At 47.8% G+C, this 115,343-nt stretch carries 113 protein-coding genes, 2 tRNA genes and 1 pseudogene; 72 read left to right on the forward strand and 44 right to left on the reverse strand.

Annotated elements, in window-relative coordinates; all coding sequences use genetic code 11:
- Positions 1-357 precede the first annotated feature (357 nt).
- From H6F51_00560 to H6F51_00585, 6 genes are all read left to right on the forward strand, one after another.
- Entirely contained in the window at positions 358-624 is a 267-nt protein-coding gene (locus H6F51_00560) for a hypothetical protein (GenBank protein MBD1821014.1), read from the forward strand.
- 2 nt (positions 625-626) lie between these two features.
- A complete protein-coding gene (locus H6F51_00565; GenBank protein MBD1821015.1) occupies positions 627-1,325 on the forward strand; it encodes an energy-coupling factor ABC transporter ATP-binding protein in 699 nt (232 codons plus the stop codon).
- Between the two features lie 58 nt (positions 1,326-1,383).
- Positions 1,384-1,608, forward strand: coding sequence for an AbrB/MazE/SpoVT family DNA-binding domain-containing protein (locus tag H6F51_00570; protein MBD1821016.1), 225 nt, complete (start codon positions 1,384-1,386; stop codon positions 1,606-1,608).
- Entirely contained in the window at positions 1,605-1,994 is a 390-nt protein-coding gene (locus H6F51_00575; GenBank protein ID MBD1821017.1) for a type II toxin-antitoxin system death-on-curing family toxin, read from the forward strand. The genes H6F51_00570 and H6F51_00575 overlap by 4 nt, the downstream gene beginning before the upstream one ends.
- A 132-nt stretch (positions 1,995-2,126) precedes the next feature.
- On the forward strand, positions 2,127-2,684 hold the full coding sequence (locus H6F51_00580; GenBank protein MBD1821018.1) for an NYN domain-containing protein: 558 nt from the start codon (positions 2,127-2,129) through the stop codon (positions 2,682-2,684).
- Between the two features lie 59 nt (positions 2,685-2,743).
- Positions 2,744-3,844, forward strand: coding sequence for a TRAP transporter substrate-binding protein (locus H6F51_00585; GenBank protein ID MBD1821019.1), 1,101 nt, complete (start codon positions 2,744-2,746; stop codon positions 3,842-3,844).
- 208 nt (positions 3,845-4,052) lie between these two features.
- Here H6F51_00585 and H6F51_00590 read toward each other — a convergent pair whose 3' ends face one another.
- The 6 genes from H6F51_00590 to H6F51_00615 form a co-directional block, all read right to left on the reverse strand.
- Positions 4,053-4,544, reverse strand: coding sequence for a DUF4188 domain-containing protein (locus H6F51_00590; protein ID MBD1821020.1), 492 nt, complete (start codon positions 4,542-4,544; stop codon positions 4,053-4,055).
- 183 nt (positions 4,545-4,727) lie between these two features.
- The gene (locus H6F51_00595) at positions 4,728-5,102 is read right to left on the reverse strand and encodes a group 1 truncated hemoglobin (GenBank protein MBD1821021.1); all 375 of its coding nucleotides are present in this window, start codon (positions 5,100-5,102) and stop codon (positions 4,728-4,730) included.
- Between the two features lie 234 nt (positions 5,103-5,336).
- Positions 5,337-5,657: a hypothetical protein gene (locus tag H6F51_00600; protein MBD1821022.1), complete on the reverse strand. Its 321-nt coding sequence runs from the start codon at positions 5,655-5,657 to the stop codon at positions 5,337-5,339.
- 77 nt (positions 5,658-5,734) lie between these two features.
- Positions 5,735-6,448, reverse strand: a complete 714-nt coding sequence (locus H6F51_00605; protein ID MBD1821023.1) for a hypothetical protein — start codon at positions 6,446-6,448, stop codon at positions 5,735-5,737.
- Between the two features lie 259 nt (positions 6,449-6,707).
- Complete coding sequence (locus H6F51_00610) at positions 6,708-8,564, reverse strand: HAMP domain-containing protein (protein MBD1821024.1); 1,857 nt, start codon at positions 8,562-8,564, stop codon at positions 6,708-6,710.
- A 137-nt stretch (positions 8,565-8,701) separates the two neighbouring features.
- Complete coding sequence (locus H6F51_00615; GenBank protein MBD1821025.1) at positions 8,702-9,247, reverse strand: dihydrofolate reductase; 546 nt, start codon at positions 9,245-9,247, stop codon at positions 8,702-8,704.
- 635 nt (positions 9,248-9,882) lie between these two features.
- On the opposite strand from H6F51_00615, the gene H6F51_00620 reads away from it, so the two are divergent.
- Complete coding sequence (locus H6F51_00620) at positions 9,883-10,248, forward strand: hypothetical protein (protein MBD1821026.1); 366 nt, start codon at positions 9,883-9,885, stop codon at positions 10,246-10,248.
- A 247-nt stretch (positions 10,249-10,495) separates the two neighbouring features.
- Here H6F51_00620 and H6F51_00625 read toward each other — a convergent pair whose 3' ends face one another.
- Positions 10,496-12,010: a M48 family metalloprotease gene (locus H6F51_00625; protein MBD1821027.1), complete on the reverse strand. Its 1,515-nt coding sequence runs from the start codon at positions 12,008-12,010 to the stop codon at positions 10,496-10,498.
- A 199-nt stretch (positions 12,011-12,209) separates the two neighbouring features.
- Complete coding sequence (gene hisA / locus H6F51_00630; protein MBD1821028.1) at positions 12,210-12,983, reverse strand: 1-(5-phosphoribosyl)-5-[(5-phosphoribosylamino)methylideneamino]imidazole-4-carboxamide isomerase; 774 nt, start codon at positions 12,981-12,983, stop codon at positions 12,210-12,212.
- Between the two features lie 121 nt (positions 12,984-13,104).
- Here hisA and H6F51_00635 point away from each other — a divergent pair, with 121 nt between their 5' ends.
- Both H6F51_00635 and H6F51_00640 read left to right on the forward strand, forming a co-directional pair.
- A complete protein-coding gene (locus tag H6F51_00635; GenBank protein ID MBD1821029.1) occupies positions 13,105-13,818 on the forward strand; it encodes a rhomboid family intramembrane serine protease in 714 nt (237 codons plus the stop codon).
- A 150-nt stretch (positions 13,819-13,968) separates the two neighbouring features.
- Positions 13,969-14,496: a hypothetical protein gene (locus H6F51_00640; protein MBD1821030.1), complete on the forward strand. Its 528-nt coding sequence runs from the start codon at positions 13,969-13,971 to the stop codon at positions 14,494-14,496.
- 90 nt (positions 14,497-14,586) lie between these two features.
- Here the strand turns inward: H6F51_00640 and H6F51_00645 are convergent, their stop codons facing one another.
- Positions 14,587-14,766: a YqaE/Pmp3 family membrane protein gene (locus tag H6F51_00645; protein MBD1821031.1), complete on the reverse strand. Its 180-nt coding sequence runs from the start codon at positions 14,764-14,766 to the stop codon at positions 14,587-14,589.
- Between the two features lie 107 nt (positions 14,767-14,873).
- On the opposite strand from H6F51_00645, the gene H6F51_00650 reads away from it, so the two are divergent.
- The gene (locus H6F51_00650; protein ID MBD1821032.1) at positions 14,874-15,680 is read left to right on the forward strand and encodes a sulfurtransferase; all 807 of its coding nucleotides are present in this window, start codon (positions 14,874-14,876) and stop codon (positions 15,678-15,680) included.
- Here H6F51_00650 and H6F51_00655 read toward each other — a convergent pair.
- Positions 15,677-16,894: a hypothetical protein gene (locus H6F51_00655; GenBank protein MBD1821033.1), complete on the reverse strand. Its 1,218-nt coding sequence runs from the start codon at positions 16,892-16,894 to the stop codon at positions 15,677-15,679. The two genes, H6F51_00650 and H6F51_00655, sit on opposite strands and share 4 nt — an antisense overlap.
- A gap of 577 nt (positions 16,895-17,471) precedes the next feature.
- On the opposite strand from H6F51_00655, the gene H6F51_00660 reads away from it, so the two are divergent.
- Positions 17,472-19,484: a FecR domain-containing protein gene (locus tag H6F51_00660; protein ID MBD1821034.1), complete on the forward strand. Its 2,013-nt coding sequence runs from the start codon at positions 17,472-17,474 to the stop codon at positions 19,482-19,484.
- A gap of 66 nt (positions 19,485-19,550) precedes the next feature.
- On the opposite strand, the gene H6F51_00665 is transcribed toward H6F51_00660, so the two are convergent.
- The 4 genes from H6F51_00665 to rpmI are packed head-to-tail and all read right to left on the reverse strand — an operon-like array spanning position 19,551 to position 21,509.
- On the reverse strand, positions 19,551-20,081 hold the full coding sequence (locus tag H6F51_00665; GenBank protein MBD1821035.1) for a tetratricopeptide repeat protein: 531 nt from the start codon (positions 20,079-20,081) through the stop codon (positions 19,551-19,553).
- A gap of 47 nt (positions 20,082-20,128) precedes the next feature.
- Positions 20,129-20,905 carry a transporter substrate-binding domain-containing protein gene (locus H6F51_00670; GenBank protein MBD1821036.1) on the reverse strand — a complete coding sequence of 259 codons (777 nt, stop codon included), beginning with the start codon at positions 20,903-20,905 and terminating at the stop codon, positions 20,129-20,131.
- A gap of 3 nt (positions 20,906-20,908) precedes the next feature.
- Positions 20,909-21,259, reverse strand: a complete 351-nt coding sequence (rplT, locus tag H6F51_00675) for a 50S ribosomal protein L20 (protein MBD1821037.1) — start codon at positions 21,257-21,259, stop codon at positions 20,909-20,911.
- Positions 21,260-21,311: 52 nt separating this feature from the next.
- A complete protein-coding gene (rpmI, locus tag H6F51_00680; GenBank protein ID MBD1821038.1) occupies positions 21,312-21,509 on the reverse strand; it encodes a 50S ribosomal protein L35 in 198 nt (65 codons plus the stop codon).
- A 249-nt stretch (positions 21,510-21,758) separates the two neighbouring features.
- Here rpmI and H6F51_00685 point away from each other — a divergent pair.
- The 5 genes and pseudogenes from H6F51_00685 (at position 21,759) to infB (ending at position 27,652) form a co-directional block, all read left to right on the forward strand.
- Positions 21,759-21,896: pseudogene (locus tag H6F51_00685) on the forward strand (carbohydrate porin).
- 158 nt (positions 21,897-22,054) lie between these two features.
- On the forward strand, positions 22,055-22,513 hold the full coding sequence (gene rimP / locus H6F51_00690) for a ribosome maturation factor RimP (protein MBD1821039.1): 459 nt from the start codon (positions 22,055-22,057) through the stop codon (positions 22,511-22,513).
- Between the two features lie 41 nt (positions 22,514-22,554).
- Positions 22,555-23,838, forward strand: a complete 1,284-nt coding sequence (gene nusA / locus H6F51_00695) for a transcription termination factor NusA (GenBank protein MBD1821040.1) — start codon at positions 22,555-22,557, stop codon at positions 23,836-23,838.
- Between the two features lie 68 nt (positions 23,839-23,906).
- Positions 23,907-24,182 carry a YlxR family protein gene (locus H6F51_00700; GenBank protein ID MBD1821041.1) on the forward strand — a complete coding sequence of 92 codons (276 nt, stop codon included), beginning with the start codon at positions 23,907-23,909 and terminating at the stop codon, positions 24,180-24,182.
- A gap of 422 nt (positions 24,183-24,604) precedes the next feature.
- Positions 24,605-27,652, forward strand: a complete 3,048-nt coding sequence (gene infB / locus H6F51_00705; GenBank protein ID MBD1821042.1) for a translation initiation factor IF-2 — start codon at positions 24,605-24,607, stop codon at positions 27,650-27,652.
- A 59-nt stretch (positions 27,653-27,711) separates the two neighbouring features.
- Here the strand turns inward: infB and H6F51_00710 are convergent, their stop codons facing one another.
- Positions 27,712-28,818 carry an acyl-CoA/acyl-ACP dehydrogenase gene (locus tag H6F51_00710; protein ID MBD1821043.1) on the reverse strand — a complete coding sequence of 369 codons (1,107 nt, stop codon included), beginning with the start codon at positions 28,816-28,818 and terminating at the stop codon, positions 27,712-27,714.
- A 47-nt stretch (positions 28,819-28,865) separates the two neighbouring features.
- Between H6F51_00710 and H6F51_00715 the strand changes: the two genes are divergently transcribed.
- The 3 genes from H6F51_00715 to purU all read left to right on the forward strand — a co-directional run bounded on the left by H6F51_00715 (position 28,866) and on the right by purU (position 30,993).
- A complete protein-coding gene (locus tag H6F51_00715; GenBank protein MBD1821044.1) occupies positions 28,866-29,474 on the forward strand; it encodes a rhomboid family intramembrane serine protease in 609 nt (202 codons plus the stop codon).
- A gap of 77 nt (positions 29,475-29,551) precedes the next feature.
- Positions 29,552-30,142 (forward strand): DUF4340 domain-containing protein, encoded by a 591-nt coding sequence (locus H6F51_00720; protein ID MBD1821045.1) that lies wholly within the window; start codon positions 29,552-29,554, stop codon positions 30,140-30,142.
- On the forward strand, positions 30,139-30,993 hold the full coding sequence (purU, locus tag H6F51_00725; protein MBD1821046.1) for a formyltetrahydrofolate deformylase: 855 nt from the start codon (positions 30,139-30,141) through the stop codon (positions 30,991-30,993). The genes H6F51_00720 and purU overlap by 4 nt, the downstream gene beginning before the upstream one ends.
- Here purU and H6F51_00730 read toward each other — a convergent pair.
- Positions 30,958-32,373, reverse strand: coding sequence for a CHASE3 domain-containing protein (locus tag H6F51_00730; protein MBD1821047.1), 1,416 nt, complete (start codon positions 32,371-32,373; stop codon positions 30,958-30,960). The two genes, purU and H6F51_00730, sit on opposite strands and share 36 nt — an antisense overlap.
- Positions 32,374-32,479: 106 nt before the next feature.
- Here H6F51_00730 and H6F51_00735 point away from each other — a divergent pair, with 106 nt between their 5' ends.
- Positions 32,480-33,163: a response regulator transcription factor gene (locus H6F51_00735; GenBank protein MBD1821048.1), complete on the forward strand. Its 684-nt coding sequence runs from the start codon at positions 32,480-32,482 to the stop codon at positions 33,161-33,163.
- 443 nt (positions 33,164-33,606) lie between these two features.
- Here the strand turns inward: H6F51_00735 and H6F51_00740 are convergent, their stop codons facing one another.
- Both H6F51_00740 and H6F51_00745 read right to left on the reverse strand, forming a co-directional pair.
- Positions 33,607-33,843, reverse strand: a complete 237-nt coding sequence (locus H6F51_00740) for a hypothetical protein (protein MBD1821049.1) — start codon at positions 33,841-33,843, stop codon at positions 33,607-33,609.
- A gap of 43 nt (positions 33,844-33,886) precedes the next feature.
- The gene (locus H6F51_00745) at positions 33,887-35,047 is read right to left on the reverse strand and encodes a DMT family transporter (GenBank protein ID MBD1821050.1); all 1,161 of its coding nucleotides are present in this window, start codon (positions 35,045-35,047) and stop codon (positions 33,887-33,889) included.
- A gap of 195 nt (positions 35,048-35,242) precedes the next feature.
- Here H6F51_00745 and H6F51_00750 point away from each other — a divergent pair, with 195 nt between their 5' ends.
- The 4 genes from H6F51_00750 (at position 35,243) to H6F51_00765 (ending at position 40,337) form a co-directional block, all read left to right on the forward strand.
- Positions 35,243-37,720 (forward strand): phosphoketolase family protein, encoded by a 2,478-nt coding sequence (locus H6F51_00750; protein ID MBD1821051.1) that lies wholly within the window; start codon positions 35,243-35,245, stop codon positions 37,718-37,720.
- A 298-nt stretch (positions 37,721-38,018) separates the two neighbouring features.
- The gene (locus H6F51_00755; protein MBD1821052.1) at positions 38,019-39,575 is read left to right on the forward strand and encodes a PAS domain-containing protein; all 1,557 of its coding nucleotides are present in this window, start codon (positions 38,019-38,021) and stop codon (positions 39,573-39,575) included.
- 84 nt (positions 39,576-39,659) lie between these two features.
- On the forward strand, positions 39,660-39,914 hold the full coding sequence (locus H6F51_00760) for a hypothetical protein (protein ID MBD1821053.1): 255 nt from the start codon (positions 39,660-39,662) through the stop codon (positions 39,912-39,914).
- 231 nt (positions 39,915-40,145) lie between these two features.
- Positions 40,146-40,337: a hypothetical protein gene (locus tag H6F51_00765; protein ID MBD1821054.1), complete on the forward strand. Its 192-nt coding sequence runs from the start codon at positions 40,146-40,148 to the stop codon at positions 40,335-40,337.
- A 4-nt stretch (positions 40,338-40,341) separates the two neighbouring features.
- On the opposite strand, the gene H6F51_00770 is transcribed toward H6F51_00765, so the two are convergent.
- Positions 40,342-40,929, reverse strand: coding sequence for a Crp/Fnr family transcriptional regulator (locus H6F51_00770; GenBank protein ID MBD1821055.1), 588 nt, complete (start codon positions 40,927-40,929; stop codon positions 40,342-40,344).
- Positions 40,930-41,302: 373 nt separating this feature from the next.
- On the opposite strand from H6F51_00770, the gene H6F51_00775 reads away from it, so the two are divergent.
- The 7 genes from H6F51_00775 to H6F51_00805 all read left to right on the forward strand — a co-directional run bounded on the left by H6F51_00775 (position 41,303) and on the right by H6F51_00805 (position 46,940).
- Positions 41,303-42,331, forward strand: a complete 1,029-nt coding sequence (locus H6F51_00775; protein ID MBD1821056.1) for an alcohol dehydrogenase catalytic domain-containing protein — start codon at positions 41,303-41,305, stop codon at positions 42,329-42,331.
- 71 nt (positions 42,332-42,402) lie between these two features.
- A complete protein-coding gene (locus tag H6F51_00780) occupies positions 42,403-42,942 on the forward strand; it encodes a hypothetical protein (protein MBD1821057.1) in 540 nt (179 codons plus the stop codon).
- Positions 42,939-44,144, forward strand: coding sequence for an FtsW/RodA/SpoVE family cell cycle protein (locus H6F51_00785; GenBank protein MBD1821058.1), 1,206 nt, complete (start codon positions 42,939-42,941; stop codon positions 44,142-44,144). Before H6F51_00780 ends, H6F51_00785 begins: the two co-directional genes overlap by 4 nt.
- A 53-nt stretch (positions 44,145-44,197) precedes the next feature.
- The gene (locus tag H6F51_00790) at positions 44,198-44,929 is read left to right on the forward strand and encodes a sulfite exporter TauE/SafE family protein (protein ID MBD1821059.1); all 732 of its coding nucleotides are present in this window, start codon (positions 44,198-44,200) and stop codon (positions 44,927-44,929) included.
- 3 nt (positions 44,930-44,932) lie between these two features.
- A complete protein-coding gene (locus H6F51_00795; protein ID MBD1821060.1) occupies positions 44,933-46,306 on the forward strand; it encodes a cytochrome c biogenesis protein in 1,374 nt (457 codons plus the stop codon).
- 13 nt (positions 46,307-46,319) lie between these two features.
- On the forward strand, positions 46,320-46,556 hold the full coding sequence (locus tag H6F51_00800; protein ID MBD1821061.1) for a hypothetical protein: 237 nt from the start codon (positions 46,320-46,322) through the stop codon (positions 46,554-46,556).
- Entirely contained in the window at positions 46,557-46,940 is a 384-nt protein-coding gene (locus H6F51_00805) for a DUF2809 domain-containing protein (GenBank protein MBD1821062.1), read from the forward strand.
- Here the strand turns inward: H6F51_00805 and queF are convergent.
- A complete protein-coding gene (queF, locus tag H6F51_00810; protein ID MBD1821063.1) occupies positions 46,918-47,316 on the reverse strand; it encodes an NADPH-dependent 7-cyano-7-deazaguanine reductase QueF in 399 nt (132 codons plus the stop codon). The genes H6F51_00805 and queF overlap by 23 nt on opposite strands.
- A gap of 219 nt (positions 47,317-47,535) precedes the next feature.
- Between queF and H6F51_00815 the strand changes: the two genes are divergently transcribed.
- Together H6F51_00815 and H6F51_00820 are read left to right on the forward strand one after the other, a co-directional pair.
- A complete protein-coding gene (locus H6F51_00815) occupies positions 47,536-48,111 on the forward strand; it encodes a hypothetical protein (GenBank protein MBD1821064.1) in 576 nt (191 codons plus the stop codon).
- 212 nt (positions 48,112-48,323) lie between these two features.
- The gene (locus H6F51_00820; GenBank protein MBD1821065.1) at positions 48,324-48,662 is read left to right on the forward strand and encodes a P-II family nitrogen regulator; all 339 of its coding nucleotides are present in this window, start codon (positions 48,324-48,326) and stop codon (positions 48,660-48,662) included.
- Positions 48,663-48,723: 61 nt separating this feature from the next.
- Here H6F51_00820 and H6F51_00825 read toward each other — a convergent pair whose 3' ends face one another.
- The 3 genes from H6F51_00825 to H6F51_00835 all read right to left on the reverse strand — a co-directional run bounded on the left by H6F51_00825 (position 48,724) and on the right by H6F51_00835 (position 50,386).
- The gene (locus tag H6F51_00825) at positions 48,724-49,179 is read right to left on the reverse strand and encodes a PPC domain-containing protein (GenBank protein MBD1821066.1); all 456 of its coding nucleotides are present in this window, start codon (positions 49,177-49,179) and stop codon (positions 48,724-48,726) included.
- 19 nt (positions 49,180-49,198) lie between these two features.
- The gene (locus H6F51_00830) at positions 49,199-49,939 is read right to left on the reverse strand and encodes a thioredoxin domain-containing protein (protein ID MBD1821067.1); all 741 of its coding nucleotides are present in this window, start codon (positions 49,937-49,939) and stop codon (positions 49,199-49,201) included.
- A gap of 213 nt (positions 49,940-50,152) precedes the next feature.
- The gene (locus tag H6F51_00835; protein MBD1821068.1) at positions 50,153-50,386 is read right to left on the reverse strand and encodes a hypothetical protein; all 234 of its coding nucleotides are present in this window, start codon (positions 50,384-50,386) and stop codon (positions 50,153-50,155) included.
- 139 nt (positions 50,387-50,525) lie between these two features.
- Between H6F51_00835 and H6F51_00840 the strand changes: the two genes are divergently transcribed.
- Both H6F51_00840 and H6F51_00845 read left to right on the forward strand, forming a co-directional pair.
- On the forward strand, positions 50,526-52,889 hold the full coding sequence (locus H6F51_00840) for a VacB/RNase II family 3'-5' exoribonuclease (GenBank protein MBD1821069.1): 2,364 nt from the start codon (positions 50,526-50,528) through the stop codon (positions 52,887-52,889).
- 48 nt (positions 52,890-52,937) lie between these two features.
- On the forward strand, positions 52,938-53,552 hold the full coding sequence (locus H6F51_00845) for a UbiX family flavin prenyltransferase (protein MBD1821070.1): 615 nt from the start codon (positions 52,938-52,940) through the stop codon (positions 53,550-53,552).
- On the opposite strand, the gene H6F51_00850 is transcribed toward H6F51_00845, so the two are convergent.
- The 3 genes from H6F51_00850 to H6F51_00860 are packed head-to-tail and all read right to left on the reverse strand — an operon-like array spanning position 53,549 to position 55,095.
- Entirely contained in the window at positions 53,549-54,292 is a 744-nt protein-coding gene (locus H6F51_00850; GenBank protein MBD1821071.1) for an endonuclease/exonuclease/phosphatase family protein, read from the reverse strand. The genes H6F51_00845 and H6F51_00850 overlap by 4 nt on opposite strands.
- 27 nt (positions 54,293-54,319) lie before the next feature.
- Complete coding sequence (locus H6F51_00855) at positions 54,320-54,835, reverse strand: GNAT family N-acetyltransferase (protein MBD1821072.1); 516 nt, start codon at positions 54,833-54,835, stop codon at positions 54,320-54,322.
- Positions 54,826-55,095, reverse strand: coding sequence for a DUF1778 domain-containing protein (locus H6F51_00860; GenBank protein ID MBD1821073.1), 270 nt, complete (start codon positions 55,093-55,095; stop codon positions 54,826-54,828). Before H6F51_00860 ends, H6F51_00855 begins: the two co-directional genes overlap by 10 nt.
- 224 nt (positions 55,096-55,319) lie before the next feature.
- Here H6F51_00860 and secY point away from each other — a divergent pair, with 224 nt between their 5' ends.
- The 4 genes from secY (at position 55,320) to H6F51_00880 (ending at position 60,239) form a co-directional block, all read left to right on the forward strand.
- Positions 55,320-56,624 (forward strand): preprotein translocase subunit SecY, encoded by a 1,305-nt coding sequence (secY, locus tag H6F51_00865; protein ID MBD1821074.1) that lies wholly within the window; start codon positions 55,320-55,322, stop codon positions 56,622-56,624.
- A complete protein-coding gene (locus H6F51_00870; protein ID MBD1821075.1) occupies positions 56,624-57,175 on the forward strand; it encodes an adenylate kinase in 552 nt (183 codons plus the stop codon). Before secY ends, H6F51_00870 begins: the two co-directional genes overlap by 1 nt.
- A gap of 130 nt (positions 57,176-57,305) precedes the next feature.
- Positions 57,306-58,643, forward strand: coding sequence for an LLM class flavin-dependent oxidoreductase (locus H6F51_00875; GenBank protein ID MBD1821076.1), 1,338 nt, complete (start codon positions 57,306-57,308; stop codon positions 58,641-58,643).
- A gap of 75 nt (positions 58,644-58,718) precedes the next feature.
- A complete protein-coding gene (locus H6F51_00880) occupies positions 58,719-60,239 on the forward strand; it encodes an FAD-dependent oxidoreductase (GenBank protein ID MBD1821077.1) in 1,521 nt (506 codons plus the stop codon).
- 44 nt (positions 60,240-60,283) lie between these two features.
- On the opposite strand, the gene H6F51_00885 is transcribed toward H6F51_00880, so the two are convergent.
- From H6F51_00885 to H6F51_00895, 3 genes are read right to left on the reverse strand one after another with little or no spacing between them, the layout of a single operon-like run.
- Positions 60,284-60,715, reverse strand: a complete 432-nt coding sequence (locus tag H6F51_00885; GenBank protein MBD1821078.1) for a KTSC domain-containing protein — start codon at positions 60,713-60,715, stop codon at positions 60,284-60,286.
- Positions 60,716-60,727: 12 nt separating this feature from the next.
- Positions 60,728-61,816 (reverse strand): hypothetical protein, encoded by a 1,089-nt coding sequence (locus tag H6F51_00890; protein ID MBD1821079.1) that lies wholly within the window; start codon positions 61,814-61,816, stop codon positions 60,728-60,730.
- A gap of 42 nt (positions 61,817-61,858) precedes the next feature.
- Positions 61,859-62,857 (reverse strand): hypothetical protein, encoded by a 999-nt coding sequence (locus tag H6F51_00895; GenBank protein MBD1821080.1) that lies wholly within the window; start codon positions 62,855-62,857, stop codon positions 61,859-61,861.
- Between the two features lie 191 nt (positions 62,858-63,048).
- On the opposite strand from H6F51_00895, the gene H6F51_00900 reads away from it, so the two are divergent.
- The 4 genes from H6F51_00900 (at position 63,049) to H6F51_00915 (ending at position 66,086) form a co-directional block, all read left to right on the forward strand.
- Positions 63,049-63,420, forward strand: a complete 372-nt coding sequence (locus tag H6F51_00900) for a helix-turn-helix domain-containing protein (GenBank protein ID MBD1821081.1) — start codon at positions 63,049-63,051, stop codon at positions 63,418-63,420.
- A 102-nt stretch (positions 63,421-63,522) separates the two neighbouring features.
- A complete protein-coding gene (locus H6F51_00905) occupies positions 63,523-64,380 on the forward strand; it encodes an ImmA/IrrE family metallo-endopeptidase (protein MBD1821082.1) in 858 nt (285 codons plus the stop codon).
- Between the two features lie 8 nt (positions 64,381-64,388).
- Positions 64,389-65,321 carry a ribokinase gene (gene rbsK / locus H6F51_00910; GenBank protein ID MBD1821083.1) on the forward strand — a complete coding sequence of 311 codons (933 nt, stop codon included), beginning with the start codon at positions 64,389-64,391 and terminating at the stop codon, positions 65,319-65,321.
- A 381-nt stretch (positions 65,322-65,702) separates the two neighbouring features.
- Entirely contained in the window at positions 65,703-66,086 is a 384-nt protein-coding gene (locus H6F51_00915) for a response regulator (protein ID MBD1821084.1), read from the forward strand.
- Between the two features lie 101 nt (positions 66,087-66,187).
- On the opposite strand, the gene H6F51_00920 is transcribed toward H6F51_00915, so the two are convergent.
- Positions 66,188-66,421 carry a hypothetical protein gene (locus H6F51_00920; protein MBD1821085.1) on the reverse strand — a complete coding sequence of 78 codons (234 nt, stop codon included), beginning with the start codon at positions 66,419-66,421 and terminating at the stop codon, positions 66,188-66,190.
- A gap of 261 nt (positions 66,422-66,682) precedes the next feature.
- Between H6F51_00920 and H6F51_00925 the strand changes: the two genes are divergently transcribed.
- A complete protein-coding gene (locus H6F51_00925) occupies positions 66,683-68,308 on the forward strand; it encodes a SpoIID/LytB domain-containing protein (protein MBD1821086.1) in 1,626 nt (541 codons plus the stop codon).
- Between the two features lie 42 nt (positions 68,309-68,350).
- Here the strand turns inward: H6F51_00925 and H6F51_00930 are convergent, their stop codons facing one another.
- The 3 genes from H6F51_00930 to H6F51_00940 all read right to left on the reverse strand — a co-directional run bounded on the left by H6F51_00930 (position 68,351) and on the right by H6F51_00940 (position 71,857).
- Positions 68,351-69,175: a protein-glutamate O-methyltransferase CheR gene (locus tag H6F51_00930; GenBank protein ID MBD1821087.1), complete on the reverse strand. Its 825-nt coding sequence runs from the start codon at positions 69,173-69,175 to the stop codon at positions 68,351-68,353.
- A complete protein-coding gene (locus H6F51_00935) occupies positions 69,175-70,275 on the reverse strand; it encodes a chemotaxis response regulator protein-glutamate methylesterase (GenBank protein ID MBD1821088.1) in 1,101 nt (366 codons plus the stop codon). Before H6F51_00935 ends, H6F51_00930 begins: the two co-directional genes overlap by 1 nt.
- A 238-nt stretch (positions 70,276-70,513) precedes the next feature.
- A complete protein-coding gene (locus H6F51_00940) occupies positions 70,514-71,857 on the reverse strand; it encodes an N-acetylmuramoyl-L-alanine amidase (protein MBD1821089.1) in 1,344 nt (447 codons plus the stop codon).
- Positions 71,858-72,012: 155 nt separating this feature from the next.
- Between H6F51_00940 and H6F51_00945 the strand changes: the two genes are divergently transcribed.
- The 8 genes from H6F51_00945 (at position 72,013) to H6F51_00980 (ending at position 77,143) form a co-directional block, all read left to right on the forward strand.
- A complete protein-coding gene (locus H6F51_00945; GenBank protein ID MBD1821090.1) occupies positions 72,013-72,948 on the forward strand; it encodes a transglutaminase family protein in 936 nt (311 codons plus the stop codon).
- An 87-nt stretch (positions 72,949-73,035) separates the two neighbouring features.
- Positions 73,036-74,631: a cryptochrome/photolyase family protein gene (locus H6F51_00950; protein MBD1821091.1), complete on the forward strand. Its 1,596-nt coding sequence runs from the start codon at positions 73,036-73,038 to the stop codon at positions 74,629-74,631.
- Positions 74,594-74,923, forward strand: a complete 330-nt coding sequence (locus H6F51_00955) for a hypothetical protein (protein MBD1821092.1) — start codon at positions 74,594-74,596, stop codon at positions 74,921-74,923. The genes H6F51_00950 and H6F51_00955 overlap by 38 nt, the downstream gene beginning before the upstream one ends.
- Before the next feature lie 121 nt (positions 74,924-75,044).
- Positions 75,045-75,407, forward strand: a complete 363-nt coding sequence (locus H6F51_00960; GenBank protein ID MBD1821093.1) for a helix-turn-helix transcriptional regulator — start codon at positions 75,045-75,047, stop codon at positions 75,405-75,407.
- An 80-nt stretch (positions 75,408-75,487) separates the two neighbouring features.
- On the forward strand, positions 75,488-75,811 hold the full coding sequence (locus H6F51_00965; protein ID MBD1821094.1) for a biliverdin-producing heme oxygenase: 324 nt from the start codon (positions 75,488-75,490) through the stop codon (positions 75,809-75,811).
- Positions 75,780-76,073: a biliverdin-producing heme oxygenase gene (locus H6F51_00970; protein ID MBD1821095.1), complete on the forward strand. Its 294-nt coding sequence runs from the start codon at positions 75,780-75,782 to the stop codon at positions 76,071-76,073. Before H6F51_00965 ends, H6F51_00970 begins: the two co-directional genes overlap by 32 nt.
- Before the next feature lie 217 nt (positions 76,074-76,290).
- Positions 76,291-76,941, forward strand: a complete 651-nt coding sequence (locus H6F51_00975) for an Hsp20/alpha crystallin family protein (GenBank protein MBD1821096.1) — start codon at positions 76,291-76,293, stop codon at positions 76,939-76,941.
- A gap of 31 nt (positions 76,942-76,972) precedes the next feature.
- Positions 76,973-77,143 carry a hypothetical protein gene (locus H6F51_00980; protein ID MBD1821097.1) on the forward strand — a complete coding sequence of 57 codons (171 nt, stop codon included), beginning with the start codon at positions 76,973-76,975 and terminating at the stop codon, positions 77,141-77,143.
- 373 nt (positions 77,144-77,516) lie between these two features.
- Here H6F51_00980 and H6F51_00985 read toward each other — a convergent pair whose 3' ends face one another.
- Both H6F51_00985 and H6F51_00990 read right to left on the reverse strand, forming a co-directional pair.
- Positions 77,517-77,810, reverse strand: coding sequence for a hypothetical protein (locus H6F51_00985; protein MBD1821098.1), 294 nt, complete (start codon positions 77,808-77,810; stop codon positions 77,517-77,519).
- Positions 77,811-77,876: 66 nt separating this feature from the next.
- Positions 77,877-78,203, reverse strand: a complete 327-nt coding sequence (locus H6F51_00990; protein MBD1821099.1) for an RNA-binding protein — start codon at positions 78,201-78,203, stop codon at positions 77,877-77,879.
- 263 nt (positions 78,204-78,466) lie between these two features.
- On the opposite strand from H6F51_00990, the gene H6F51_00995 reads away from it, so the two are divergent.
- Positions 78,467-80,383: a S9 family peptidase gene (locus H6F51_00995; GenBank protein ID MBD1821100.1), complete on the forward strand. Its 1,917-nt coding sequence runs from the start codon at positions 78,467-78,469 to the stop codon at positions 80,381-80,383.
- Between the two features lie 6 nt (positions 80,384-80,389).
- Positions 80,390-81,277 carry a hypothetical protein gene (locus H6F51_01000; GenBank protein ID MBD1821101.1) on the forward strand — a complete coding sequence of 296 codons (888 nt, stop codon included), beginning with the start codon at positions 80,390-80,392 and terminating at the stop codon, positions 81,275-81,277.
- Here H6F51_01000 and H6F51_01005 read toward each other — a convergent pair.
- On the reverse strand, positions 81,265-82,236 hold the full coding sequence (locus tag H6F51_01005; GenBank protein MBD1821102.1) for a glycosyltransferase family 2 protein: 972 nt from the start codon (positions 82,234-82,236) through the stop codon (positions 81,265-81,267). The genes H6F51_01000 and H6F51_01005 overlap by 13 nt on opposite strands.
- A 103-nt stretch (positions 82,237-82,339) precedes the next feature.
- On the opposite strand from H6F51_01005, the gene H6F51_01010 reads away from it, so the two are divergent.
- Positions 82,340-82,421: transfer RNA gene (locus H6F51_01010), tRNA-Leu, on the forward strand.
- A gap of 25 nt (positions 82,422-82,446) precedes the next feature.
- On the opposite strand, the gene H6F51_01015 is transcribed toward H6F51_01010, so the two are convergent.
- The gene (locus H6F51_01015; GenBank protein ID MBD1821103.1) at positions 82,447-83,028 is read right to left on the reverse strand and encodes a Uma2 family endonuclease; all 582 of its coding nucleotides are present in this window, start codon (positions 83,026-83,028) and stop codon (positions 82,447-82,449) included.
- A 31-nt stretch (positions 83,029-83,059) separates the two neighbouring features.
- Entirely contained in the window at positions 83,060-85,978 is a 2,919-nt protein-coding gene (polA, locus tag H6F51_01020; GenBank protein MBD1821104.1) for a DNA polymerase I, read from the reverse strand.
- A 195-nt stretch (positions 85,979-86,173) separates the two neighbouring features.
- Between polA and H6F51_01025 the strand changes: the two genes are divergently transcribed.
- From H6F51_01025 to H6F51_01060, 8 genes are all read left to right on the forward strand, one after another.
- Positions 86,174-87,877, forward strand: coding sequence for a PAS domain-containing protein (locus tag H6F51_01025; GenBank protein ID MBD1821105.1), 1,704 nt, complete (start codon positions 86,174-86,176; stop codon positions 87,875-87,877).
- 168 nt (positions 87,878-88,045) lie between these two features.
- A complete protein-coding gene (locus H6F51_01030) occupies positions 88,046-88,519 on the forward strand; it encodes a CRR6 family NdhI maturation factor (protein ID MBD1821106.1) in 474 nt (157 codons plus the stop codon).
- Positions 88,520-88,552: 33 nt separating this feature from the next.
- Positions 88,553-89,893 carry an oligosaccharide flippase family protein gene (locus H6F51_01035; protein ID MBD1821107.1) on the forward strand — a complete coding sequence of 447 codons (1,341 nt, stop codon included), beginning with the start codon at positions 88,553-88,555 and terminating at the stop codon, positions 89,891-89,893.
- A gap of 112 nt (positions 89,894-90,005) precedes the next feature.
- On the forward strand, positions 90,006-91,280 hold the full coding sequence (locus H6F51_01040) for a GTP cyclohydrolase II (protein ID MBD1821108.1): 1,275 nt from the start codon (positions 90,006-90,008) through the stop codon (positions 91,278-91,280).
- A complete protein-coding gene (locus H6F51_01045) occupies positions 91,273-92,481 on the forward strand; it encodes a URC4/urg3 family protein (GenBank protein MBD1821109.1) in 1,209 nt (402 codons plus the stop codon). The genes H6F51_01040 and H6F51_01045 overlap by 8 nt, the downstream gene beginning before the upstream one ends.
- A 2-nt stretch (positions 92,482-92,483) precedes the next feature.
- On the forward strand, positions 92,484-93,119 hold the full coding sequence (gene upp / locus H6F51_01050) for a uracil phosphoribosyltransferase (protein ID MBD1821110.1): 636 nt from the start codon (positions 92,484-92,486) through the stop codon (positions 93,117-93,119).
- A 22-nt stretch (positions 93,120-93,141) separates the two neighbouring features.
- Positions 93,142-93,212 (forward strand) — tRNA-Cys (locus tag H6F51_01055).
- 134 nt (positions 93,213-93,346) lie between these two features.
- The gene (locus H6F51_01060) at positions 93,347-94,489 is read left to right on the forward strand and encodes an integrase (protein MBD1821111.1); all 1,143 of its coding nucleotides are present in this window, start codon (positions 93,347-93,349) and stop codon (positions 94,487-94,489) included.
- On the opposite strand, the gene H6F51_01065 is transcribed toward H6F51_01060, so the two are convergent.
- From H6F51_01065 to H6F51_01075, 3 genes are all read right to left on the reverse strand, one after another.
- A complete protein-coding gene (locus H6F51_01065) occupies positions 94,452-94,697 on the reverse strand; it encodes a hypothetical protein (GenBank protein MBD1821112.1) in 246 nt (81 codons plus the stop codon). The genes H6F51_01060 and H6F51_01065 overlap by 38 nt on opposite strands.
- Positions 94,694-95,692, reverse strand: a complete 999-nt coding sequence (locus tag H6F51_01070; protein ID MBD1821113.1) for a hypothetical protein — start codon at positions 95,690-95,692, stop codon at positions 94,694-94,696. Before H6F51_01070 ends, H6F51_01065 begins: the two co-directional genes overlap by 4 nt.
- A 253-nt stretch (positions 95,693-95,945) precedes the next feature.
- Positions 95,946-96,149 carry a hypothetical protein gene (locus tag H6F51_01075; GenBank protein MBD1821114.1) on the reverse strand — a complete coding sequence of 68 codons (204 nt, stop codon included), beginning with the start codon at positions 96,147-96,149 and terminating at the stop codon, positions 95,946-95,948.
- A 322-nt stretch (positions 96,150-96,471) separates the two neighbouring features.
- Here H6F51_01075 and H6F51_01080 point away from each other — a divergent pair, with 322 nt between their 5' ends.
- The 5 genes from H6F51_01080 (at position 96,472) to H6F51_01100 (ending at position 104,527) form a co-directional block, all read left to right on the forward strand.
- Entirely contained in the window at positions 96,472-99,825 is a 3,354-nt protein-coding gene (locus H6F51_01080) for a helix-turn-helix domain-containing protein (protein ID MBD1821115.1), read from the forward strand.
- A 700-nt stretch (positions 99,826-100,525) separates the two neighbouring features.
- Complete coding sequence (locus H6F51_01085; GenBank protein MBD1821116.1) at positions 100,526-100,708, forward strand: hypothetical protein; 183 nt, start codon at positions 100,526-100,528, stop codon at positions 100,706-100,708.
- Positions 100,709-101,080: 372 nt separating this feature from the next.
- Positions 101,081-101,905, forward strand: a complete 825-nt coding sequence (locus tag H6F51_01090; protein ID MBD1821117.1) for a hypothetical protein — start codon at positions 101,081-101,083, stop codon at positions 101,903-101,905.
- Positions 101,883-103,370, forward strand: coding sequence for a site-specific integrase (locus H6F51_01095; protein MBD1821118.1), 1,488 nt, complete (start codon positions 101,883-101,885; stop codon positions 103,368-103,370). The genes H6F51_01090 and H6F51_01095 overlap by 23 nt, the downstream gene beginning before the upstream one ends.
- 563 nt (positions 103,371-103,933) lie before the next feature.
- Positions 103,934-104,527 (forward strand): recombinase family protein, encoded by a 594-nt coding sequence (locus H6F51_01100; GenBank protein MBD1821119.1) that lies wholly within the window; start codon positions 103,934-103,936, stop codon positions 104,525-104,527.
- Between the two features lie 11 nt (positions 104,528-104,538).
- Here the strand turns inward: H6F51_01100 and H6F51_01105 are convergent, their stop codons facing one another.
- A complete protein-coding gene (locus H6F51_01105; protein ID MBD1821120.1) occupies positions 104,539-104,826 on the reverse strand; it encodes a hypothetical protein in 288 nt (95 codons plus the stop codon).
- Positions 104,827-105,275: 449 nt separating this feature from the next.
- Here H6F51_01105 and H6F51_01110 point away from each other — a divergent pair, with 449 nt between their 5' ends.
- Positions 105,276-105,719: a response regulator gene (locus H6F51_01110; protein MBD1821121.1), complete on the forward strand. Its 444-nt coding sequence runs from the start codon at positions 105,276-105,278 to the stop codon at positions 105,717-105,719.
- 23 nt (positions 105,720-105,742) lie between these two features.
- On the opposite strand, the gene H6F51_01115 is transcribed toward H6F51_01110, so the two are convergent.
- Both H6F51_01115 and H6F51_01120 read right to left on the reverse strand, forming a co-directional pair.
- Entirely contained in the window at positions 105,743-106,159 is a 417-nt protein-coding gene (locus tag H6F51_01115) for a pentapeptide repeat-containing protein (GenBank protein ID MBD1821122.1), read from the reverse strand.
- Between the two features lie 114 nt (positions 106,160-106,273).
- Positions 106,274-108,811 (reverse strand): PAS domain-containing protein, encoded by a 2,538-nt coding sequence (locus H6F51_01120; GenBank protein MBD1821123.1) that lies wholly within the window; start codon positions 108,809-108,811, stop codon positions 106,274-106,276.
- A 596-nt stretch (positions 108,812-109,407) separates the two neighbouring features.
- Between H6F51_01120 and H6F51_01125 the strand changes: the two genes are divergently transcribed.
- The 3 genes from H6F51_01125 to H6F51_01135 all read left to right on the forward strand — a co-directional run bounded on the left by H6F51_01125 (position 109,408) and on the right by H6F51_01135 (position 115,144).
- On the forward strand, positions 109,408-109,839 hold the full coding sequence (locus H6F51_01125) for a response regulator (protein ID MBD1821124.1): 432 nt from the start codon (positions 109,408-109,410) through the stop codon (positions 109,837-109,839).
- Between the two features lie 142 nt (positions 109,840-109,981).
- The gene (locus tag H6F51_01130; GenBank protein MBD1821125.1) at positions 109,982-113,611 is read left to right on the forward strand and encodes a PAS domain S-box protein; all 3,630 of its coding nucleotides are present in this window, start codon (positions 109,982-109,984) and stop codon (positions 113,609-113,611) included.
- A 27-nt stretch (positions 113,612-113,638) separates the two neighbouring features.
- Positions 113,639-115,144, forward strand: coding sequence for a response regulator (locus H6F51_01135; GenBank protein MBD1821126.1), 1,506 nt, complete (start codon positions 113,639-113,641; stop codon positions 115,142-115,144).
- Positions 115,145-115,343: the final 199 nt, after the last annotated feature.

A 115,343-nucleotide genomic window follows, 5' to 3' on the forward strand; every position in this document is an offset into this window, starting at 1 on the left:
TGCCAGACCAGCCGACGAAGACGAATCTGTCGCGTTTGAGCCAGTCGTCGAGGGCATCAAAGATGCCGCGTTGCGCTGGCGCGCGACCTACTGCGATGGTCATTTGAAAAATCTCCAGATAAGTGCGGAATCTAAAGGCAAACTCTGTGACTCAAAAATGAATTATGAACAAAGTTTACTTTTCGTTACCTATGCCTCTGATTATATGGAGAGTTCTTGGAAAATTTCCAGTGTTTTTGTAACTAATCTTAAAATTCAGAGATTTTGCCTTTAGCTCATCACCGGCAGAATCGGGAAGCAAGCCGTTTCTGCGGATATTTGCGATACTGAGAACTGGCAGTTTGTACGATCGACACTATGTTTATTTTGGAATTAACGCTGAAAGGAAATCCTCTAAGCCTTTCAATCCAGCGCAAATCGGCTGAAGAAGCAGAAGCGACCTATCAAGAAATTCTGGGGGCGATGAAGTCGGGGAATAATCCTTTACTGGAATTGACCTGCGATCGACAACCCGACAAAAAGATTGCGGTGTTTGCTGATAATCTGGCAGCCGTGCAGGTTTATGAGAAATCGAGCGCAAATGCGTCTGGCAGACCCGCAGGTTTCTCGTTTGTGGCGGAATAGATATGACTTTAGACGCGCCCATTTCTCAAGATGCTGCAATTCGAGCGATCGACCTCAGTTTTGGCTGGTCGGATGACAAAGCGATTTTGCAGTCTTGTGCGCTGGAAGTGCCCAAAGGTGAGTTTTGGATGCTGTTGGGCGCGAATGGGAGCGGAAAGTCTACGCTGCTAAGACTTTTAGCAGGGTTGTTGCAGCCGACTGGGGGAGAAGTTCAAATCTCGCCTCCAGTCGGTTTTGTGTTTCAAAATCCAGACCATCAGTTAGTGATGCCCACAGTGGGAGCAGATGTGGCGTTTGGATTGGTGCAGGAAAAATTGTCAACGGCGGAAATTCGACAACGAGTGGAAGAGTCGCTAACGGCTGTGAGTTTAGCGGCGTTTCAGCGTCGTCCGATTTATGCGCTGAGTGGGGGACAGAAACAGCGAGTTGCGATCGCGGGTGCGATCGCTCGTCATTGCGATGTCCTTTTATTAGATGAGCCGACGGCTTTGCTTGATCCGGATAGCCAGTTGGAGCTAGTGGCTCAGGTTCAGACGTTGGTGAAAAAGCGGGGCATTACGGCGCTTTGGGTGACGCATCGGCTGGAAGAATTGGAATATTGTGACGGAGCGTTTTTGTTAGAAGCGGGGAAGGTGGTCGATCGAGGCGATCCCGATCGCTTAAAACGAAGATTAATGCAGACCGAAGACGTTGAAGATTAGAAAACTTCTGCAATGTTCCCGTTATCATCAAGCCATCCTGTCACTATAAATCACGAATATGGACAATCTAAAAATTGAAAAAGTAGGTGACTCGCTGGGAGTAGCATTACCAGAGGAAATAGTGCAGAAACTTCAGGTGAAGGAGGGCGATACTGTTGACATTTCAGAAACACCTGATGGAGTTGAAATTACTAATCGTGCTCCCAACTTAGAAAAAGCAATGCAGGCTTATCAAAAGATAAACGAGAAATATAAAAATGCCTTGCGTGAGCTATCGAAATGAGTCAAGAACCGATTTGGATGTCAGAATCGTTTGTCAGAAGAATTCAGCTTGATCAACTCGATCGATACGGAGGTCGGCCTGGTATGCGTGACGAGAGTTTGCTATCTGCAAGTTTGGCAAGACCTCGGAATCTATTTATCTATGGTGAATCTCCTACAATCTTTGACTTGGCGGCATACGCTTATGGACTTGCTAAGAATCATCCCTTCGTCGATGGCAATAAAAGAGTTGCTTTTGTCGTGATGGCGGTCTTTCTTGAGCTAAATGGTTATTCTTTGGACGTGCCAGAAGCGGAAGTTGTACAAGTCATGCTGAGGCTGGCATCCGGGGAAGAAACTCAAGAATCGATCGCACAATGGCTCGAAAGTAGGTCTGTCCAAAATTAAGTTCTTTCGCGCGATCGCAAATCCACTTCAATAAACAACAGCAATCGATACCAAATCAAATTTAAGAAATGCAATATTATGGAAGGGTGAAGCAGATTAACTTTTGCAAAATTGTCCTTTCCGCGTTGAGTGATGCCACGTTCCGCACCACAAGCACTTCTATTGGTGGACGGCTATAACATAGTCGGAGCTTGGCATGAGCTAAAAGTAATTCGCGATCGAGACGGTTTAGAAGAATCGCGCCGAAAATTAGTCGAAACGCTGATTGGATTTAGCGCATATCAGAATTTTGAAACTCATGTTGTATTTGACGCGCAATATCGGGATTCACCGACGAATCGTGAGGAAGTGACTCGTCATTTATATATCTGCTACACCGATTTTGGACAAACTGCTGATACTTATATTGAGAAAACTTGTGCTGATTTTCGGCATGACATTCGCAAGTTTAAACAGCGATTGATCGTGGCGACGAGCGATCGTGCCCAGCAATTAACCGTTGTTGGATACGGAGCGGAGTGGATGTCAGCGGAAAAATTAGCGAATGAAGTTGAATTTGCGGCGCGGCGAGTTCAGAGCAAATCAAAACCAAAGAAAAAATCGGCGGGACGACTGTTGATGCACTCGCTTGATCCCGATGCCCAAAAGCGATTAGAAGATTTGAGATTTGGCAAAGACAAGTCGCGCTGAATTTCTGTCCCCGTCGCCCTGTAAGATTTTCGATACGAAACTATTGTCGGGCAAACGATATGAAACGCAGAGCCTTGGTTGGAGCCGCGATCGCAGCAGGCAGCACTCTCACCGCTTGTACCATTCGCAAACGTGGAGTCGCAACGGCGGGAACGGCTTTACCAACGGTACGCTGGCGTATGGCAACTAGTTGGCCCAAATCGCTGGAGACAATTTTTGGCGGAGCGGAAACGGTTTGTCGGCGTATTGCTGAGATGACCGATGGACGATTTGTAATTCAGCCGTTTGCAGCAGGGGAAATTGTGCCGGGGCTGCAAGTGTTAGATGCGGTGCAAAATGGCACGGTTGAGTGTGGACATACTGCAAGCTATTACTACACTGGGAAAAATCCGGCGTTTGCGTTTGGAACGGCGGTTCCGTTTGGGCTGAATGCTCAGCAGCAAAATGCGTGGCTGTATCACGGTGGCGGTTTGGCAGCAATGCAAAAGCTGTACTCGGATTTTGGAATCATCAACTTTCCATCGGGAAACACTGGCGCACAAATGGGCGGATGGTTTAAGCGTAAGGTGAGTACGATCGCGGATCTTAAAGGCTTGAAAATGCGAATTCCGGGGCTGGGTGGAGAAGTAATGTCGCGGCTGGGGGTGAATGTGCAGGTGCTTCCGGGTGGTGAGATTTATTTGGCGCTGGATCGAGGCGCGATCGATGCGGCAGAATGGGTCGGTCCTTACGATGATGAGAAACTGGGCTTACATAAAGCAGCAAAATTCTATTACTACCCTGGCTGGTGGGAACCGGGTCCAACTTTAGAAACGCAGGTGAATTTAACTGCATGGCGGAAGTTGCCGAAAGAGTATCAGGAGGTGCTTAAAACGGCGGCTTATGAGGCAAATATGAATATGCTGGCGCAGTATGATGCGCTGAATCGAGAAGCGATCGCTCGTCTCATTGCAAGTGGGACGCAATTGACGGCTTACAGTAAAGAGATTTTGCAGGCGGCGCAGAAAGCTTCGTTTGACCTGTACGAAGCGAATGCAGCAAGAAATAATACGTTTAAGCAGGTGTATGGACAGTGGAAGCAGTTTCGCGATCAGGTTTATCAGTGGAATAAGATTAACGAGTTGAGCTTTTCGGATTTCTCGCTGGGATCAGGCAGTTGAATTAAGTTCGATCGCTGAGATCTCGATCGCTCTCGCAACCGCAAATATTCTCTCTAGATTGCCCCGCTGAAAAAGTTCGGCAGAGCAGTGCGAGTGCGCTCAGGCAAACGTCCTAACAGGCACAACAATATTGCTGCTGAATTGAGCAGTCAGGCAGCATAAAATACTAGCTTCGATACATTTCCAAAATTCGCAGCTTGCAATTATTTCATTCCAACGTAGTAGCCGGATTTGAACTTTCTACCAATCGACTCCGCGCTGAATCTCTACGACCGGATATGGGTACAAGTTTACCTACTTCGCCTAAACCAAAAGGTGGCATACCGCTATATATTGCTTCGTACTCCCCGGCTCGAACTTTATAGGTTTCGTGCCAAATTCCTACATCACCTCGGCTATTGCTAAGGCGCTTATTGAAATTTACCCATGCTGGCCAATGCTCCTTATCCCTACTTCGTGCATATGCCTCTAAAGCTTCAAATGAACGCCAATATTGCACTATCACAGGTATTCCCGCGATATGGCCGAGAAAACCACTGTTTGGATCGGCTTGCAATTCTTTGATCATTCGAGGCATTGCCAGAAAAACTGGTAGCCACTTATGAACTTTCCAGATCTTGTTAATACGCATACCAATTAGGAAGATGACAAACTCACCTTCAACTTCGGCTGTCATTCTTTCTGGAATTACCTTTGCCATAATTGCCTCCCTATGAGAATTACACCAAAATGTGAGGATTGGATTAAGTCCATAACGATTCGCTTGAGCGGCTAGAAATAACCTTGAACTCAGCATCAGCAATTTTTGGCAGTCTGCTCTAAGCGAATTGTTAGAAGCGAATTGTTAGATGTCGTTTAAGAGATGTTGTTTAAGCACCTTGACTTAGCGATTTAGAACATCATCGCGATGAGATTTAGAGCCTACAATTTGCACGACTTCATCAATTAGAACTTGAGGAACCTCCAACTCAACTAGAGTTGCGACTAAATTTTCCGCGATCGCATTGAAGTGGCTGTCGGTCAAACCCATTTCAGCCACTAATTGTTTATGTGCGTCCCTCATAGGACGACCGTTCCAGTGTTGAGCACCACCAAAAGCGTAGGTCATAAATTCTTTTTGGTGGTGCTTCTGTTGCTGCATATCTGTATGAGCGAAAAAGTGCTGAACCCGCTCATCCGCCAAGACTTTTTCATAAAACTTTTCTACAGCTAGATCAACAGCCGTTGCACCACCAAGCTTTTCGTACAGTGTACTCATGGAAGATTCCTCCAACCGGGTTTTGAATCTAGATCTAACACGAGGTAGACGAGAGTGCGCAAAGTTTTTAATTGTCTGATACCAGATTGATTTGTGGATGCGACAGATTCTCGCCCCCTAAATCCCCCAGAATGGGGGACTTTGAGTATGATCTGTCGCATTCTATACTTAATTCGGTATGAGAATTTTAAAGCGAATACTCGAAATTCATTTGTCTTAATAGTTGACTGATGCTCAGTCAATGTCGGCAAAGTGACGTGTACGGAGATATGAACCTGATTCAGCGCGAATCATTCCGACAATTCCACCATCAACTTCTGCAACTAGACAAAGATTGCCTGGGCACACTTGGTCTCTATTGATTGCAGCTTGTTCATCTTCAACAGTCGTAATCAGCTCTGTGGGTTTCGCTAATGGATAGAATTCCTCTTCGACAATTGAGCGAAACAGGCTCAATGTAGCAGTTGCATCTTCTAGCGCAGCACTCCGAATGGTAACTTCTGTCTCATCCGCTAAAAACTGTGTCGAGGCTTGTAAGATCGCCTGCAGCACCACAAACGGCTTCGGTCAATCCGCTGCAACAGAGTTGTGATGCCGCATACCTACTCTTATATAGAAACTTTGCACATCTACTAATATCTGAGCGAAAATCGTTGTACTTCATCAGCAACTTCTTTGCGTAAATTCATCAGTTTAAGCCCATCTAGCTCTTGCCACACTATATTGACAGGCATTAGCACACCTTTATTTACGCTAATAATGGGGTACTCACAGCCTGGATAGTCCTTTCTGATAACCCAGTGACCTTCTACTCTACGCCGTATAACCTCTCCCACATATGCGACTAGATTGTCATATAGTTCGGCTTGAACTTTTTCAAGTTCATAATCCTCAGCTTTGCTAGATAAAAGGTCTAAACTTTTGTATGAGAAGTCTAGCTGATTAGGCGAAATATCCAAACATCTTACTAGCTCGTCAATTAATTCACAAATTTTGTTAACGAGTTGTACTCGGTGTTTTGAATAATACATCCAATGACTTACAGAGCTATCGCGACCATTGGCATAGTCTTCTCTAACCTTCTGTGTCCATCGAATCATTCGCAAAAAATGTTCTTTGGAATAAACATTACCTCTGCCAGGAATTACAATTCCTTTGGGGTCAAAAACAAATAGAAATCTATCATTCGATAGCTCATAGACTTGAGGCTGATTCTTATGTCCAGTTCCATAAGTTTCCTCAAAGAAATCTGTAAATTCTTCATGCAGTCTCCCCTCAGATTCTATTAGTTCTTGAACCTGCTTTTTTGTGAGTCGTTTTGAATTGAGAGATTTTCTCTTTCCCATCTTCAGAGCAAAACAGATTTAAGTAATAGCTTCAGTCAAGAACAGAGAGGTAAAACATCATACAAGAAGCAATCGCTTCATTGCCACGCTCGTAGCATATCCTTACCGACGACCTACTATTAACTTAACCTTAAATATCGGTGTGTAAGCTTTCGCTTGCATTCCCACCGGAGCTAAGCGGCATAACGGACTCGTTCACCCGCCGCTAAAGCCTCTCAGACTCAACAAGACTCAATACAGGCGGTGTGCAATGAGCTTGTTAGACATCATCATAGATTTTCTGCTGGACAGGGATTTGAATGATAAACTCTGTTCCTTCGCCAGGTGTAGAAAAGCAATCTAACTTACCTCCATGTTTCTCAGTGACAATCTGATAGCTAATCGGCATCCCCATACCCGTGCCCTTACCGATCGTTTTCGTGGTAAAAAATGGATCAAAAATTCGCTTGCGAACCGATTCAGGCATCCCTGTTCCGTTATCGGATATGGCAATTTTTACCCACTTTGAATCAATTCTGGAAGTCCGAATCGTAATTTGGCTGGGCTTTTCCTTAATTTCCAGATAAGTTCGTTTAACGTTAGCTTCTTCCAGCGCATCAATGGCATTTGCCAAGATATTCATAAATGCCTGATTGATTTGACCCGGATAGCACTCCACAAGCGGCAAACTGTCATAGTCACGAATGACTTGAATCGCTGGGCAATCCGATCGATCTTTTAAGCGATGCTGCAAAATCAACAAGGTACTGTCAATCCCTTCATGAAGATCAACCGCTTTAAAGTCGGCTTCATCAATGCGTGAGAAGTTGCGGAGCGACAAGACAATCTTGCGAATGCGATCGGTACCCAACTTCATAGAATTCAGGATTTTGGGTAGATCGGTTTGGACAAACTCTATGTCCAGCTCGTCTGATGCGGCTTGAATTTCGGATGCTGGGTCGGGATAGTGCTTTTGATAGAGCTGCACAAAAGCTAATAAATTGTGGGCGTATTCCTGCACAGGGGTCAAGTTGCCGTAGATGAAGTTGACTGGATTGTTGATTTCGTGGGCTATCCCTGCCACCATTTGTCCCAAAGCAGACATCTTTTCGCTTTGCACCATCTGCACTTGAGTGTGTTGCAGTTCTTTTAGAAGTTGTTGCAACTGCGTATTTTTATCGTTGAGTTCTTGGGTTCTTGCCTCAACTTGAGATTCCAGCGTTTGGCTATAGGCTTCTAGCTGTTCGTTAGCTGTTTGCTGCTGCTGTAAAAGTTGTTGAACAGTGCGAATTAATTGGTTAAAGGCATCGGCAAGGGTACCAATTTCATCATTTTGCTCGACAGTCGCTTGTAGCTCAAAGTTAGACTCTTCAGTGGATTGTCGGGCAATGCTGGTAAGAGCTTGAATCGGTTGAGCGATCGCTCGGCTGGTAAACATTGCCAAAAGAATGGCGATCGCAGCAGATAATCCAACACCCGCAACCACTACTTTCTGGGCAATTTCACCTGCTTGCTGTTGTAACAGAGCTGCTTCTTCAAATTCTTCGTAGGCTTGGTCAAGTAAGCCTACCAAACTATCTGAGATGCCATCGAATTCAAGCGCCAAATCGCTGTTGGTAAATGCCAACATTATCCTTTGCGCTTGCTCAACATCATCGGGGAATGCAAGATTCAGCTGACGAATTCGTTCAACTTGAAGCGCTAATTCCTGGGAGTAGCGCTGGGTCACACCGTCATAGGTTTGCAAGAAAGCTGGAATTGTGGCTTGATGCTTATCCGTTTGTGGAGCCTTTGCAACAAATGTCTTAAGTTCAGCCCAAATGTCCCGAATTTCAGCTTCGTGCTTCAGCAAATGAGTATACTCATCCTGAAACTTGTCTGGGTATTTTGCTAAAGGGATGAGTTGCTGTTGGTGGGTTCGGGCTTGAAGCACACGAGATTGTAGACGCTGTAGAAGCTCCACTTCGTTTCGGGAGTGTTCTTCTTGCTTTGCAGCCTGGAATTGATAATTATGCCCAATTCCAAAACCAGCAATTGTGCCAGACACAGCAATGCCTAGAGCTAAGGTGTATCCCAGAGCGATCTTTTGTCCAACTCTGAGGCTGGACAACCTCTGGCTCAGGCTTTGCAACATCATAGAGCTTTCCCAAGCTATACAAAGAATCTTTATAAATTTAAGATTCCCACCTTTCTTACCGGTCTAACGACTTGAATCGGGGGCGGCACATAGTCCCAAGTTCAGTACCAGCGACTTGCAATCGTCCGCTTGATTTGTTATGGGGCATTCCCAATTACCTCATATTTACTTTGCACCAAGCCGTTTTCAAACTGTCGCGTTTCGAGATGATGCAATTTGACATCGTGAGGAAGCGAACTAAAAAGTGGAATCCCTGTACCTATAAGAATTGGCACTTTAGTAATGATTAATTGCTGGATCAAGCCTTCACGAAGAAACCCTTGGATCGTCTTTCCCCCATCAATGTATAAATGCTTGAATCCACGCTCTGATAAACGGTGAACTACTTCTTGTGGAGGCGCGCAGAGGGCCTCGACTGTTCTTGCAATGTCACTAGGGATGTCTACTTTCCGACTACTTAGAACAAATACAGCCTTTGCACCATAAGGCCATGAATCAAAGGACAATGCTAACTCGTAAGTATTCCGACCCATGACAAGCGCATCTACTGAATCTATGAATTCCTGATACCCGTAGTCTTCTTCGCCCTCTACATCTTCCCCACTGGGCAACCAATCAATATCACCGTTCTTCCGTGCGATGAAGCCATCAATACTTGTTGCGATGTATACAGTAGTTTTCATGCCTTCCTCAACAATGCGATCGCCGTATAACTATTTATTACACGGAAATTTTCGGCACATTATCCCAGGTTGGCTGACCATATAGAGTTTTCTCTGTACAGCCCACCGTTTTGTGGTGACATGCAGAATTCTTTCCGTATAGTATGCTCCTACAGACGAACACACAGAAAATTTCAGCCATATTCCATACATACTCGAAACACTTTCTCATTTGTATCCTTCGTCAAGGTAAAAGAATTCTAAAAACGATCGCCACCCCATTTTCTAAATTGCCGTTACTACAACGCTGCTCGATCGTCGTCTCCAAACGTGACTTCATTAGTTGGCAATTTCCCCATTCAAGATTTCAACTTTCTCATTTCGATTCGCCATATCCAAAATCAAGTTGAGCAATTACATGATTTAGTTTTGGAATTGCTCGATCGAGTTAAGAAATTACTGAATCAAATTGATAAGTTTCGCTTTTGAGTTCTAAAACTTCTCAACTCGATTAAGCATCAAAACGCTTAATGGGAAGTTTATATTTCTGCTTTGTAGATTAAGACTTGATAGAGACACAAGCACGATCAAACAATTTCTCTTCCTCCAAGGAATGTTGAATCTATTCAACTTAACTTTGTGGAGGGTCATCTACAATGCCGCTTGCAAAACAATATTCAGCGCACCTAGAAAAAGCGCAAAGGCGTTTGTCTGCAATCAAAAGCATCAACTCCAATTTGGATTTGGGCAAAGGTCTATCCATCCAAGCGTATTCAAGCTTGATTGAGAGAACGCGCAATCGGATTGATGCTTACAATGCAACCTTATCGCTGCTGAGTGCCGATCGCGTTGCCGTGGAAGAAGCCGAAAAAGAACTGAAAGAACTCAACGAGAGAATGCTGCTGGCGATCGCATTGGAATTTGGCAAAGATAGCCCTGAATATGAAATTGCAGGCGGAATTCGTAAGAGTAAGCGCAAACGTCCCGCTCGGAAAAAGGAGGAGCAGGCGGAACTCAACTAAATTAGTGCAAACCCTGGCAGTTTTGCCTACCCTATACCCACATCTCTTTCCCGCTTCGTTGTCATCAGCTTCAGCCCCCTAAATCCCCCAAATTGGGGGACTTTGAACCCAGAGTTTTGGATCGAAGTCCCCCATTCATGGGGGATTTAGGGGGCGAAAGATCTCAGCAATCACAGACCAATCAACTTGTGTGTATAGGGTAGGGCAGGTTTATTGGGGTTTGTTGTTTAGTTAATCTTGTGTGGCTTTATTGAGTACGATCGCGCTTCTTATCCTGTTTGTAGGCTTTCAACAATTGATTCACTTTGCTTTGAATCGCTTTGTGCTGCTCAACACCCTCGTAGGCGTAGCGATTGTATCCCGTTGTGGTAATCAATTCTGCAAGATAGTTCACGCGATCTTGCGGTAACGGGTGCGAAGCTAACCAAGTTGGGGGATTACCTCGCCGCTCTTCTTCCTGTTGTTTTCGCAGCGTCACCATCAGATTGTGCAAGCCATCCGCAGCATAGTTCGTTGATGCCAATAACCGAGTGCCTAAAACATCCGCTTGGCGCTCCATTTCACGGCTGTAGCTCAAAACGGTAATATCTGTGAGCAATCCGCCGACATAAGGAATGAACTGCGTTAAGTTTGCCGTGAGCGTGCCTTCGGTGATCAACTGGAAACTATGAGACAGCACCGCATGAGCAATCTCATGTCCAAGCAGTCCCGCAAGTTCGGCTTCGGAATTCGCTTTCTCGATCGCTCCCGCATTCACAAACACTTTCCCACCCGGAAGCGCAAACGCATTTAACTTATCATCCAGAACCACCTGAAATTCATACTTGAAATCATCGCGCCCAGTCGCCGCCGCCAGTTTTTGTCCTAATGCAGTGACATAATCATTCACCTCTTTGTCTTTCACGAGAGCAAGCTGTCGTTTCGCTTGACCTGAAATACGATCGCCCACGCTCGATTCTCCCCGCAGGAGCAAAGCTGTACTTTGTACCGCATTCAAAGGGCCAAATAAACTGCCAGTTAGCGCATAACTCAATGCACCCGTGAGAATTCCGCCGATTAGATTTCCTCGCAATCGGGCGCGGAGTTCTGCTTGATAGCGTTTCTGATAATCATCGGCAAGCTTAGTAAATTCGGTCTTTTGCGGATGATCAGGATTCAGGATCGTGAACTGTCGAGCCGCGATCGAGGCCTCAATCCATTTCTCATTGTTCGCATATGCTGCAACTTTCGCTTTAATCAGATCGGGCTGATTTGGAAATTGAGTCGCCGCTTTTTCTAAAACAGTAAGCGCTTGCTCCTTTTTGCCGTACTTTTCGAGGGCTTCTGCATAGCGCAACTGTCCTGGAATAAATTGCGGGTAATTCTTCACCAACAATTCCAAAGGCACGAAAATGCGAGTCTCTAAATTTTGCGCGAGTCCCGCTTCTGCTTCACGCCAATAAACTTTGCCAGCGGGGGAAAGCTGTTCGGGATCAGTAATAACTTCCTGGTTTTTGGCTTCTGTGACTTCTGTAAAAGCAGGCTTCACTTCCCGATAGAGTCTCTCTGCTTGGGCGTTGTCGCCTGCTTTATACAATCGATCAGCTTCAATTAACTTTTTCTCGCGCTCCGAAAGCTCAATCGAGTTCGCTCCGGGTGGAGCCGTTGCCGTAGCAGAGAGAGCAAAGACGATCGGGCGAGCCAGAAACAAAATCGCACAACAAAGGATGACGAACCTTGGAAAAGCAGAGCGAAACAGTTTTCGCAAACCTTGCTTCTTCATCAGAAACTCCAAGCTATTTAGAGCGACACCCTTAAAATCTCATGAAATCAGCGCTCTAAAGCAACATCAATTTGATGTCTTACAGAGTTTTTGACCCATTGTTTAGCAATCTTTTTCGGAAGTTTTTTCGTCAACTTATGAACCACCTTCTTGGCAATTTTCTTCGCCAATTTCTTCTTGTGTTTTCCCATTGCTGCTCCTATGCAAATGCAGACGAACCAAAATCAGGCGGAATATCTTGCCAGCGTCCTTGACCCACCGCACGAACTGCTTCTGTTAGCGAAACATCTCCGGTGTACAACGCTTTACCGACGATCGCACCCGTGACTCCTTGTGGCTCTAATGCTAACAAACTCAGCAAATCCGTCAACGAACTAACTCCACCCGACGCAATCACCGGAATAGCAGAGATCGAGGCTAAATCCCGTAGCGATGCCAAATTTGGCCCCTGCATCGTTCCATCCCGCTGAATATCAGTGTAAATAATCGCGGCGGCTCCCAATTGCGCCATGCGTTCTGCTAAATCAGTCGCTAGCACTTCCGAAGTCTCAAGCCATCCTTTCGTTGCAACTTTGCCATTGCGAGCATCGATCCCCACAATAATTTGCTCTGGAAATTCGCCGCACAACTGCGCTACCAGTTCTGGCTTCTCAACGGCAACCGTTCCTAAAATCGCCCATCTCACACCCGTTGAAAGCAAAGCAGCAACCGCATCTCGATCGCGCAATCCCCCACCGACTTCAACCGGAATATCGACCGCTTCGACAATCGATCGAATCGCCGCTAAATTCACCGGATGTCCGACTTTTGCCCCGTCTAAATCCACTAAATGCAATCGCGTTGCGCCCTGATCCGCCCACTGGCGCGCCACTGCAACCGGATCATCATTAAAGACTTGCGACTGATTGTAGTCCCCCTGATACAGCCGAACGCATTTCCCATCGAGTAAATCGATCGCGGGAATCACTTCCATTTCCTAGTCTCCCCAAAGACAGAGCATCCCAAATCCTACGCATAGATCTGTCTTCAGATCAACAGACAGCCTCAAATAAAGACGTTATCTTCTGACTAAAATTATAAGTTGGGGATAAACTGTGTTTCCGGTCAGCGACGACAATCCAACCCGCATCACTCCTTATGTCACTTTAGGAATTATTGCGGCAAACATCCTGGTGTTTCTCTATCAGTTAAGTCTCACGCCAGTTCAACTAGAAAACTTCTTCTACACTTGGGCCGTCGTGCCGCGTGAGTTAACGGCAAGTCTACTCGGCGAAACACTCCGATATCAACCGTTTCCAGAGTGGATCACCCTAGTTACGTCTCAGTTTCTTCATGGAGGATTTGCTCACATTGCCGGAAATATGCTGTTTCTGTGGATCTTTGGCAACAACGTTGAAGAGCGCTTAGGTCACATTCGCTTTTTGATCTTCTACATCGGTTGTGGTGTGTTGGCAGTATTGGCGCAATGGTTTTTCTCATCAGACTCTAATATTCCATCGCTCGGAGCCAGTGGCGCGATCGCAGGCGTAATGGGAGCCTATATTCTTCGCTTTCCCGGCGTGCCGATTACAACGATTATTCCGCCATTTATTTTCTTTCCGTTTCGCATTCCAGCTTGGGCATATCTCGGTATTTGGTTTATTCAGCAAGCATTTTATGGCGTTGCCAGCTTGAGCGTTCCCACTAACATTGGCATGGAGCGCGGTGGTGTGGCGTATTGGGCGCACGCAGGCGGATTTGTATTTGGTGCAATTTTAGGGCCGCTGTTGGGCTTATTTTCGCGACCCGAAAAGCGATACTCACCCTAAGACTTCTGAGTTAAAAATCTAAACTGAGGGTTGCATCTGGTCGCATCGCAAGCGGATAATCGTTAAAGCGACTACTTTATCATGCGCTTATCCGTCTGATAAGCAACCATCAGCATAACGATTCAGCAGCAACCCCAGGAGTATTGTTCAATGGGCGGTGTCATTAAGTTAATTAAAAATCTCTTTAGCGGTATTCTCTCCTTTATTGGAGGTATCTTTGGTTCAAAGAAATCGGGTTACTTTATGGAACTCGATGAGGCGGAAGCAGCAAAACCAGCAGCAACCCCGAAACTTGAAGATGCAAAATCTGCTGTTGCGACGGTAGAAGCGACCGCAAAATCGACCGCGAATGCTGTTGCTGAAGGTGTAAAAGAAACCACAGCAGCAACTGCCGCACCTAAGTCGGTGAAAGCAAATCCTGCCAAGGTTGAACCTGCTAAGGTTAAACCCGCCAAGGTTGAACCTGCCGAGGCTGAACCTGTCGCGATCGCTGAGACGAATGGTTCAACCAATGGGGCAAAGCCAGTTCCAGCAAACCCGCTGAATTTGCCACAACCGACTGTAAGCTTTGCAACAGAGCATCTAGTACCCAAGCCGACGAATTCTCGTCGTCGTCCGGGCGCAAATATGGGTTCGTTTCTTGAAATGGCAAAAACCGTCAAGACTCCAAATAACTAAATTTCACCGGACTGCATTAAAAAAGACGTTCGATCACACCATGCGATCGAACGTCTTTTTTTCTACACAATCTATTTTCTACACAACCTATTAGTATGCGCCACGACGCTCATCAGTTTTTTGGAGGTACCAAACCGCATGGATCACGCCCGGAACCCAACCAATCAAAGTCAGCAAAATATTAATGAATAAAGCAGAGCTAACGCCAGAAGTCATAAAAACTGCAACAGGCGGGAGTACGATTGCAAACACTAAACGCAAAAAGTTCATAGGAATTCTCTAATTTCATTTTTAACTGTTCCTCTTTATTCTCTTGAACTCCAGCACGATCGCCGTCCTTCAAAGGTAGGATCTGAAAACCCTCAGAAGTTAAACTCATGTCTGACGTGACAATTGCGGCAAACTGGTTATTCCAGCATCTAGACGATCCTGACATTGCGATCGCGGATTGCCGATTTGCGCTGATGCAACCCGAACTCGGACGGCAACAGTACGAATCGGGGCATATTCCAGGTGCCTACTACTTTGATCTCAATCAGGATTTGTCCAGTCCAGTTCAAAGACATGGAGGACGGCATCCGCTTCCTGATGTTGATCAATTTTCCGCCAAGCTCTCAGCGATGGGGATCACGCCTTCGACCTTAGTGATTGCCTACGATGATTCGCGATTTGGGTTTGCAGCGCGGTTTTGGTGGTTGTTGCGCTACCTGGGACACGATCGCGTTGTCGTTTTGGATGGCGGATTCTCGAATTGGAAAAACTCAGGCTATCCGAGTACCACGATCGAACCTGCCGTCAAACCTGGTCAATTCACGCCTCAAATTCGGACAGATTGGATCGTCGATATCGAAGCAGTAAAAGCCAAGAAAGACTCACCTAATGTGGCGCTAATCGACTCACGCGAACCCGAACGATATCGCGGAGAGCGAGAGCCGATCGATCCGATTGCAGGTCACATTCCCGGCGCAGTGAATTATCCGTGGCAATTCGCCACTGACGATCGCGGCTTCTTAAAAACTTCCGACGATCGCTGGTCAGCCTTTGAATCAAAAGACGAAATTTTGGTGTATTGCGGTTCGGGTGTCACCGCTTGCGTCAATTTATTGGCGCTTACAGCAGCGGGATGCGATCGCGCCAAACTTTATCCTGGAAGTTGGAGTGATTGGTGCTCGTATCAGGTCTAGAACAGCGGCAAACTAAAGACAATTCCAGCACCAAACAGAAAGCCATTGAAATCAATCCGTCGATCAGAGGAGTGCCCAAAGCTAAACCCACTAAACAAATTAACTTGAGTCCGTGGAGTCAGATTGTAGGTGACGCGCCCCAGGAGTTGATGATATAAATCGTCCCGCGCTTGCTGAGTAAAATGCGACCAAGTGAACTGATAATCGATCGCCATCTGGAGCTTTTGTGAAACACTGTAGCCCAGCGTTGTAATCAAAGAATTTAGAATGCGGCTGCGATCGTCGGGATTGGCAAAGCTCCAACGAAACTGATAATACGTATTCAGTGAAAGCCGGGCTGATAACGTATCTTGACGGCTCAATTCAACCCGAAGAGAATTGTCTCCAAAAAACTCCCGTCCGCTAAAAAATTGTTGTAGTCCTCGTGCAGATGTAAAGAGCTTCTGATTGCTCCAACCGATCTCACCAGACAACCGTGGCGTAATCCGATGAAAGATTCCCGCCCGCAACCGCAATTCATCATAATTTAATGACTCTATGCTTCCATTGATACTGCGGTACTGTCCAAGTCTGCCATAGCGAATCAAATTGGCATCAAAAGAGGTAATGAGGAAGGTTTTAGAACCGATCGGAGGCGCATAAAAAAAGGTCAGTCCAGTCCGCAGCAAGCCATCATTGATCGGCTCCACGTCTGAAAACACATTTGACGAGTTGAAATAATCTGTACGTAAGAGCAGATAAGCAGAAGGTAGACGAGGACGGTTTGGCAGGGCGATCGGTATCTCTGGTATTGTGCGCTCTTGAATTCGTAGCGTTCCCAATTCTGGATCACTGGCTCCAACAGGCGGGTCAGCGGCGATCGGTTGAACTTTTAAGTCTCCCAATTCTGGATCTGGAACCGGAGTGATTCGTAAATCTCCAAGCTCAGCGTCGGGGCTGCTTGGTTCAGCTTGTGCGACTTCTTCAACCTGTGCCGGAGGTTGTGAAGTTGCACCAATGCGAATCCTGCTTGTCGTGTAGGTGCAATTCGCGGAGAGCGATCGCCAGCAGCGATTTGCTACGATCCCCGGCGACTCTGGCAGCGCCTTTTGGCTAGTGTGATTTAGTACAACTTCTGATCGGAAAGCGGTTTGAACTGGAGCTGTCGCGCTTTGCTCAGAGGGTGCTAAATCTTTTGCTTGATGAGAAACACTTGAGACAGCCGATCGTTCCATTGGCAACTTTTCCAAGGGCGGCGGAGTCAGCGATCTCGATGCAGTTAACTCAGAATTCGCTGCTGACTGTCCTGAAACCAGAGATTTATTTGGTATAAAACTACACAGCCCCTTGCTTGCAGAGCTTAGAATTAGCCAAAAGCAGATCTGACCGATCAAGTAGGAATGAGAGTTGCACGATCGCTGATTCCTGCAGGAATTCTCTAGAGCCGCACTTGGGATCGTCAAAATTCTAAAATGTCTCAATATCAATCGTTTCACAGTTGCCCCGTCCACCAATCTGCATCCCTACTCAGGCTGATTTCAACTTGCTATTCTAGAAATTCGGTCAATTCTCTTACACTGTTGCCCATACGATAGATGCTAGTATCTTTACTGAATTTTTTATGAAGTCTCTTTAAAGCTTGAGCAGAAACTTTCTAAAGTTTCCCGCCAATGTGTAAAGTATCTGTGAAGAGGTAAATCTGTATTTTCACTTAATCATCTCATACGAGTAGAACTGGGTTGAACTTGTTCTAGGCTGACCCGCCTCTGATCGCGCTGATGCGCTTTCTGTCCTCTTGTTCTTGGAGCGTCTATGTCTCGCAAATTGTTCCTCGCAATCACGTCACTCTTACTCGGAATGGGTGCTGCATCCTGCGGTACTGCCTATGCCCTAACTCCGCTTACCTCTGCTGAAATCCGGGAAATTGTGAGGCGAGTTCAATTTGTTCCCAAGGGGCAGCCTGCTCGCGCTGCTGTGCTGTCAGAAATGATGCGTCCAGAGGATGCGCTTCATACGATGAGGTCTTCGCGGGTCGGGTTGCGCTTCAACGACGGTTCTTGGGCACGAGTCGGAGAAATGGCAATCTTCCGCTTTGTGCCTGGAACCCGGAACTTTCGCTTGACAAACGGCACCGTGTTATTGCTGATCAAGCCAGGACAGGGACGAACCACGATCGACACTCCCAACGCTTCAGCCGGAGTCCGTGGCTCAGCCCTATTTGTCCGATACGATGAGCAGACAGAAACGACGGTAGTGGGTGCCTTGACCAACAACCCTGCTGGCCCAATGGAAATCCTGGACAATACGACCGGACGCAAACTACCGCTAGAAGCGGGACAAATGGCGATCGTCGATCCGCTCGGCATTCGCCTGTTCAATTTTGATATGCACCGTTTCTACGAAACGAGTGATATTGTGCGCGGCTTAGATTTGCAGCGTCGAGACGCTCAGCCTAGCCCAGACCCAGGCATTGCAGCCGTACAAGCTGAGACTGCTCAAGCCCTAAAGGAACAACAGCCACTAAGTGGGCCAGTGATTGAGAACCCCAGAATGGTGCAGCTATCCCCTCCAGTAGCAACGCCTGTCACGACTCCGGCTCAGCCTTCTACTCCGGCTCAAAATTCTGATGAGCGCCAACCTTCTCAGCCTTCTACGCCAGCGGCAACTCCTGCTAATCCGCCCAGTGATGTTACAAGCTCCAGCGCCACCCCAGCAACGCCAGCAACACCAGCCTCAACCCCTGGTTCATCCAAACCCACCACTGCACCTCAGACGAACTCTGGTAGTACCTCGCAAGGCTCACCTGCTGGACAACCAACGGGGGGAACTTCAACGGGCAATCCAACCACGACAGGTACGCAGCCCCGTGGAAGACAAGTCATTGAGCAGTCGATCCCAGATCGCGGAATAAAGGCTCCTGAAACCTCCACTGTTCCAAATGCCCCTAGCGGAACTACCCCTTCGACCAATTCCAACCCGCCCTCTGGATCGACTTCTGCTCCTAATAGTTCCAATGGCTTAGGCACTTCTAATCCGTCCAATCCATCTGGTACGACTCCTACAACCCCTCCTTCCCCAACCACGAACTCTGGTTCCTCAACTTCAACAAACGGTACAGCTCCCCCAATTCTCCCAGGCGGTAGCACTGCTGGCGGTTCAAATCCGTCTCCCAGCACTCCAGTTACTCCTGCCGCAACTCCCAGCAATTCAGCTAATCCTCCTGCTGGAACGATCGTGAGTCCGCCTCCCAACACCCCAGTCACTCCTGCCGCAACTCCCAGCAACTCAGCTAATCCTCCTGCTGGAACGATCGTGAGTCCGGCTCCTAGCACTCCAGTCACTCCTTCCCCAAGCTCGGTCGCTACTCCCAATCCGAACCCAAATCCAACAACCAATACACCGATCAATCCTGCATCCACACCCACTCCAGCCGTCATTAATCCGACTTCTCCACCTAGTCCTCCCGCGCCCCCAGTCTCAACCCCCCCCCCTGCCCCAATAGTAGTCCCCCCCGCAACTCCCCCGATCGAAAACCCCACACCTCCAGAACCCCTAAAAAATTCTGGACAGCCTAATCTCTCTCCGCAGCCTTTAGAGATTACGCCATCGCAAGGGGCAGTTGGAACGCCTCAACCCAATCCAGTAGACAATTCAACACCACCTCTGGTCAGCGATCCGCCCACCTCCCCTCCAGTCCTGCCAATTCAGCCGCCTGTAACTCCTACAACGCCGCCCGTACAACCAGATCCCCCAACTCAGCCTCCAACGCCTGAATCATCAGCGCCTCCCACACCTGCTCCAGAGCCAGTCCAAAATTCTAGATAGTGGAACCGAAAACAAGAAGAGGGCGATCGTAAGTAACGATCGCCCTCTTCTTGTTTTTCGATAACTTTATGCTGACGGGACAAGCCGCTTTCTCAAAGCATCGGCACGTCGTTTTGCAGTTTGGTTAGTCGGCTCAAGCTCTAACGCTTGCTCATATATTTCCAGCGCTGGAGCTGCCAGTTGTTTGCGCTCATAGGCATGACCGAGGTTATTCAGCGCCGTGACATACTCTGGCAAGAGCTTTAGCGCTTCTTTATACTGCCGAATCGCTAGGTCGTACTGTTCTTGAGCAAAGTAGGCAAATCCCATTGCGTTATACACAGCAGCAAGGTCTTGACCTTCGAGCGTTTCAAGCTTAATCGCTTTCTGATATTGAGCGATCGCCTGAGTAAATAACCGCTTGTCGAGCAGAATGCTGCCAAGTTCGTAATACTCTTCGGCTGTGCCTTTCTCTTTGCTCAGCTTGTTTTGCAGGCGAGTAAAGGCACTCTCAACGCGACGAGTTTTGAGGACTTGCCGAGCGACAAAAAAGACGGCGCTACTAAGCAAAACCAGCAAAAGGGAAATGTAAAGAATTGGGGAGGCTATGCTGTCCATAGGAGTTTTGTCGATCGCAAATTTTAAGGCTTCTGTTTCAGGGTATCTCAAGGGAGACCCCAATAGGTAGCACGCTGCTGTAACCAACCTTCGGATTTCCATTGGCGCAGGAGTTGATCCACACGGCGGCGCAGCTCGTCGGATTCGAGTCCTTTGGGAAATACGATCGCTAACGGCTCGGTTGAAGCCCGGAACGGTAGGATGCGGTATTCAGGAAATTCCTGCACCCACCCTGCTAAAACGCTGACATCTGCCGCAAAGCCGATCGCTTGTCCTGATTCAATCAACTGTTTCCCGGCACTGTAGGACTCAGCACCGATGAGCTTGACTTGGGGAAACTGATAGCGCAAAGCTGCGATCGTGCTGGCATTGTTCAGAACCGCGATCGTTTGACTAGTCAAATCCCGTTGAGCTTGAATTGCCGCGCTTTTTGTAATGATCCCGGTTCCATCGAGATAGTACGGTTCACTGAAGGCAACAATTCGAGCGCGAGAAGCGTTGACGGTGACACGGGCGATCGCAAAATCAACGGTTTCGCCGGTGACAGCCGACAGCCGATCGCGATTGCTCACAGCCTTAAACTCGATCGCGGTCGGTCGTCCAAGTAATGCTTGTGCTAGACGCTGCGCGATCTCAATTTCAAAGCCTTGAAGCCTGCCTTGAGCATCACGAAATCCCAGCGGACAGACATTATCTTTTACCGCCACGATCAGACGATTGCGCTGAACGATCGTTTGTAAATCTGCCGCAAACAAAGATGGGGACACAAACCACTGCGCCCCCACCCATGACCAACTTAGAACTGCGACGAATCGCTTTCGCATACTTTAGGCTTGAACTGCCTTTTCGACGACTTTTGCAAATCCGGCTGGATCAAGAACCGCCAGTTGCGCCAGCATCTTGCGATTGATGAGAATGTCTGCTTTCTTCAGCTTACCAATGAGTTGGCTGTAGCTGATGCCTTGCTGACGTGCTGCCGCGTTGATCCGCGTGATCCACAAGCGACGAAAATCGCGTTTCTTCTTGCGACGATCGCGATACGCATTGCGGAGCGCTTTCATCACTTGCTGATTTGCGGTGCGGAACAACCGAGAGTGAGAGCCACGAAAGCCCTTTGCGAGTTTCAAAATCTTTTTGCGGCGTTTTCGAGCTACATTGCCGCGCTTCACCCGTGCCATGTTTCAACTATTCCTTAACTAATTTTTTGTGAGATCGTGCCTGAGTCCACCCTTACAGATAAGGCATCATCAACCGAACGTTTGCTTCATCCCGCTCGTTAACTAAATCTCCGCCTGCAATCCGGCGGCGGCGGCTCATACTCTTGTGAAACAAAAGGTGATTTCCATGAGTGCGACGGCGCTGGATCTTTCCGCCGCCTGTGGCTTTGAAACGCTTTTGTGCAGATTTACGGGTTTTCAGCTTCGGCATGGGTTTGCTCTAATTCGACACAGCTTTCAATCTTACTACAAATTTCAGATTTAGAGCAAACTGATTGCAGCTCAATCAGTTGTATTAATTTGGCTCATTAGAAAATGCGTCAAATGCGTCTACATAACCTGAATGCTACGGAAGTCCCAGTCAATTCCGAAGTCACGCCTGTTCTGTTAAGGCAATGCAAGGGATTAGTGTCGCAGGTTCTTTGAGTTTAATCACGACCGGCGCAACAGCATCCTTCTGCTTGAAGGCTTCTTCAACTTCCGGGTTAACGATAATCTCAGCATTACGCCGGGTGTATTCGCGATCTTCAATCCTGAAGGGATCAGCGCAAATGGAGCTGTAGTCGTGCCTGTAATTCGCTCGACCTTCACGTTCTAAGGCTAAGGTGGCTTGTGGAAAAAACGAGCCACCCTAGATTTTTTCGCTAAAATGGACAAGGAAGAACAGCAATTTTCTGTTTAACCGAACTCCATGAAATCAGTCGTTTCATGAGAAGTGGGCAGTTGTCCACTTTTTTTATTTGGAGAAGTGGTTCGATGGCGCATCCTTTGATTCCTCAAATTTTGGAAGTGGCGGCTCCGGTGGCGGAGTCGATCGATCTTGAAGTGGTTCATGCTGTGTTTCAAACGAATCAAAGTCCGCCCGTGCTGCGGATCGACGTGAGAAACAAGCAGGACGATACGGGACTGGATGACTGTGAACGCATGAGTCGGGCGCTGGAGCCACTTTTGGACGAATTGATCCCGGATCAGTATGTCCTCGAAGTGTCGAGTCCCGGTATCCCGAAAACCTTGACGAGCGATCGAGAATTTGTCTCGTTCCGGGGGTTTCCAGCGCTGGTCACAACGTCTGAACCGTTTCAAGGCCACATTTACTGGGAAGGCAATCTGATTCGACGTGACGAAACGAACGTCTATATCAGCAAAAAAGGACGCACGATCGCACTGCCAAGAGCGATCGTGTCAAGCGTTCAACTAACCGAAAGCGAAGAATAATTCGTTTTGCTCGACAACTCAATATTTACGGAGAATTTTCTATGTCAATGGTCGCTTTGCCCGGACTCAAAGACATGATCGACGGCATCAGCCGTGAACGCAACTTACCGAAGCTCTCGGTTCAAGCAGCGCTCAAAGAAGCCCTGATAAAAGGCTATGAGCGTTTCCGCCGCACTCAGCGCATCGATGGCGATGGATTTGACGAAGAATATTTCGATAACTTCGAGGTCGAACTCGATGTCGAAGAAGAAGGTTTCCGTGTACTGGCAACCAAAACGATCGTCGAAGAAGTCACAAACCCGGATCATCAAATCTCTCTTACTGAGGTTCAAGAAGTCGCCGCTGAAGCGCAAACGGGTGATACAGTTGTTCTGGATGTCACGCCGGATCAAGGTGATTTCGGTCGCATGGCAGCGATTCAAACCAAACAAGTCTTAGCGCAAAAGCTCCGAGACCAACAGCGCAAACTCATTCAAGAAGAATTCCAGGATTTAGAAGGCACAATTTTACAAGCGCGAGTGCTGCGGTTTGAGCGTCAATCGGTCATCATGGCAGTCGTCAGCGGATTTGGTCAGCCAGAAGTTGAAGCCGAATTACTAAAGCGAGACCAGCTACCCAACGATAACTACCGCGCTAATGCTACCTTCCGGGTGTATCTAAAGAAAGTCAGCGAAGGCTCTCATCGCGGCCCGCAATTGCTAGTTTCTAGAGCGGATGCAGGCTTAGTCGTCTACCTGTTTGAGAACGAAGTGCCTGAGATCCAAGATGATGTTGTGCGGATTGTGGCAGTTGCCCGTGAAGCAAATCCGCCCTCGCGCCATGTTGGTCCTCGCACTAAAATCGCCGTAGACACTTTGGAACGCGATGTTGATCCTGTAGGTGCTTGCATTGGAGCGCGTGGCTCTCGCATCCAAGCGGTAGTCAACGAACTGCGAGGAGAAAAAATTGACGTGATTCGCTGGTCACCTGATCCCGCTACTTACATTGCCAACGCACTGAGTCCAGCCCGCGTCGATGAGGTTCGCCTCGTTGATCCCGAAGGTCGTCAGGCGCATGTTTTAGTGGGAGAAGATCAACTCAGCTTAGCGATCGGCAAAGAAGGTCAAAACGTCCGCCTCGCTGCTCGTCTCACTGGCTGGAAGATCGACATCAAAGATAGCCGCAAATACGATGCGGCGGCTGAAACCGAGAAAATTGCAGCCGTGATCGAAGCTCGTCGTCAATCCCAACCCCCGGTTGACGAATACGAGGACGAGGAATTCTACGACGAAGAAGAGGAAACTGCACCAGCCTTGGAGACGGAACTCGAAGAACAGCAGGCTTAATGCGAGGCGGGAGTAGGCTTCTGCCAGCAAGAAAAGTTAACATAATCTTGCTCCCTAGCTTCTGCTTCATGCCACTGAATTATCGTCGCTGTCTTAGTTGCCGTAAAGTCGCACCGAAAGAAGAGTTTCTTCGAGTGGTGCGACTTTACCCGTCTCACGAAATCGCGATCAATACTGGGATGGGACGATCGGCTTATCTCTGTCCCAGTCCAAGCTGCATTCAGGCGGCACAAAAAAAAGGTCGCCTCAGTCGCGCCCTCAAAGCCACAGTTCCCACCGAACTTTATCAGCACTTGCAGCAAAAGCAAGTAGAAGTTCACGCGACGCAACCTGAGCTATATTAGATCCAGTGGCTAACTTCGCTAATCAAAATCTTTCTAGAATCGATTAGCCTGCCTAATCCGTCCTATCGTAGGAGATTTGCTGTCCCTTGCTCTGAGATGTTATCTGTATCCTCTCTTCAGTTTTATTGCTTCAGAGCAACTCAGACATGACATTTAGGGAGGGTGGCTCATCACCAGCAACTCAGAACGATTAACACGACGCGATGGCTTCGCTTTATGAAGGATTCGTGGCATTATTTTTTCGAGTAATCTGCCGATTGGCCTATCGGGGACTTCGTTTCTAAGCTACCATTCAACCAAGGGGGTAACATCTTCTTCAAGATTACCAGTGCAGGTGAACTGCAATAACCCAATAAACCTGTCGTTTTAGTCAAAACAGAAGGTCACTATGTAACACCAACGATCGTACGAGGGAAGAGTGGATGAACAACGGCAAAGTCAGAATTTACGAACTATCCAAAGAATTGAATCTAGACAATCGAGACATTCTCGCAATCTGCGAACAATTAAATATCGCGGTCAAGAGCCACAGTAGTACTATCACAGAAACCGAAACGGAACAAATCCGTGCCGCTGCTGAGAAATATGCTGCCAGCCAGCCCTCTCCGGCCAAGACTGCCTCTAACCGCCCATCAAACTCCCAATCTGTTGAATCAAGAAAGAAAACGCCCTTGAATATTCAGAAGAAACAGCAAATCTTAGAAATTCGTCGCCCCATTACGCGATCGACCGCCGCTTCGGAATCATCGGAACTCCGTACCCCTCCACAGCCGCCCCAATCTTCCCCAGCGGCACCGCCCGCTGTTAGATCTGCCGAGCCACCACGTCCGACGCGTCCTATGCCAGAGCGTCCGGTTGCTTCGGAACCAAAAGCTGATGAGCTGGCTCCGGCCCCGCAATCAATCGCGCCAAAATCAGTCGAACCGTCTGCGCCTCCGCAAGTGATCAAAGCGCCTGCACCTGCTCAAGCCCCAGAACCTCCGGCTCAAGCTCCTGTGCGTCCAGCTTCGCCCGCTCCAGCTCGTCCCGTTTCAACGACTAGTAAACCTGTGTTGAAGCGCGACAAGCCCACCCCTAGCGAGGGAACAGATAGCCGTTCGGAAAATCGCCCGCCTTCACGCGATTCTAGAGGCGAAAAAGCGCAGCGTCCCGCAATTAATAAGCGACCCGGTGCACCCACTAAACCGGGAGAAGCAAAACCTCAGCAAATCGTTGAGCTTCGCCGACCCAAGCCTGTGTCTACGGAGGAGGGTGCAGCCCAAGACGCTCCGGTGCTGCGATCGCGCCCCGTCAAGCCAGTCGCTCCTGAGCCAGCGGCGGCAGGTGCGCCAGACCTAACGCTGAACAAACCGACCCCACCAAAACGTCGCGTTAAAGTTTGGGAGGATGAGGAAGAAGAAGTCCAAGAAATTCCTGAAAAAGCAGCCAAGCTCGCCAAAGGTAAGCGGCGGGGGCAGCCCAAAATTCAGGATGACGACGAAGATGACTTCGACTTGCTTAATGAAGACGAGGATGGAACCGTTAGTTCTGCTCAAGTCAGCTTGTCGCTGGCTCGACCTGCGAAGCCTAAAGGTCTACCAGGGCAACAGCAAGTTAGACCTGCTGCCACTGCTGCTCCGACCCAGCGGAAACGGAATAACTTCCGCGATCGCCGCGATCGTCGCAATGAAACCGAAAAAGCCGAGCGTCCAGAGATTATCTCGCTTACAGGCGGGTTGACGGTTCAAGAACTGGCAAACTTGCTGGTTGTTTCTCCGACTGAGATCATCACCAAGCTCTTCATGAAGGGCATCGCTGCCACCATTACACAAATGCTGGATGCGGAAACCGCGACGATGGTTGCGGAAGAGTACGGCATCTTGGTTGAAGTGGGCGAAAAAGAAGCTGCCGCGAAGAAAGTGACCGAGATGATCGATGCTGATGACTTGGATCACCTCCATCGTCGTCCGCCTGTGGTCACAATCATGGGTCACGTTGACCACGGGAAAACAACGCTGCTTGACTCGATTCGGAAAACGAAGGTCGCAGCCGGAGAAGCAGGTGGCATTACCCAGCATATCGGGGCGTACCACGTTGATGTGCCACACAACGGCGAAATTCAGCAAGTTGTGTTCCTCGATACGCCAGGCCACGAAGCGTTTACCGCGATGCGAGCACGTGGGACGCGAGTCACCGATGTTGCCATTCTTGTTGTTGCGGCAGATGACGGTGTGCAGCCTCAGACCGTCGAAGCGATTAGCCATGCGAAAGCGGCAGAAGTGCCAATCATCGTGGCAATTAACAAGGTAGATAAAGAAGGGGCACAGCCCGATCGCGTCAAACAAGAGCTAACCGAATACGCACTCGTCCCCGAAGAATGGGGTGGTGACACGATTATGGTTCCAGTAAGCGCTTTAACAGGTGATAACCTCGATACGCTGCTGGAGATGATTCTGCTGGTTTCGGAAGTGGAAGACCTTTCTGCGAACCCCGATCGACCTGCAAGAGGAACCGTGATCGAAGCGCATTTGGATAAGGCGAAAGGCCCTGTTGCCACCTTGCTGATCCAAAACGGAACGCTCAAAATTGGTGATGTCCTGGTTGCAGGCTCGGCATTGGGTAAAGTTCGAGCAATGGTGGACGATCGCGGTCATCGTGTTCAGATTGCAAGTCCCTCGTTTGCAGTGGAAGTCCTCGGTTTGAGCGATGTTCCAGCAGCGGGCGATGAGTTCCAGGTGTTTACAGACGAAAAAGAAGCACGTGCAACGGCTTCTGATCGTGCGGATGAACAACGGACTTCTCGACTGTTGGCGGCAATGTCTTCGCGCCGAGTCAGCTTGAATACCCTGTCAGCGAAGGCGCAAGAGGGCGAACTCAAGGAACTCAATCTGGTGCTGAAAGCCGATGTGCAAGGTTCGATCGAAGCAATTTTAGGTGCATTAAGCCAATTGCCTCAGAACGAAGTGCAGGTACGGGTTCTATTCTCGGCTCCAGGTGAGATTTCTGAAACAGACGTTGACCTAGCCGCTGCCAGTGATGCCGTGATTATCGGATTCAACACCACGTTGGCTCCGGGAGCGCGTCAAGCTGCCGATCGAGCAGGCGTAGATGTGCGCGACTACAACATCATTTACAAATTGCTGGATGATGTTCAGGGCGCAATGGAAGGTCTGCTGGAACCGGAACTGGTGGAAGAAGCATTGGGTCAGGCGGAAGTTCGAGCCGTGTTCCCGGTGGGTCGTGGGGCTGTGGCAGGTTGTTATGTGCAGTCTGGTAAGCTCGTGCGGAACTGCAAAATTCGGATTCATCGCGGCGGTAAGTTGATCTACTCTGGCAACTTGGATTCGCTGAAGCGGATGAAGGAAGATGCGCGAGAAGTGAATTCGGGTTACGAGTGTGGTATCGGTCTTGATGACTTTAAGGATTGGGCTGAAGGCGATATTCTTGAAGCTTACAAGATGGTCACGAAGCGCCGAACGCTTGCTCGATAACTATCTGTAGTTTGATTGACTCCCGAATCTACGATTCGGGAGTTTTTTGTTAATTGACTCTACCGATGGCGGCGTGAGGTTGCAGAGATGCGATCGAGCGTCCCTTCCAATACCGCGGTTGTCTGACCTGCCACCGAGAATACGAGCGCTTCTCGATACACTCGCTGCGCGGGATGCTGCTTAGAATTTGCCGCACCGCTTGACACGACTACTGCTGCATGAGCACATCGCATCGCTAGATCGATCGCCCAAACTCGCAATTTCAATCGCTCCTCAAAACTCTGCTCCTGAGCTGAATAAATAAAATCACGACAGAGTTTTAATTCTTCTAGAAGCGTTTCATAGGCAGGCGCGATCGACAAATAAGGCTTCGTTTCTTGAGCGTGGCTGACAATATCGAGACCAGCCTGAGCGCAACCGAGCGCAAAGAAGCTGTGATTGAGAACATTGATGCGATCGTTCTTAAAAATTGATCCTGCATCAGCCACAAACGCCACTTCTGAAGCCTCTAAATTCCATTCAGTCACTTCTGCGGTGACGGTATTCGTAGCACTCATGGCGGCAAGCTGCATCGGCTTACTAAAGCGAATTGAACCACCGGAATTTTGCGCCGCATCGGTAAAGGGAATCATGCCGTAGACCGCTTGACCGTTGGGAAGCAGTGCTGCAACTAGAACGGTTTCAAAAAAGCCGAATCCAGTAATCCAGGGAATGTGACCGTGGAGTTGATAGCCGCTGTTGGTTTCGTTGGCGCTTGCGCCTGCCAAAGGTACCGCCTTTAAAGGTGGATTGTCATGTCGTCGCAGATGCGAAAATCCAATTCCCACTAATGCTTCACCCGTCGCCAGGTAAGGTAGATAAGCCTGTTTCAGGTCTTCATTGTTGCTTTTGGATAAAATCGCGCCCGCACTCTGATGCTGAGTTTGCAGAAATGCTAATGCTCCTGAAAATCGCGCAACTTGCTCTTGAAACGAGTGGAACAAGTGATTCTCCAATTCTGCACCGTTGTAGATTTTAGGAACTCGGAGCGCGAGAAGATGCCGATCTCCTAATCCTCGTAGCGCCGATCGTAGAAGCTCCACATCTTCATCAAGCTGATTAGCAATGGGGGCGATCGTATTCCACAAATAGATATCTGCGGTTTCCAGAAGAGTTGGCGTTTCCATGTAGAAAATGTGAGAGATTAAGTTTCTGAATTCCGAATTTTTTATTTATGAACGATCTTAGCCAAACTGCGCTGATGAATGGGTTGAGTCAAGCCAAAATTCTAGGATATCTGCTGCTGTTGGCTTGGGTTGTGTCGATCGTCAATCTTCTAATTTTACGTAGGTCGCTAAATCGGTTTGGGGTACGTCCGCGTGAATGGATGGGATTGTGGGGTGTAGCGTTTGCACCATTTTTGCATGGAGGCTGGGGGCATCTGTACAGCAATTCGTTCGCATTTCTTACCTATGGCGGACTAATTGTGCTGCAAAATCCTGAAAACTTTGGTGCAATCACGGCAACCGTTGCATTAACGAGCGGACTAGGGACATGGTTGTTGGGGCGCGATCGTACCGTTCATATTGGTGCAAGCGGCGTGACGTTTGGGTATTTGGGATTTTTGATGTCTTTGGCATTTTTCGATCGTAATGCTCTCAATGTTCTGCTACTAGTTTTTACTGCATTTTTTCACGGTAAATTTCTTTGGGGTTTGTTACCGATTCATCGACGGATCTCCTGGGAAGAACATTTATTTGGATTTCTAGGCGGAATCTTTGCGGCTCGATATTTACCACAACTTCGAGAGGCTTTTACTCATGTCTTGAGTTCTCTGAAATAGCTTGGGCTGTTTTCCTCCTAATTGAGCCATCGGACAGCGAAATCTTCTAAAATAGCTGCGGTGATTTGATATCGCTTATGAAATTTCAGCGCACTTCGTTAGCTCTTGTACTTGCGGCTTTGGCGCTTGGTGGTTTTGTTTACTACACCGAGTCAAAAAAACCGGCTCAAATTGATGAAGCAAAGGCAGACGAGAAACCGCTTTTCAATTTTAAAGAACAAGAGATTCAAGCCTTCACCGTGAAAACTCCAAAACAAACATTGGAATTTGAAAAAGCACCGATCTGGACATTGAGAAAGCCAGAAGTTGCGCCCGCAAATGAAAGCTCGATCGCTTTTCTCCTCAATCTCCTCACGGCGGGGAAAAGCGATCGTACCTTTAACGTTCCTGCTGCCAGAAAATCTGAATTTGGTTTAGATCAGCCATCGGCGACGGTTGATGTTAAACTCAGCAATCAGAAAAATCATCGTTTAGTAATTGGCAAGCCAAATTTTAATCGCAATTTTCTTTATGCTTTAGTTGATCCACCTGCGGATATAAATCAAGATCTTTCGGTATTGCTAGTTCCAATTAATTTTCAAAATGCGGTTGATCGACCTTTAAGTGAATGGAAACGCGACCAACCAAAACCTTCTCCTTCAGTGACTCCAACTGCTTCTCCTCAATGAATACTCCAACTGCAACACTCTTAATTTCTTGCCCCGACCAAAAAGGTTTGGTCGCAAAGATTGCAAACTTCATTTACTCAAACGGTGGAAACATTATTCACGCAGATCAACACACTGATTTTTCTGCGGGTTTATTTCTTAATCGCATTGAATGGCAGCTTGAAGGATTTCATTTACCTCGCGAAGTGATTGAGCCAGCGTTTAGAGCCATTGCAACACCGCTGAATGCTCGCTGGCAATTACACTTCTCAGATACGGTGCCTCGAATTGCGGTTTGGGTGAGTAAACAAGACCATTGTTTATATGACTTGATTTGGCGACAGCGATCGGGAGAATTCAAAGCAGAGATTCCCGTCATTATCAGCAATCATGCAGAGCTAGGAGCGATCGCGCAGCAGTTTGATATTGACTTCCACCACATTCCCATTACAAAAGAAACAAAGCTACAGCAAGAAGCAAATCAGTTAGAGATTTTGAAGAAATATCAAATTGATTTGGTGATATTAGCGAAATATATGCAGGTTCTAAGCGCGAATTTCATCGCTAAATTTCCAAACGTGATCAATATTCACCACTCGTTTTTGCCTGCATTTGCGGGTGCAAATCCTTATCAAAGAGCCTTTGAACGCGGGGTCAAAATCATTGGTGCAACCGCGCATTACGTTACAGAAGATTTAGATGAAGGCCCAATCATCGAACAAGATGTGGTACGAGTCAGCCATCGAGATGATGTAAAAGATTTGATTCGCAAGGGCAAAGACTTAGAGCGAATTGTACTTGCAAGAGCGGTAAGATTACATCTACAAAATCGTGTTTTAGTGTATGGAAATCGAACGGTTGTTTTTGGATAGCGATCGCTCAAATCCACACCGCATAAATTCAACTGTTACAACCGTTCCCCGTTCTTTCTGGCTTTGAATGGAGATCAAACCATTTTGCAAATCAACGCATTTTTTAACTACAGATAGTCCTAATCCTGTACCTGCTGCATAATTTGAATTTTGTCCCCGATAGAACGGTTCAAATAACTTGGGTTGATCGTCCACTGGAATTCCAATTCCTTCATCTTGTACCTGAAATCGAGTGTATTCGGTTGTGCTATCTAATCTCAATAAGACTTTGCTTCCTGAATCAGAATACTTGATTGCGTTTGAGAGCAAATTGCTTAATGTTAGATAAAGCAATCTCTCATCTAAATTTGCATGAGTCACTTTCTGTTCTGTTTGAAATTCAATAATGTGACTTCCCGCAGTAGAAATCTCAAAATCTTCAACTAAATTCAGGCAAAAAGACTCTAAATCGATCGCTTCTGGATTGCATTCTAGCTTTCCACTTTCAGCCCTAGTCAGCGTTAACACATCTGTAAAAAGCTGCTTCATCGTTTGTGCAGCCATTTGAATACGATCAAGATTTTTCAGTCTACGTTCTTCTCCCCACTTTGAATTACCCTCAATTAACAGTTGAACCGAACCTAGAATGACGCTTAACGGAGTCCGAAACTCATGCGAAACCATTGAGAAAAACCGCAATTTAAGCTCACTGACTTCTTTTTGTTGGGCAAGTTTATGCTGAAGTGTTTCTGCTTGCTGCCTTTGTATGATTTGGCTATAAAGTGCGATAAAACAGGTGAATATTGCAATAAAGCCAGAAAACGTAATCCAAAGCTCAATGAATTTCCGGTCATGAATACTTCTTCTTGTTGTTTCGACTGATTGATTGAGTTCCGCTTGCTGTTGCTGCTCTAGACCTGCGATCGCGGTTACAATTTGTGCCCGTAATCCAATACTTTGATTAGTTATCATTCTTTGGTAAAGCACCGCCTCAGTATTTCTTTGGTAAAGCGCGATCGACTCCTGCAATAGCTTAATTCTTTGTGATACTAGCTCGTAGATTTTTCCTAGCTTTTGCGATTCCTGAGAACTCGGATCAAACTGTTTCTGTAGTTGAACGAATTTATGAGGAATTTTCTGAATTGCTGATTGATACTGAATTAGCTCATCTTGATTTCCCAAATAGACATATCCGCGTCTTGCAGACTCTGCGATCGTAACTTCCACGAGAACATCGTCTAAACCCTTAATCGTTTCATAAATCTGCTGGGATTTATAACTACTCTGTGTTATCTGATAGGTATTTTGATAGGAAATGACGCTACTAAAGCAGAGTATTGCAATCAAAAATCCAAATCCTGCAATCAACCAATTTCGTTCTGGAGTGTTTAAGAAAGCCATTCTTTTATTGTCAAAAACCAAGAAAAAAATAAAGAGTTTAGAAGCAAAAAATAACTGCCTCTTGCATTCGTATTAAAGTATCGATCGATTTAGCCTTTATCCTGATATGCGAGTTCTAGTTGTTGAAGATGATCTGCATTTGGCAGAAATTCTGACGGAAGCTTTAAGCGATCGCGCCTATTCAGTGGATGTTGTTAAAGATGGCGAGTCTGCCTGGAATTGGATTTCATCGCTGTCTTACGATCTCATCGTGCTAGATGTGACGCTGCCGAAACTCGATGGAATTAGCTTATGTAAGCGCCTCCGAACTGCGGCAAACAATTCGACTACACCCGTTCTAATGCTAACTGCGCGAGATACGATCGCCGACAAAATTCTCGGACTCGATGCGGGTGCAGATGACTACATGGTAAAGCCTTTCGATCTAGAAGAACTAATGGCGCGAATCCGTGCTCTACTGCGACGAGGCACGCTAAACACTCCAACCTTGATCACTTGGGGCGAATTGCAGATTGATCCCGGAACCCATGAAGTCACTTATGCGGGTGAGTTCGTGCAGCTCACTCCGAAAGAATACGCATTATTAGAGTTATTAGCAACAAGCGGACGACGAATCTTGAGTCGATCAAACATTATCGATCGGCTCTGGTCGCTGCAAGATCCGCCGACGGAAGAAACGGTTAAGTCGCACGTCAAGGGCTTGCGGCAGAAATTAAAGATCGCAGGTGCTCCAGAAGATTTCATTGAAACCGTACACGGAGTCGGATATCGCCTCAAGCAAGCAAAATAAACTACCCGATTTCTACCCGATTTCTACCCAAAATTTCCACTCTAAGCCGTTACTCTAAGATCTAGAGAAATCTGGGAAATCTCTTTGCGTTCAAACGACGCATGGGACTTCGGTCGCTGGGAAAGGGAAACACAAGCGATTCAAACGAAAGATCGAATCGTAGTGAAGAACTAAGCCGAAGTTTCTGATCTGCTCATAGTGAGTTCTTGCGAATTCGCTATGAGCAATTTTTTTATGCGATCGTCTAGCCTTGTTAGCCGATTTCAGGTTCTTTCTTAATTTCTAGGGCATACAGAGAGCCGACTTGCAACAAGCCAGTTTCGTAGGTTCTTGTGCAGCGTTGAGTTTTGTTTGCAACGCTGCAATCCATTGACTTTAACTGGCTTTTGAAGCGTATTTGCTACGTCTTTCTGTGATCACAACCTGAACTACAACTGGGGGTTCTAGGGCGCGATCGAAGTCATCGTAATCCCCATTACGCCCCAAGCACGGAAAAACTGGCGGTAGAGTTCCTGTGCAGCTTCAGTGAGATCACCCTCTAGAGAAATTTCGCCGCCTTCGATGAAAGTGCCGCGATCGCTTTCAAAACACAATCGCTGCACTCCTGACTCATCCGTTTGAATAATTAATCTACCGTTTGCCAACACTTGTCCCGATCCACTCGACACCGAAAATCGCATCGTTTCTCTCAATCAACGCCGTTCTCATTCTACCGAGTCAGGATCAAGCGGATTTTGTCGTTTTTCTCATGCGCTCAAAACTTAATGCAGTCACCCCGATCGTCACCAGCAAAATACCGAGAATCTGCACTCCTTCCAGCGTTGCTCCAATCATCAGCGCGGCTAAAAGTGCGGTCATCACCGGCCCACTAGAGGCGACGATCGATGCCTGTGCCGCTCCCATATATCGCACCCCAAAGTTATTCGCCAAGTAACCCACCAGCGTAAACGCTCCCAAAATCAAGCCGCCTCCGAAGAAGCCCATTCTGGCATCCGGCAGCACCGAAACTCCCAGCGAGATCGGCAGCGATAAACTCACGCTCGACAATACGAGAACCGTCAGAAATTGCACCACGCTCACAGGGATGGGATGCGCTTTCCGAAAGCCAAGCTGCATCAAAATCAGATACAGCGCGAATGCAATCCCGGACAGCACCGCCACAATGATGCCCCCGCCAATTTTCGCGGCAATTAGTCTGGGAGCCGCCGCAAGAATCACGCCCATCAGGATCAGAACCATGACGGCAATCCGCAGGCGCGTTGGTCGATCGTGGAACAACCACCAAGCTAAAGGAACCGTGAACAAGGGGTACATAAATAAAATCGTCACTGCCACGCTGGGCCCGATCTGAGCGATCGCAATGTAGATCAGCACTTGTGACAGAAATAAAAACGTGCCACTGGCGACGATGTGCCACAAAGGGCGACGATCGCGGCTCAAAATCAATCGCTGTAAATCTTGCCATGCAGGAGGATAAAGCCATGCTGCAATGCCCATCATTAATGGCACTACGATCAGCATCCGCATCCAGAGAATTAAGAGCGAGTTTCCGATCGTCGGTTGGATGAATCCGCCTGCCGAGAACAAACCGAGGACATTCACACGCTGCCCGATCGTAATTCGCACAATCACGTTATGAATCGAAAGCGCAAGGGTCGAGACTAAGATTAACCAGAGTCCTAATTTTGCTTTCGATAGTTTGGGTTTGCCAACGGTTTGCAGGGACTCGCGCTGCGATCGTAACTCCGCCACATCTTTTTGCAGTTGCGCTTTTGTGGCTTGCAAGTCTTCGATTTCCTGCAAATCCAGATTTTGCTGAGATGGAGCGAGTTTTCCATTCAGTTGGCTTGATTGGGGGGCATGATCCAGTTGCTCTCGATCCATCAGACTTCACCCTTTGTTCGTCGGCAGTTGCAAACTTTTTGATTAGTGTTCCCAATGCGTCCGCATAAATCTATCTTTCCTACTTGCAAATCCCGCCCAACGAACCCTTCCTGACTGAGATTCCTTCTTTTGGAAGAGATAAAACTAATTAACATTTTCGATACTGGAGCGCGGTTTCCTTATGCAATCATCCTCATGACAGTCGCAAATTCCGCCCCAATTTCTACACCACTAAGTCCAGACGAACTACAGAAAATAAATGCTTACTGGTGTGCTGCGAACTATCTTTCGGTTGGACAAATTTATCTTAGAGACAATCCTCTACTCAAGCAGCCCTTAAAAGTTGAACATATCAAACCCCGTCTGCTGGGACATTGGGGAACGACACCAGGCTTGAATTTTATCTACGTCCATTTCAATCGGTTGATCCGCCGCTACGATCTGAATGTGATTTACATTGCTGGGCCTGGACATGGTGGGCCTGGGATGGTTGCGAATACTTATCTAGAAGGGACGTACACTGAGCTTTATCCGCACATCACCCAAGATGAAGCGGGATTAGACAACCTGTTTACGCAATTTTCTTATCCGGGTGGAATTCCGAGCCACGCTGCACCGGAAACTCCGGGATCAATCCATGAAGGGGGCGAGTTGGGTTACTCGATCGCTCATGCCTACGGAGCCGCGTTTGATAATCCAGATTTGTTCGTCTGCTGCGTGGTGGGTGATGGAGAGGCAGAAACCGGAGCCTTGGCGACCAGTTGGCACTCAAATAAGTTCATTAATCCAGCGCGGGATGGAGCAGTGCTACCAATCCTGCATCTCAATGGATATAAGATTGCGAATCCAACCGTTTTGGCGCGATTGAGCGATCGAGAACTAGAACATCTCTTTGTGGGTTACGGATATAAGCCTTACTTTGTGGAAGGGGATGATCCGGCAACCATGCACCAATTGATGGCAGGAACGCTGGATAAGATTGTTCAGGAAATTCAGGGCATTCAGCGAGAGGCGAGGACTCACGGATTTAAAGAACGTCCGCAGTTTCCCATGCTGATCCTGAGAACACCGAAAGGATGGACAGGCCCCAAAATCGTTGACGGCATTCAGATCGAAAATACGTTCCGCGCTCACCAAGTTCCGCTGTCTGAAATGGCAAGCAAGCCGGATCACCTGCGAATGCTCGAAGAATGGATGCGGAGCTACAAACCAGAAGAATTGTTTGATCAAACCGGAAGGCTGATTCCTGAATTAGCGGAACTCGCACCCAAGGGCGATCGCAGAATGGGAGCAAATCCTCACGCCAACGGTGGTGCTTTACTCAAAGCGCTCAAACTACCGGAATTCGAGAGCTTTGCGGTTCCGGTTGAATCTCCGGGGCAAGTCGAAACCGAGTCTACGCGGGTATTGGGTAAATATCTACGCGATGTGATGCGGCTCAACGAGGACACTCAAAATTTCCGCGTGATGTCCCCGGATGAGAACAATTCCAACCGCTTAAACGCGGTTTTAGAAGCTACCGATCGCATTTTCACAGGCGAAATTCTTCCAGGCGACGATCACATCTCACTCGATGGGCGCGTGATGGAAGTGCTGAGTGAACACCTTTGTCAAGGCTGGCTAGAGGGCTATTTGCTTACCGGACGGCATGGATTCTTCTCTTGTTATGAAGCTTTTATCCACATTGTTGATTCAATGTTCAATCAACACGCTAAATGGTTAGAAGCCTGTCGTCACATTCCCTGGAGACGACCGATCGCATCGCTCAACTATCTATTGACCTCTCATGTTTGGCGACAAGACCATAACGGATTCACGCACCAAGATCCCGGCTTCATTGATGTGGTGCTGAACAAAAAACCGAGTGTAACTCGTGTATATTTGCCACCGGATGCAAACACTTTGTTATCTGTTGCAGATCACTGTTTGCGGAGCCGTCACTATGTTAATGTGATCATTGCTGGAAAGCAGCCCCAATTGCAGTGGCTGGATATGAACAGTGCCATTAATCATTGCACCGCAGGGATTGGAATCTGGGACTGGGCAAGCAACGATCGAGGATCTGAACCAGATGTCGTAATGGCTTGTGCAGGGGATGTTCCCACTTTAGAAACGTTGGCTGCTGTTGATTTTCTGCGGCATTACTTCCCGGATCTGAAAATTCGCGTCGTCAATGTGGTGGACTTGATGACGCTACAACCGCAATCAGAACATCCACATGGATTGTCCGATCGTGACTTTGACTCAATCTTCACGACCAATAAGCCTGTAATCTTCGCGTTTCATGGCTATCCGTGGCTAATTCACCGTCTCACTTACCGCCGCACCAATCACCCTAATCTGCATGTGCGCGGTTACAAGGAAGAAGGCACAACGACAACTCCGTTTGATATGGTTGTGCTGAATGATTTGGATCGCTTTCATCTGGTGCAGGATGTGATCGATCGAGTTCCGAAGTTGCTCACTGTTGGCGCATATGTCAAACAAATCGCACGGGATAAACTAACGGAACACAATCGCTACATCGTGCAGCACGGGAAAGATATGCCGGAAGTAGAGGATTGGAAATGGCAATACTATAGCGGCAACAATGCTGGGAAAACTGTGATTTCTCAGACTGAAACCGGTTCAACGACTCAGGGAGACGACGACACAACGAAAGCAGGACACTAAGGATAAACACAGGGATCTCCGTTTCTTTCAAGCAGTCGGAGATCCCTAACTGCGTGTAAAAAACTTATCTCTAAATTCTTAAACTTAAGCACGACCTAACTATTTTTCAGCAAGTTTGCTCGATGCTCTGCTTGCGATCGCAAAGTCAACTGAGATATCTTAAAGAATATTCATACTTTCTCTTAATCTAAAGATCATCTTTATCACTTAGGATAGAGGTGCTTTTCACGTTTATGCGTTCCTTTACTCCGAAATCTTGTCTGCGTCTTCTCGGAAGTTTCACCCCGGCAGAGCGATCATGGAGCAGCACTGTACTATTTTGATTGTCGATCGCTCCCCCGACGATCGACAAGCCTACGAGCGGTATTTATCTCAGAGCGATGAGATCAATTACCAAGTTCTTCAGGCTGATTCTAGCTGCTCTGCGCTGAAAATTTTGCAGCACACAATTCCTCAAGTAATCTTATTCAACTCAGAGCTTGCTGACCTGACAGAGTTTGAACAATACGAGGCAGTCTTGCCGATCGTAGTGATTGTTTCTTCAACTGCAATTGCCTACGAGTTTCTGCAAGCAGGCGCAAAAGACTATATTCTCGATCGCAGTCTTACGCCGGAAGTGCTACGACATACGCTACAAAGCGCCATCCTGCGTCACCGAACTGCATTCGACAACGAGCAGCACCTAAGACAACAACTGCACTACAGCCAAATCGCGCTAAAACAAAGGGAAGATCGCCTACGCTTAGCGCTCGAATCGGCACAAATGGGGGCTTGGGAATGGGATTTAGTGACGGATCGGTTGTCCTGGTCGCCGAATTATATCGAGCTAGTTGGACTTGACTCCAATAACTGCCCGACCATGCTTCAAGACTGGGAAACGATGGTTCATCCTAGCGATCGTGCCGCAGCACAAGCAAGGTTGTCTCATGCCTTGCAGTCTGCAACAGAACTACAGAATGAATATCGCATCATCAAGCCAACTGGAGAAATTCGCTGGTTAAGCTGCAAAGGACAAATTTACCGGAACGAACAAGGTAAACCTGTGCGAATGCTAGGAATTACACAAGATATCACGCAGATAAAGCATCAAGAGTTACATCGTTCTCAATTGTTAACGCTGGAAAAAGCAGCGCGGGTCAAAGCAGAAACCGCAAACCAAGATAAAGATGAATTTCTTGCGATCGTGACGCACGAACTGAAAACCCCGCTCAACGCAATCTTAGGTTGGGCGAAAATTCTCCGTACCCGCAGGCTCGATCCCGATTCAATTGAGCGTGCTTTAGAAACGATCGAGCGCAACGCCGAAGTTCAATCTCAACTGATCGAAGATCTGCTGGATATGTCTCGAATGGTGCATGGGCGACTGACGCTCAAACTCATGGCGGTTAGTTTATATAGTGTAATTTCAGCAGCAATTGAGGGTGTGAGGCTTGCAGCAGAAGCAAAGCAGCTTTACATTGACTTTAATGCAGTGGATCTCGATGCAACAATTTCTGGCGATCCCAAACGTTTGCAGCAAATCGTGCTGAATCTGCTGACCAACTCGATTAAGTTCACGCCTGAAGGTGGAAATATCACCGTGCAACTGACTAGCAATCAATCCACGGCTCAAATCAAAGTGATTGATACTGGAATCGGGATTCACTCGGAGTTTCTGCCTTATGTATTTGATCGTTTTCGTCAGGATGCAGCCAATGCAGCTTCTGAGAAAGGATTAGGTTTGGGCTTAGCGATCGTGCGTCAACTGGTGGAACTGCACCAAGGATCAGTCACGGTAGAAAGTGCAGGTGAGAATCAAGGAACAACGTTTACCGTTTGCTTTCCGCTATGTCAGTCAATAGCAGCGATCAAGTAAGTGCTACTCCTAAACTCATCCAGTGCTTTAACGATAATAAAATAATGTTGCGGACTTCTTTGCTCTAAAGCTTGCTCTAAAGCTATGGATAATTTGCTGGCATCTGTCGATTCACAAACTGTGTTAGTTATCTCAGCGATCGTTGTAGCATTTCTACTGCTCCGACTCCTATTAAGAATTTTAAGCGGGGCTGGAGGATTACTCCTAACAATCATTGCGATCGTTCTTGGGTTGCAGTATTTGTTTGGAATTAGTCCCGCTCAGTTGTGGCAGGAAATGCTTCACTTGCCGCAAGAGTTGCTCCGCTTGGTCGAGAGTGTTCAACTACCAGGAAGCTGAATATTATCAATAACTAACCACTTTCAATGAACTTGCACTGCAATGGGCTTGTACTGCAATCCGCTAATCGCTCCTGGAACCGGATATTGCAGACAACAATTTTTAGAGTTCCACACAACTATTCGGGCTAAGTTCTGTGGTAGCGCTTCAGGAAATTGTATGTCACATCTTGTAGAGCCTCTTCGTATCAAGCTGCAAAAGTCCAATTACATCATCCATCGGTGATCTCTAATGCTTACTCGACTGTTGTCGCTGCTCGATGGTGGGCAGAAACAATCCTGGTTAAAGCTGCTGAAGTCAGACTTAGAAACGATCGCGGTTCTGTTTCTCTTGGCGCTTGGTTTCGCCACCGTAGTCGCTGTTTTTACTCCAGAACCATCTATTAACCTAGATGCTACGCGATCTGAGCAAGTTGATTCTTAGTGCTTTAAATCTCATAGTGCCAAGTTGCTTCCGGTTGTAGTAATGTCACCTGATTGGGTAGTCGTTGAACAATACCTTGTTGCTCGAATTGTTTAAGGACACGAGTAATCGTGACGCGAGTTGTTCCTAACATTTCTGCTAGGTCTTGATGGGTCAGGCGCAACTCAATCAGATGACCGTGTTGCACTTCGCGCCCAAATTTCTTTGATAGCCAAGTGAGCAGCTTTAATAGCATTTCTTCAACTCGACGATGGCTGCGAATCAGCATAAACTCTTCAGCCTGTTGGACTCGCGCTAAAAGAAAAGCAGGATCAGGACACCACTCATTGGGAGAAAGGGGTGTTACCTCTACTTCGGTTAAACACTCGATTTGATAGGGGTCGATCGCGCAGAGCAATTTCCCCACAACATCACCTGCTCCACACAATCCCAGGGTGATTGTTGAGCCATCTTCTAGCCAACTGAGTGTTCGGACGACTCCCGATTTAATTCGCCAAAGCGCCACTGGTTGAAGCGGAATAATCGATCGCCGCTTAAACGTTCGCGTTGCAGATTGGGATCGCGAAACGACAGACGGAAGAATGGACTGCATGAGCAAACCTCGTAATTTAACGGAAGTTCTGCATCGCTAAATAAAGCGGTCTACAGAGATGGCTTCAATTAAAATACAATAATCCGATTGATTTACCGTATTTAATACGCTTGATAGTAGCACGATCGAACTTTTTGTAAACCGACTCGTTACGTTATCCGCTTGGAATTCCCGCATTTTCAAATCGACGAGTAGTTGGCGGTTTAATCAGCATTGCGTTGTTTGTCAGTTTGCTTTATCTTTGTTTGACGCTTGGTGAAAAGCTACTGGCTGCGCTGGAGGGCATTAGATTTGGGGCGCTGCATCGCCGCTTCGGATTTTTTAGTTTGGCGATCGCAGTTCAATAAATTTGTTCAAATAACCGAGGAGCGTTGTGTTAGCTGCATTACTCTACGGACAGGAAGATCTGCGATTAGAAACGGTAGAAGATCCCACGCCCGCAGCCGGAGAAGTCGTGATCAAGGTCGGAGCCGCGACAACTTGCGGCACAGATTTGAAAGTCTGGCGACGCGGCGGACACGCCAAAATGCTGAACTTGCCGACGTTGTTTGGACACGAAGCCGCTGGAGAAATTGTTGCGATCGGCAACTCTGTAACAAACTGGAAAATTGGCGATCGCGTCGTTGCCAACAATTCCGCGCCTTGCCTGACCTGTTTTTTCTGCAACCGCCAAGAATTCTCACTCTGTACCGATCTCAGCTTCAACAACGGTACATTCGCCCAGTATTTGAAAATTCCAAGCGCGATCGTTCAACGCAATCTTTTATCCATTCCCGATCATCTTCCAGATGCGATCGCCGCGATGACAGAACCTCTAGCTTGTGTGCTGCATGGCGTTTCGAGATCAAACTATAAATCCGGCGATCGCGTTGTTTTACTGGGTGATGGTGCGATCGGCTTAATGTTCGTTGCGGCTATGGCTTCAAACACAGAATTTTATGTGTTTGGAGGCAACCAGCAACGATTAGAAATTGCGAAAAAATTCGGTGCGGTAGAAGCCTTTAACTACCGGCAAATTCCGGATTTGCCGCAATTGGTAAAAGAACTAACAGACGGATGGGGCGCAGATATTGTAATCGAAGCCACCGGAATTCCGAGCGTCTGGGAAACCGCGATCGCCTGCGCTCGTCCGGGCGCGACCGTCAACCTATTCGGAGGCTGTCCACGTGATACAACAATTTCCGTCAATACTGACCAACTCCACTACAATGAACTGACGCTCAAAGGAGTGTTTCATAACACGCCGGAGTTTGTCTGCTCAGCGCTCGATCTGCTTGCAAGTGAAACAATTCCGTTTGAGCTATTGATCAGCGATCGCCAACCCTTGCAAAACCTAGAGCAAGTCTTTCAGGACATGAAACAACGAAAAGTAATCAAAGTTGCAATTGAGCCAAACGGGTGAATCATAAGCCTGTCTTGTTTGGAGTAGGAGCAATGAAAAAGATTGGCTTAATCATGGGTGGACTGATGCTGATGGCGACCCCGGCACAAGCGATCCCCGGACAAACGATCGACGAAGCTGCTGTGTGGATGCAGTCGAATTCCACCATTCGCCCCAGTCAAAACGAAAAGTTTTTAGTTCGCCGCGTCAATACCGCCGCACAACAGCTAACATTTGATGCGTCGTTGTATCCACCTGGTAAAATAACTCGATTTGCACCCGGAGGGCGAATTATTCGCAGTGAGACGCTGTCGCTATTCGATATGCGAAACGGCGTGACTTTGAATCGGCTCCGGGACTCGGTGCGATTGATTTACGGATTGGAGATTGCTCAAGATTTTGCGGCAAGCACGATCGTCAAATCTTACCCAACCGAGGCACGCATCCAAGAAGCAGTGACTCAGCAAAATTCCCAAATCGCGGCGCTGCAAGGAGAGTTAAGACAGGGAGAACGCTTTGCCTACTGGCTTGAGATTGCTCAAACCGAGAACGGCAGAGCCTACTCAGGACAATTGACGGTGTTTCTGCTGGATGATCTAGAAAAATTGCGATCGGAGTTAACAAATCGATGAACTGGCGGCACTACATTCCGTTTTTTGACACAACCGCGATGGATTGGGCAGTGACTCCCCGATTGTTGCGCTGGCTCACGTTCGTCTGGTTGTTTGTCGGGCTTGCGGTGATGTATAGTGCCTCATTTCCTGTCGGAGATGCGATCGGTGATGGGTTGCACTACTTTAAGCGGCAACTGGTCGCGATCGCGATCGGTATGATTTTGTTCAATATCCTGATTCATTCCCCACTTCGGTATATCCAGGGCATTTCGAGTTTCGCGTTTATTGGATTACTCGGCGGAATTCTGCTGACTACGATAATTGGGCGAGAAGTGAATGGCGGTCAGCGCTGGTTTGAGGTCGGCACGTTTTTGTTTCAGCCGTCAGAGTGGATTAAACCATTTCTGGTGTTACAGAGTGCGCGGATTTTTGGACAATGGGAGCGGCTGACTTGGCGAGTGCGGCTGACTTGGATCGGGCTATTTTGTTTGCTGCTAGTCGGAATTTTGCTTCAGCCGAACTTAAGCACCACCGCGCTTTGCGGCATGACGCTATGGTTGGTCGCACTTGCGGCAGGATTGCCTTACCTTTATCTGGGGGGAACCGCAGCAGCAGGTCTGACTCTGGCAGTGCTTAGTATTAGTATCCGAGAGTACCAGCGACGGCGGGTGATGTCCTTTCTCAATCCTTGGGCTGATCCACTGCAAGATGGCTATCAATTGATTCAAAGTTTGTTAGCGGTTGGATCGGGGGGAATTACCGGATCGGGCTTTGGTTCATCGCAGCAAAAACTGTTTTACTTGCCGATTCAGTACACCGATTTTATCTTTGCGGTGTTTGCGGAGGAGTTTGGTTTAATCGGCGGTCTGTTATTGATGCTGATGTTGGCTGCCTATGCAACGCTGGCATTAATTGTGGCGCGGGGCGCGAAGAATGCAATTCATCGGCTAGTGGCGATCGGGGTGATGGTGATGCTGGTGGGTCAGTCGCTCTTAAACATCGGGGTTGCGACGGGGGTACTGCCAACCACGGGATTACCGTTACCGTTCTTCAGCTATGGGATGAATTCGATGATTTCGAGTTTAGTGTGTGCAGCGTTGCTCATTCGGGTGGCGCGTGAAAGTAGCGAAGCGAGTGTGATGTCGATCGGCGAAAATTCTAAGGTGGTTTCGTTTGCTGAAGCGCGAACCCGACGAACCAAGCCCAGACCGTCTCGTTAAATCCTAGAATATTAGAAGCGCTTCAAATCGCTTCATATTCTTAGATTTGCCCTATGTTCGAGACGCTCCAAACTCAACTCTACGAACTGTCGCAGTTCGCCGATCGCTTGGTTTCAACCCAGCTTGCACATCTGACTCCCGTGAGCATTGGTGTGATTTTTGCGGCAGGATTGCTGACCAGTTTGACTCCCTGCACGTTGTCGATGCTACCGATTACGATTGGCTATATCGGCGGGTATGAGGCAAAGTCTCGCTGGCAAGCGGCAGCGCAATCCACCTGGTTTTCGTTGGGATTGGCGACCACCTTAGCAGCATTGGGAATCGGAGCGACGCTGCTCGGCAAAGTTTACGGGCAGGTGGGCGTGGGATTGCCGATCGTGGTCAGTATCGTCGCGATCTTGATGGGCTTGAATTTGCTTGAAGCGTTACCCTTTGCGATGCCGTCGATTGGAGGTACGGAATGGATTTCTCAGGAACTGCCTGCGGGGGTGCGATCGTATCTTTTAGGCGTGACCTTTGGGTTAGTGGCTTCGCCTTGTAGCACTCCGGTTTTAGCGACGATTTTGACCTGGATTGCCACGACGAAAGATCCCGTGTTGGGGGGTTCACTTCTGTTGTGTTACACGGCTGGATATGTTGCACCGCTAATCTTAGCGGGAACGTTCACGGCAGCGATTAAAAAACTGTTAGAGTTGCGGCGCTGGTCGGGTTGGATTACGCCTGTGAGCGGTGCTTTATTGGTTGGATTTGGTGTGTTTTCGTTAATGTCGCGGTTTGCGCTTTAGATTATGACTCTTGCAGAATTTGTGAACGTTCCAAAACGGTATTTCAAAAAAGAATTACTTCCGGTTTTAGCAGATTTAAAGTTGGCGATCGTACTGCTATTGGCGATCGCCGTGTTCAGCATTACTGGAACTGTGATCGAACAAGGGCAGTCGATCGCGTATTACCAATCTAATTATCCTGAACATCCTGCGCTGTTTGGCTTTCTAACTTGGAAAGTGTTATTAACCGCAGGGTTGGATCATGTCTATCGAACGTGGTGGTATTTAGCTTTACTGATTCTGTTTGGCGCAAGCTTAACGGCTTGTACCTTTACGCGCCAACTACCTGCGCTGCGCTGGTTTTCCCGCACTTGGAACTTCTACAGCGAGTCGCGGCAATTTCGTAAATTTGCCTTGAGCGCAGAGTTCCCCAAGGGTGACTTAGATCAAGTTTCAAAACTGCTAGCACAACGCAACTATAAGGTTTTCCGGGACGGCGAAAAGCTGTATGCGCACAAAGGACTAATCGGGCGAGTCGGGCCGATCGTCGTTCACGCTGCCATGATTCTGGTTTTGGTGGGTGGCGTAATCGGGGCAACCACGGGCTTTATGGCTCAAGAAATGGTTCCCAGTGGCGGCACGTTCAAAATCAATCACGTAGTCGATGCGGGAGTTTGGGCGGCTCCGCAAATTCCCCAGGATTGGTCAGTAAAAGTGAATCGATTTTGGATTGACTATCTGCCCACGGGTGAGATTGATCAGTTCTATTCGGATCTGTCTGTGCTGGACAAAGATGGAAAGGAAATCGATCGCAAAACCATTCACGTCAATGAGCCGATGAAGCATAACGGTGTAACGATGTATCAGGCGGACTGGTCGATCGCAGCGATTCAAGTCCGACTGAATAACAGTCCGGTGCTGCAATCTCCAATGGCAAAACTGAATGCTGTTGGTGGTCGAGTTTGGGGGACTTGGCTCCCGTTAAAACCAGACATGAGCGATGGTGTTTCTCTAGTGGCAAAAGACTTACAAGGCTTGCTGTTAATTTACGACATGGACGGTAAGCTGATTGCTACGGTGCGTAAAGGAATGGCAGTCGAGGTGAAAGGAGTACGCTTAGCGATCGTGGATCTCATCGGTAGCACTGGATTACAAATCAAAGCCGATCCGGGTATTCCGATCGTCTATCTCGGCTTCGGGCTACTGATGCTAGGCGTAATTATGAGCTATATTTCCCACTCGCAAGTTTGGGGCTTAGAGAAAGATGGCGCGATTTACATTGGCGGCAGAACCAACCGCGCCCAAGTCACGTTTGAACGGGAATTTCTGGGAATCCTGGACGCGATCGACCAAAATCAAACAGAATCGACTCCAACTAGCCAACTTGCACAAACTTAAGGAGTAAATCGCTGTGATACAAGATAGGCCTCGACTTGATCGGCTTGAAGCTGAGATCGGAAGCCAACATACTCTCAACGCTTCGCTAAGAACTTCGATCGAACTTCTCAACAATACGGTCGAATCCCAGCGTCAAGAAATCGCTGAATTGAGAGCAGCGACTGAAGCACTTTTGCAAACTGCCCAGCTTCATCAATCCAATATCAAGCTTCTTTCAACAGAATTTTGTCGCGATGGACATGGAGTATAGATGCCTTATCGCGTCTCTTTGCTGCTGACGATCGCACTCATCATTCCACTCGGTTACTTCGTGCGATTCCCGCCGCTATTTCCAGATTGGTTTAGCGATGTGTTCGGAAGTATTGCTTATCAAATCTTCTTTGCTTCACTGGTTCAATTCTGTTTTCCGAAAATATCGATCGCTAAAACCGCGATCGGCGTTTTTATCTTTGCGTGCGCGATCGAATTCTTGCAACTCTGGCAGCCTCCTTTTCTCCAAGCCATCCGCGCTACACTTCCAGGACGATTGATTCTCGGAAATACCTTTTTGTGGTCAGACTTTCCGCCCTATGCGATCGGCAGCACAGTCGGATGGCTCGGAATGCGCCAGCTTAAACGGGCTTCGTATGGCTAACTTCGACCACCGTATGCACATTCCCGCGAGGGGTGTAATCTGCTTTGACAGAGATCTCTAGCGGATCGCAGGCAGCGACGATATCATCGAGAATTTGATTCGCGGCTTCTTCGTGAGAAATGTAGCGATCGCGGTAGCTATTGATATACAGCTTGATCGCTTTGAGTTCAACCACGCGCTGATCCGGCACATAGTTCACATAAATTGTGCCGAAATCGGGATAGCCCGAAAACGGACATTTACAGGTAAATTCCGGCAGCGTAATCGAAACCGTGTAGCGTCGCCCCGGTCGTGGATTTGGAAAAGTAATCAGCTTGCCTTCTTCGATCAGGCGTTCCCCATACTTCACTTCTGGGCGTTCTTGCGCTTGTGTCATGTTGAATCTGAAAAAATAACCTGACTGATCTTAGCAATCGGATTTACACGACGATCGCCATCCGCTTGAGGAACTTCTCCGTACAATCCCTGAAATTGATCCCAAATCGAAATTTTTCTAGAAGAATCTTGACGAAAATCGCTTTGATTGCTTTAATTGCGGCTATTCTCAGGGCATTCCATTACGCTTCGACCGAAATACCTTATTGCTATGAATCCAATGCCGCAAAAAACGCCTCCCCGATCGGTGAACTTGCCCCCGCAGCCCCCGTCGGTTGGTTATTCCCCCTCCGTGCCCATCTCTGTCTATCGAGAAGTGGTTGCCGAACTCCAGGCAGCTAAAACGGAAATGGAGTCGATCAAAACTCAAAACCAGCAGTTAACCAAGCAAAATCAGCAACTGCGTCAGGAAATTGAAAAAGCCGTTCAATCGGCACTCAACCTGCGCCAGTTCTCTAACTCGATCGCACCGGTCAAGCCTGTGGCACCGCCCCGGATCGATTTGACCCTCGACAGCGAACCCGTTTCATTTCAAATCCCGGTGATGCCGCCGAGAATGCTCGTAGAGCCGGAAGCTGAAGTGATCCCGCCGCACCTTGAGCTAAAACCACTGGACGACGACAAGCTGGTCATCGAGCAAGACAGCCAACCCCGGCGCAAACTCAAACTCGAAAAAGAATCAGGCATCGAGCTAAACGGCTGGATGCTTGGCGCTGTGATTTTGCTCATCGTTGTGAGTGCTTTTGGTGCAGGCTTCCTGCTGGTGCGTCCCTTACTCAATCCTTCGGCGAAGTAATTTCTTGATTCGTAACGCATTGCGATTCTGAAATTACGAATTGCAACCAGGGAATTCCGATTTTTATCGCTCCGTGCGAAACTCGGAAACAGCACTACGATCGGGCAGACTCAGTTATGAATCTGTATCAAATGTTGCAAAATCTACTTTGTGAACAATGATAGATAGTGTCATGCCCGAACGATAGAAATTAGGATTAAGGAGTGTAAGGCTTGAAAAAAGTAGAAGCGATTGTTCGCCCATTTAAACTCGATGAAGTCAAAATTGCATTAGTGAATGCTGGAATTGTCGGTATGACTGTTTCTGAAGTCCGAGGCTTTGGACGGCAGAAAGGCCAAACTGAGCGCTACCGGGGATCTGAATACACGGTAGAGTTTCTGCAAAAGCTCAAAATCGAAATCGTGGTCGAAGACGATCAGGTGGACATGGTGGTTGACAAAATCATCGTGGCAGCCAGAACCGGAGAAATTGGAGACGGTAAGATCTTCATTACTCCCGTTGACCAAGTGGTTCGGATTCGCACAGGTGAGAAAAACTTTGAAGCGGTTTAACGACAACCATTTTTTCTTCAGCTAAACAAAAGAGGCAACTGATATCGGTTGCCTCTTTTGTTTAGGGGGTAGGTCTTAATCGGGTCAGTTTCAGCTTAAACGGGCCTCCTGCTGTCTCTCCAAACGCTTTCACGCGCACAATGTAGTTTCCTGCCCGCGCAATCCGCGTAAACAGCAGCGAATTGGTCGTGCCATCAGAACCATCGTCGTTTTCTGCGATCGTCGCTCCTCGCGTAGACATCAGCGCCACGATCGTATCGAAGTTATCCGAAGACAAATCGATCGCAATCTGATCCCCTGCCTGCAATTGCACAAGGTAATCCCGCGCAAAGTTGCCGTCTCCGGTTGGAATATCCGTATCGGCTAAGCGATCGTTGACTTCCCGCCCCGGAGTCAGCGGAATCGGGGCATACGTGCGACTGGGCGTTTGTGCCATGGCACGAGTTGAAAGTACGCTGCCTGCGGCACACGCGAGCGTGACCGGCATCGCACAAACCCAAACCATCCATCGTTTCATCTTCACTCCTCACCTTGCTTTACTGCGCTTGACTTAAAACCTGCTCTAGGGCAGCGATTTCAACATCCCCTGAAAACACGCGACCATTCATCACAAAGAATGGTGTGCCATTAATGCCTAGCTTTTCTGCGAGTTGTACATCCGCTGTGATCGCCGCCTCGGCAGCTTGAGAGTTGCGATCGCGATCAAAGCGCGTCACGTCTAACCCTAAGCTTTTCGCCAAGTTCGCATACAGCGGCTCACCTAACTGTTGCTGCTGTGCGAACAAGCCATCGTGAAACTCCCAGAATTTCCCCTGCTGTCCGGCAGCCCAAGCGGCTTTTGCGGCTGGGAGTGCCTGAGCATGAATGCTAGTTAACGGTAAATGCTTATAAACTAGTGTGACGCGATCGCGGTTCTTTGTCACAAACTCGCGCACTGTTCCGGCTGCCGCCTGACAATAGGGGCACTGAAAATCAGAAAACTCAACAAGAACGGTTTTTCCGGCTCCTTTAGTCGGTGATTGGGCGATCACCGCTTTTGGCTTTTGCTGCAATTCCTGAATAAAGGACTGCTGTGCTTTGCGCTGAGTTTCTTGTTGCTCACGCTGGTAAGCTTGCACCGAGTCTAAAATCGCCTGTGGATTTTTCTGAAGGACTTGTAAAACTTGGGCTTCAAAATTTGGATCAATTTTGGTGGAATCTGCCTGCACCGGAGCAGAACAGCCAAATAAAATCAAGCTGACCAATAACCAGCTTGCGAAGTGTTTTAGCCTTCTCATTGCGTCTTAGCTCTAAAATCTGCCCTCGCACTATAGCTTATGTTAGCGATCGAGGGTAAAGAAGCGGGGAGCGAGGGACAAGCGTTGAAGGAACTACCCGATCGCTCTTGTGCAAAAGCAATGCTTTCCCCACTCTCCACCCACCTTCTACATTTCTCGCAGAATCGATGTGTCATCGCGCCCAACCTGAGTAAGAATAGAAAGGGGATCGCTTTACTGGGTGACGTAAGACTGTCGAGCAGTCGCGCAAAAGTTCGCTACTCCATCCGGATTGCAGGGATGAACAGCAACTTTACAGGATTCAGCAGTCCCAGCAGTGTGTTTTGAGTTGGAAACAGAACTTCCGCAACCGTTGATTTTGGTCAACTTCGGAGCTTCAACCCGCTTCCGATCGATCACCTGCACACCGTTCGCAGCCTTCCCACCTGCTAAAACTGGGAAGCTCATCGGCTTGTTGATTTACCCAGATGCGATCGCTTGATGCCAGTACGAGAACTGCTTTAAACGATCGCATCTTGTGATAAGTGACGAATTCAAAGCCGCTGAGCCTGACCACCCCGTTGAACACACGAGGACATATCGCTTCATGGAATTCTCGATCGCTGAGTTACTTGCTAACTTCACAGATGATAAATTGGTTGCGCCCAAAGCTTTAGAGAAAAAGCTAGAGTGCAACGACGAAGCCAGTTTGCGCCGCTTACAGATTGCACTTGATGCACTGGAAAAAATCGGGGTTCTGGTCAAAGAACGCGGCAAGTACCGCCGAGTGACCGAAGACGGTGTGGTTGAAGGCAAATTGCGCTGTTCGAGTAAAGGCTTCTGTTTTGCGATTCAAGATGTCGAAGGTTCGGAGGATATCTACATTCGCGAAAGCCAACTGAATCACGCTTGGAATGGCGATCGGGTGTTAGTCCGCGTCACCAAAGAAGGCAGTCGTCGCCGCAGTCCTGAAGGCGAAGTTCGCCTGATTTTAGAACGGTCAAATCCATCGGTGTTAGCCCGAATTAAAAAGACCGAGGCGGGTGAATTTCGGGCAGTTCCTCTCGACGATCGCTTGTTGTTTGAGTTGCAGGTGAATGAAAACGGACTGGCGCTGGATGAAGCGATCGATCATTTAGCGCACGTTCAGGTGAAACGCTATCCGATCGGGCAGCACGCGCCACTCGGTAAAGTGGCGAAAGTTTTGGGTGCAGATGATGATGCGGCAGATATTGACATTGTGTGCTGCAAGCATGACTTACCGCGAGAGTTTTCGGAAACGGTTTTAGCTGCCGCGAGGGAGTTACCGAACAAGGTGACAAAGCCAGAAATTGACTTACGGGTTGATTTACGGGGATTGACGACCCTCACGATCAAAGCGAAAAGCGAAGACAGCGCGGATGATGCGATTACGTTAGAGCGAACCAAAGCGGGGAACTGGCGCTTAGGCATTCACATTGCGGATGTAGCGCGGTATGTGGAAGCGGGATCATCGCTCGATCGCGAAGCCCAACGACGCGGAACTTCTGCTTATCTCGGTGAATTGGTAATCCCAATGCTGCCGGAGCAACTCACCGACAATCTCTGTTCGCTGCAACCTGGAAAAGATCGCCTTGCCATTTCAGTGTTGATCACGTTGGATGAATCCGGGCAAGTGATGGAATTCGAGATTCAGCCGACGGTGATTCAGGTGGATTACAAACTGAGCTATGAGCAAGCTGAAGCAATTTTGGCGGATCAGCACACCGAAGAGCTGAGAGAATTCGAGCCAATTTTTGAACTGTTGGCGCAGCTCGATCGCCTTAGCCACGCGATTAAAGATCAGCGACGCAAGCGAGGCGCGTTTGAACTAAACCTGCCTGAGAAAATCTACGCTCGTCCCGATGGCTCAGAATCGCCTGAAGAAGCGGGTAAATTTACCTTCAGCAAGTTCCACTACGATGATGAAGGCGTTCTCGGTGCGGTTGTCGTTTCTTCCTTGCTGCCGATTCACTCAATGATCGTCGAGTTGATGTTACTTGCAAATCAAACCGTTGCATCTCATCTACAGGCGTTAGGAATTCCGGGAGTGTATCGAGTTCATCCCACACCCGATCTCGAAGAGGTGCAAGAACTGGTTAAACTTGCCGTCAGCATGGGCATCGAACTGAAGCTTGAGCAGGAAGAGGAAGTTCGTCCACAGGATTATCAGAACTTTACCCATGCGTTTGCAGAATCGAACGCTGAGCGCGTTTTGACTTACCTGCTGCTTTCGACCATGAAGCCTGCCTTTTACAGCACTCAACCGAAACCGCATTTCGGCTTGGCGTTAGAGCAAGGCTATACGCATTTCACCTCTCCGGTGCGTCGTTATCCTGACTTGCTGGTGCATCGAGCGCTTCATGCGGTGTTTGAAGAAGGACGCGATCGACGTTCTTCTCGCGTCAAGGACAGCGTAGATTTGCGCCATAGTTCCTGTCACGGTCAAATCAACTGGAATGTTCTTCCAACCGATCTGCATCAAGAACTCGAAGGTCATTTCGGCGCGATCGTCGTTCATCTCACCGAACGCGAGAAAATCGCTCAAGATGCCGAAAACGATCTTGAAGGCTTGAAAAAAGCCGAATTAATGAAAGAGCGCACGGGTGAAGTATTCCACGGCTTGATCACCGGAGTCCAGTCTTACGGCTTATTCGTGGAGCTTGAAGAACTCTTGGTGGAAGGTTTGGTTCACGTCAGTTCACTCAAAGACGACTGGTACGAATTCCGATCGCGCCAGCAAACCCTCGTCGGTCGGAAAAATCGCAAACAGTATCGATTGGGCGATCGCATCGAAGTTCAAGTCAAGAGCGTCGATTACTACCGTCAGCAGATTGACTTAATCGCAGTTGGCGGCGGCAGTGAAGCCACCGATGAAATCTTTGATACCGAAGACCCATCAGAATTCCAGTCTGACACGGCTCTCTCCGATGACGAATTTGGTGAGGAATAATAGAAAGTGCGGGAAAATACACCCGCATTTTTTATTCGGGATTGCGCTGTGATTAAACGTCCTTTGATTATTGGGGTTTCTGGGGCTTCGGGCTTGATTTATGCAGTTCGGGCGTTGAAGCATCTTTTATCAGCAGATTACGCGATCGAGCTTGTGGCATCCAAAGCAACCTATATGGTTTGGCAAGCAGAACTCGGTATCCGAATGCCCCCAGAACCCGTGCAACAAGAGCAATTCTGGCGCACTCAAGCTGGAGTCGAATTTAGCGGTAAGCTCACCTGTCATCCCTGGGGTGATGTCGGCGCGAACATCGCAAGCGGCTCCTTCCGCACTTTGGGAATGTTGGTAATCCCTTGCAGCATGAGTACCGTCGGCAAACTTGCAGCAGGATTAAGCTCAGATTTGCTGGAACGATCGGCAGATGTGCAGCTTAAAGAAGGTCGTAAATTGGTGATTGTGCCGCGTGAGACTCCGTTTAGTTTAATTCACCTCCGCAATTTGACGACTTTAGCAGAAGCAGGAGCGCGGATTGTTCCGGCAATTCCGGCTTGGTATCACAATCCGCAGACGATCGAAGACCTGGTTGATTTTGTCGTAGCGCGGGCGTTAGATCAGTTTGAGATTGATTGTGTAGGGATCGATCGCTGGAAAGAAACGGACTAACAAACTTCTTGTCGCAAGTCAACGAACACACCGTTATGATCGCTCATCCTGCCGCGCTCTGGTGTTTCGCCCTCCCATGCGTTCACTGACATCTTGTAAGGAACTAGACATTCAGATAAGCAGATATGGTCAATGGTCGATCGTGAAAGTCCTTGAAACTTTTGCTCGGTCACACAAACCAGTGAAAGATCATGCAAAGCAGCACTCAACATCTCAACTGACTGCTTCTCTTCGTACCAGCCCGACTTATCGCGACTTTGATTAAAATCACCTGCGATACACATGAGATGTGACGGATATTGTTTCTGAATCCGTAGCCAATCTTCGTGATGCTGTTGAATCGATCGACGATGTTCTTCCCATCGCTTTGAAGTTCCATGTATCCCTTTATCATTCGCCCAAGTAATCACAGTTCCATAGATAATCACTAGTCCGAAAGGTGACTCTATCTCAGCACAAACCGCACAAGTCGAATTGAAAGTGGGAATAGAGCGAAGAATCTTCCATCGTGACCAAAGCGTTGTGAGGTTTTCTCCGGGTTTGTGACCTTCGTAAGATTCAGATGCAATACACTTGTAATCGGGATTGAGATCGATCGCTGCATTAGTCTCGGTCAGCACCCAAATATCTGCATCAATTTCACGAATTCGATCGAGCCGACGCTGATTTTTAATCCAACCGTTTTGCCTGGGACGTTCTAGGTTCCAAGTTGCAATCCGAAAACGAATAGATGAAGTCACAGCGATATCTCACCAGCTATTGCAAGTCTATTTAGCCCATCCGCTAAGTGAAGCGATCGCATCTTTCACCCGAATCATCAGCGTCATTGCATCGATCGCTGAAGCAGCAAACCCACATTTCTCATAAAACTGCTTCGCCTCATCTGAAATGACATGAACCAAAATCGCTCGAATTCCAGCAATCTCAGCCGCCTGGAGCGTTCGTAAGATTGCATCCCGAAGCAATGCTCGTCCGATCCCTTGACCTTGCCATTGGCGATCAACTGCCAATCGTCCAATCACCATTACCGGAATTGGATCAGGCATATTCCGTCGAATTCGCCCTGTTGCCTCCGTCTGCGCTACGGCTCCATTTGCAAGGCAGTAATATCCAATGACCTGATCGCCTTCACACAAGACGTAAGTTCGAGACGCTCCTTCTGCTGCGTTTTTTAAAGCGCGGCGTTTGAGCCAATCGTCTAGTTGAGTATTTCCTGAATCGAAGCCTTCAAGCTGATGAGATGAACTAATCCTTTCAGGCGGACGAAGCTGATCTATTCCCACGGCGCTTTTGTGGTTAGAAGAGCACGAAGTCGATCGTTTAATGCAGGTGGCGCATCTAGAAGAGCTTCAAATTGATCGAATTTCTGTTTATCTAACGCGAAAAAACTGCGATCGAGCAATACATCCTGCGCCTTCTGATACGCCGATTCCAGCATAAATTCCGATCGACTTTTGCCTTGCACCTCAGCCGCATAATCAATCAGATCGCGCTGGCTCTGTGTGGCGCGAATATTAATCGTGACATCACGCGCTTGATCCATGACTCATTGCCAAACCTGTATAAGACAATTGTATATACAATGCCCCTACAAGGTTCACTGGTCGCTTGAATTCTGTCAGGCTTCACACCGGAGCCGCTAAAATATAGGATGTTCGTCGTTTTGCGGTGCGATTTTGTGCTGTCAGAACGCTTAAAACCAACTTTATTTCAATCGGATTTGTGCCGACGCGCAAGTCCGTATTGCTGTCACGAGGAATTCCTTATATGGTCGAGAGTCGAGATAGAACGCCCACCGCTCAGGAAACCTTTGTCCAAATGGCACAGGCGGCTGGACTGCGGGGACGCTTACTTTTAACGATCGGGCTTTTGATCTTCGTTCGATTAGGGATTTTTATCCCGATTCCGGGCATCGATCGAGCCGCATTTTCACAAGCGATTCAAGGCAATAGCGCCTTGAGCTTTGTGGACTTATTCGCAGGTGGCGGTTTGAGAACGCTGGGTCTATTCGCCCTCGGAATTCTGCCCTTTATTAACGCTTCGATCATTATTCAATTGCTCACTGCGGCGATTCCCTCGCTCGAAGATTTGCAGAAGAATGAAGGCGAAGCGGGAAGACGCAAGATTTCACAGATTACCCGCTATGTTTCGGCAGGTTGGGCAGTTGTTCAAAGTACCTTGCTCACGGTTGGATTATTGCGTCCGTTTGCCGAATCTTGGAGTCCGGTGTTTGTCGTCGAAACGGTTCTCGCGCTGACGGCTGGATCGATGTTCGTCATGTGGGCAGGAGAACTGATCACAGAGCGTGGCGTGGGTAACGGCGCATCGCTATTGATTTTTCTTAATATCGTGGCAACGCTGCCGCAGACCTTAGGAAAAGCGTTCGACTTGGCGCAAACCGGCGATCGAGCCGTGGTCAGCAGCGTCGTCATTCTGCTGCTGGTCTTCCTGGCAATGGTGGTCGGAATTGTGTTCGTACAAGAAGGAACGCGGCGGATTCCGATTATTTCCGCTCGTCGGCAAGTGGGACGACGGATGATGCTGGAGCGCAGCAGCTATCTCCCGCTGCGCCTAAATCAAGGCGGCGTGATGCCGATTATTTTTGCTTCCACTGTGTTAACGATTCCGGTAATTGTGGCACAATCGTTTAATAATGCAGCATTGGCAAACTTTGTCAGCACTTATCTTGGCCCTGCTTCGATTTGGCACAACCTTCTCTATTTTGTGTTGATTCTATTCTTTAGTTTCTTCTACGCTTCGCTGATTATGCAGCCCGATGATATGTCGAAGAACTTGAAGAAAATGGGATCAAGCATTCCCGGTATTCGTCCTGGAAAGGCGACCACCGAGTATGTTGAGCGCGTTTTGAATCGATTGACCTTCTTAGGTGCTATCTTCTTAGGGATCGTCGCGATCGTACCTTCGATTATCGAAAATGCAACTCCAGTGAAAGTCTTCCAAGGCTTTGGGGCGACCTCTATCCTAATTCTGGTAGGTGTGGCGATCGACACGGCGAAACAGATTCAAACGTATGTAATTTCTCAACGTTACGAAGGAATGGTGAAACAATAGTGGCGCGACTGATTTTTGTCGGACCTCCCGGAGCCGGGAAAGGGACTCAATCGAAATTTTTGGCTGACTCCCACCAAATTCCGCACATTTCGACCGGGGATATTCTCCGGGAGGCGGTGGCTGAGAAAACGTCGCTGGGGGTGAAGGCTCAAGGATACATGGATCGGGGTGAACTGGTGCCCGATCAACTGGTGATTGATTTGATTCGCGAACGATTGGGAAAACCGGATGCCCAATCGGGCTGGATTCTCGATGGGTTTCCGCGCAATGTGGCACAGGCAGAATTCCTCGATGTGCTGCTGGATGAGTTGAGTCAGGGGTGCGATCGTGTGATCAATTTCGATGTGCCGGACGAAGTGCTGGTGACTCGAATGCTCAGTCGGGGACGAAAGGACGATAACGAGGAAACGATTCGCCGTCGTCTGGAAGTCTATCGAGAGCAGACTGCACCGTTGATCAACTACTACGAATCACGAGAAAAGCTAGTGACTATCAACGGCGATCAAACGATGGAAGAAGTCGCAACAGCATTAAATCAAGTTTGCGCTTAACTTTCAATCTTCAACTGACCCGACTTGGGGCTGAGCGCCTTGAGTTGGGTCAGTTTTTTTATTCGGAATGAGTTGAATTACATTCTGAGTAAGATTGAGAGTTTTAGCAGTGCTCCGTTAAGGACGAAAGATGAGTAGGACAAAGCAGTTGAAGCTGGGCGCTTTTATGCGTCCCGTCAGCATTCATACAGCAGCTTGGCGTTATCCTGGCGCAATTCCAGATGCCAACTTTAATTTCTCAGCATTAAAACAATTTATTCAGAAACTAGAGCAAAGTAAATTTGATGCCTTTTTTATGGCAGATCATTTAGCTGTTCTGAATATGCCGATCGATGCCCTAAAGCGCAGTCACACAGTTACATCATTCGAGCCGTTGACGCTTCTTTCTGCGCTCGCTGCGGTGACTGAACATATCGGATTAATTGCGACCGCTTCAACAACTTACGATCAGCCCTATCACATTGCTCGCCGCTTCGCCTCTCTCGACCATATCAGTGAAGGTCGCGCGGGCTGGAACATTGTGACGACCTATAACCCAGATGCAGCGCTTAACTTTGGACTGGAGCAAGAGATCGAACATGACGAACGCTACAGGCGTGCCCGCGAATTCTACGAGGTAGTGATTGGGCTGTGGGATTCTTTCGCGGATGATGCTTTTATTCGCAATGTAGAAGCAGGAGTGTATCTCGATCCCGAAAAAATGCACACGCTGAATTACAAGGGAAAGTATTTCTCAGTGCGGGGGCCTTTGAACATTGCTAGACCTGTTCAGGGTTATCCGGTGATTGTGCAGGCGGGAGCTTCTGAAGCGGGACGACAATTGGCTGCGGAAACTGCCGAGGTTGTGTTTTCAGGGGTCAATACGCTAGAAGCAGGAAAGGCATTGTTTGCAGATATCAAGCGTCGATCTCAGGCGATCGGACGCACTCCCGATAGCATTAAAATCTTGCCCGGTGCGCTGGTGATTGTTGGCGAAACGGTTGAGGCGGCAAAAGCTAAACAGGCACATCTTGATAGTCTGATTCATTATGATAGCGGCATTAGTAGCTTGAATCTGGCGCTGGGCTACGATGTGTCAGGCTTTGATCCAGATAGTCTATTACCGGAGATTCCAGAGTCAAATGGGAGCCATACCGGACGCGATCGCATCGTCGCGCTTGCCCGACGTGAAAACTTAACCATTCGTCAGTTAGCACAACGGGCGGCTAGCTATGGTGGGTTAATCTTTGTCGGTACACCTCAGACGATCGCAGATGAAATGGAACAATGGCTCTTCGAGGAAGCCGCAGATGGCTTTAACATCATGTTTCCTTTTCTGCCTGAAGGCTTAAATGATTTTGTGGATCAAGTGGTTCCAGAACTTCAACGGCGTGGAATTTTTCGCACAGAATACGAGGGCAAAACGCTGCGCGAGAATCTGGGTTTGGCGCGTCCTGAGAATCAATTCTTTCAACCTACATCGGTGTAAGTTTAACCAACAATAGACTTGTTGATTTGGGGGGAGCGACTTATCCTGTGAGCAGTTGAAGCTGAGATCGATCGAATGAACCAAACTCAAGAGCATCCTAAAGTTGTCGTGGTTGGAGCAGGGTGGGCAGGCTTAGGCGCAGCTTACCATCTTGCTCAGCAAGGATATGCAGTCACACTGCTCGAAGCCGGGGGCTATCCGGGCGGACTGGTAGCAGGCTGGAAAACCGCGCAGGGACGATCGGTGGAAGCTGGAATTCATGGATTTTGGTATCCCTACAGCAATATTTTCTCCTTAGTTAAAAAATTGGGCATCTCGCCCTTCACCGATTGGACGCGCTCTTCTCAGTATTCTCCAGCAGGACTGGAAGTCGAGTCGCCAATCTTTCAGCAAGAACCCCGCTTGCCTACCCCGCTTGGAACATTCTTATACACGCGATTTAAGCGATTGCCGCTCAGCGATCGACTGTCTGCGCTACCGTTACTCTATGCAGTGGTTGATTTTGACAATTCAGATGAAGCCTGGAAGCGATACGATCCGGTGACTGCTCGCGAATTGTTTAAGCAGTTTGGAGTTTCTGCGCGGCTCTACAAAGAGTCATTTGAGCCGATGTTACTGGTGGGATTGTTTGCACCGGGCGAACAATGTTCAGCCGCAGCAGCACTGGGAATGCTGTATTACTTCATCTTGGCGCATCAACCGGATTTTGATGTGGTGTGGTGTCGCGGCACGGTGGGAGAGTACATTTTTCGTCCTTGGGTTGAGCAAATCGAGCAGGCAGGGGGACGGGTGCTGACTCAGCGGCGTGTGAGTGATGTGAGGGTTCAGGCTTCGGGGGGAGTTCCCGCAGTAAGTGGGGTTGTGTGCGGTGAGGAAGTCTTTGAAGCAGATGCCGTGATTTTTGCGGTAGGTGTGGCTGGAATGCAGAAAATTGTCAGTAGCAGTTCGACATTGCGCCAGTTTCCTGCATTCTGTAATTTGATGAATTTGAATGCGATCGATGCGATGGCGACGCGGTTGTGGTTCGATCGTAAAGTTCCCGTGCCGTTGCCGTCGAATGCTTGCTTTGGGTTTGATGCCACAACCGGTTGGACATTCTTTGATCTGAATGCACTGCATGATGAATGGAAAGATGAACCTGGCAGCGTGATTGAGGCAGATTTTTATCATGCGAATCAATTGCTACCGCTAGATGATGCACAGGTCATTGCGAAAGTTCAGCGCGATCTTGCGGTTTGTGTGCCTGAATTTCGGAATGCCAAAGTAATTGATAGCAGTGTGGTGCGATTGCCAAGAGCCGTGACGCACTTCTCTCCTGGAAGCTATCAGTCGATGCTTTCTGGAACAACGAGCATCGGTAATCTCTTTATGAGTGGGGATTGGATTATTACTCGTCATGGTTCTTGGTCGCAGGAAAAGGCTTATGTGACTGGACTTGAAGCGGCTAACCAAGTGATTAATCAGTTGGGTGTGGGTAAGCCTGCTGAAATTATTCCGATCGAGCCGGATGAGCCACATATCGCAGCGCTTCGTAGTGCTAATCGCACCTTAAGAGACTTAACAAGCAGCTTTGTACCGCCGCTTTGGTTGCCTTAAATACAATGCCAGTCTTGCTTGGATGGAAGACTGGCAAGAACAAACTAAGAATTCAGGCGACGAGAGCGATAGCTTCCTTTGATTTCACGGTTAAAGAATCGACCGGGGGAATCTGTGTCTTGAAGTTCGTGCCAGGTTTCGACATCAACACCTTCGTATTGATACACAGCACCATTCTTGAACTGAACTTGCAAAAGATGTTGATCTGGATCATATCCAACTGCATTTGCCATTGATGATTGCACAGGTAACATCGGTAAGGCTTGATTCACACCCGGAAGTTGATTGAAATCAGCAGCAGGGGCGGCATCTGAGGAAACAATCGCATCCAGCAGCCTCAATCCTTCGTAGGCAGCTAACGGTGCGGGAACTTCAACAAATTCCAAATCAGCACCACGATCGATCACTAATCCTAAGCAGTCATCATCATGGCTAATGGCTACAATGCTGCTCAGATCGACTTTAGAAAGCTTCATGCACTATCTCCTTTATTTCACTTTGTTTTGGTTTTTAGCTTGTTCTAGTGCAATTTCCTTAACAGCATTGAATGAACTCACGCTGGCTGAACCTTCGATCGCTTTCACTGCTAAGTCTTGGACTTGCTTCAGCGCTCCATCTAACTGATTTGAGAGGGCTTGAATTCGGGTTTCTTGGGCTTGGATTGTTTCCAGTAGAGATTGAATTCGCAACTCGTAGGTGCGTTTTTGCCCTTCAATCTCTTTTGCCATCAGATCGGCTTTGACTTTTGCTTGCTGGTTTGCAATGCCTTTGCCTTCTTCTTTGGCGCGTTTAACCGCAGCTTCAAGCTCCTTTGGTATGGCTTCGACTTTGGCTTTCAACTCGGCAAACTGAGTTTCACGATCGCGAACCGTTTTTTCTCGTTCTGCCCACTGCTTTTGCTGCGTCTGCTGCAACTCTTCTAATTCACGGTACAAGCGAGTTTTTTCCTGCTCATACTCATCATTTGAGAGTTTGCGTTCTAAGTTGAGCGTGTAGGTGTACTCTTCTCCATCTCGCCGTTGAGTCTTGGTGAGAGTTTCATTGCGTTCCTTGATGCTGCGGCGGTGTTCCTCTTGTTCTTTTGCCCAGGCTTTTCTGGCTTGAGTGATCTCCTGGTTGAGTGTTTCTTGTCGCTGTCGCCGTTCTTCGCTGAATGTCTTGGAACTGTCTTCGTACTGTTGAATTAATGCCTCTACAGTACAATCTTCTGCCTGTAGATTGTGCAATGTTTCTAGCTGTTGAGCTTCTTCTACAACTGCCTGCCGTAGTTCTTGCAGCTTCAGCACTTCCAAAGTTAGCTTTTCAGATAGGTCACTGATTGCGCCACCAAAACCAAGTTGTAGCTGATTTAGTCCGGTGATGATGGTTTCCATCTTTTGTTGAGGCGCGATCGTTAGTTCTGGTGTAGCTTTACCGTTTGTTTTACCATTCGATGTTTTAGCATTCGATTGTGATGCAGGTTCAACAGGTTTCGCAAGCAGTTGTTCTTCTAAAGCTTTCTTCTGTTTGAGTAGTTCATCAAATGCAGATAGAATCTCAACCTTCGTGCTTTTTTCAGTGGGACGTTTAGTTACCATTGCCAATCCTCAAGCTCACAGTAAACAGTTCAAGTGGTGCAATTATTCGCTTCTTGTAGCGAGACGGTTAGATGAACTATCAAAGGCTCGCATTGCAAGTTCTTGAGCTTGACGCAAGGCTGTTTGTAGTTGGGTGGAAATCTCGCTGATTTGCTCGGTCTGTTTCTGAATCTTGGCTTCTAGCGATCGGATCTGCAATTCATAGCCTTGCTGGGTGGATTCCCATTCTTTTTCCAGCAGATCTGCCTTGATTTTGGCATCCTGATGAGCATCGCGAATTCCTTCTTCCCGTGCTTTTTTGACCGCTTCTTCCAGTTCGCCTGGGAAAGCCGTGACCTTTTGCTGATACTCCTCATATAGTCTCTGATCGGCTGCCAGAATGCGTTCTCGCTCCGTCCAGTCTTTCTCTTTGGCTTCGAGCGTTTCCCTAATTTCTCGCTCGATTTGCCGTTTCGTTTCTTCATACTCATCGGTTGCAATGCGGCGCGATCGCGCACTGTCGTACTGGTAATCTTCTTCCTGACGCTGCCGTTGCTGGTTCAGAAGTTCGCTGCTCTCGTTGATCTGAGCGTCAAACTCTTCTTGCTCTTGCTGCCAAGTTTTGCGAGTTTCGGTAGTATCGCGATCGAGGGTTTCACGATCGCGCGTTGCTTGTTGTTCAAGTTGGCGCAGAGCTTCTTGATGTTCTTGTGTGATCAAGTAGAGGGCATCAGCAACGATGCGGGTCTGCTGAAGATCTTTGAGATTCTTACTTTCAACTGCAAGCGCTCGTTTAAGGTCATCGAGCTTCTTGGTTTCAGTGGTTAGGCGATTGGCAAGAGCGGTGATCGTCGTGCCAAAATCCAATTGCAAATCAGCCAGCCCGCGCACAATTCCGTCTGCTGTGTATTGCGACACTGTTTCCAGCACTGTTCTGTCTTGCTCTTTGGCGGCTTCTTCGCTGCGGGTGGCAACTCGTGACGAGACCGATCGCTGCTCGGTAAGGATGGTTTGAAAGGCATCGAGAATCCTGGTTTTGCTGTCGTTTGCAACTTGTGTCATAGCGGAGGTGGGAAAAGAGTGAATTTCTGCTGCTCAGAAGCAGGACTGCTATACGATCGGGGGCAGTACTGCTATAGTAGGAGTAGAATGCAAACCACAGTTTGCAATTCATGTGTACTACTTTATCACTTTTCCTCCGCCTATGCAACATCCAACGACAAAAATCGCAAACTGTAGTTGTCAAAATGAGAATGGATGAATTTGCAAAACGAGTCCGCGATCGTCGGATTCAAGAAGGGTTAAGCCAGCAAGAATTAGCTGAGCAGATTGGAATTTCCCGTAATTACCTATCTCAAATTGAGCGGGGGCAGGCAACGAATCTCTCTTGGCAGGTGCGGGAGCGATTGTCTGCGGTGTTAGGGCTAAAGGCGGAACCTGCACCAAGTTCCGCATTAGAGTCAGTCGATCTGCCTCCAAGTTTGGTGGAGTTCGCTCAAAACGCGAATCTACCGCCCGATGATGTGTTGATGCTGTCGCGATTGAAGTATCGAGGACAGCAGCCGACCTCGCCGGAGAAATGGGAGCTACTGTATAACGTCATTAAGATGACAGTAGGAAAATAGAAATAGGAAAATAGAAAGTTCACCGTTTGTTGAGTGAACTGCTAATCGATCGACCAATCTTTTAAGTTTGGGCACTCTAGCGCGAAAAATGTGAGGAACCCTGTGAGCCTGCCACAGCCCTATCGACATCCCGGACGAGCCTTCCTGTCTCAACATGGAAGGCTTCAATGTGAAGATGATGTCTTTCGCTATGTCAATTTCCTGCGGCAAGAATCCGGGTTAGGTGATGAACCTCCGATCGCTCTGACTTGCATTTATCAACACTTTGGAATGCCTGAGCCGCTACGCGCCCCGCTTGAGGAGCAACAAGGCATTTTAGTAGACAGCAACACCGGGATTATTCTGATTAAAGAAGATGATCCGATCGTGCGGCAGCGCTTCACTGAGGGACACGAACTGATGGAATTGCTGTTTGATGCTCAACAAGAAGCGAGGTTTGAGAGCGCTTTGCCAAACTGGAGCGAACAGCGTAAAGAGCGACTCTGCGATCAAGGAGCCGCCGATTTGTTGATGCCGCAATCCTCATTTGTGCCAAAGTTGAATCGGTTAGGCATTTCTTTCAAGACGGGACGATCGCTTGCAGCTCTCTATCAAACTTCACTGCTCGCGACGCTTGCGCGAATGTTGCAATATGGAACCGGCAATTACGCGCTAGTTCTGTGGCATTGTGTTCTCAAACCTTCTGAGATGAAACAAAGTGCCCCGATCAAAGCTAAGAGAAAGCTTCGAGTATGCTGGAAACTTCAGACGCAAGACTGGACAGGCGGTTTTATTCCCAAAGATAAATCGATTCCTCACGATTCATTAATCTCGCAAGCTTATATCAGTGGTCAACCTTACTCTGGAGCAGAAACGATTGATTTGGGTTGGACATCAATTCGATGCAATGTAGAAGCCCTGCCAATTCGGTTGGGCGATCGCATTAGTGTTCTGTCTCTCTTGCACCTTACAAATGGATGAATCACGCCATGACGCGATCGATCATCACGCTCGGTAGTATCAATATGGATCTCGTGGCGCAAGTTCCACGATTACCTCAACCCGGGGAAACGCTATCTGGATACACTTTTTCGACGGTTCCGGGGGGAAAGGGAGCAAATCAAGCGGTCGGCGTTGCCAAATTGGGGGGATCAAGCCGCATGATTGGGCGAGTTGGAGGGGATGCGTTTGGTGCAGAATTGCTAGAAAGCTTGCAAACTGCGGGAGTACAAACCGATTTAATTACCGTCGATCGTACAATTTCGTCAGGCGTTGCGATGATCGCAGTGGACGATCGGGCTGAGAATCATATTATTGTCATTCCAGGTGCTAATGGCAATGTGGGTAATTTTGATGTTGATCGTCTCAGGGTCGCATTGACTGATTCATCGATCTTGTTATTGCAGCTTGAGATTCCTTTATCGATCGTTCAATCTGCCGCGACGATTGCAAAACAAATCGGTGCAAGGGTCATTCTCGATCCTGCTCCCGCTCCTAAAGACTTTCCAGGAATGCTTTATTCACAAATTGATATTCTGACTCCCAACGCAACTGAGACAGCGCAACTGGTCGGATTTCCAATTCGGGATCAAGCAGATGCCGATCGTGCAGCCGCAATTTTGCAGCAAAAAGGCATACCAACGATCGTGATCAAGCTAGGCGCTCAAGGCGCATTCTGCGCGACCGAAGACGATCGCTTTTTTGTCCCAGCTTTTTCAGTCAATGCGATCGATACGGTGGCAGCCGGGGATGCGTTTAATGCAGGATTAGCTGTGGCGTTATCTGAAGGGTTATCGATGCGCGAGGCAATTACTTGGGGTGCAGCAGCAGGGGCGCTTTCTACAACAAAATCCGGGGCGCAAGCCTCACTAGCAGAGCGATCGACATTCGATGCTTTTTTGCGCCAAATGCAAAAGCCCTGAGCCGAAAACGACACAGGGCAGGCTTCTGAACCAAACTTTACTAGAGAGAGGAGAGTTAAGCTTGTAATGATTACAGTTTATAAAGAATCACCTGATGCCGTCCCATGCCCTAGAGAAGAAACATACCCCAACAAAAGTTAGAATAATCTTCCAGACTGGCTACTGCCCCCGACTGATTCTGATGAAACTCTCGCTGAATATATCTTGCTGCTCAATAACAGCAGCAAAAAACCTGCCGATTGAATAGGATTAAGATGACAGTCGTTTAATCTATACGTCTCCATCTTTGGGTAGAAGACGGCCTCTACCGTGGGGCTTAGCCTAGATTTCACTCAAGTCAAAAAACTCCTCAAGTTCCTTCTTCGCTGGTAATACTTAAAAATGGAATCGTTAGAGCAGATTAACATCTTTGTCGTAGATGACGATCCTGATACACGGGATCTGCTGCGGTTTATGCTAGAGGACGAAGGAGCAAACGTCACTGTTGCAACCAATGCCAAGGAAGCACTCTCGCTTTTGGAAAAAGAACTTCCTACAATTTTGGTAAGTGATGTAGCGATGCCCGAAATGGACGGATTTCAACTGATTGGACTTGTCCGCGAGTTACCGCAAGGCGCAGAACTACCCGCGATCGCATTGACCGCATACGCCCGCGAGGAGGATCGTTTACAAGCGATCAATGCAGGCTTCAATGATTACTTAACAAAGCCGATCGATCCGGTGGAGCTAATGCGCGTCATTCAGCAATATTGTGGCTCAGATTAATGGCTTGGGATTGCAGGCTAAAAGGCGGATTGCTTGCCAATAGAAAACCCTTCACCGCGACAGCAAAGGGTTGAGAAGAGAGAGTAGTCGTAACAATTCAATTAGGCGCTCGGTAAGTTCCTGCTAGCGTAGGCATCGGCTACGGCGAAAGCAGGAACGCGGGTGCTGTAGTCGATCGAGGTGCCCGTGATCGATTTAGATAGCGTTTCAAACGAGGTCGATCGCCAGTTGCGCTCGTGAATCGGTTTCGTTTGTTCTCCCAAGAAGTAAGCCAAGGAACCCAGCAAAGCAACTGCTACCCAGCCCACAACTAACAGACTAACGAGGATGACCATCGGAACCTCCTGTGAACTTATGTTTCTTTATGCAAATAAATGTAACAGATATTTACAAAGGTCGCAAATTACTTGTGATTCGTGATAACCGAACTGCAAAATCTGAACGCAGATCGATTCCGGATCGATCCGGAATCGATAAATCCAAGCTGAAAAATCTAATTGCTCCACGCACTCCGATTCATAAAATTCCCATTACAATCGAACACAGGTTTTTACCCGCCGCACGTCCCCTTCTGAATAGAAAGAGGCTCGACTCCCTTGGCTTCAACATTGATGAAACTCAATCTTCTCACCCCGATCGCGCTTGGCTTCAGTTGCTTCGCTGGGCTGCCAGCCCCCGCCACTGCCAATCCTCCACAAGATGTCGGGATTCAAGTGGGCATCGTGCAGCGGTTTGGTGATCGTTCAGCCGATACGCTCACTCTGAAAGCCAATCCGGGCGATCGCTTAACCCTGCGCTTCAACACAAACGGCAAGCCCCAAACCCTAACCGCTCAAGAACTCAAGCTCGAAACGGCGATGCAGAAACTTCCGCAGCCCGTGGTCGAGGAGCGCGTTGTTTTCAGTACGCACCGCAGTTTTGAAACCGCAGAGGATCAGGCTCAAGACTGGAAATCACAAGGGATCGAGGTCGAAATCGCTCAACCAGAGCGCTGGCAAGTTTGGGCAAAGCGCGATGTCTACAACACGCCACTCTTACGGCGTCTGTTGCTGAGAAGCTTGCAGGCAAAGGGCATTCAAACCGCACGGATTGAAACTAAAGTCGTTCGAGAAGTACCGCGTCCGACGTGGGTACTGGATGGATTCCGGTATACGCGAGATGTGATTGATATTTCATCGGGTTCAGGAGTCGTTCAGGTCGATCGTGCCACTGATGATCATCCAAACCGTCCTTTTGGTGGGGCATTACGAATCCAACCGAATGCTTACGGTAACTATACGCTCGTCAACTTCGTTGGGATTGAAACATATCTCAGAGGCGTTGTGCCGCATGAGATTGGAACTTGGGCACCCCAACCGGTGTTAGAGGCTCAAGCCGTTCTCGCCCGCACCTATGCTCTGCGGAATTTGCGTCGATTTGTGATCGATAACTATCAACTCTGCGCGACGACACAATGCCAGGTTTATCGCGGTCTAGACGGCGCAGCACCTTCAACCGATCGCGCGATCGCGGCAACTCGTGGCTTAGTCCTGACCTACCAAAATGAACTGGTAGATGCGGTCTATTCTTCAACGAGCGGAGGTGTGACTGCAAGCTTTGATGATATCTGGCACGGTTGGGAGCGTCCTTATCTTAGAGCAGTGATCGACTCAGCGAATCCAGTGTGGGATTTGCGATCGCGCAGCTTATCCGATGAGGGCAATTTCCGCGCCTTTATCAATCAAAAGAAAGGCTTTAACGAAGATGGAACCAATATGTTCCGGTGGCGCTACCCTGTGCCCTTAGCGCAGCTAAATCAGGAATTGCGCGACTATCTGAAAGCAGTCCGGCATCCGTTCGCGAACTTCAAAACGATTCGGAACATTCAAATCCAGCAGCGATCGGAAGGGGGACGCATTTTGAAATCGACAATCGTCACCGACGCAGGCACGATTAAGCTTGAAAAGGATGATATCCAAACTGTATTTGATGCGCCAGCGAGTACGCTATTTTACCTCGATCCAATGATGGAAAATAAAGTGCTGAAAGGCTTCGTGTTTGTCGGGGGTGGATTTGGTCATGGGGTCGGAATGAGCCAATTTGGGTCTTATAACCTTGGCAGATTGGGCTGGACAAGCGATCGTATTCTTCGCTTCTACTTCCCCGATACGCAACTGCAACCGTTTAACAGTTCGATTACACTGTGGCGCGATCGAACTTCAGAGCGGCAAGCATCAAACTGACGCTGGTTTAACGCGAATTCTTCCTGTCGAACTTACGTTTGTTTATGCACTTCGTAAACGGTGATAAAAGCTCGTCTTGCTTTGAATCGCTTCAAATCTAGAATCAAGGTGAAACGTTGTTTCACCACTGCCAAGGAATAAACAGCCATCTGCTTGCAAGTAGTGCTGTACCTTGTTCAGAATTGATCGCTTAGTGTCGATATCAAAGTAAATTAGAACATTTCTCAGAAAAATGATGTCCATCTTTGGTAGAGCGCTCCAAGGGTGAATTAGGTTCAACTGCCGAAACTCAACCCTCTGACGAATTTCATCAACGATCTGCCAAGCATCCCCAGCTTTGCGGAAATACCGATCGCGCAGTTCAGGGGTCAGGCCCCGACTGATTTCCAAGTCTGTATACTGTCCTTGCTGAGCGCGATCGAGCACCTGCTTAGAAAAGTCAGTCGCGATTAAGCGAATTGTCCAAGTGGACAGTTCTGGAAAGGCTTCCCGGATCAGCATCGCAATGCTGTAAGGTTCTTGACCGGTTGAGCAAGCGGCACACCAGATATTGATGGTTCGCTGACTAGAACGGGACTGAATCAACGCGGGTAACACCGAAGCTTTTAGCGCTTCAAAGGGAGAGCGATCGCGAAAAAAAGATGTTTCCTTAATCACTAAAGCTTCAAGAGCTTGAAGATGCAGTTCGCTTAAGGGAGTGTGTTTTAGATGTTCGACTAATTCTGCAATTGAAGCAAACCCAGCATTCGCAGCTATCTGATCCAGATGCAGCGCTGCGAGATAGTCTTTGTGTGGCTCTAACACTACTCCAGACTGCTGCCGCACTAACTGACGGAGATACTCAAAATCAAAAGCAGGAATCGCCATCAGTCCATCCTCCGCGCCAGCGTAGACGATCGATTCACCCGACGCAGAATCTCTGGCATGATTTGATCGAGCGGCAAAACGGCATCGGCTAATCCTGCATTCACCACAAATCCCGGCATTCCCCAAACCACGCTACTCGCCTCATCTTGCGCCAGAATTTGCCCATTGCGATCGTGAATCTCCTGACAGCCCCGGAGTCCATCTTGCCCCATCCCGGTCAGAATCACCCCCAGAGCGCGATCCCCGTACACTTCGGCAACAGATTCAAGCAAGACATCCGCTGAAGGACGACAAAAATTTTGGGCTGGAGACTGGTCGATCACAAGTTGCACAGTTGAGTCCGTGTCTTTCACTCTCAAATGATAATCGCCTGGCGCAATCCAAACCGTACCGGGGCGAAGTTTTGCTCCTAGCGTTGCTTCCCAAACGGGCAAGGCGCATTTTGTCGATAAACGTTCTGCGAGCAGCTTGGTGAACATGGGCGGCATATGCTGCACAATGACGATCGGGACAGGAAAATCGGCGGGTAATTCTGAGAGCAAAGCGGCGAGGGCATTTGGCCCTCCGGTGGAAACACCGATCGCAACGATCTCAGCAGACGATCGATGAAGTTGAGAACCTGAGAAAGCAGCGGTTGTGGGGGTGGCTTTTGGGCTAATGTCGGAGATTGGTGCCGATCGGTTCTGTTTAATTTTCTGGCTCAGTGCTTTAATCTTAGGAATCAGCGTCGCTCGAAGATAGTCGGTTAAATGATCTACGTTGTCCATCTGACTCGGTTTTGTCGCATAGTCCGAAGCTCCTAAAGAAAGAGCATCCAGCGTTGCGATTGCCCCGATCGTGGTCATCGCACTAAACATAATTACGGGCAGTCGTGGATTGAGTTGACGAATCTGCGCCAACGTTTGCAGCCCGTCTAAGTCAGGCATTTCGATATCGAGAATGATCACATCCGGATTCAGTTGAGACAGTCTTGCGAGTGCAATTCTTCCTGAAGAAGCGACTCCCACAACTTCAATCTGGGGATCTGCTGCGAGAATTTTGCTCAGACGGCTCCGTACCATCACTGCATCATCTACGATTAAAACTCTAATAGGTTGCATGACTTCGGGATTATTAAAGAGCGCTACCAGTTCCCAAAAATCCTGCGCCACACCAGTCCCTCTGCGAAGACGCGATGCCTCACGTCTCTACGAAGGTCTTCAGAGAGCATTTAGAAATTTGGTGTGATGCCGACGACACATTAACTGTAGCAAGGAAAAATCACAGTCTGAAACAATCTCAAGAGGCATTTAATCGATCGCAATCCTCACGAACACCCTCGATCGACCTCAGGCTGCCTTACAAAAGCTGCGCCGCTTCATACAGCCGCCTCAGAATTGCCGTAATCTTTGCACCGTATTGCGGATCGGCTGACCATCGCCCACTCAGTTGATCCACTAGGGGCGCAATCCCACGGGTGACAAACCGAAACCGAGGCGCAACCACTTCTTGCACTAGCGGCTCTGTACTGGCATAAGCTTTGAGTAGCTGAATATGTGCTCTCACGCCAGTTTGAGCATTCGGAAAACTTGCGCCTTCAGGGCCGCCGCCCACATCTCCCAGTCCGGCAAAGTTGTTTTGCGAGGGTTTAATCTCACCTCCGAAGCGCAAGTAGTTTGTTTCGAGCAGCATTTGACTGAAGGCAATATCGTAATTGACTCCTTCGATCGCAGCTTCACTGCGGTAGAGGTCTGCAAGCTGAGGATACTGTACGGGTGCGGCATCGTTGTTGCTGCGGAGAAATGCAATTAACTGTGCCGAAGTGGTGTTGCCGTTGCTCATGATGCGATCGAGCGTTCCCGGACAGATTTTTAGAATCGATCGCAACAGCACGGTTCGCGCTTGAGCATCCCAACCCACGGAGATCGTATAGTTTCGCAGGTCTACCGCTTTGACAAAAACGACTTGACGATAATTCAAGCGACGAATGTTCGGATCTTGAGTTAAATCGATTCCCAGACGATCGGTTAAATCGATCGGAATGTAGGCATTGCCATTGACCAGAATTCCCTTCTCGCCGTAAATCTGCCCGTTAATGCTAATGCGAATTTCAGGATAGGTCGTGGAATCGGGTGGTAGAGCCGTGCCCCGCGCCCAAGCTACCAAACCATCTGCAATCCCACTTGCCAAATCGCGACGCTGATTTTGAATAATGAAGCGATCGTCTGGATTGGTGAGAAATCCAACCGTCATCAGAAGCGATCCGCAGGTGATCTGACGAGTAAACGGCAGGCTCCCGAGTCCTGTGTCGGTATCGGGTCTGGCTCCTCGGCTCGGCAGTTGAGGAACGCGCCGAATCAGCGCTAGCAATAGCTGTTCGGCATTACGGCGACGCTGATCGTTATTGGCAATGTGATAAACGGTTGCCCCTCGCACGGCTGGATTACTAAACGCATCGGCGCGGATTTCAAGCGCCACATCATCCGGACGATCGCGAGCGTTGATCCAGTCGATCGCTTGAGCCGCACTCAGCGCATCGGGCACAGACAGGACTTCGACACCCCGCGATCGCAATTCTGTCACGACTAGATCGCGAGTCAGAATCATTTCTCTTGCTTCGGTTGTGCCTGCGACGACTGCCCCCGGATCGGTGACACCGTTAACGCGATTGCCATGTCCGGCAGAAATAAAGATACGTCCCATCAGATTCTCAGCGTAACGAGGTTATGCACTTACATTGTCAGTGGCTCATTCTATCTTCTTTTGAGGAAATAGCTGATAAATGCCTCAAACTCTATCCACATAAGATAACGATATGCTTGAAGTGATTCCGCATCTGCAACTTGTTCATGCGTACTATGAGTATTATTTACGATTTAGAACACACTACAAGCTATCGCTATCGCAATCCTGTTACTTTCGGAGAACACCGAGCGATTTTCTTACCCAGTATTGGCTATAGTGGGCGCATCTTGAGCTATGCGATCGACAGCAACGTTCCCTGCAAAACTCGCTGGATGATGGATACGCTCTCGAATAATGTTGCACTCCTGAGCTTCAGTGAACCTGCAAAAGAACTGAGTGTGACCTATCGAGTGAGAGCTGAGCATTTTGGCATTCCGACGATCGCTGATTTTCCGCTGGATGCCCGTGCTGAAGAAATTCCCGTACAGTACACTCCGGGTGAATGGAATGATCTCTCTGTGTTCATTCGTCCACATACCGAAGATTCCGAAGGTCGGCTTGCAGCTTGGACAAAACAATTTGTGGCAGGCGACCAAGATAGTACCTTAGATGTCTTGCAACGCATGATGGATAGTATTAACACCACATTGAGCTATCAGTCACGAGATGCAGAAGGGACTCAGAATCCGGCTGAGACACTCCGGTTACAGTCGGGGACTTGTCGAGACTATGCTTGGTTAATGATTGAAGCACTTCGACGCTTAGGGCTGGCTTGTCGCTTTGTCAGCGGCTATATTTACGATTCAGCCTTAGATGGCGGTGAGGTTGGCATGACAGGTTCCGGTGCAACTCATGCTTGGGCGCAGGTTTATTTACCGGGTGCAGGCTGGAGAGCTTATGATCCGACCAATCGAATTACAGCCGGATTTGATCTGATTCGAGTCGCGATCGCTCGTCATCCTGGACAGGTGATTCCGCTTTCTGGGTCTTGGTTTGGTGAGACGGATGACTATTTGGGAATGGATGTGAATGTTTCAATTCGCAAGTTAGGAATGTTGCCTGACTTTGAAGTGGCTCCCGCAGTTCCAATCGTGACAGCCTCGCAGTAAAATTCAGATTGTTTGCAACCAAAGACGGACGATCGCTCGTCTAGAATTTGCTGTAATCGAGTTGCGCGGAATCATTGAGATTAGAGCATGAGCATCGGAGTATGGGTACTGGGCGATCAGCTTTGGACAGGGCAAACTGCATTGCAAAGCTGCAAAGATAACCCTGAGCAAACGCATGTCTTTTTTATTGAGTCGCTACACCATGCTCAACAGTTACCCTATCATCTGCAAAAGTTGGTGCTAGTTTGGTCAGCGATGCGCCATTTTGCTGAAGAACTGAAGCAAGAAGGCTGGATTGTTAGCTATACACAATCGATCGACTTTCAAACGCCGCTGATCAAGTGGATTGAGCAATACGGAATTACGGAACTGCGGGTGATGGCTCCGGTCGATCGTCCGTTTATGAAGCTGATTCAGTCACTCAATCTTCCTTGCTCTGTAACTTTTACTCCGAACAATCGCTTCATTTGGCAGGATCAAGAGTTTGTCGATTGGGCACGATCTCGCAAGCGTCTATTGATGGAAGACTTTTATCGTGAAGGACGGCAGCGATTTAATGTTTTGATGGATGGGAAGCATCCGCTTGGAGGGCGCTGGAACTTCGATCGGGACAATCGCAAGCCCCCCAAAGGTAAATTGACTCTGCCCGAAGCACTTTGGTTTGAGCCAGACCAGATCACCCAAAACGTGATTGACTGGGTAAAGCAGTCCCCAAATCTTAAAGATAGTCAAGCCTATTGGCAGATTGAACCCTTTCAATGGGGAGTCACCCGCACACAAGCATTACAGGTACTAGACTTCTTTATTAAAACTCGGCTGTCTAACTTTGGCCCTTATCAGGATGCAATGGTCACGGGTGAACAGACCCTATGGCACGCAATGTTATCGCCTTATCTGAACATTGGACTATTGCATCCTTTAGAAGTGGTACAAGCCGCAGAGCAGGCTTATTACGCTAATCGGGATACCTGGGAACTCAATAGCGTTGAAGGCTTTGTCAGACAAATCATCGGCTGGCGTGAATATATGCACGGTATCTATGTCTACATGGGCGAAGACTATCCCGATCGCAACTGGTTTAATCACACGCAACCGCTTCCAGAGTTTTACTGGACAGGCGAAACAAAGATGAACTGTTTGCACCATGTTCTGACTCAAGTTAAAGCGACGGGATACGCCCACCACATTCAGCGATTGATGGTTCTGAACAACTTTGCATTGATTGCAGGGATCTCTCCGCAAGAATTGCAGGACTGGTTTCATACTGCCTTTATTGATGGGTATGACTGGGTGATGCAAGCGAATGTGATTGGCATGGGGCAGTATGCAGATGGTGGCATGATGGCATCAAAGCCTTATGCCGCTTCAGCAAATTACATCAATACCATGAGTGACTATTGCAAACACTGTACATACAATCCCCGCAGTCGCACTGGAGAAACGGCTTGCCCGTTTAACTTCATGTATTGGGACTTTCTTGCCCGACATTACGACAAGCTTAAGCACAATCCACGCATGACACAGATCTATCGCAACTTAGAGCGCATCTCAGCCGAGGAACTTCAGCTAATTCGCGCCGAAGCAGAACAGTGGAGAACCGAACAGCGACAGACCGAATATCCCCTTCCTTCTACCCCTGCACCTCATGGATCGCCTGACGCAACTCCGCAATCAGTACCTTGACCTAACAAATCACGTTTTGCCAGACTTAGCCCGATCGCGCCATTTCCCCGTTCGCTACAATCATTGCTTTCAGCGCATTATTCTAGATAATCTATTCGATCGCTGCTGGTATGAAGTCTTAGAACGTAAGCGCATTCCTGCCTATCAGCAATTAACCGAAGCCCAGTTAGAAAGCGCGATCGCACTAGCAAACAGCATCATCGCTCAGCCTGACTCATACTTACAGCAACTCAATCAAAACAGCTTAAACTGGCGCGGAAAAGCGAGTGAATCAAACTCCCAAAAGCGCTAGATTCTCTAGAATTGTGAGACGATAGGCTCCCTGCTCGATCGTAATTTCCTGAATGCTTAGCGTGTAGCTATAATCTTAATCAGTTATATAATCAAACTCACTCTGATTGCCAAGTTTCCCTATGCCTAAAGCGAGACCCTCAAAGGTTGATCCAGCGATTCTTGCGGCAGTCGCTGACTATTTCAAGGTGCTGTCAGAAATGAGTCGGCTCCAGATTCTGACTTGCCTGAAATCGGGGGCAAAGAACGTCATGGAAATTTCAGAGGCAACGGGATTAGGACAAGCAAATTTGTCTAAGCACCTAAAGGTTTTATACCAAGCTGGCATACTCTCGCGTGAAGCAAAGGGAACGAGCGCCTACTACAAAATTGCCGACCCAATGATTTTTGAGTTCTGTGAGTTAGCTTGCGATCGCGTGGCTGAACGAGCGGAACAACAGTCAGCAAGTTTAAAGGCTTTACGCAGCAAAACCTCCGTGTTCTAGGAGGCTTACAGAACATAAGCTTTGAAAAATCAATTCTGTTTGATCGCTGGAACGGCGCTGTATCGCAAACTGTTTGAGCCATTGTCTCTGTCGCGATACAGGTAAAACTTACTGTCTGCTTCAAGCACTCTCCAAGCCACGCAAATCATCCGATCATTGGAGCGATTGTATTTCCCGAACTTCACCGCACTGCGAATTTAGAGCGCGACTTAGCCTTCTTCTACGGTGACAACTGGCGAGAAGAAATCGCACCCCTGCCCGCAGGTCAAATCTATGTTGATCGACTGCGCGAGATTTCTAATACCGAATTAAACATAGAATGCGACAGATCATACTCAAAGTCCCCCAGAATGGGGGATTTAGGGGGCGAGAATCTGTCGCATCCACAAATCAATCTGGTATAACACAAACCCGGTTTTGTTGATTGCTCATGCTTATACATGCTACTTGGGCGATTTGTCAGGTGGTCAAGCATTGAAACGAATTGTGCGATCGGCATTAAAACTACAAACCGTTCAGAGCACAGAATTCTATGAGTTTGAGCAACTCCCGACTGTAGAGGCAAAGCTAGCCTTCAAAGGGTGGGCAATTTGGCTGCTGAAAGCCGTTGGATTAGCGCACAAAGTTGTCATGCCGCCGCAGTCTACTACTGCCCCTAAACTGTAGTGAAACCAGGAATATTTTTGCAGTTAAAGCATTAACAGCTAAGTTAAAGCGATAGTTAGCAGGTCTCGCCTGCGATCGCGCTCTGAGCTTAAAATTCCGCGAAGCGAGTTGTGCGAGTCTATCAACGTCCTCACAAGTTCCTCACAGTCTTTGCGTATCTTGAACATAGAGCGATTTAGTTCTCGCTCTATGTTCAAAGAAGACCAGGAGGAATGTTATGTCGCTGATTCACTGGCAACCTCTTAAAGAATTGGAAGCATTACGGCATCAGATGAATCAGGTTTTCGATGCGTGGCTGCACCCAGATCCAGAAGCCCGATCGCTGTCACCAATCGACGGTATGGCTTGGACACCTGCGATCGAACTTCACGAAACCGATACCGATGTCGTTCTCAAAGCAGAAGTTCCGGGGATAGAAGCAAAAGATCTGGATGTGCAAGTTTCTGAACATACGATATCGATCTCTGGTCATCACCAAGAGGAAACACGAACCGAAGAAAAAGGCGTATTTCGCTCTGAGCTGCGGTATGGACAGTTTCAACGCTTGATTCCGCTCCCAACGGCGGTGCAATACGACCAAGTGAAAGCAGACTTCAAGAACGGCATTCTGACACTAACCTTGCCTAAAATTGAATCGGCACGTAAGCCTGTAGTGAAGGTGAACCTGGAAGAAAAATTGCGCGAGGCAACGACTCAACACCGGCAAGCCAAAGAACACCAGGAACAAACCGTCCACCGCCGGGCTGAAGATGCTTTAGAAACGATGCAAATGGGTGATCTTGATCAAGCGACACGGGAAACGCTAACCCAAGAGCGACACCAAAACGAGCAGCGGCAAGAATCTGCTCATCTGCGAGCCAACCAGTAAAAGCAACCTACGTACTGTTTGAGGAGAAAATATGTTTACTCGAATGCGATCGAGTTGGGAAACTGTGAAGGCAATTCCAAACGAAGTTGGACAATTTATCGCTGGAGCAATCAGTCGCATCTTTGGACTCAACGATGATAACTATCCAGCAACCGGAGTTCAACCCTTTGAAGGAGAACCCGCTAAGGAAAAACATTTCTAGCTTGAATTGTGAATCAGGAGATGAGTTGAGGATTACAACCTCAACTCATTTTTATGATATTGAAGATTCAAGATAGTGAAGATTCAAGAATGGCTCAGATCTCCAGCAAGCTGCTTCTGATATTCAGCATTCAAATCGCCTGTTGGATAGTACCAAATATTCCAGTTGCCAAGGCCATATTGTGCCGGATCAAAGCGTTCGTCGCGTCCAAGATAGATATTAAAGGCACTTGCAGAATATTCGTACCGAGTTAAGCGATCGTGCTCTTTTTAGCTCAGCTTTATCTTCGACTGCTGCTCAGGTTCTAAATGTTCAGCCGAGTAGCACTAACGCAACGCCGAACAGGACTTGTAGAACGTCGATCGAACCTACATTAAATTCGCGTCGAAATCGATCGCAGCTCATCTGGAATTACGTCCGCATCCGAAAACTCCAGAATCGTTTCTGACAGTCCCAAATATCCCGATTCTGCAAATGATAACAACATCCGTTGCAGCGCAAACCACACTTCCGGTTCATATTCCCAATCGCGCCCCCGACTTGCCCGACCAGAAATCGACTTCAGCGCCCAAAAATAACTATTTCGCACCACAGACCCCCCTTTTTTGAACGGCGGCACATCTTCGTGATGCAGATACAGAATATCGCTTTCGATTCTCGCTCTCATTTTTCCAACCTACAAGAAATCCCCCATAGCCATACGCTACAGGGGATTCAATTCTAGCGAATTAAATTAATAGCCGCCGCGCGAGAATCCGCCTCGACGATCGCCACCATTGCGACCACCGCCACCGCCACTGCGACCACCGCCCGATTCTTCACGGGGCTTTGCCTTGTTGACGCGCATATCACGACCCATCCATTCCGCACCGTCTAGGGCTTCGATCGCTTTATCTTCTTCGGCATCCGTTTCCATTTCCACAAATCCGAACCCACGCATCCGTCCAGTTTCACGATCAACCGGAAGCTGAACGCGCTTAACAGATCCGTATTCTGCGAAGATTTCGGTCAAATCTTCCCGCGTAACCTCGTAAGATAGGTTACCTACATAAATCGACATTGAAAAAGATCTCCAGAACCAGAAATAACCGAGGCAGTCGTATCGGAGTGTGCCTGCTTTAGCCCAAACGAACTTGCTAGTTTCAATGAAAACGAACGAGTCACTGTCAGAAAAAACAAACGATTCAACCGAATCAATACCTCTTCTCATTTACTGTAACACGAATCTCTAGAGCGGACAGATTTCAACAATTTGAGATATATCGCAATGTTTGAACGATCGCGATAGTTTAGAGTCTGGGAAGCGGTGATTTGGAGGATCTTATGGCTGTGGCATCTTATGGCACTTGGAAGTCGCCGATTAGCTCGGATCTGATTGTGGCAGGGACGATCGGACTCGGACAAATTAAGCTGGACGGCAAAACAATTTACTGGAGCGAGTCACGTCCGACTGAGGCAGGACGGAATGTGATTGTGCAACGTTCAGCGAATGGCGAGACGATCGATCTGACACCTGCTCCGTTCAACGCCCGTACACGGGTGCATGAATACGGGGGAGGGGCATTTATGATTGCGACTGGAACTGTTTATTTCTCGAATTTTGCCGATCAGCGACTTTATCAGCAGACCGATGGATCTGAGCCGATCGCGCTGACTCCTGAAGCGTCGTTACGATATGCCGATGCCCTATTCGATAGTGCTCGAAATCGCCTCGTTTGTGTACGCGAAGAACATCACGATCAAAGCGTTGAGAATACGATCGCGGCAATTTCGCTCACGGATCAAAGTCAAACCGTTCTGGTTTCAGGTTCAGATTTCTATGCGTTTCCGCGTCTGAGTCCTGATGGTTCTCGCCTCAGTTGGATTTGTTGGAATCATCCGAATATGCCTTGGGATGGAACGGAACTCTGGACAGCAAACATTAGAGCAGACGGAACGCTAGACACACCGGAAAAGATTGCAGGTGGATTAGAGGAATCGATTTTTCAGCCGGAATGGTCGCCGGATGGCAGTTTGATTTTTATTGGCGATCGTACGGGCTGGTGGAATTTCTACCGCTGGAATCCTACAACCGGAAAAACTGAATCCCTCTGTGAGAAAGCCGCAGAATTTGGTTTACCGCTCTGGGTGTTTGGAATGTCTACCTATGGCTTTGCTGGAAATCAAATCATTTGTAGCTATACCGAAAATGGATTGAGCCGCTTTGCCAGTTTAGATTTAGACACTCGCGAACTCACTCCAATCGCAACGCCTTACACCAGCATTGCAGGACTCCAAGCTTGTGCAGATCATGCGGTATTTCTGGGCGGATCATCAACGGAGCCGAGCGCGATCGTCAAATACGATTTACAGACTCAACAATTTGAAGTGCTGAGACGCGCCAGCGAACTGCGGATTGATCCCGGTTATCTTTCAGTGCCAGAAGCGATCGAGTTCCCGGCTGAGAATAATCTCACGGCTTTTGCTTTGTACTATGCGCCCAAAAATAAAGAGTACACTGCTCCTGAAGGCGAACGTCCACCGATGTTAGTCAAGAGTCACGGAGGCCCGACCGCTTCGACTTCTGCTGCATTTAACTTAGGCATTCAGTATTGGACAAGTCGCGGCTTTGCAGTTCTCGACGTGAATTATGGCGGCAGTACCGGATATGGACGCGCTTATCGCGAACGTTTGAAAGGAACTTGGGGCATTGTCGATGTCGATGACTGTGCAAATGGAGCGAAGTATCTCGCCGAGCAAGGCAAGGTGGATGGAGATCGCTTAGTGATTGCAGGCGGAAGTGCAGGCGGATATACAACGCTCTGCGCTCTCACATTTAGAAATACATTCAAAGCAGGCGCAAGTTACTATGGCGTGAGCGACCTCAAAGCGTTGGCAGAAGATACTCATAAGTTTGAATCACGCTATCTTGATGGTTTGATTGGTGCTTATCCAGAAAGAGCCGATTTGTACGAGGAGCGCTCTCCGATTAGTGCGGTCGATCGCTTATCTTGTCCGGTGATCTTCTTTCAGGGTGACGAGGATAAAATCGTACCGCCGAATCAAGCCGAAATGATGGTTGATGCTTTGAAACAAAAAGGATTACCTGTAGCATATGTGTTGTTTGAAGGCGAACAACATGGATTCCGTAAAGCAGAAAACATCAAACGTGCTTTAGATGGAGAATTCTATTTCTATTCACGGGTGTTTGGGTTCGAGCCTGCGGATAAAATCGAGCCTGTGCCAATCTTTAATCTCTAGAAGGCTATGACTCCAGTCGTTGGATTTATTTTGCTGACTCATGCTCATCCAAATCAGATCCGGCGATTGGTCGATCGCTTAAATCGCCTGTTTGATCAGCCGCCGATCGTCTGTCATCACGATTTTCTTCAGTGTCCGTTGTCGATCAAGTCTTTCTCCAGCAATGTCTCGTTTGTTGATCCACCAATGCGAACGCGCTGGGCTGAATTTTCAGCCGTCGAAGCCACCGTTCGAGCAATGGTACAAATGCAGCACCGGGTCGATCGACCCCAATGGACAATCTTGCTCAGTGGTTCAGACTACCCGATCAAATCTGCCGATCAAATTCTGGCGGATCTGAATGCGACTGAGGCAGATGCTCACATGAGTGCTGAACTAATTCAGCCGTCGAACCTGAAAAGTGTTTGGCATCGAGAAATGCACAACCGCTACTATACGCGCTGGATACCCATGCCGAAATCGATCGCAGATGCGCTGAAGCTCAATTGGCAACGCTTGCGGTTGAAGCCAGAGATTTTAATGCGCCCCTTTGTGCCGTATAACTCGAAGTTACAATGTTATGCAGGTTCACAGTGGTTTGCAGCGAACCAACGTGCGATCGACTACATTGTGAACTTTCACTATACTCGTCCACAGCTTGCCAATCATTTGCGCTGGGTGATGTTTTCCGAAGAAACATATTTCCAAACGATTGTTGCCAATGCGCTTGATCTCAAAATCAATACGAACGATTGGCGCTACAAGGATTGGTCTATGGGTGGACCACACCCGAAAACGCTCGATCAATCTGATTTGCCAAAATTACAAGCTTCTTCCGCTCATTTTGCACGTAAGTTTACGCCCGATGCTCCTGTACTTGATGATCTCGATCGTATCATTTTTCAGCTAGAGTAATCCGCTTCCTGATGTTGAGAACTGCCTCGCTCAAACCCCGCAACCTCAGATAGCGTATAGAGCGGACGGTTTTTCACTTCTTCGTAAATTCGTCCAATATACTCGCCTAAGATGCCAATACTGAGAAGTTGCACTGCACCGAGAAAAAAGATGGCGACGACGATCGTGGTTAATCCGGTTAGCGGTGAGGCAGGATAAGCGATCCTCCAATAAAACACTAAAATCATCATCACAATTGCAACAAATGCAGCGAATAAACCTACATAAGTAGAAATGCGAAGCGGAACTTTTGAGAATGAAACTAAACCGTTAATCGCTAATCCTAGTGATTTATGAAAGGAATACTTCACTTCACCGGCAAATCTTGGATCGCGCTCAAATTTCACCGCAGTTTGACGAAATCCGACCCACGATCGTAATCCCCGAATATAGCGATTGCGCTCTGGCATTGCATTTAACAAATCTACGACCTGGCGATCGATTAAACAAAAGTCTCCGGTATCGATTGGAATCTCTACATCTGCAAGCTGTTTGAGCAATCGATAAAACAGATATGCCGTGAATCGCTTAAACCAGCTTTCTTTGTGGCGTTGGGTTCGCTGAGCATAAACGACCTGATATCCCTGTCGCCACTGATTGATCAGTTCTGGAATCAGTTCGGGTGGATCTTGTAAATCTGCATCTAATATCACCACGACGCGACCTCGTGCATAATTTAATCCGGCAGTTACAGCGATTTGATGCCCGAAATTCCGCGCCAAACTGAGATAACACACCCGCGAATCCTGATTGTGCAGTTCTCGAATGAGGTGAAGCGATCGATCCTTGCTGCCGTCGTTAATCAAAATTAATTCCACTACATCATCAAGCTGATTCATCACGGCACTCACGCGATCGTACAGGGCGGGAATCGTGGCTTCTTCGTTGTACACCGGAATAATCAGAGAATACTTAGGCAACATAGGGGATCGACAACTCGCGCATCGATCGTCCCATGATTTGCCAGATTAAAATAATTCTTGATTGAAATGCGATCGATCCTGTATAGTAAGGAGACATCCAGGGCGGATGGCGAAACTGGTAGACGCACCACACTCAAAATGTGGCACCGAAAGGTATGAGAGTTCGATTCTCTCTCCGCCCATTACATCCAAGCGATAAACTTTACACTAGACTGCTTTCCTGAGTTCATCGATCGCACCAAGCATATCCGTTTCAGCAATTAGGATACAGCGGCTCAAAAGCTGAATATTGAGGTCTTGTAAGCCTGGAATCTCACTGCGCTGAATCTTTCTATAGTTGCCTTCAAACAATCGATAAAGTGCGAAAACGCCATCTTCCCAAAACCAAACTTCAGGAATTTCTAAGACTTGATATCGAGGCAGCTTGGATTCATTTCCAGAGGTAAAAACGACCTCAATCGCTAAATCTGGAATTGCTTTGCGACCCACGTAAAAGCTCTCATCCGGTTGAAGCGACACGATGCCTTCTCGCTCTCGATCGGCTGAGCCTGTAGGAATGAATTGAACGCGCCGCTCTAAACAGTAATGACCCATTAAGAAAAGAATGATGCGGCTGAATAAATCATGAGGTTCAGAAGGCATGAAAATTTCGATCGTATTTGCAAAGTAAGTCAGTTTAGCGTGAGAAACTTCAAATGCTTGTTGCAGCAGTTTGAATTGATTCCAAGTACGATCGGGAATTGAGATGATACGACTTTGAGCGGTGCTTGCGGTAGTTTGAGTTTGCATAGCGGTAAGGACTGATCCCTCAACGTCTGAATTATTTTGTATCCATCCAATTGTTGCCAGCACGAATATCTACAACTAGCGGCACACTCAGAGAAACGGCGTTCTCCATAACTCGCTTAATCTTGGGCTGCAACTCTTCCCAAGCATCAGGCTCAACTTCAAACACCAATTCATCATGCACTTGCAGCAACAGATTTGCAGGATAAGCTTTCAGAACTTCGTGCAACTGAGACATTGCAATCTTGATGATGTCTGCACTAGAACCCTGAATCGGCGCGTTAGCTGCGGCTCGAAGAGCTTGCGCCTCGAACTGGTCGCGCAGCTTCAGTTTATCGAGTTGAATGTCATCGGGTGATTTGCCTCGAAGTTTTCGCACCGAATCGGATGAGAAATTGAAGTAGCGTCGTCGTCCTTTGATGGTTTCGACATAACCATTGGCGATTGCTTCTCGCTGCATTTGCTGGAGGTACTCGAAAACGCGAGCATATCGACTGTTAAAGCGATCGATAAAGGTGCGTGCCTGAGCCGAAGTAACTCCCGATTCTCGCGCAAATCGCTGTGCGCCCATGCCATAAATCACACCGAAGTTAATGATTTTTCCCAGTCGTCGTTCTTCAGAGGAGATGTCATCTTTTTCCAACAACAATCGAGCCGTGAGCGAGTGAACATCCTCGTTGTTACGGTAGGTTTCGAGTAGAACAGGTTCTTGACTCAAGTGTGCTAAGATTCGCAGTTCAATTTGCGAATAGTCAGCCGCAACCATGAGCCACCCTTCTTCGGGAATAAAGGCTTTACGGATTTGGCGGCTAAAGGCAGTCCGAATTGGAATGTTTTGGAGGTTGGGGTTAGACGAAGAGAGCCGACCTGTAGAAGTAACTGCTTGGTTAAAGTCGGTATGCACACGATCGGTCTTCGGATTGATTAGAGTTGGTAGCGCATCAACATAGGTTGATTTCAACTTCGTCAAGGTTCGATGTTCCACGATCGCATCAACCACCGGATGGTCGCCTTGCAGTTTCTCTAAAGTAGCTGCATCTGTTGAATATCCAGTTTTAATCTTGCGGGATTTCTTCTTATCGAGTCCCAATTTCTCAAACAATAGTTCACTCAATTGTTTAGGAGAACCCAGACTAAACTTTTCGCCTGCTGCTTCGTAAGCTTCTAGTTCGATGCGGTCTAAGTCTTCTTTCAGCGTTTTCGAGAATGCTTCGAGATAGTTGCGATCGATTCTCACCCCGGTTGCTTCCATCTCAGCTAACACAGGTTCAAGCGGTTGTTCGATCTCAATCAGCAGATCATGAAGTTTCGGGAGTTCATGAAGTTCCGATCGTAGTTTTGGAACTAAATTGTATGTTCCATAAACATCCATTCCGCAGTAATGAGCAACTGCAGAGATGTCAACTTCACCAATATGCTTTCCTCTGGGAACTAGATCTCCATACTCTTGAGCCTGAATGCCTAAGTAGCGATAGCTCATATCGCTGAGTTTATGACTGGCCTCAGGGTTGAGAACATAGCTTGCCAGCATTGTATCGAACACAACGCCTGCTAACTCAACGCCTTGGAAGCGGAAGACTAAGCGATCGAACTTCGCATTCTGAAACGCTTTTGGATATTTAACATCTTCGAGAATCGGGCGCAGGGTTTCAAGCGCGATCGCACGATCGAGATTCGTTCCCGAAGTATGACCGATCGGAATGTAAGCCATTGCATCAGATTCCGAACCCCAACAACAACCAATTCCCACTAAATCAGCTTTGATCGGATCAAGGTCGCTAGTTTCAGTGTCCCACGCGACCGGAAACTTCTCACTCGTATGAGTTTTGAGGCGTTTGACCAGTGCATCGAGCTTAGCTTGGGTATCAATAATTTGTGGTGCGATCGACACGACCTCAAATTTTTCCGCACTTTCGGTTTCTTCGGCGCTGAAGAACCATAGGTCATCATCTGCATATTGAGGAACGATCGGTGTTCCTGATTCGAGCGCGGCTTGTTTTGAGCCTTCGGTTTCTGTTAGTTCTGTCTCACCGCTCAGTTGGTCTTTCCACTTCTGGATTTTGTTGTAGAACGATTTAAACTCTAATCGCTCGATCATGGGTTTCAGCGTATCTTCGTCGAATCCTTGGAGTTTACAAGACTGTAGATCGACCGCTAATGGAACGTCTAAATGAATTTGTGCCATCCATTGTGAATGGCGTGCATCTTCGATTCCTGTTTCTAGTTTCTTTTTAACTGCACCTTTGATCTCGTCGATCGATTCATAGACCTTTTCTAGCGATCCATACGCGCTTAATAACTGAACTGCTGTTTTCTCACCAATCCCTTTCACGCCTGGAATATTATCAGATGGGTCGCCGCACAGCGCTTTGAAATCAACCACTTGAGACGGCAGCACTCCTAGCTTTTCTTTAACCTGCTCTACACCAAATTCTTTAGGCGGTGGCGCACCTCTGCCGTAGGTTGTACTCATGTACAGCACTTTAATCTTCCCGTCTGCATCTACCAATTGAAATAAATCACGATCGCCGCTCAAAATTCGTACCGCAAAGCCTTCTTGACTAGCTTTTCGCGCCAGCGTCCCAATCACATCATCCGCTTCATAACCCTGAGCGACCACAATCGGCAAATTCATCGCCTTGAGAAGCTCCTGAAGATTATTCAAGTCAGGCATGAAATCTTCTGGCGTTTCAGGGCGACCTGCTTTGTAGGTTTCATCGGCTTCGTGGCGGTAAGTTGCACCACCGAGATCAAACGCGATCGCCAGATAATCTGGTTTCTCAGCTTCTACAGTTTCAAGCAGCGCTTTGAGAAAACCGTAAGAAACGCTGGTTGGAATTCCAGTCGAGGTGCGTAAACCACCATCGCGACCTTTGGCAAAAGCAAAGTAGGCGCGAAATGCCAGCGAATGACCGTCTACAAGAACAATTTTGGGGGAATGAGTAGCGCTCAAAATCTCGATCGTTTAAAAAAGAAGACAGATTCCATTGTAACGATCTAATGAAGACTAAATCTCTGACTTAAAGTTGACTCTCGCGCCGGATAGACTAAATCTAAGCCCTAATTTTTTTCTTATGGCGAAAAAGCTTTGTATCTTTACTTCCAGGCGAAGGGCAAAATATTTTAGACCCCATCTGCATCTCTTGTTATGGATCTTCCGATCGCTTCTCAGTCTTTTGCGTCTCTAGCCTCTATCAACTGGCAGCAAGCAATCGCAGCAACTCCGGTCGGCATTGTAATTGTAGATGCACACCAGCCTGATTATCCTACAATTTTTGTCAATGCAGCGTTTGAACGCATGACTGGATACACTGCTGCTGAGGCTATTGGACGAAATTGTCGTTTTTTGCAGGGACACGATCGTAAACAACCTGCACTGAACGAGATTAAGCAAGCTTTACGCAACTGTACAAGCTGCACAGTCATCCTACGGAATTACCGCAAAGACGGCACACTGTTCTGTAACGAACTCACAATTTCTCCAATCTTTGATGCAGAAGGACAGGTAATACAATTCATTGGCATACAGAATGATATTACTGAGCGCATCTATCTAGAGACGGAGCGACAGCGCTTAGAGCAGAAACATCAAGAAGCGACACAACTCCTACAAACTGTGATTAACAATACGCCACAGTTAATCTTTTGGAAAGACTTAAACTCAGTTTACTTGGGGTGTAATAAATCGTTTGCGATCGTCGCCGGACTCCATGACCCTAGCGAGATTGTTGGCAAAACGGACTATGATTTGCCCTGGGCACTGGAGCAGATTGAGCTATTTCGAGCTTGTGATGCTGAAGTGCTCAGTAGTGGAATGCCACAATTGCACCTGATCGAAGCACATCCTCAAATTGATGGGGAATCATTTTGGACAGACACCAGTAAAATCCCACTGCGAAATGATGCAGGTGAAGTCATCGGGATTTTGGGAACCTATGAAGACATTACAGAGCGTAAGCAAGCCGAAGAACAGCTTCGCTACAAAACAGAGTCTCTTGAACGTGCGTTACATGATCTACAACGGGCGCAGACCCAGTTAATTCAGAGTGAAAAGATGTCATCGCTAGGTCAACTGGTCGCAGGTGTGGCGCATGAAATTAACAATCCAGTCAGCTTTATCTATAGCAATCTTAAACCTGCCCAAGAGTACATCCACGATTTACTACACCTGATTGAACTGTATCAACAATGCTATCCCCAACCACCCTCTGTAATTCAAGCTGAGATCGAGGCGATCGATTTAGACTTTCTCACCACCGATTTACCGAAGCTCCTAACCTCGATGGAAAACGGAGCAGAGCGGATTCGAGGGATTGTTTTATCACTCCGCACCTTCTCGCGGCTGGATGAAGCGGAGTTCAAACAGGTCGATCTGCATTTTGGCATCGAAAGTACATTGATGATTTTGCAGCATCGGTTAAGAGCAGATAATCGCCGCCCTGCGATTAATGTTGTGAAGCAATACGGTGTCTTGCCTCTGGTGGAATGCTATGCAGGTCAGCTCAATCAGGTGTTTATGAATTTGTTTACGAATGCGATCGACGCGATCGAGGAAGCTTTTCAGCAAGATAGCACCAATCCGATCACTTTAACCGTTACAACAGAAGCTATAGAGGCTCACTCGGTCAGAATTCGCGTGGCAGACACCGGAGCGGGGATGTCTCAAGAAACCTCGAAGCGCATTTTCGATCCCTTTTTTACAACTAAGCCTGTCGGAGTTGGAACAGGAATGGGACTTGCAATTAGTTATCAGGTGATCACTGAACGGCATCAAGGATCGCTTTTCTGCAATTCTCAGCTTGGTCGAGGTACAGAGTTTGTGATTGAGATTCCATGTACCCAGTTGAATTAAACACAATGGATAAAACGTTTTACAAGCGCGATCGTAATTCTCACAGCGCAACTTCTGTGCCTCGCTTCAATGCCTTGAAGCGCAATCAGTACAATTGATCGATCATCATTTAGCACAAACGATCGCAAATCATTAGAAGATAAAAGGCGTGTAGCGGCAGAAATTTTTATGTCAATTGTGATTCATCTCCATGCAGACCAGATCAACGCGGTCGATCTCACACCCGCGATCGCGGCGATCGAACCGCTCAAATCCGACATCCGGCAATACGAACAAAAACTGCAATTCAAAATTGATTACCCCCTTGAACCCGGAGATCCTCGCGAATTATCCGAGGTGCCAGAAGTGCGACTGTGGTTCATTGGACTGGATGCCATGTATCCATGGTTGCCGTTTCTGCTCGACTGGTCGCAGAAAGAGCTAGGGCGATATGCGGCAATGTTAGTTCCCCACGAAATGCGGCCCGATGGCATCGAGTACAACCCCGAAGCGCTGGAAATCTTCGTCATGAGCAAAACTTTTGTGCTGATGAACTGGCTCGAACAGCAGCAGATTGAATCGCGATCGCGCCTCAAGTCGATGACCAAAACGCTCGGATATGAATTAGACGATGGCTTTTTCGCCTTGTTGGAACAACGCTAAGATGGTCGGTGCGTCCCGACAAAAAGCGAGTGCATGAGAAACTTAATTTCGACTTGGGTACAGCGTGGAACTAGGTCTCTGCGCGGACGGGATGGTACAGCCGCGATCGTTCAAACGCTGGCGGCTCGTGCATTGATCATTGTCGTGAATATTGCAACAGGAACCATTACTGCCCGCATCTTAGGCCCTGCGGGACGGGGAGAGCAAGCGGCAATGGCGATTTGGCCCCAGTTCTTTGCTTATTCATTGTCGCTTGGATTACCCAGTGCATTGTTATATACCTTGAAGCGATATCCTCAAGAGCGATCGCAAACCTTTTCTGCTGCGGTTTTCTTGGGCATGTTTATTAGCGTTTTTAGCGGTGTCATTGGAGTCATCACGATTCCGTTTTTGATGCAAAAATATCCATCCGAAGCGATTCACTTGTCCCAAGGACTTATGGTAGCGGTGCCGCTGGTAGTATTTACGGAAGTGCTGCGATCGGCAATGGAAGCTAGCGATGAATTTGCGATCGCCAATCAAATTCGCTATCTTCCCCCGCTGAGTACCTTGGCACTGCTGATTGTTTTGGCGGTGACAAAACAACTCACGCCCTTCACCGCTGTTCTGTCCTACTGGCTCCCCGGAATCCCAATGCTGGTTTGGATGATTGCCTGTGCGAAGCGATTTTTTACGATTCGCTTTACGCAGATTCAGCACTCGATTCAGCGATTAGTGCACTATGGTTTTCGGGCGTATGGGATTGATTTGATCAGCGCGTTGGCAGGACAAATTCAGCAAGTGCTAGCGATTAGTGTCCTGGCTCCTGCCGCAATGGGGCTGTATGCGATCGCGTTTAGTCTGTGTCAATTGCTGTATGTGGTGCAAAGTTCTTTTGTAACGGTGCTATTTCCCAAAGCGGCAGCCCGTCCCGTTTCAGAAGTGGTTGAACTGACAAGTAGAGCCGCCAGAATTAGCGGAATGTTGGCGATTTTGATGGCAATTTCGATGATGGCTTTGGCTCCAGGTGTGCTGCACTTACTGTACGGAGAGGCTTATCTGGCAGCGATTCCCATCTTTCGGGTGTTAGCGATCGAAACGGTTCTCGGTGGCACCGCAATCATTCTTTCACAAGCATTCATGGCAACCGATCGGCCGGGAATCGTCACCCTGATTCAAGGCATTGGCTTGATGTTGGGCGCTCCCTTGATTTTGATCCTCACTCCGATGTTTGGATTGTTAGGAATGGGTTTAGCGCTGCTGGGTTCAACAATGATTCGGCTCGTCTCCGTTTGGATTTGCTACCCTGTTGTGCTGAAAATGCCGCCACCCGGCTTGTGGTTAACCCACCAAGACCTGAAATTTATACAACAGAAGTTTCTCAGTCGTTTCTAAAAGATTTATCTACAAGAAATTTTCGAGGTTTGCCACCTAAGACACTATGCATCCATCAACACTCTTGCTACGATCGGGGTTTCAAATCCTGATTCGGTGCGAGAGAGTGTCTATGGTGAGTCAGCCCAACCGTTCACAACCGATTAAACGTTCACAGCCGATCGTTCTCACCTCCCATCCTGCTAAGTTCTCGAAGTCGATCGCGATTCACTGGGGCGAAGCTGATCCGATTAAACGCGGTGCCATCATCGGAACGCTTACCACCCCGGCTCATCGGAACGTGATCGGGACGCATTCCGGTTCTTATGCGGTTTATCGTGCGCTTGCGGTTGCCAGTGGCAAACTCGATGCCAACCATCGCGCTGATCTAACCAATACTGCTCCTGCCGCGCTGCTTCATCCTCATCCCGCTTGGTCTGATCCAGATAAGATCGTGTCGATCGACCCTTTTGGTGCGATCGTTGGCGAGGTGTATCGCGATTTGTACGATCAGGGGTATGACATCAAACCGACGATCGCGATTACCAAAGCCCACATCAATATGCCAGAACTGCAAGACGCAATCGCCAAAGGTCGGTTGCGCGAAGATGGCAAAATTATGAAAAAAGGCGGCGATTTAGTCGTGACGAAAGCCGCAATCGAGCCGGTGTGGTATCTGCCCGGAATAGCAAAACGGCTTAACGTTGAAGAAGGTCTTCTCCGCCGCACGCTATTCGAGCAAACTGGCGGCATGTTCCCCGAACTCGTCACTCGCCCAGATGTCAAAGTGTTTCTGCCTCCGATCGGTGGCATTACCGTTTATATCGTCGGTGATCCTGAGGCGATCGCTGATCCAAATCGTGCCTTAACGGTGCGCGTTCACGACGAGTGCAACGGTTCAGATGTCTTTGGTTCTGACATTTGCACCTGTCGTCCCTACCTGGTTCACGGGATTGAAGAGTGTGTACAAACCGCTCAGCAAGGCGGTGCGGGCGTAATCGTCTATCTCCGCAAAGAAGGACGCGCCCTGGGTGAAGTGACAAAATTTCTCGTTTACAACGCGCGTAAACGTCAAGAGGGCGGCGATCGTGCCGATGCCTACTTCGCCCGAACCGAATGTGTAGCGGGTGTCCAGGATATGCGTTTCCAGGAACTCATGCCCGATGTGCTGCACTGGTTGGGAATTACTCGCATCGATCGCTTTATTTCTATGAGCGACATGAAACACGATGCGGTGACGCGATCGGGAATCGAGATCGTCACGCGAGTTCCGATTCCCGAAGAACTGATTCCGGCTGATGCAATGGTCGAAATCGAGGCGAAAAAAGCCGCCGGATATTACACCGAAAGCGAAATTCTCACCGAAGAAGCCTTAGCTGAGATTAAAGGACGAGGACTGAGTGACTAATCTCGTGGACTATTTGCGATCGCCCAAAGCTATCCGCGATCGTGCTTCTCAGTTGTTTGAGCTTGCACAGGCGGATAAACTCGCCTACTTTCAGCTAGATCTGACGCAGCTTGATGCAGTTGCAGACTATGTGATCGCTGTGATGCGTCAGCAATACCCCGATTTGCAGGTTCCATTTCACAGTCGCTGGCGACATTTTGAAGTCGGCAATTTTCCGCGTGTGCAGCAGCTTGAACAGGCGTTAAAGAACTTATCTCCAGTCGATCAAGCGAAAGCCAAATTCGATCTAGTCGTTCCGAGTGTCTTGCTGGATGCCGGGGCGGGCGATCGCTGGCAATACCTTGAATCTTCTACGGAACAAACTTGGACAAGATCCGAGGGATTAGCGATCGCCTCATTCGATGCCTTTTGCCAAGGTGCGTTCTCGACCCAACCCTATCGAACCGATGCCGAGGGGCTCAAGCAGATTACCCCGGAAAAGATTGCCGCTTTTTTCCAGGTGACTCCTGAAAATCCTTTAGTGGGACTCGAAGGACGATCGCACCTGCTGCGAAAACTGGGACATACGATCGAGCAATTCCCGGATCTCTTTGGTGATTCTCCTCGCCCTGGCAATCTAGTGGATTATTTGAGGCATCAGACGCATCAAGGCGAGCTTTCGGCTGTGACGGTATTAAATGCGGTTCTGCTCGGTTTCGGTGACATCTGGTCAGGGAGATTGTCGATCGACGGCACAAATTTAGGCGATGTCTGGCATCATTCCGCCTTATCCGGTGAAGACACAGACCAACTAATCCCGTTTCACAAGCTCTCGCAGTGGCTCACCTACTCCCTGCTTGAACCCTTGCAGGATCTAGGAATCACAATTACTGATCTTGACCAAATGACCGGACTCCCCGAATATCGCAATGGTGGTTTGTGCGTTGATCTCGGACTGCTGCAACTGAAAAATCTACAGCTTGCAGAAATTCCGCATTCTCCAGACTCAGAATTGATCGTGGAATGGCGGGCGCTGACCGTTTGTTTGCTCGATCGCATCGCCGACACCATTCGCACGAAGCTTGATCTCACCTCTGATGCGCTTCCTCTCGTCAAAGTTCTTCAAGGCGGAACCTGGACAGCCGGACGCAAAATCGCCGCATCGCTCCGGCCCGGTGGAACTCCCCCAATTCAAATTTCTAGCGACGGAACCGTTTTTTAACTATGGCTGCAAACCTCACCCTCATCGAGCATCCTTTGATTCAGCACAAACTCAGTTTGATGCGGCGAGAATCAACCAGTACAGCAAAGTTCCGATCGCTGATGACCGAACTGAGTCTGTTACTCGCCTATGAAGTCACGCGGGATCTACCCTTGCGCTACGAAACCATTCAAACTCCGATGGCAGAAATGGAGGCTCCAGTTTTAGCCCCAGACAAAAAGCTCGTTGTTGTATCAATTATGCGTGCCGGGCAAGGCATCCTTGATGGAATCTTGCAGTTGATTCCCTCTGCTAGAGTTGGTCACGTGGGTATTTACCGGGAACCCAATTCGCTAGTGCCGATCGAATACTATTTCAAAGTCCCGGACGATACTGAAGAGCGCGATATGCTCGTCGTTGATCCGATGATGGCAACGGGTAATTCTGCGATTGCGGCAGTCGATCGTCTCAAGCAAACGAATCCGCGATCGATTAAGTTCCTCTGTATTCTGGCGGCTCCTGAAGGCATTACTCATTTTCAAGAGCAGCATCCAGACGTGCCGATCTTTGCAGCCGCGATCGATCAGGGATTAGATGAGCACGGGTATATTATTCCGGGATTAGGAGATGCGGGCGATCGTTTATTCGGTACAAAGTGATATAATAATAGAGATGCAATCTGGCGGCATCGCCAAGTGGTAAGGCAGAGGTCTGCAAAACCTCCACCCCCAGTTCGAATCTGGGTGCCGCCTTCAAGGATTTCAGGCTCTAGAACCAAGTTCTAGAGCCTTTTTAACTAAGTTAAGTTATGCCGGATTGTGACAATATTCGGCAGAAAATAGCAGGGTGTGATACTCAAAATGGTCACATTTTGGGTTACAAAATGATGGATATTGACAAGTCAATTGCTCGAGTAAATGAACAGTTAAAAGCTTCTAGGGTAGGAGTATCAATCGAGCGTCGGGGTGGGCGACTCTGGCTAAGAGGAACATTCCCCCCTAAGCCCGAATCCGGCCAAACTAAATCTCATCGACAAAAAATTTCTCTAGGAGTTCGTGCTACGCCAGCAGGTTTAGAGCAGGCAAAGAAAAAAGCACGATTACTGGGTGCTCAGTTAGATTCCGAGCAATTTAACTGGGCACAATGGTGTGATTCTAGGTCAGAACACAGTGAAGGTCCATTAATTGGAGAGATACTTGAGCGATTTGAAACTGAGTACTGGAACAATCGGGAGCGTAACTCCCAATCTGAAACTACTTGGAAGACTGATTACCTCAGAGTTTTTAATAAATTGCCCAAAGATGCTCTCTTAAATTCGGAAATTCTGAAAGAGGTTATCCTTACCACCCAGCCTAACTCCAGACAACGGAAACGAGTTTTTGAAAAATTGGTTAGTCTTGCTGAATTTGCTGGAATAGAAGTGGCTTTCTCCGAAAAATTGAAGGGATCCTACTCTCCGAAACACGTTAATCCGCGTTTCTTGCCAACTGATGAGATCATCCAAACGACGAGAGACGCAATCGAGAATGAAGCATGGCGTTGGGTTTTCAGTGCCATCGCAACGTGGGGATTGCGCCCTCATGAAGTATTCCACCTCGATTTAGCGAAATTTCCAGTAGCTCAGGTGCTTAGCCCAACGAAAACGGGAGAGCGATTTGCATATCCGTTGTACCCTGAATGGGCAGAAGTTTGGAAACTGGACGACATTAAGTTACCCAAGTTTCAGAAGGAACACAATAATGCAAAACTGGGAAACAAAATTTGCAAAGAGTTCAACGAACGTGACATACCCTTCAGGGCTTATGATCTCCGGCACAGTTATGCCCGTCGATGTTTTGAGTTTTCAATCCCACCAGATTGGGCTGCACATCTGATGGGTCATAGCTTGAAGGTTCATATGGAGACCTACAGAGCTTGGATTGACTGGGAGACTTACCAGAGGGCGTATGAGGCTTTAATCGCTAGAAGTGATCGACCCCGCCCTCCAAAGATTAACGGTAAGCAGCAGGAATTCCCCGAAGTTCCATGACCGCAGTTAAATTAATTTTGATCATGCGTTTGGTAGAGCCTACTCTACGATCATCAATCCAGTGAATGCCTTCTACCCATTCATCTGCATCAATGCGCCGTAAAATACTACGTCGGCTAAACCCTCTTCCTAATTGCATTGATGCTTGCTCGATTGTGACTAACTCGGCATTACTGGGCAGCTTGAATTTTGACTTTTTAGCTCTCATTGCATCTCCTCCACGCCATTGCTGCTTACAACAAAGCCCCAATCTTGATGTTCCTCAAACAGCTCTTTCAGGAGATCTATCCAACCGTTGTCCCAAAGCTCCTGCAACTTATATCGCGCAAATTCTCGATCACCATTACGAATTGCCGCCGAGCAGGAAGTCTCAAGTTGAAAGCGGTCTGGGGCAGGCAGCAGAACATTTGCCATCTTTCTAGCCTCTAAGTATTTCAGAAAATCCTTCTGATTTGCCTCAACCTTTGATTGCGCTTCAAGCCACTGCTCAATTAGAGCAGGGTATTGTGGTAATTCACGAGCTCGATTGAGCAACCATTCTCGATAAGATGACGAAATTTCTCCTGAGGACAAGAAGAATTGGCTGTCTTTTAGCAGTTCAAGGTCTCTCTTTCTCGTGACTATGAGAGAGTCTGGATCAGTATGAGGAGTATGAGGGGAAGGAGAACTCTTGCCTACTGGTAGTTCTGGCTTCTCTGTTGGATCTTCTGATCCAAATGACACCATTGGGATCTTTTTGTCGGCATTGGGATCTTTTTGTCGGCATTGGGATCTTTTTGCCTGAGCACGAATAGTTCTTCCCGTGCCCCGATCGCGTACCTTTACTGAAACTGTCGTATTACGGCACTTCCATTGGTCAATCTCGAAATCAAACAGTTCACAATCCATCAGCCTGCGAGCCGCTCGTTGAATTGTTCGAGTGTCAACTCCCAAGTAGACAGCGATTTTCGCAGGTGGTGGAATATTTACCCAGCGATCACCGTAAGGATCGTGCTCCCAGAGGTATAACCAAAGGGCATACTGCGTTCCTGTCAACTTGAGAGCGCGAATATACCGGATCAGCTCGATCGGAATTTGCACAAACGTTGACGAAGAGTTTTTTATCCCCGATGCTTGGGGATAAGCGATTGAATCTGTCATAATACGATCAGGTAAATTTTGCATGCCCCACTCGTCATCAAAAGGTGGGGCTTGTTCATCCATGAAGCTGCTACTTCGCAGCTGAGTGTTGTGCTACCTAAAGCAGCACAACTAAACTGAGTTTTTGAAGACTCAGAGCTTATGAGGTAAGTAGTTGCAAAGCTAAACGCTTAACAACTTCACATTCTCCCAGAAGCAGGGTGACGTGCAGAGTGCCCTTTGGCTTGAATCTATGCGCGACCTCCGTTCATCACTTCGCCTGATGGGCAGAGTGGCTGATGAGGGAAGGAGGAACAAAAGATTTTCGGTGGCGATGTCAACAAGCATTTGAAGAGCCAATGGTTGGTCTCAGGGTAGCCAATTCCTGCTTCAGATAGAGCCGAATCGCCTGCCGAATAACCTGAGCCTGAGTGATTCGTTTATGTTTCACGACTAGCAGCAAGTCCTCGTAGGTATTCAAGTCAATTCTGGTCGGAACTAGCTTGTTGAGCGGAGTTTCCTCAAGTAGCGGTGGTGCCATATGTATACCTTTCACAGTCAACAAGATGAGTCTTGAAGGGCTGCTGAAAGTTGTCTCATCATTCGCCCTGTGAAATTTATGGTGCCACAGAATTACATGAAAGAGCGCTCAGCAACTGCTCAGATAATGACCAGTTAACATTCAGATAGTGACCACTAATTACTTTTTACTGAAGGGAACCTCGAAAAATAGGTGTTATTGAGAATAGCGAAGCTTAAAATTGCGCCTTCTCGTATCTATTCTCAACAAGAAATAAATTTTTGAGGTTCCCTGAACGCATATGGCTTCTTGTTACTCTTCAAATTGATATTTCGGTTAGCTCATGGGAATTCACTTGACTCGAGATGCCATTCAGAAGGCTAAAGCTCGGTATTCATCCAGATTCGGAACCCATGGTGCGCTTGCAGGAGAATGCGGATTGAGTGAATCCACAGTTCATCGGTTCTTCCAGGGAAAAGCTGTCAGTAATGAGTCCTTCCAGAGAATCTGTAAAGCTTTAGACCTAGATCCGCGTGAGTTATTCTATGAACTATCAGAGTCTAGAGTTAGAGGGGAGAATGCTAATGCTGTGCGTGGACAGAGCCCGGATGAGGAGGAAGTATGCAATTTCTCAAATCAAGGAAACGGTGTCCCCTATTGTTGGAAGCGAACTGATGATATTGACACGCTTACAACGCTAATCACCCAGCCTTCTACAGCTAGATTAGGCATATTTGGAATGGGTGGCATTGGTAAAACAGTGCTGGCATTAGCTTTGACACGAGAACCAGAAGTGCAACAAGCCTTCCCCGATGGCATATTTTTGATCTTGTGCGGGCAGGAGCAATCACCCACTTCACTTCAAATGCAGCTTGTTAGGGCTTTAGGCGGCACTCCTCAACCGTTTGTGAATGACCAAGAGGGCCGAACTTTTCTACGCAAGCAGATCGGGTGTAAGCAGTGCCTAGTCATCTTGGACGACGTGTGGCGGCTTGAACAAATTCACGCTTTTGATTCAATTGGCGAAAGCTGCAGGCTTCTAATTGGCGAGAACTGTAAGCTTTTAATCACCACTCAAAATCAAGGGCTCCTGACCGCATCTGGTAGTGAGAAGTATGAGCTTGAGTTATTGAATGAGCCGGGCGCACTTGAACTGCTTTCGCTTTGCTCAGGGCAGGAGGATGCTCAGCAGTTGGAGTCAGCACGAGAAGTGGCTCGGGAATGTGAGGGGTTGCCTCTGGCATTAGCGCTCTGTGGTATGCAGATCCGCGATGGCAATTTGTGGGAAGACCTCCGAGATGCCCTGAGAGCATCGGAAATTGAGTGTCTAGATCATGAACTTGGCAGTGTTGCAAAAGTGCTCAAAGTCAGTGTTGATACTTTGATTAGGAAGAACGCTGAAGATGGGCGGCTTTATCAAATGCTTGCCGTCTTCGCCAAAAGCACTCCAATTCCTGAAGCAGCCATCCTGACCTTCTGGATACACAACAGCAAATTAAATAAGCACAGAGCTCGTCTACTCATTACGCGCCTTGCCAATTGGGCGTTATTGACTGTGTCAAGAGAAGATGGAAAACGATTCGTCACTCTCCATGGGTTACAGCACAACTATTTGTGCAGCAGGTTGGATGACCCGCTAAGCCTTAATGACAAGCTTTTGGAAGCCTACCAGCAACAATGTCCCACAGACTGGGCTAGGGGTCCAAATGATGGATATTACCTTGAGCATTTAGTACCACATTTATTCAAAAGTGGACGAGACAAGGAAGTCTACGAGCTGCTAATCGGCTCATTCAACTGGATGCAAAGAAAGTTTAAGGACTGCCAAGGCGATACTGCCTATGTTGTTGACTTGAATTTGGCAATCAGCAAACTTTGTGATCCGCTCACGTCCGATCAGGTGCTTCTTCTAGCTCAGCTTTATACAGCCCGTCAAGTGGTTACTTATCGGGTATGCACGTATAGCGATACTGATTTGCGAATTCTAGTGCTGCTCAATCGGTATGATGAGGCACTAGCTATTGCCCGTTTAAAGCCCGATGCAGAACAACGATTCAACGGGTTAGTAAGCATCTATGACAGCCTAAAAGAGAAGAAACAACTCACTCATACACTTCTTGATGAGATGTGGGAAACGGCTAGAGAGATTGAGTGTCCATACTCACATCAATCTGCCCAATTGCAACTACAGCAGATTCTCCCTGCAGAAGAGCCATCATCAAACTCTGAAAAAGCTGTTACAACATCCTCTCAAGGTATATCTAGCTCTGTGCGGCAAAAGCCAACAGAAAAAATCATTAATGAAGATTGGATAGATAGTTCACCAGGCTATTCAGATGAAGAACGTAAGCAATTAAAAGAACATTTCAACTTATGCAGGGAGGTGAAGAATTTAACTAAAAAAGGGTGTTATGAAACCGTTGAATCGCTCATCGCTCAAGTACCTGATCTCGGTCTCCGAGCCTCACTCTCCAAAGAATATGCAACGGCTCTCATTCAAGCTCAATGCTTTAGTAAAGCTGAAACTACGATCGAGAAAACTTTGACTTTTGAGCAACAAACTTCTGCCTTCAAAGACTTAGTATTAGCTTTAGCTCAAAGTGGTCGATTGGAAGAAGCAAATTGTTTATTTGCTCGTGCCAAGTCAGTTGCAGAGCAGTCCCCAAAAGACCTGAAGGAGGTATTAGAAGAACATGACGACCACTTAGAAAGAACATTAATAACAGTAATAGAAGGACTAGCCACTATAGGTCATGTTGAGGAAGCAGGAGGGATAGCCAGAAGAACTAATCATCCGTATTGGCAAGCGGTAATTTTAACTTCGCTATTATCTAGCCAGGTTCGGCTTGGCGGCCATAAGGCAGGCACCAAGCTACTTGGTGAAATAAAAGAAATGGCTAATCAGGTTAGTTCCTGTGAGGTTCGCTCTAGAGTTTTGCAAAAGGCGTTTCAGCAAACAGCAGAATTAAATTTCCAAGTCGAAGCAAATTCATTTCTAGTTGACCTATTAGATTGTATAGAAGAAATTGAGGATAGATTTACCCGTGCTGGTGAAAAATCGAATTTGGTGAAGATACTTGCTCAGCTACAAAGAACTATAGAAGCCAAAGAATTATTGCGACATATTGAACATCCCTTTTGGTACACAATTGGACTGACTCATCTGGCCGAGGCTGACCTCCAACAAGCAGAGGCAATTTTTGCTGAAGCTTTTGCGTCCTTGAAAGGTACTACTAATATATGGTCCGCAGGCTATCAGATTGGGCAATCGCAGAAAAGGGTTTTAACGAAGCATCTTTTAATATACGGTGTTGCGAAACTCTTCATGCTTGATCAGGCATTGAGAAAGGTTTCAATCAATAATTTTTTAATAAGTTATCTTGCTAAAGATGTAGTTCCTAAAACGTTATTGATGGCTGAGATACATCTTATGGCTGACTGGAGTAAAGAAACTCCTCCTACGGAAGTACGTAGGAATATTGCGAGCGAGCGAGCGCGGGCTCAATTTTTTCATGAAGCTTTTGAATCATTGGGATTTCAAACTTTAGAAGATTTCTTCATTGTTTTAGCGTTGGCTGGATGGATGCCGAGTTTTGAGAAGACTGAGCGAGGGTTATCATTGAGGATTTTGCGAGAAGTAGCACGCATCGCAGGATGGATTTCCCCAGAGTGGATGGAAATTTCTCGATTATTCTAACTCTGTTCCTCAAACTCATCTCATCTCTCCTACCTCGGAAACGTCTTTCCTTCCTGCATCAGTTCCACACATACTCCTGCTTGAATGTGTCAGGGTAAATAATTCGTCTGCTGCCTCCGTCGATCTGAGATGGGAGCTTTAGCCCATCGAATTCTGCTTTCTTAAAAAGGCAGAAAAAGACTTGACAAAAACTGTTGTATAAGTTCTCATGGAGGGCGTGTGGGAACGATAAAGCAAAGTGCTTTCTGGTTCAGCCCGCAGAAGCTATTTAATATATCGGTTTATCTATCAAAAGAGACCGCCAATGTGAGTTTAAGGCACGCTGGCGGTCTTTTGTATTTTTCGGATGTTTTATCAAATATGACACACGCTGTTTTAGCTTCTAGTACAAGGCAAGTTCTTCTTGTAGACAAGATAGGAACGCCTCGTTTAGCAAGTTTATACGTAGCATCCCTCAAGCAATACCGTTTGAACGGATTGCTTGAGAAAAATATCCATTAGGCAATTCTGAATGCAGGAACAGTTAGATTTTGTGTCCCACTAGTGCTTGATTAGAATACAAAACTGCAACTTTTCTAAATTACATCTGTAGGTTGTGAGAATTGCCGAGCCTTGCTAATGATTCATTGATGAAAATAAAGCACAAATAACATTATTAACTTAGCGAATACAGGAGGAACTTAATATGGCAAAGAAAGGCATGAAGAGTAGTAGAGGAAGACCAGAAATGTACTCAGAAGTAAAAATTGGCGTGTGTATTGCACTAACTTGTACAGCGATTACTAGACTTGATGAATTGGCAAAATCTGTACAGCTTTCGAGATCAGAATTTGTTGAACAGATTGCTCGTGGTTTAATCAAAATTGATTTGAATCATGAGTAAGGATGTTACTGATATACACATAAAAACAGCAAAATGCAAACGATATATTTAGCTTTATTTGCGGTAAAGCATCTCCTAAAAACTTTTTTTACTTCAGTAATAGCTATCATCTGTCGCTCAAAAGACTTAGCTCTTATTCAATTAAATATGTAATAAGGCTTTATTTCGTTTTTTATTACACTAATTACAAGTGACAATCACAGAAAACCCCAATAGAAGGTAGTTTTGCTCGTTCATGTCATAAAGTTTTATGGGTGAAAGTGCTACAAGGATACCGTGGGAATTGTCGCTCTCTATTGTAATAAAGTTTTTATTTTGGCTTCTACAAGTTTCTCTTATTGTGGTAAAAACTAGAAAAGCAGGTGCTGAAGAATGGGAATTTTGGATCTTAGAAATATAACTAATTTGGCTGATTTCTATCATCGATATCAGGACTATGTAAAATCCCAGTTTGAAGAGAAGAAGGCAAATTCCATTATTGCTAAAACAAACACCAGTCTCGTTCGTTATGTCTTACCTGAATATGGATTTCTGCTGAAGCTAGATGGCAATTTGTCACCGGCTGAAATGCTTGAGGGATTGAAATTTATGGAGCAAGTCCCGATCTCTCAGGTTGTTCATCTCCTAGAGACGCAAGAACGGGTTTTCAATCGATTTGGAGAGCGTGTTTCTCCCGCTATTCGCAGGGCTTACCGTTCAACAACAAAAATAATGCTGGATTGGGGGAAGTTGCAGGACTGGTGGAAACAATCGGTTGAAACGTCTTCCCATGGCAGAACCCCGACTATGCTGATTTTCAAGAAACGAGTGGAGCACTGGCATAAGTTGAAACCTGAAGAACTTTCGCCGAGCTTGAGCCAGCAGCTCAGTCATTTCTCGCTCTACTGTACAACTTTGCGGCAGCCTTGCCTCAGTGAAGGTTCGTGCGTCCGGTACCACAGAGAGATTCTTGGAGTTCTGGGTTGGATGCATCGAATTAAGGGGATTGCTGTCGCGAACCTCAGCCTCGCTGATTTGGTACCCGTTGCTGCTGTCTATGACCAGGGTGCGGCAGAACGAGTTGCGACGCTTGCCCAAGAGTATCTCGACTGGATGCGAGCCAATCTGGGGGGCAAAGAAGCGACTTTGAAATTTGCTCTGCAAGCTTTCTTTTACTTAGCGGAATACATTCAAGATGAGTACACCAAGAACGCCTGAAAAAGATAGGCCAACGAACCTAGCGCTCGAAGCTTTGGTGAAGTTGCGAAACCAACTGAAGTTAGTCCAATATCCAAAGACCACTAATCGTCATCGGCAGGAAGCTTATGCGCTTGATGCAGAAGACCTGTCTACTGAACTTTGTGCAGAGCTCGATTATCTGCTCGATGCCATGGTCAACCCTCATTCTGACATCAATTGCTTCAAGACTCAGGTCAGCCTTGAAACAGCGATGCGACGAATGGCAATGCTTTATCGATTGCTTGGGGTAGTGAAGAAGGTGAAACAGATCCCTGCTGAGGTGTTAAGCCTAGATCATCTAGTACACTTCGCTCCCCATAAAACCGCTTTGCGTCGTGCTAGAAACTATGACGAAGTCCGGTTGATTGAGCAGGCCTCTCTGGAAGCAGCAGAGCAAACTCAGGCAACCCTGAGAACAGTATTGAATTGGTTGCGGAAGGAGCGCCAAATTCATCCTTCAACGGAGAAAGGGGTTGTTGAGGTGTTCCTGGTTGTTGCTAAAATTCAGCACTTCAAGGAAACCGATTCCCTGAAAGCAGACAATTATGGCGATATTCCCGTCATTCTGATGCTGCGACAAGAACTCAAAGAAGCAAAGGAGCGGGCTAAGCATGCACCTCCTGCTGCGGATGAGTCTCTGAAATGGTTAGACTGGCCTGAATTTCTCGCTTGTGTGCATCACTTAGAGCGAGAATGCCAACCTACCTACAGCTATGGCTCGAAGCGGACGCCCACGGCAGTTGCGCGCAGTGTTCAGCGGTATTTGTTATTCGCTTTGTTGGCCTATATGCCCCCAGATCGGCAGCGGACGCTGCGAGAGTTAGAGGTTGGCAAGACGCTGGTCAAGGGTCTCCTCAATCATAATGGGGTCTTTGAGGCTAAAGATGACGGAAAATGGTACATCCATTTGATGAAGACGAACTACAAAACCGGGAAAACCTACGGCGAACAGTGGTTGATGGTGCCGGACATTCTCTATTCCTATCTGGAGGCGTGGTTGGCGCAATGGCGTGCCCTGTTTTCCCCCAACCATAACTTTGTCTTCACGCAGGAAAACGGTAAGCCGTACCGCAAAGCCTCGGATCTGTCCAACCTCATTCGGCGCGCGACTTACCGCTTGGCTGGTAAACTCACTACCTCCCACTTGATTCGGCACATGTTGATTACTTACTTGAAGCGTCATGGCGCTTCCGATGAAGTCATGCGAAGCTTGGCTGACGCCATGCACCACAGCACGAAGATACAGGGGGAGATTTACGATCGTCGTCATCAACTTGAAAAGGTCGCTCCGGCTCAGGACTTGGTCTTGAAGTTAGCGATGGGAGAACCGGTCTCGACCCTGATAGGGGTACGATCTCTCAGCGTTGAAGAACTGGTGCAGCAGATTCGGCAGCTATCTCCTGGAGAGCGTCAACGACTTCTGACTCTGGTGAGGCAATCCTAGTTGGAAGAAGTCTGATCATTCACCTTGGTGCAGCAGAGGGAATGAGTAATGAAAGAGATCGATAGACCTTTTGCGTGATAGTAGAGGAATTGCCTCGAAACTTATACCTCACAGTAGTATGAAAATTTTTCGCATTAAGCAATTATTATTGCAACCAGCGATCTCTCTGAAAAACATCCTCTGGTAAATATCCTAAATCAGGCAACCGAAATTAAATCTTCTGTTCATAGGTGATCTGCAGAGTAAGGGCTTCGCGGCATCTGACCGCTTGGTTTCTTTGTTGATCATGATAGTGTTCTAAACCCTGGGCCTTCTCTTTTAAAGTCTGCCTTTGAAAGCATGACCTAGAAAGCCATCTGCTTGACTAGAACACAGCATAATTTTCCTCAACTTTCAGGAATTACAAAAGCGTTCGACATGAGCTACCAAATGCTGCCCGAGACTGACAAATAGGGTTATCTGCATTTCGCTTTTCTACGACTTTGAGATTACAGGATTTTTTTGGTACTAAGCATATGCCAAAAAGGGTATACCCTTTTCGTCATATCCTCACGATTACAGTAATGAACCCTACAATCGCTTGCTACGTTCGCGTCTCATCCCGTCGCCAAAGAACTGACAGTCAGCGTGCTGAAATCGAACAATGGCTAGCTCGTCATGGGTTCGATCCAGGATCTGTTCTGTGGTTTGAGGATAAGGAAACAGGTAAAACATTGAAGCGAGAAGCGTTTGAACAACTGCAAGCCGCAATTTTTGAGGGGCGAGTTAAAACGGTGATCGTCTGGAAGCTCGATCGCATTTCTCGGTGCCTAAAAGAGGGCATCGCTACCTTGGCAAATTGGTGTGAGCGAGAAGTGCGGGTGGTTTCCGTGACTCAGCAGATTGACTTGAGTGGTGCCGTCGGTAGCATGATTGCCAGTGTCATGTTTGGGTTGGCTGAAATTGAACTAGAGTACCGTCGAGAGCGGCAGGTCGCCGGAATTAAAGTTGCCAAAGAACGAGGTGTCTACAAAGGACGCCAAAAGGGAACAACGAAGGCAAAGCCTCAACGGGCAAGAGAACTCCGCGATCGTGGCTTGACGGCTGCGGAAATTGCTAACGCTCTCAACACGAGTGAACGCACTGTATTCCGTTATCTCAACCTCAGCTTAAGTTGAGGTGGCAGGCGCTAAGAGGATTGAAATTCTAGATTCAGTTGACTGGCGATCGAGACGACGATGCCCTTGTTTCGCAACTCGCCTAATGCTTTGTAGAGATTGCCATCACTCAATTCCCATCGCTCACAGAACGACTCGACAGCCATTGAGGGATTGAGCTGACCAGGAAAATCGATTTGCAGCGCCAAGAAGACATAATCACGATCGCTTGTGAGCAACTTCAAACTCCGTATGCGCAAAAGTTCTTCTCGATCGAGCAAATAGCCAGCAGTTGAGGAGGCAGAGGCAGATTGAGTCATAGATACTCAGTACTTTTGTACTTAAGTATTGTATAGGAACTTTTCCACTGGTAAGTCAAAATCAACAGGTGAGGGGAGAACTCTATATTGAAATGAAGCAAAGGTTAGGAACGCGATACAGGGGTTTTGTTGGCTTCTCGGTTGTAATGAATTCGTCGGGGTTTAATGCGATCACTGCTGCAATATTCAAGGTATCTAAACCGGATAACCCATAGGTGGAAGCTAATTCATAAGCGGATTGGGTCAACTGTTCTAGGCAGGTTGCCCTACCTCCTTAGGTTAGTAATGTACTACGTATACAGGATGCACCGCTGAAGCGACTAGAATTGAGAGCCTTGTCATCTAGGAGAACTATATTTAAGATTGTCTTTAGAATCTCTGTTACGTGGGTTGCAGAAGAAATACCTGAGTTCTTAAGTAAGTATTTTATGAATGGCGCAAGTGAAGTAATCGTTACATCTTTGCCTCTTGAGGGTTTATGCATTCTTGCTGTTGATGACGACCCAGACTCACTACTCCTGCTTACAGTTATTTTGGAGAGCCAGGGTGCAAAAGTTATCCCCGTAGCATCAGCTCACACCGCCTTAGAAGCGGTCAGACTAGAGCGACCAGATCTTTTAATTAGCGATATTGGAATGCCTGAAGAAGATGGCTTAGTTCTCATTAGAAACATTAGAGCGCTCAATAAGGCTCAAGGTGGTGCTATACCTGCAATCGCTCTTAGCGCTCTGGAGCCTGAGCTTTGTCAGCCACAGTGTTTAGCGGCAGGGTTTCAACACTATGTTGCTAAACCAGTTGACCCTGAAGATTTGATCGCAATAATCTTAGACATCCAAACTTTGCCATCGAAGCGGCTACAGAGCTTCGATTCAAAGCTTCAATCAGTCGCCTAATCCAAACCCAGAAGAAGCAAGTTTTATACGAGTACCTGCTGGTAGTCTGAACCATCTGGCATCACCACCCCCTTCATGAGAGCATCGGTGAAATTAGCATCGGTCACAACAGCATTGAACATAAACGCATTTACCAGATTCGCTTCGATCAAGACTGCCCCGATTAGAGAGGCATATCCAAACTGGGCTTCCGTCAGGTTGGCTTTCAGCAGGATGGCATGGCACAAGTTTGCTTCCGTAAAATTGACTCGAGCTAAATTCGCTTCCCGCAAATTTGCCTGGCTCAGATTCGCTCCACTCAAATTTGCTTCCACAAGATTTGCCTTGCTCAAATTAATCCCGGATAAATCCGCCCCAGCCAAATTTACGTGGGCCAGATTGATCCCTTCAAAATTTCGCTCTCCAGCGTCGTACTTTTGTAATAGTTCTTCTGCGTTCATTCTGGCTCCTCGTTAATTACAAACTTCATCGTCAAAACTGAATTATGAGAAGTAATAGCATATAACCTAAAAAACTCTTTCCATTCTCTAGGTAAAAAACAGTTTCTCAAGGCACTACTGAGATTCATCTGAGGTAGCCACGCTTGAAACTACGGCGGCTAGCTCAACTGGATCAATCGGCTTTGGAACGTGTCGCGCAAATCCTGTGAATACCAGTCCTGATGGCATTCCCTCTCGATCACTAGAGGTGAGAGCGATTGCTGGAATCTCTTTACCCCTATCTGTCTCCAATACCTTGACCTGCTGCATTAATAGATTGGCATTCGAGATAGCAGCGTCACTGACAAGGACATTTGGTTGAAACTGATTTAAGGCTTCAATAGCTTTCTGTGCTGATTCAACCGCAGTGACCGTAGCACCATAGCCTTCCAGAATGACGGTTAGCATTTCCCTCACATCAGGTTCGGGTTCGACAACTAGCAGTTGCAGACCCTTCAAAACCTGCTGAGTTTGGGCTAACTCCTCTGCTGGGATCAGTGTGCGGGATGGAGAGACACTGGTGGACACATCACTTGGTAGTGGCAACAGGACCGTGAATGTTGCTCCCCGTCCCTCGCCCTGGCTTTCCACATGCACGGTTCCCCCATGTAGCTCAACTAAGTGGCGAGCCAGCGCCAGTCCCAAACCTAGTCCTTGATGGGGACGTTGAGTACTTCCGTCTGCCTGACGAAATCGCTCAAAGACATGGGGGAGAAAGCTGGACTTGATGCCTTCTCCAGTATCTTGAATCTGAAGTTGAGCGCGATTACCAACACGGCCTAAGCGAATGCTGATTTGCCCCCCATCAGGAGTAAATTTAATAGCGTTTGAGAGCAAACTCCACGCAACCTGCTGTAAATAATTCGGGTCACCTCGTAGCGGTCCAACAGAAGGTTCTAGATGAACTGCTAGCTCAATCGATTTCGCCTCAATTGCCAACCGCAACGAGACGATCGCCGTTTCGATAATCGACGTCAGATCCACCCAAACGGGGTTGAGTTGTAATTTCCCTGTCACGATTCGAGCCGTGGTGAGCAGATCATAAATAATCTGGACTTGGGCTTTGGCATTGCGCTCAACTGCTTCCAGTGCCTGTTGTGCGGTTCGCTCATTTAGGCGCTGTCGCCGCAAAATGTTTGCCCATCCCAAAATTGCGTTCGAGGGGGTTCTCAACTCATGAGAGAGGGCCATCAGAAATTGGTCTTTTAAGCGATCGGCTTCCATTGCACGCTGGTGCAGTTGGGCATTATCAATAGAGATCGCCGCACGGTTTGCCAAGTCAGCCGTTAACATCAGATCGGTCTGACTATAGCGACGCTCTGAGTCGGAAACAGCAAGTAAGAACGTCCCAAAAATGCGATCCCGCGCCTTCAGCGGTAAAACGATGATGGACTGAACAGCAAGCTGGCGATAGAGTTCTCGCAACTGCTGGTCCTGAACAAGGGATCGAGCTACAACATCAGACCACTGAACAACCAGCTGAGGCAGTCCGGTTTGCAGCACTCGGACAAGTAGGCAGCTAGAACGAGCAACACTGGACTGGCAATACCGCCCCAACTGATCAACCAAAGATTGCTTTTCAGGCTGGTGGTGAAGCGATACAACAGGCTGGAGCCGCCCATCTTCCTCAAGCTTATGAATCAGGCAAAAGTCAGATAGGAAGGGGACTGTCAGTTGGGCAACATGGGCAAGTGTCGTGTGATAGTCGAGTGAAGAAGATAAGACAGCGCTGGCTTCGCACAAGAAAGCATAGCGTTGCTCGGCTTGCTCTGCTCGAATGCGAGCGGCTTGTGCCTCAATGAGTAATTGATTACGCTCTTGCTCAATGCACTTTCGCGCCGTAACGTCTTGAAAGAAAACTGCCACCCCCTCGGCATAGGGGTAGAGGGTATTTTGAAACCAGCAATCTAAAAAGGGAGAATAATCTTCAAAGCTAATGGCGGACCGTGTTCGAGCCACCTCTTGGCATTGACGATAAAACTCAGAATCGATCGCTTCTGGAAAAACATCCCCCATGCTTCTACCAATCAATTCTGACTGCGTTTTCCCCAGCAACTCCTCGGCTTTTGGGTTGACATAGGTATAGCGCCACTCGCGATCATAAGCACAAAACCCATCAGTAATGCTCTCGAAGATTTGAGCGAGTCGCTCATTGGTCGCCTTTAGCGCAACTTCTAATTGTTGCTGCTTTGTCGTTTGAGCAGCAAGTTTAGTATTGAGGCGAGTTAAGGCAGTCGCTCTTTCTTCCACCTGGCTCTGCAGGTTGGTGCAGGTCTCCTGCATCTTCAATTCAGCTTGCTTGCGAACCGTGATGTCTTGATAGAGCACTACTAATCCTGCGGCGGAAGGGTAGGCATGAATCTCAAACCAGACATCGAGCGGTGCGTAGAATTCTTGGAAGTAGATTGAACGTTGCTCGGTGAGCGCTCGCTGGTACTCTCGATAGAAGTTGGTTTCAACCGCTTCTGGATAAAGCTCCCATACACATTGTCCTAACAGGGCTTGGGGAGTCTGACCAAGGATTTCGGCACCTCGCTGATTGACAAAAATAAAACGCCACTCGCGGTCAAATGCGACAATCCCATCGGTAATCGTATCGAGAATGCTATTCATCTGCTATCGCCGTTCCAGTCCCTCGTTACACTTTAGACAAGCAGCATGATTGAAGGCAAGCCGCCAATGCTCCTAACAACCGTCAGAATCTTGACTAAAGTCCCCACTCTTTGAGCAAGAAGCCACTCAAGCCTTAATCTTTATCGCAATTTCTCCAAGAGGATATATTCAGCACTGGTCAAGGGTCATCTCCATTGCGAGGTAAAACAATTCAATTACGATTAGCAAACCATTTCTCTACCAGCCTCACGAATACTTTATTCAATGGATGAAGCTAAACTATTCTTTAGATAGTGGACATAGCGGAAGTTCAGATCACCTGGTAGTAAAGAATACAAACTTGCTTTAATTCACGGGTTGAAGGAGCATTCCAACCGCTCACTAGACCTATCGTGCAGCAGCGACAAAGCTAGAGAATTGGAGGAGGCTCCTCTCGTGACTACCTAGAACCAAGAATTTCACTTAGAAAGAATTACGAATCGATAGCTGTGTAACTGCTCCCAAGCGGGAGGGTGTACCGTGCTTTGTAATGAACCTTTGGGTTGCTTCCACTAAGCTAAATTGCCTCACTTGTTCCGTAAGAGAGCAAACATAACATGTCGTCACCTTCTCAATACCCAATTCTCTTAGCTGAGGATAATCCAAACGATCTGTTGTTCATAAAACGGGCGATCGACCGTGGGAGCCTACCAGTCATCCTCTACCACGTGGTCAATGGGGAGGAGGCCGTCAGTTATTTGAAGGGAGAGGGGCAGTATGGGGATCGCGAGCGCTACCCCTTACCCAGCTTAGTCATCTCCAATATGAAAATGCCTCGGATGAATGGGTTGCAACTCTTGCAATGGATTCGGCAGCGATCGGCGTGGAGAGATTTGCCTGTAGTTGTGCTGAGCAGTTCTGGAGATCCAGGGGAGGTTGGGCAGTTTGAGCGACTGGGCGCAAATTCGTATTTTGTTAAGCCTGTTGATCTCAACGATTTAGTAACCACCCTTCAACAAGTCATCGCCTTCTTACCCCCACTGGGTTAGAGGGTCGGCTTTTAAGCTTAGCGTTAGCATATGAAGGTGTTAACTACAGCCTGCTTGTTGCGATCATTCAACAGATTCACTTAAGAGTAGTCTGCTAATGACTGGTTGCTCAAGTAGTCCTGCTTCAGGAGGAGGCTAGACAATGTCAGGAGCAAGACGGATATTACTGTCTCGCTATGGTATCTCTGTACTGGTAAGCTTACTAGCGTTACTGATCCGGTTTCTGCTAGTGCCAGTGCTCGGCTATGAAGCACCGCTATTGGTCTTCATCATGCCTGTCATGTTTGCGGCCTGGTATGGTGGACTAGGTCCAGGGTTACTGGCAACGGCCTTAAGCGCTCTGGTTGGCACCTACTTTTTTGTCCAACCTTTATATAGCCTCAGTGTTACCGGGATAGCAAACGGAGTGCGGATTGCGATCTTCCTGACCGAAGGGGTGATGATTAGCTATCTCAGTCAGGCCCTTATCACATCTAAGCAGCGGAGTGAGAAAACAACCCTGGCATTGGGGGAGAGCGAGGAAAACTATCGCCTACTTGTAGAGGGGGTGCAAGACTACGCCATCTTCCTACTTGACCCCAATGGCAAAATTACAACCTGGAATACAGGAGCAGAGCAGGTCGAAGGTTACTCTACCTCTGAGGTGTTAGGTAGGCATTTTTCATTATTATTTCCACCAGAAGCCCTTGAGCAGCACCAGCCAGAGCAGGAGTTACAGATTGCTACTACAGAAGGTCAATATAAGGGACAGGGCTGGCGGCGACGAAAGGATGGGTCGTTATTCTGGGCAGATGTGGTATTGAGTGCCTTACGAGACAAGCAGGGTAATTTGCGGGGTTTTTCAAAGGTCACACGCGATGTTACCGATCGCAAGGCAGTAGTAGATGCATTACAAGAGAACGAACAACGATTTGTTACTTTAGCTCAAGCCTCTCCGGCTGTCATTTTCCAATTTAATGCAGCGAATGAGTGTATCTATATCAATTCCCGTTGGAGTGAGTTAACAGGTTATTCGGAGGCATCTGCTTTGGGAATGGGCTGGGTAAAAACTTTCCACCCGAACGACAGCGATCGCTTGGTGCGAGAATGGCTACAGTGGACACAGAATGCTCGTCAACATAGTATTTACCAGAACGAGGGCAGAATTGTATGTCTAGACGGTAGTATCCTCTGGTACTACATTCAAGCGCTTCCACTGATTGAGGCTAGCTCTGTGAAGGGGTATATTGGCGTCTTGATTGATGTCACTCAGCGCAAACAAGCCGAGCAAGCAATTCTGAGTTTAAACCGAGAACTCCAGCGGCAGTTAGCGGAGTCTAAAACACTATTAGACGTTCTCCCCGTTGGTGTTGGTATTGCTGAAGACCCCCAGTGTGAAAAGATTCGGGTCAACTCAGCCTTTGCTCAAATGTTAGCGATCGCTCCGACTGGAAATGCGTCTTTAAGTGCACCAGAGGGCGAGCGCCCCACAAACTTTAAGGTTTACCAGAACCACCAAGAACTTGCTCCTGAAGGACTACCCTTGCAACGTGCAGCGGCAGAGGGTATTGAAATTCGCGATCTTGAGCTTGACATTGTTTGGAACGATGGCACCACCCTAACGCTATTAGAGTATGCTGCCCCGCTCTTTGATGAGCATGGACAAACGAGAGGCAGTATCGGTGCATTTTTGGATATCACAGTTCGTAAGCAAGCCGAAGAGACACTACGCAAGGCTTTAAGTGACCTAGCTAATGTCAAATTTGCCCTCGATCAGGCGGCAATTTTAGCCATTACTGATGCTCAAGGAACGATTACTGAAGTCAACGATAAATTCTGTGAACTCTCCAAATTCTCTAGGGAGGAACTGGTTGGGCAAAATCACCGCATTATTAACTCGGGCTATCATCCCAAAGAATTTTTCCGGAATCTTTGGGCAACGATTACTAAGGGCGAAGTGTGGCATGGCGAGATCAAAAATCGCGCCAAAGATGGCACCTACTATTGGGTAGACACAACCATTGTTCCCTTGCTTGACGAGTTTGACAAACCTATCCAATACCTTGCCGTACGGTTTGATATCACTACCCGCAAGCAGGCAGAAGAAGCCTTAGCCAAAGAGACAGCCAATAGTGATTTAGAGCGCAAACGCTTACGGGCTGTTCTCGACATTCTGCCAGTCGGCGTGTTCATTGCAGATACAAACGGGCATCTCCTTGATATGAATCCAGCGGCTCGCACACTTTGGGGAGAAGAAGCCCCGTTGCTAAACTCAATAGATGAGTACCGGGAATACAAGGGGTGGTGGTCCGGAACCAACCGGCGTCTCTCTAGCCAAGACTGGCCGCTGGCCCGCACTTTACGGGAGGGACGAACCTTCTTGAATGAAGAGATTGAAATTGAGACGTTTGACGGTCAGCGTAAGACAATTTTGAATTCAACCATTCCCATTCAAGATGGAGCCGGGACAATTTCCAGTGCAGTGGCAGTCAACGTTGATATCACCCGACGCAAACAGACAGAGGAATCCCTGCGTCGCACAGTTCAACGATTGGAAACCTTACAACAGATCGATCGCGCCATTTTAGAAGCTACCTCATCCGCAGCCATTGCTGACTCTGCCCTGCAACGGCTTAATCAGGTGATTGCGTATCAGCAGGCAGGAGTTGTGCTATTCAATTTTGAGGCTCAGGAAGCTCAAGTGCTGGCAGGAAAGGTTGACTCGACAGCGGCAGGTTCCGTCTTGCCCATTACCTCACTCTCACCAATCGAGAGCTTGCAGTATCGGGAAACAGTGCGCTACATCGAAGATTTGGGCAGCATGCTTCAGCGTCCTCCCATGTTGGAGTATCAGTTTACGCAAGGAACCCGTAGCGTCCTGATTGTGGCCCTGTTGGTAGAGAGAAATTTGATCGGAGATTTGTATTTATTTGCTGAGGCACCTGCTGCTTTCAATGCCGAGCATCGGGCGATCTCCCAGGAAATTGCCAATCAGCTTGCCGTTGCGATTCAACAAGCCCGGTTGCGAGAACAACTGCAACAGTATACGGCTGAACTGGAACAACGGGTAGAAGCGCGAACCACCGAACTTCAGGACGCAAATGAAGCGCTGCAAGCCTTTACCTATTCGGTATCCCATGACCTACGTGCCCCCCTGCGCTCGATGGAGGGATTAGGGACGATTCTGCTGGAGGATTATGGCGATCGTCTCGACGAGGATGGGCAGGAATATACGAGGCGGATTGTGCAAGCGGCTCAAGAAATGGACACCTTGATTTTGAACCTACTGGACTACAGCCGCCTCAGTCGGGCAGATATTCAACTACAGGCACTGGATCTCAATCGGGTAGTCGCAAAAGTCGTAGCCCACCTCCAAGATGACATTGCTGCTAAGCGCGCTCAAGTTAAGGTTGAGCCAGATCTCCCCAACGTTATGGGGCATTACATCACCCTCAGCCAAATTCTCACCAACTTACTGACCAATGCACTGAAATTTACTCACCGCGATCGCCAACCCCAAATTCATCTTTGGGTGGAAGAACGATTCGATGGAACAGCCGAGTGGGTACGGTTATGGGTGGAAGATAATGGTATCGGCATTGAACCTAGATTTCAGGAGCAAATCTTTCAGGTGTTTGAGCGTTTGCATAGTGCCGAGACCTATCCAGGTACAGGCATTGGGCTGGCGATCGTTCGCAAAGGAGTCGAACGGATGGACGGGCGAGTTGGCGTCGAATCACAGCCAGGGCAAGGTAGCCGATTCTGGATCGAGTTACGCAAGCCACCTGCATAATTTGAAAGAAATACGTATTTCATCCCTATGCGAATTCTGGTAGCTGACGACAATCCCAATCAACGACTTCTTATTATTCGAGAACTGAAAAAAGAATTTTCAGGGCTACAGACTCAAGAAATTGTCGATGAAAACACATTTGAGCAAGCGCTAGCGGACAATCGATTTGACGTAGCAATTATCGATTATCAATTGCTGTGGACTACTGGACTAGACTTGCTGCATCGGTTAAAGCGGCGCTCGCCTGATGGTCCAGTCATCATGTTTACCGATACTGCTAATCAAGAAATTGCCGTTGAAGCCATGAAGGCAGGTTTAGATGACTACATTTTGAAGTCATCTAAAAATTATGTGCGTTTGCGGGCATCTGCAAGGGCAGCTGTAGAACGAGCTGGAGCCAGGCAGAGAGCCGCTCTATTAGAGATTCGTTACCAATCATTGCTAGAGCAACTGAGTATTGGAGTGTTTCGGGCAACGAGCGACCGCCGTTTAATTGAAGCGAATCGCGCCTTTCTTCAACTATTTCAAATTAATTCTCTCGCAGACGAATCGACTAGCCAGTTCACCGAACAGTTGTCAGAAGCCACAGACCTTTCACCCGGGCAGAAGCGAGAGCGAGAATTGCAGTTGACCAACAAGGCGGGCGACCCGCTTTGGATTCGTTTGGTTGAAACCCTCAGTTCTATCACTGGAGAAGCAGTCATTAATGGGTTAGTGGAAGACATTACAGAACTCAAACGTTATGCCGATCGACTACAAACTATCCAGGAGGAAGAGCGGCAGCGCTATACTGAGCAGCTTGAGCAGGAGGTGAGCCGTCGTACCCAAGAGCTAGAAGAAGCAAATTGCGACTTGGAAGCGTTTGCATACTCGGTGTCTCACGACCTACGAGAGCCGCTGCGTGCAGTACGCGGGTATGCTCAAATTCTATTGGAGGATTTCTCCAGCGGATTAGATGCAACCGGTCAGGCGTACGCTGCTCAAATTCGGGATAACACCGATCTGATCGATGAGATACTCCAGGGGTTGTTGTCTTACAATCGGCTGAGCCGAATGACGTTAGCACCGCAAGCGATCGAGCTCAACACTATTGTGAGAGAACTTCTCTCTCAGCTTGAAATTCAGTTACGACAAGCTCACGTCATTGTCGAAGAACCCTTGCCCACTGCAATAGGACACTACCTAACGGTGAAGCAGGCAATCACCAATTTAATCACCAATGCCCTTAAGTTCGTGGCTCCAGGCGTACAACCTCAAATCCGAATTTGGAGTGAGCGCCGCGATCAGTTTGTTCGTTTATGGGTTGAGGATAATGGCATTGGCATTGCTCCTCAATACTACGACCAGATTTTTCGTATTTTTGAGCGTCTCCATGGCGTGGAAAGCTACCCAGGTACAGGCATTGGGTTAGCGATCGTCCAGCGCGGACTAGAACGAATGGGTGGACGAGCCGGCGTTGAATCCCAAGTCGGTCAAGGCAGCCGCTTTTGGATTGAGCTACCCGCGTTTGAAGAAGGTGCAATTCAAGGTTAGTCATGAAGCAGAAATTCAGAAAACAATTTATCTTTGTCTTGAGAGGCTTTACTGAATCGTGAACGTAGACCCCTAGTAGCAAAAAAGACAGGCTTGGGACCGGCGGTACTGGAACTTCTGTATCTCAGCTAGCAGAAAAATTCAAGTCAAACTGATATATTTTCTATCTCTATCCAAAGATAGTTGCAACGCATCAATA

This window comes from Cyanobacteria bacterium FACHB-DQ100, assembly GCA_014695195.1.
Taxonomy (GTDB): Bacteria; Cyanobacteriota; Cyanobacteriia; order Leptolyngbyales; family Leptolyngbyaceae; genus Leptolyngbya.

Bases quoted from the DNA above. Each gene is read 5' to 3' on its own strand.
- H6F51_00560 (MBD1821014.1), top strand. From the start codon at position 358: ATGTTTATTTTGGAATTAACGCTGAAAGGAAATCCTCTAAGCCTTTCA.
- H6F51_00565 (MBD1821015.1), top strand. From the start codon at position 627: ATGACTTTAGACGCGCCCATTTCTCAAGATGCTGCAATTCGAGCGATC.
- H6F51_00570 (MBD1821016.1), top strand. From the start codon at position 1,384: ATGGACAATCTAAAAATTGAAAAAGTAGGTGACTCGCTGGGAGTAGCA.
- H6F51_00575 (MBD1821017.1), top strand. From the start codon at position 1,605: ATGAGTCAAGAACCGATTTGGATGTCAGAATCGTTTGTCAGAAGAATT.
- H6F51_00580 (MBD1821018.1), top strand. From the start codon at position 2,127: ATGCCACGTTCCGCACCACAAGCACTTCTATTGGTGGACGGCTATAAC.
- H6F51_00585 (MBD1821019.1), top strand. From the start codon at position 2,744: ATGAAACGCAGAGCCTTGGTTGGAGCCGCGATCGCAGCAGGCAGCACT.
- H6F51_00590 (MBD1821020.1), bottom strand. From the start codon at position 4,544: ATGGCAAAGGTAATTCCAGAAAGAATGACAGCCGAAGTTGAAGGTGAG.
- H6F51_00595 (MBD1821021.1), bottom strand. From the start codon at position 5,102: ATGAGTACACTGTACGAAAAGCTTGGTGGTGCAACGGCTGTTGATCTA.
- H6F51_00605 (MBD1821023.1), bottom strand. From the start codon at position 6,448: ATGGGAAAGAGAAAATCTCTCAATTCAAAACGACTCACAAAAAAGCAG.
- H6F51_00610 (MBD1821024.1), bottom strand. From the start codon at position 8,564: ATGATGTTGCAAAGCCTGAGCCAGAGGTTGTCCAGCCTCAGAGTTGGA.
- H6F51_00615 (MBD1821025.1), bottom strand. From the start codon at position 9,247: ATGAAAACTACTGTATACATCGCAACAAGTATTGATGGCTTCATCGCA.
- H6F51_00620 (MBD1821026.1), top strand. From the start codon at position 9,883: ATGCCGCTTGCAAAACAATATTCAGCGCACCTAGAAAAAGCGCAAAGG.
- H6F51_00625 (MBD1821027.1), bottom strand. From the start codon at position 12,010: ATGAAGAAGCAAGGTTTGCGAAAACTGTTTCGCTCTGCTTTTCCAAGG.
- hisA (MBD1821028.1), bottom strand. From the start codon at position 12,983: ATGGAAGTGATTCCCGCGATCGATTTACTCGATGGGAAATGCGTTCGG.
- H6F51_00640 (MBD1821030.1), top strand. From the start codon at position 13,969: ATGGGCGGTGTCATTAAGTTAATTAAAAATCTCTTTAGCGGTATTCTC.
- H6F51_00645 (MBD1821031.1), bottom strand. From the start codon at position 14,766: ATGAACTTTTTGCGTTTAGTGTTTGCAATCGTACTCCCGCCTGTTGCA.
- H6F51_00650 (MBD1821032.1), top strand. From the start codon at position 14,874: ATGTCTGACGTGACAATTGCGGCAAACTGGTTATTCCAGCATCTAGAC.
- H6F51_00655 (MBD1821033.1), bottom strand. From the start codon at position 16,894: ATGGAACGATCGGCTGTCTCAAGTGTTTCTCATCAAGCAAAAGATTTA.
- H6F51_00660 (MBD1821034.1), top strand. From the start codon at position 17,472: ATGTCTCGCAAATTGTTCCTCGCAATCACGTCACTCTTACTCGGAATG.
- H6F51_00665 (MBD1821035.1), bottom strand. From the start codon at position 20,081: ATGGACAGCATAGCCTCCCCAATTCTTTACATTTCCCTTTTGCTGGTT.
- H6F51_00670 (MBD1821036.1), bottom strand. From the start codon at position 20,905: ATGCGAAAGCGATTCGTCGCAGTTCTAAGTTGGTCATGGGTGGGGGCG.
- rplT (MBD1821037.1), bottom strand. From the start codon at position 21,259: ATGGCACGGGTGAAGCGCGGCAATGTAGCTCGAAAACGCCGCAAAAAG.
- rpmI (MBD1821038.1), bottom strand. From the start codon at position 21,509: ATGCCGAAGCTGAAAACCCGTAAATCTGCACAAAAGCGTTTCAAAGCC.
- rimP (MBD1821039.1), top strand. From the start codon at position 22,055: ATGGCGCATCCTTTGATTCCTCAAATTTTGGAAGTGGCGGCTCCGGTG.
- nusA (MBD1821040.1), top strand. From the start codon at position 22,555: ATGTCAATGGTCGCTTTGCCCGGACTCAAAGACATGATCGACGGCATC.
- H6F51_00700 (MBD1821041.1), top strand. From the start codon at position 23,907: ATGCCACTGAATTATCGTCGCTGTCTTAGTTGCCGTAAAGTCGCACCG.
- infB (MBD1821042.1), top strand. From the start codon at position 24,605: ATGAACAACGGCAAAGTCAGAATTTACGAACTATCCAAAGAATTGAAT.
- H6F51_00710 (MBD1821043.1), bottom strand. From the start codon at position 28,818: ATGGAAACGCCAACTCTTCTGGAAACCGCAGATATCTATTTGTGGAAT.
- H6F51_00715 (MBD1821044.1), top strand. From the start codon at position 28,866: ATGAACGATCTTAGCCAAACTGCGCTGATGAATGGGTTGAGTCAAGCC.
- H6F51_00720 (MBD1821045.1), top strand. From the start codon at position 29,552: ATGAAATTTCAGCGCACTTCGTTAGCTCTTGTACTTGCGGCTTTGGCG.
- purU (MBD1821046.1), top strand. From the start codon at position 30,139: ATGAATACTCCAACTGCAACACTCTTAATTTCTTGCCCCGACCAAAAA.
- H6F51_00730 (MBD1821047.1), bottom strand. From the start codon at position 32,373: ATGGCTTTCTTAAACACTCCAGAACGAAATTGGTTGATTGCAGGATTT.
- H6F51_00735 (MBD1821048.1), top strand. From the start codon at position 32,480: ATGCGAGTTCTAGTTGTTGAAGATGATCTGCATTTGGCAGAAATTCTG.
- H6F51_00740 (MBD1821049.1), bottom strand. From the start codon at position 33,843: ATGCGATTTTCGGTGTCGAGTGGATCGGGACAAGTGTTGGCAAACGGT.
- H6F51_00745 (MBD1821050.1), bottom strand. From the start codon at position 35,047: ATGGATCGAGAGCAACTGGATCATGCCCCCCAATCAAGCCAACTGAAT.
- H6F51_00750 (MBD1821051.1), top strand. From the start codon at position 35,243: ATGACAGTCGCAAATTCCGCCCCAATTTCTACACCACTAAGTCCAGAC.
- H6F51_00755 (MBD1821052.1), top strand. From the start codon at position 38,019: ATGGAGCAGCACTGTACTATTTTGATTGTCGATCGCTCCCCCGACGAT.
- H6F51_00760 (MBD1821053.1), top strand. From the start codon at position 39,660: ATGGATAATTTGCTGGCATCTGTCGATTCACAAACTGTGTTAGTTATC.
- H6F51_00765 (MBD1821054.1), top strand. From the start codon at position 40,146: ATGCTTACTCGACTGTTGTCGCTGCTCGATGGTGGGCAGAAACAATCC.
- H6F51_00770 (MBD1821055.1), bottom strand. From the start codon at position 40,929: ATGCAGTCCATTCTTCCGTCTGTCGTTTCGCGATCCCAATCTGCAACG.
- H6F51_00780 (MBD1821057.1), top strand. From the start codon at position 42,403: ATGGCGACCCCGGCACAAGCGATCCCCGGACAAACGATCGACGAAGCT.
- H6F51_00785 (MBD1821058.1), top strand. From the start codon at position 42,939: ATGAACTGGCGGCACTACATTCCGTTTTTTGACACAACCGCGATGGAT.
- H6F51_00790 (MBD1821059.1), top strand. From the start codon at position 44,198: ATGTTCGAGACGCTCCAAACTCAACTCTACGAACTGTCGCAGTTCGCC.
- H6F51_00795 (MBD1821060.1), top strand. From the start codon at position 44,933: ATGACTCTTGCAGAATTTGTGAACGTTCCAAAACGGTATTTCAAAAAA.
- H6F51_00805 (MBD1821062.1), top strand. From the start codon at position 46,557: ATGCCTTATCGCGTCTCTTTGCTGCTGACGATCGCACTCATCATTCCA.
- queF (MBD1821063.1), bottom strand. From the start codon at position 47,316: ATGACACAAGCGCAAGAACGCCCAGAAGTGAAGTATGGGGAACGCCTG.
- H6F51_00815 (MBD1821064.1), top strand. From the start codon at position 47,536: ATGCCGCAAAAAACGCCTCCCCGATCGGTGAACTTGCCCCCGCAGCCC.
- H6F51_00825 (MBD1821066.1), bottom strand. From the start codon at position 49,179: ATGAAACGATGGATGGTTTGGGTTTGTGCGATGCCGGTCACGCTCGCG.
- H6F51_00830 (MBD1821067.1), bottom strand. From the start codon at position 49,939: ATGAGAAGGCTAAAACACTTCGCAAGCTGGTTATTGGTCAGCTTGATT.
- H6F51_00835 (MBD1821068.1), bottom strand. From the start codon at position 50,386: ATGAGCTTCCCAGTTTTAGCAGGTGGGAAGGCTGCGAACGGTGTGCAG.
- H6F51_00840 (MBD1821069.1), top strand. From the start codon at position 50,526: ATGGAATTCTCGATCGCTGAGTTACTTGCTAACTTCACAGATGATAAA.
- H6F51_00860 (MBD1821073.1), bottom strand. From the start codon at position 55,095: ATGGATCAAGCGCGTGATGTCACGATTAATATTCGCGCCACACAGAGC.
- secY (MBD1821074.1), top strand. From the start codon at position 55,320: ATGGTCGAGAGTCGAGATAGAACGCCCACCGCTCAGGAAACCTTTGTC.
- H6F51_00875 (MBD1821076.1), top strand. From the start codon at position 57,306: ATGAGTAGGACAAAGCAGTTGAAGCTGGGCGCTTTTATGCGTCCCGTC.
- H6F51_00880 (MBD1821077.1), top strand. From the start codon at position 58,719: ATGAACCAAACTCAAGAGCATCCTAAAGTTGTCGTGGTTGGAGCAGGG.
- H6F51_00885 (MBD1821078.1), bottom strand. From the start codon at position 60,715: ATGAAGCTTTCTAAAGTCGATCTGAGCAGCATTGTAGCCATTAGCCAT.
- H6F51_00890 (MBD1821079.1), bottom strand. From the start codon at position 61,816: ATGGTAACTAAACGTCCCACTGAAAAAAGCACGAAGGTTGAGATTCTA.
- H6F51_00895 (MBD1821080.1), bottom strand. From the start codon at position 62,857: ATGACACAAGTTGCAAACGACAGCAAAACCAGGATTCTCGATGCCTTT.
- H6F51_00900 (MBD1821081.1), top strand. From the start codon at position 63,049: ATGGATGAATTTGCAAAACGAGTCCGCGATCGTCGGATTCAAGAAGGG.
- rbsK (MBD1821083.1), top strand. From the start codon at position 64,389: ATGACGCGATCGATCATCACGCTCGGTAGTATCAATATGGATCTCGTG.
- H6F51_00915 (MBD1821084.1), top strand. From the start codon at position 65,703: ATGGAATCGTTAGAGCAGATTAACATCTTTGTCGTAGATGACGATCCT.
- H6F51_00920 (MBD1821085.1), bottom strand. From the start codon at position 66,421: ATGGTCATCCTCGTTAGTCTGTTAGTTGTGGGCTGGGTAGCAGTTGCT.
- H6F51_00930 (MBD1821087.1), bottom strand. From the start codon at position 69,175: ATGGCGATTCCTGCTTTTGATTTTGAGTATCTCCGTCAGTTAGTGCGG.
- H6F51_00935 (MBD1821088.1), bottom strand. From the start codon at position 70,275: ATGCAACCTATTAGAGTTTTAATCGTAGATGATGCAGTGATGGTACGG.
- H6F51_00940 (MBD1821089.1), bottom strand. From the start codon at position 71,857: ATGGGACGTATCTTTATTTCTGCCGGACATGGCAATCGCGTTAACGGT.
- H6F51_00945 (MBD1821090.1), top strand. From the start codon at position 72,013: ATGAGTATTATTTACGATTTAGAACACACTACAAGCTATCGCTATCGC.
- H6F51_00950 (MBD1821091.1), top strand. From the start codon at position 73,036: ATGAGCATCGGAGTATGGGTACTGGGCGATCAGCTTTGGACAGGGCAA.
- H6F51_00955 (MBD1821092.1), top strand. From the start codon at position 74,594: ATGGATCGCCTGACGCAACTCCGCAATCAGTACCTTGACCTAACAAAT.
- H6F51_00960 (MBD1821093.1), top strand. From the start codon at position 75,045: ATGCCTAAAGCGAGACCCTCAAAGGTTGATCCAGCGATTCTTGCGGCA.
- H6F51_00975 (MBD1821096.1), top strand. From the start codon at position 76,291: ATGTCGCTGATTCACTGGCAACCTCTTAAAGAATTGGAAGCATTACGG.
- H6F51_00980 (MBD1821097.1), top strand. From the start codon at position 76,973: ATGTTTACTCGAATGCGATCGAGTTGGGAAACTGTGAAGGCAATTCCA.
- H6F51_00985 (MBD1821098.1), bottom strand. From the start codon at position 77,810: ATGAGAGCGAGAATCGAAAGCGATATTCTGTATCTGCATCACGAAGAT.
- H6F51_00990 (MBD1821099.1), bottom strand. From the start codon at position 78,203: ATGTCGATTTATGTAGGTAACCTATCTTACGAGGTTACGCGGGAAGAT.
- H6F51_00995 (MBD1821100.1), top strand. From the start codon at position 78,467: ATGGCTGTGGCATCTTATGGCACTTGGAAGTCGCCGATTAGCTCGGAT.
- H6F51_01000 (MBD1821101.1), top strand. From the start codon at position 80,390: ATGACTCCAGTCGTTGGATTTATTTTGCTGACTCATGCTCATCCAAAT.
- H6F51_01015 (MBD1821103.1), bottom strand. From the start codon at position 83,028: ATGCAAACTCAAACTACCGCAAGCACCGCTCAAAGTCGTATCATCTCA.
- H6F51_01025 (MBD1821105.1), top strand. From the start codon at position 86,174: ATGGATCTTCCGATCGCTTCTCAGTCTTTTGCGTCTCTAGCCTCTATC.
- H6F51_01030 (MBD1821106.1), top strand. From the start codon at position 88,046: ATGTCAATTGTGATTCATCTCCATGCAGACCAGATCAACGCGGTCGAT.
- H6F51_01035 (MBD1821107.1), top strand. From the start codon at position 88,553: ATGAGAAACTTAATTTCGACTTGGGTACAGCGTGGAACTAGGTCTCTG.
- H6F51_01040 (MBD1821108.1), top strand. From the start codon at position 90,006: ATGGTGAGTCAGCCCAACCGTTCACAACCGATTAAACGTTCACAGCCG.
- upp (MBD1821110.1), top strand. From the start codon at position 92,484: ATGGCTGCAAACCTCACCCTCATCGAGCATCCTTTGATTCAGCACAAA.
- H6F51_01060 (MBD1821111.1), top strand. From the start codon at position 93,347: ATGGATATTGACAAGTCAATTGCTCGAGTAAATGAACAGTTAAAAGCT.
- H6F51_01065 (MBD1821112.1), bottom strand. From the start codon at position 94,697: ATGAGAGCTAAAAAGTCAAAATTCAAGCTGCCCAGTAATGCCGAGTTA.
- H6F51_01070 (MBD1821113.1), bottom strand. From the start codon at position 95,692: ATGGATGAACAAGCCCCACCTTTTGATGACGAGTGGGGCATGCAAAAT.
- H6F51_01075 (MBD1821114.1), bottom strand. From the start codon at position 96,149: ATGGCACCACCGCTACTTGAGGAAACTCCGCTCAACAAGCTAGTTCCG.
- H6F51_01080 (MBD1821115.1), top strand. From the start codon at position 96,472: ATGGGAATTCACTTGACTCGAGATGCCATTCAGAAGGCTAAAGCTCGG.
- H6F51_01085 (MBD1821116.1), top strand. From the start codon at position 100,526: ATGAAGAGTAGTAGAGGAAGACCAGAAATGTACTCAGAAGTAAAAATT.
- H6F51_01090 (MBD1821117.1), top strand. From the start codon at position 101,081: ATGGGAATTTTGGATCTTAGAAATATAACTAATTTGGCTGATTTCTAT.
- H6F51_01095 (MBD1821118.1), top strand. From the start codon at position 101,883: ATGAGTACACCAAGAACGCCTGAAAAAGATAGGCCAACGAACCTAGCG.
- H6F51_01100 (MBD1821119.1), top strand. From the start codon at position 103,934: ATGAACCCTACAATCGCTTGCTACGTTCGCGTCTCATCCCGTCGCCAA.
- H6F51_01105 (MBD1821120.1), bottom strand. From the start codon at position 104,826: ATGACTCAATCTGCCTCTGCCTCCTCAACTGCTGGCTATTTGCTCGAT.
- H6F51_01115 (MBD1821122.1), bottom strand. From the start codon at position 106,159: ATGAACGCAGAAGAACTATTACAAAAGTACGACGCTGGAGAGCGAAAT.
- H6F51_01120 (MBD1821123.1), bottom strand. From the start codon at position 108,811: ATGAATAGCATTCTCGATACGATTACCGATGGGATTGTCGCATTTGAC.
- H6F51_01125 (MBD1821124.1), top strand. From the start codon at position 109,408: ATGTCGTCACCTTCTCAATACCCAATTCTCTTAGCTGAGGATAATCCA.
- H6F51_01130 (MBD1821125.1), top strand. From the start codon at position 109,982: ATGTCAGGAGCAAGACGGATATTACTGTCTCGCTATGGTATCTCTGTA.
- H6F51_01135 (MBD1821126.1), top strand. From the start codon at position 113,639: ATGCGAATTCTGGTAGCTGACGACAATCCCAATCAACGACTTCTTATT.